A 111,298-nucleotide genomic window follows, 5' to 3' on the forward strand; every position below is an offset into this window, starting at 1 on the left:
CTGCTCGCCACTCCCGGCAGCCACCTGGTCAACCTCTCGAGCCTGTTCGGGCTCATCGCCCCGCCCGGGCAGGTGGCCTACGCCGCCAGCAAGTACGCCGTGCGCGGGTTCACGGAGGGCCTGCGCCACGAGCTGGCCGGGCGGGTGGGCGTCACCGTGGTCCACCCCGGCGGGGTCCGGACCCGGATCGCCGAGTCCGCCCGCACCCCGGCCGGCGCGCCGGCCGAGGAGGCCGCGGCCGGTCGCGAGAGCTTCGCCGCGCTGCTGAGCTACCCCGCCGAGCGGGCGGCCGCGGACATCCTGGAGGCGGTGGAGCGGCGCCGGGGCCGGCTGCTGGTGGCCCCCAGCGCGGTGCTGCCGGACCTGGCGGCGCGGCTGTTCCCGGGCACGTACTGGTCCGTCCTCCAGCGCGCCCGCCCGCTCCTGCAGCGCCTTTCCCGGCGGCGGCGCCGGGCCTAGGCTGGCCCCATGACCAGCACCCTGTCCTCCGTCGTCGTCGACTGCCGCGACCCCGCGGCCCTGGCCCGCTTCTGGTGCGCGGCCCTGGGCTACACCGTCCATGGCGAGGCCGAGGGCTACGTGGGCATCGCACCCGCCGCGGGCCCGGGCCCGCACCTGGACTTCCTGCTCGTCCCGGAGCCGAGGACCGCCAAGAACCGGCTGCACCTCGACCTCCGGGCGGCGGACACCGATCAGGACGGGGAGGTGGCCCGCCTGGAGTCCCTCGGCGCGCGCCGGGTGGACGTGGGCCAGGGACCCGAGGTCACGTGGGTGGTGCTGGCCGACCCGGAGGGCAACGAGTTCTGCGTGCTGGCGGACCTCGAGGACGCCTGAGCCGGCCGGCTCAGGCGGGGGCGCCGTCCACGTAGAACCAGCGGCCGTCCTCGCGCACGAACCGGGAGCGCTCCCGCTGCCGGCCGCGCGCCCCGGAGCCGTCGCGCCAGTGGGCGCTGAACTCCACCCGGCCCTCGCTCTCGAAGGGTCCGCCGCCGTCGGCGGCGTGCACGTCCAGCCGGTACCAGCGCAGCTGCGGGTCCAGCGCCACGGAGGCGGGACGGGTGCCGGGGTGCCAGGTGGCCAGCAGGTACTCCTCGTCCCCGGCGGCGAAGGCGCTGAACCTGGAGCGCATCAGCAGCTCGGCGGTCGGCGCGCTGCGGCCGCGGTGGAAGCGCCCGCAGCACGCGCCGTAGCTCTCACCGGTGCCGCAGGGGCAGCGGGCGTCGTCGTCGATCACCCCCCCATCCTCCCGCGGGGTTGCGGCTCACGGCCACCGGAAGCGGCTCGGTGGCCGTGAGCCGCACCCCCGCGGGGGCGGGAACAGCCGGTCAGGCGAGCCAGCCCTCCACCACGCCCTTGCCGAAGAACACCACGAAGGCCGCGGCCACCACGTACATCAGCGGGTGGACCTCCCGGGCCCGGCCCTGCACGAGGCGGATGAAGACGTAGGAGACGAAGCCGGCCCCGATGCCGTCGGCGATCGAGTACGTGAAGGGCATCACGGCGAAGGTCAGGAAGGACGGCACGGCCAGGCCCCAGTCCTCCCACTCGATCCGCACCACCTGCTTGGCCATGAGGAAGCCGACCACGACCATGGCCGGGGCGACGGCCTCGAACGGCACCACGTTGACCAGGGGCGTGACGAACATCGCGAGCAGGAACAGCGCGCCGGTGACCACGTTGGCCAGGCCGGTGCGGGCGCCGTCGGCGATGCCGGTGGAGGACTCCACGAAGATCTGGTTGGAGGACACGGAGCCCGCGCCGCCCGCGATCGCGCCGGCGGCGTCCACGAGCAGGACCCGGTCCACGTTCTCGATCTGCCCGTTGCGGCCCACCAGGCCGGCCTGCTGGGAGAGCCCCACCATGGTGCCCATCGCGTCGAAGAAGATCGAGAGCAGGATCGTGAAGACCAGCAGCAGCGCCGCGAGGGCGCCCAGGCTCCGGAACGCCTCCAGCGGGGCGACCGCGCCCACGAGGGACAGGTCCGGGAGGGCGACGAAGGAGGTGGGGGCCGAGGGCACCACGAGGGACCACCCGGTGGGGTTCTCCACCGAGGAGCCGGACGGGAAGACCGCCTCCAGGACGTGGGCGAGGACCGTGGTGAGGACCACCGCGATCAGGATCGCGCCGCGGACGTTGCGCACCATGAGGGCCAGGGTCAGCAGCAGGCCGACGACGAAGGTGAGCATGGGCCAGCCCAGCAGCGTCCCGCCGTCGCCGAGCTGCACGGGCACGGTGGTGCCGGCGGCGTCCGGGATGCGGCGCACGAAGCCGGCGTTCACGAAGCCGATCAGGGCGATGAACAGCCCGATGCCCACGACGATCGCGGTCTTCAGCGACGGCGGCACGGCGTTGAACACCGCGGTGCGGAAGCCGGTGAGCACCAGGACGAACATGACCACCCCGGCCCACACGACCAGGCCCATGACCTGCGGCCAGGTGAGCTCGGGGGTGGTCACGATCGTCACCGCGAGGAACGCGTTCACCCCCAGGCCGGTGGCGATCGCGAATGGCGAGCGGGCCACGAGCCCCATCAGGATGGTCATCACGCCGGCCACGAGCGCGGTGACGGCCGCGACCCGCTCGGCGCCGAGGGTGTTCCCCGCGCCGTCCGGGCCGTAGCCGAGGATCAGCGGATTGAGGACCACGATGTAGCTCATCGCGATGAACGTGGCCACGCCGCCGCGGACCTCGCTCGTCACGGAGGAGCCGCGCTCGCTGATCCTGAAGAAGCGGTCCAGGCCGTTGCGCGGCGGACGGGAAGGGGTCTCCGTGGGCACGGAGGCGGAGGATGCCATGGCGGTCCTAAGGGCACTCGACGGGACAGGGCGGGCTCGACGGCGGCGGCCCCGGAGCGGCCCCGGATCCGCGTACCACCGGGGGAACATTACCGGTCCCGCCCGGTGGTGTCGCGGTGAGCGCCCGGTCATGGACGAGGCCGTCCGGCGCCGGGCGGAACAGGGGCGCGCCGGATCCCGTTGGACCGGACGGCGGTCGCACCGCGAGCGCGGCACCGGAGCTCACCCCAGCACCACGGAACAGGAGCGCAGCAGCCATGACCCAGCCCTCACGGATTCCTCCCACCTCCTCCGGCAACTACCGGGTGCTGCGGACCGTGCCCACCTACGCCGAGGCGCAGCAGATCGTCGACGCCCTCTCCGACGAGGGGTTCCCCGTGGAGCACGTGCGCGTGGTCGGCACCGGGCTGCGCTCGGTCGAGCAGGTCACGGGCCGGATGACCAACGGGAAGGCCGCGCTCTACGGCATGGCCTCCGGCGCGTGGCTCGGCCTGTTCGTGGGGCTGCTCCTCGGCCTGTTCACCGTTGGCGGCTGGCTGTCCGTGGTGCTGTGGGGCGTGGCGCTGGGTGCCGTCTGGGGCCTGGTCTTCGGCCTCGTGGGCCACGCGGCCACCGGCGGGCGCCGTGACTTCCGCAGCGTCCAGGGCCTCGAGGCGGACGCCTACGACATCCTGGTGGACGCCGAGCACATCGACGACGCCGCGGCGCGGCTGACCGGGGACGGGTCCACCGCCTGAGGGCGCCCGTGCCGGGTCCGCCCGGCCGGGCCCGGCACGGCTCGCCGTCTTGCACATGCGGGCGTCGGTGTCCAGCCCTGTGTCACGTCGGGTCGGTTCATGGCGGTTTGTGACGACCGGCGTGACTGACCGGGGCAAGCCGCGAAGAATCGACGCCATGACACAGACGACGCGCGCGCCCCGTGCCGCCCGGAAGCCGAAGCCCGAAGGGCAGTGGAAGGTCGACGGCCGGGACCCCCTGAACCCGAACGAGGTCTTCAAGCAGGCCGACGACGGGCTCAACGTGCGCGCCCGGATCGAGGAGGTCTACTCCCGGGAGGGCTTCGACTCGATCGACCCCCAGGACCTGCACGGGCGGTTCCGCTGGTGGGGGCTCTACACCCAGCGCCGGCCGGGCATCGACGGCGGCCGGACGGGGTCCCTGTCCGACGCCGAGATCGAGGACAAGTACTTCATGATGCGCGTCCGGCTCGACGGCGGGGCGCTGACCCGCGAGCAGCTGCGCGTGCTCGGTCAGATCTCGGCGGACTTCGCCCGGGACTCGGCCGACATCACGGACCGGCAGAACATCCAGTACCACTGGATCCGCGTGGAGGACGTCCCGGAGATCTGGCGTCGGCTCGAGGACGCGGGCCTGGACACGATCGAGGCCTGCGGCGACGTCCCGCGCGTGATCCTGGGCTCCCCGCTGGCCGGGATCGCCGCGGACGAGATCATCGACCCCACCCCGGTGATCGAGCGGATCAAGTCCACCTGGATCGGCTCCCCGGAGTTCTCCAACCTGCCGCGCAAGTACAAGACCGCGATCACGGGCCACCCGTCCCTGGACGTGGTGCACGAGATCAACGACTGCGCCCTCGTGGGCGTGGTCCACCCCGAGCTCGGCCCCGGCTACGACCTGTGGGTCGGCGGGGCGCTGTCCGTGGTGCCGTTCCTCGGCAAGCGCCTGGGCGCCTTCGTGACCGAGGAGCAGGCCCCGGAGGTCTGGAAGGGCGTCACGAGCATCTTCCGCGACTACGGCTACCGGCGGCTGCGCAACCGCGCCCGGCTGAAGTTCCTGGTCCAGGACTGGGGGCCCGAGAAGTTCCGCCAGGTGCTCCAGGACGAGTACCTCGGCTACGAGCTCGCGGACGGCCCGGCGCCGGAGAAGGCCGCCGTGCCGGGCGACCACATCGGCGTGCACCGGCAGAAGGACGGCCGGTTCTACATCGGGGTGGCCCCGCGCGTGGGCCGCGTCTCCGGGGCGAAGCTGCTGGCCCTGGCCGACGTGATGGCCAAGTACGGCTCCGACCGGCTGCGCACCACCCCGCACCAGAAGCTCGTGCTGCTCGACATCGAGGAGGCCGACGTGGAGAGCGTGGTCGCCGACCTCGACGCCCTGGACCTGCAGGCGCGGCCCTCCGCGTTCCGCCGCTCCACGGTGGCGTGCACCGGCATCGAGTACTGCAAGCTCGCGATCGTCGAGACGAAGCAGACCGCCTCGGACACCATCGACGAGCTCGAGCGGCGGCTCGACGGCGTGGAGCTGCCCCACCCCATCTCGATGCACGTCAACGGCTGCCCCAACTCGTGCGCCCGGATCCAGACCGCGGACATCGGGCTCAAGGGCCAGCTGCTGCCCACCGAGGACGGCGGGCAGAAGCCCGGCTACCAGGTGCACCTGGGCGGCGGGCTCGCCGCCGACGACCGGACCGAGGCCGGACTGGGGCGCACCGTGCGCGGCCTGAAGGTGTTCCAGGACGACCTCGCCGACTACGTCGAGAAGCTGGTCCGGCGCTTCCTGGCCCAGCGCACCGGGAACGAGACCTTCGCCGAGTGGACCCACCGGGTCGAGGAGAGTGAACTCGCATGACCAGCACCGACACGGGCACCCGCCCCGCGCTGCGCGACGAGCAGCGGCTGCGCGAGCTCGCGGCGGCCGGCGCCGCCGCGCTGCACGCCGAGCTGGACGCCGAGGGCCGTGTGCCCGCCGCCGGCGAGGCGTCCACGGAGGAGGCGATCCGCTGGGTCGCGGAGAACTTCGACCTGCGCAACGTCACCGTGGCCTGCTCGATGGCCGACGCCGTGCTGCCGGCCCTCGTCGCCGAGCAGCTGCCGGGGGTGGACGTGCTCTTCCTGGAGACCGGCTACCACTTCCCGGAGACCATCGGCACCCGGGACGCGGTGGCGCACATGCTCGACATCACCGTGGTCGACGCCCTGCCGGAACTCACCGTGGCCGAGCAGGACGAGAAGCACGGCAAGGACCTCTTCGCCCGCGACACCGGCCTGTGCTGCGCGATCCGCAAGGTGGCTCCGCTCAAGAAGTCCCTCGAGGGCTACGAGGTCTGGTTCACCGGCGTGCGCCGCGACGAGTCCTGGACCCGCACCAACGCGCCCATGGTGACCTTCGACGAGACGCACAAGCTCGTCAAGGTCAACCCGATGGTCCGCTGGAGCCTCGACGAGCTGGTCCAGTGGTCGCAGGACCGCGGGATCCCGACGAACCCGCTGATGGGGGAGGGCTACCTCTCGATCGGCTGCGCCCCCTGCACCCGGCCCACCGCCCCGGGCGAGGATCCGCGCGCGGGCCGCTGGTCCGGCCAGGACAAGATCGAGTGCGGGATCCACCTGTGAGCGCACCCACGACGACGGAGGCGAACGTGACCACCCCGAGCACCGCCCCGGCCCCCGCGGAGGCCGGCGTGCACAGCAGCCTCGACGCGCTCGAGGCCGAGTCCATCCACATCCTGCGCGAGGTCGTGGCCGAGTTCGACCGCCCCGCCATGCTGTTCTCCGGCGGGAAGGACTCGGTGGTCATGCTGCACCTGGCCGCCAAGGCCTTCTGGCCGGGCCGGATCCCCTTCCCCGTGCTGCACGTGGACACCGGGCACAACTTCCCCGAGGTCCTCGACTTCCGGGACCGCACCGTGGAGCGGCTGGGCATCCGCCTGGTCGTGGCGTCCGTGCAGGACTACATCGACGACGGCCGGCTGCTCGAGCGCGCCGACGGCACCCGCAACCCGCTGCAGACCGTCCCGCTGCTGGACGCGATCGCCGACAACCGGTTCGACGCCGTGTTCGGCGGCGGCCGCCGCGACGAGGACAAGGCCCGGGCCAAGGAGCGGATCCTGTCCCTGCGCGACGAGTTCGGCCAGTGGGACCCGCGCAACCAGCGGCCCGAGCTGTGGAACCTCTACAACGGCCGGCACACCGCCGGTCAGCACGTCCGGGCGTTCCCCATCAGCAACTGGACCGAGCTGGACATCTGGCGCTACATCGAGCGGGAGAACATCGAGCTGCCGCCGATCTACTACGCCCACGAGCGCGACGTGTTCCGCCGCGACGGGATGTGGATGGCCGTGGGCGAGTTCTCCGCCCCCTCGGCCGCCGAGCCGGTCGAGCGGCGCAGCGTGCGCTACCGCACCGTGGGGGACATGTCCTGCACCGGGGCGGTGCTCTCCGCCGCGGGCACCGTGGCCGACGTGGTGGCCGAGGTCGCCGTGTCCACGCTGACCGAGCGCGGGGCCACCCGCGCGGACGACAGGATCTCCGAGGCCGCCATGGAGGACCGCAAGAAGGACGGGTACTTCTAGACATGACTTCCCCCAGCACCGTGACCCCGCCGGTCCCCGCCGAGCAGGTCCCGACCATCGACCCCGGCTCGCTGTTCCGCTTCGCGACCGCCGGGTCCGTCGACGACGGCAAGTCCACCCTGGTGGGCCGGCTGCTGCACGACGCGAAGGCGATCCTCGCCGACCAGCTCGAGGCCGTGGGCCGCACCTCGGCCGAGCGCGGCTTCGGCGGCGGCACGGGCCGGCTCGACCTCGCCCTGCTGACCGACGGCCTGCGCGCCGAGCGGGAGCAGGGCATCACGATCGACGTGGCCTACCGCTACTTCGCCACCGACCGCCGCTCCTTCATCCTCGCCGACTGCCCCGGCCACGTGCAGTACACGAAGAACACGGTCACGGGCGCCTCGACGGCCGACGCCGTCGTGCTGCTCGTGGACGCCCGGCACGGGGTGGTCGAGCAGACCCGCCGGCACCTGGCCGTGGTCTCGCTGCTGCGCGTCCCGCACGTGGTGATCGCCGTGAACAAGATCGACCTGGTCGACTACGACCGGGAGGTCTTCGACCGGGTTGCCGCCGACGCCACCGGCATCGCCGCCCGGCTGGGCATCGAGGACGTGCACGTGGTGCCCGTCTCCGCCCTCGAGGGCGACAACGTGGTGGAGGCCTCCGCGCGCACCCCCTGGTACACCGGGCGCCCGCTGCTGCGCGTGCTCGAGGAGCTGCCCACGGTCGACGAGTCCGGGCGCGGCACCGCCCGCCCCTTCCGCCTCCCCGTCCAGTACGTCATCCGCCCGCAGGGCGGCACGGCGCCGGGCGCGGACGCCGAGGCGCTGCGCGACTACCGCGGCTACGCCGGGCAGATCGCCTCCGGCACGGTCGCGGTCGGCGACGAGGTGGTGGTCCTGCCCGCCGGCCGGCGCACCACGGTCACCGGCATCGACGTGGCCGGCACCGCCCCGGCCCCGGGCGCGCCCCTGCCCGGGGAGCAGCTGCCGGAGGCCGCCGCCCCGCTGTCCGTGACGCTGCGGCTGGCCGACGACATCGACATCGCCCGCGGCGACCTCCTCGCGAGCGCCGACGACGAGCTGCCGGAGCCCAGCCGGGACCTGACCGCCTCGGTGGCCTGGCTCGGCGAGCGGCCCCTGCAGCCGCGCGCCCGCGTGCTCGTCAAGCACGGCGCCGCCACGGTCCAGGCCATGGTCCAGGACCTCGAGGGGCGCCTGGACCTCGAGGAGCTGGTGCTGCGCGACGCGGCGACCCTGGAGCTCAACGACATCGGACGGGTCCGGCTCCGGCTGGCCTCCCCGCTGCCCGTCGACCCGTACGACCGGCTGCGGCGCACCGGCGCCTTCCTGCTCGTCGACCCCGCCACCGGCAACACGCTCGCCGCCGGACTCGTCCGGGACGCCTAGGTGGACCGGCAGCAGCCGCCGGCCCTCACCACGGTGACGGCCGGCGACGGCGGGCGCCCCGCCGCCGGGCGCCGCCCGGGCTGGCCGCTGGTGCTGACCGCGCTCGCGCTCCTGACCGCCCTGACGGTCGCCGCCACCGTGCTGCGCGCCAACGGGACGCTGGCGGCCTGGGAGCAGACCGCGGTCGAGACCTCCGCGGCGGCCGAGCTGCGGCTGGGCTACTTCGGCAACCTCACGCACGGACCGGCCCTCGTCGGCCTCGAGAACGGGCACTTCGCGGAGGAGCTGGGGGACACGACCCTGTCCACCCAGGTCTTCAACAGCGGCCCCACCGCGGTGGAGGCCATGAACGCCGGGTCGATCGACGCCGCCTTCGTGGGCCCCAACCCGGCGATCAACTCCTTCGTCCGCTCCCAGGGCCGCTCGCTCGCCGTGGTCGCGGGCGCGGCGTCCGGCGGGGCGCAGTTCGTGGTGGGCCCGGGCGTCACGGACGCCGAGGACCTGGCCGGGCGCACCGTCGCGAGCCCCGAGTTCGGGGGGACCCAGGACGTGGCCCTGCGGACCTGGCTCACCGAGCAGGGCTACGAGGTGGACGGCGACGGCGAGCGCGCGGTCGCCATCACCCCGATGGCCAACGGCCAGACCATCTCCATGCTGCGGCAGGGACGCGTGGACGGGGCCTGGCTGCCCCAGCCGTGGGCCACCCGCGCGGTGCAGGACGGCGCCCGGGTCCTCGTGGACGAGCGCGACCTCTGGGCGGACGGGCGCTATCCCACGACCGTGCTGGTGGTGCGCAAGGACTACCTCGAGCGCCATCCGGGAACGGTCGAAGGCCTCGTGCGGGGCCTGCAGCGCTCCGTGGACTGGCTGGACGAGCACGAGGACGACCCCGCGCTGCTGGCCTCGACCCTGAACCGGGGCCTGGAGCGCGCCCAGACCGAGACCCTCCCCGTCGAGACGGTCGCGGGCGCCCTCGAGGCGATCGAGTGGACCACGGACCCCCTCGCGGACACCTACCCGCAGCTGCTGGCCGACGGCGTGGCGGCGGGGACCACGGACGAGGCCTCGCTGGACGGCCTCGTGGACACCACGGTCCTCGACCGCGTCCGCGCCGGTTCGGAGGAGGGCCCATGAGCACCACGACCACCACCGCGATCCGGCTGCAGGGACTCGGCAAGACCTTCTCCGCCGAGGACGGCCCGGTCCTGCAGGACGTGGACCTCGACGTGGAGCGCGGGCAGTTCGTCGCGCTGCTCGGCGCTTCGGGCTGCGGCAAGTCGACGCTGCTGAACATCGTGGCCGGGCTCGAGGAGCCGACCGCCGGGTCGGTGACCGTCCCCGCGGAGGGAGCGGCCCTGATGTTCCAGGACGCCGCCCTGTTCCCCTGGCTCACCGCACGGCGCAACGTGGAGCTCGCCCTGGAGCTGCGCGGCGTCCCCGCCGCGCAGCGGCGGGAGCGGGCCGAGGAGCTTCTCGAGCTGGTCCGGCTGCCGCACGCGGCGGACAAGCGCCCGCACGAGCTCTCCGGCGGGATGCGCCAGCGCGTGGCCCTGGCCCGGGCCCTGGCCCAGGAGCGGGAGGTCCTGCTCATGGACGAGCCGTTCTCCGCGCTGGACGCCATCACCCGGGACCTGCTGCACGAGGAGCTGCTGCGCGTCTGGCGCGCCACGGGACGGACGATCGTGTTCATCACCCACAACGTCGGCGAGGCCGTGCGGCTGGGCCAGCGGGTCCTGCTCATGTCCTCCCGCCCCGGGCAGGTGGTCCAGGAGTGGGACACCCGGCCGTGGAAGGACCCCGAGTCCTACGGTTTCGAGGGCAGCGCCCAGTCACTCGACGACACCCTCGCCGAGCTGACCCGCACCATCACCGCACGACTGCGTGAGGAGATCAGCCGCCATGCGAAATGACACCGCCCTGCCCCAGGTCCCGGCCGCGCCGCCGGCCGCGCCCCGCGCACCCCGGGCGGCGGAGCGGACGGACTCCGGGCCGCTCCCGGTGCCGCCCGCCGAGCAGGACGCCGCCGGCGAGGAGCTCGCCGGCCTGGACGCGCTGCAGACCGAGCGCACGCGCAGGACCTCGGCCGGGGAGGTGTTCCGCACCAAGGTGGCCCCGCCGATGGTCGCCCTGGTGGCCGGCCTGCTGCTGTGGCAGCTGCTCGTCGCCCTCCTCGGCCCCCGGCCCGACGTCATGCCGGGGCCGCTGGACGTCGGGCGGCAGTTCGCGGAACTCCTCACCGACGGCACCGTCCTGGGCGCCCTCGGCACGAGCCTGTGGCGGGGGATCAGCGGCTTCCTGGTGGCTGCGGCGGTGGCCACGCCGCTGGGGCTGCTGATCGCCCAGCGGCGCGCCCTGCGCGACGCCGTGGGCCCCATCATCTCGGGCCTGCAGGTGCTGCCCTCCATCGCCTGGGTGCCCGCCGCGATCATCTGGTTCGGCCTCTCCGACGCCACCGTGTACTTCGTGGTGCTCATGGGGGCCATCCCGTCGATCGTCAACGGCATGCTCGCGGGGGTGGACCAGATTCCGCCCCAGCTGCGCCGGGCCGGCCACGTGCTCGGGGCCCGCGGCTGGACCATGGCCAGCAAGGTGGTGCTCCCCGCGGCCCTGCCCGGCTACGTCGCCGGGCTCAAGCAGGGCTGGGCCTTCTCCTGGCGCTCGCTCATGGGCGCCGAGCTCATCGCGATCGGTGGCTCCATCGGCTTCGGCCTGGGCTCCCTGCTGGAGCAGGGCCGGACGGTCTCCAACATGGCGGTGGTGATGGTCGCGGTCCTGTCGATCCTCGCCGTCGGCATCCTCGTGGAGCTGCTGTTCTTCAACCCCGTGGAACGCCGGCTGCTGCGCGGGCGGGGTCTGCTCGGCCACCGGTCGTGAGCATCCTCACCCGGGAGATCCCGGGACGACTTCACTAAACTTGGACCCGGTCCACGACGCGCGCGGTGCTCGCCGTGCGCGCGAACGAAAGGAACCTCAGTGGCTGACACCACCACCCGCCCCCTGCGCGTCGCCGTGATCGGCGCCGGCCCGGCCGGCATCTACGCCGCGGACATGCTCACCAAGTCCGAGCCCGTGAAGAACGGGGAGCTCGAGGTCAGCATCGACCTGTTCGACCGCTACCCGACCCCGTTCGGGCTGATCCGCTACGGCGTGGCCCCCGACCACCCCCGGATCAAGGGCATCATCACCGCGCTGCGCGCGATCCTGGGCCGCGGCGACATCCGCTTCTTCGGCAACGTGGAGTTCGGCCGGGACCTGACCCTCGCCGACTTCGGCGCCCACTACGACGCGGTGATCTTCGCGACCGGTGCCGTCTACGACGCCCCGCTGAACATCCCCGGCAACGACCTCGAGGGCGTCCACGGCGCCGCCGAGTTCGTCGCCTGGTACGACGGGCACCCGGACTTCCCGCGCACCTGGCCGCTCGAGGCGAAGGAGGTCGCGGTCATCGGCAACGGCAACGTGGCCCTCGACGTCGCCCGGGTGCTCTCCAAGCACGCCGACGACATGCTCGTCACCGAGATCCCCGGCAACGTCTACCAGGGCCTGAAGGCCTCCCCGGTCACGGACGTGCACATCTTCGGCCGCCGCGGCCCCGCCCAGGTGAAGTTCACCCCGCTGGAGCTGCGCGAGCTCGCCAAGTCGCGCGACGTCGACATCGTCGTCTACGACGAGGACTTCGACTACGACGAGGGCTCCGAGCAGGCCATCGCCGAGAACAACCAGGTCAAGGTGATGGTCAAGACCCTCGAGAAGTGGCGGGCCGACGACGCCCCGCAGACCGCCTCCCGGCGGCTGCACCTGCACTTCCTGCAGAGCCCCCGTGAGGTCCTCGGCGAGGACGGCCGGGTCACCGGCCTGCGCATGGAGCGGACCCGGCTCAACGGGGACGGCTCGGTGTCCGGGACCGGCGAGTACGTCGACTACCCGGTGCAGGCCGTCTACCACGCCGTCGGCTACCTGGGCTCCCGGCTGCCGGAGCTGCCCTTCGACGACGGCCGCGGCGTGATCCCCAACGCGGAGGGCCGCGTCCTGGCCGAGAACGGCACGGTGCTGCACGGCCTCTACGCCACCGGGTGGATCAAGCGCGGCCCGGTCGGGCTGATCGGCGCCACCAAGTCCGACGCCCTCGAGACGGTCACCCACCTGCTGGAGGACCGCCCCGTGCTGCCCGGCGCCACCCGCCCCGACCCCGGGGCCGTCAACGAGGTGCTCGAGGCCCGCGGCGTCGAGTACACCACGTGGGAGGGCTGGCTGGCCCTGGACGAGTACGAGCAGGGCCTGGGCCAGTCCTCGCACGACGCCGAGGGCAACCCGCGCGAGCGGGTCAAGGTGGTCGAGCGCGAGGAGATGGTCAGCGTCTCCCGGGAGGGCGTGCCCGAGCCGGTCTCCTCGCCCGTCTGAGCCGGCGCCCAGCAGCACCCCCGGGGCCGCGTCCTGCCCGGCAGGACGCGGCCCCTCGCGCTCCCGGGACGGGAACAGCCGCTCCGGGCCGCGGCGCCGGCACGGCGGCGCGCCACCGGGTCAGAGGCCCAGCAGCTCCCGGACGTGGTCGTTGAGGAAGACCCCGTCCGGATCCGCCGCGGCACGGGCGTCGAGGAAGTCCTGGAACCGCGGGTAGACCGCGTGCAGGTACCCGGCGTCCCGGGTGTGCACGGTGCCCCAGTGCGGGCGTCCGCCGTGGTCCACGAAGACCTCCTCCGCCGCGGCGAAGACCTTCGGGTCGTAGCGCCGCCAGTACTGCCGCAGCGCGATCCAGGCGGTGTCGCGGCCGTGGGCGGGCGCCAGCCAGGCCTCCTCGGCGGCGGAGCAGCGCACGTCCACGGGCAGCGAGAAGGCGTAGCCGCGGCGCTCGACGAGCGTCTGCAGCTCCCGGAAGGCGACCCCCAGCTCCTCCACGGGCAGCGCGTACTCGGTGGAGACGAAGCGGACCCGGCGCGGGACGGTGAACACCCGGAAGGAGAGGTCGCTGTACTGCCGCGGACTGTTCGTGAGGGCGTCGACCCGGTTGAGCCCGGGCGTGGAGCGCGGCAGCGCCGTGGCCAGCTGGTTCAGCCCGGCGGTGAGGGTGTTGCGCAGCAGGGCGTCGTCGAGCCGGCGCACGGTACGCGCCACGGGGGAGCCGGGCCGGGTGTAGGAGTCCGGGAGCTTGTGCAGCCGGGTGAGGATGCGGGTTTGGGCGGTGGCCGTGCCCGGCATCCAGTAGAACTCGAAGTGGTCCGATCCGGCCATCCGTGATCCCACGGAGTCCACGAGCTGCCCGAGCGGCTCCCGGATCTCGGCGGCGTGCAGCCGGAAGGCCGGTTCGCAGGCCAGGGTCACGCTCGCGAGGATCCCCAGGGCGCCGAGCCCGGCCCGCGCCGCCTGGAACAGCTCGGGGCGCTGCTCGGCGGAGCACTCCACCAGCTCGCCGCGGGCCGTGACCAGGGTCAGGGCCACCACCTGGGCCGAGAGGGAGCCGAAGGCCAGGCCGGTGCCGTGGGTGCCGGTCGAGACCGCGCCGGCGATCGTCTGCCAGTCGCTGTCCGGCAGGTTGGTCACCGCCAGCCCGTGGGCGTCCAGCTCCTTGTTGAGGGCCCGGATCGTGGTGCCCGCCAGGACCGTGACCCGGTGCTCGTCCGCGTCCACCGCCGTGAGCCCGGTCAGCCCGGTGAGCTCGACCATCACCTCGGGCGCCAGGGGCAGCGCCGAGAAGCTGCAGCCGGAGCCCACGGCGCGCACGCCCAGGCCCCGCTGCGCGGCGGCCGCCACGCCCTGGGCGAGCTCCGCCACCGAGGCCGGGCGCAGGACGTGCTGAGGGGTGACGGCGTGCGTCCTGCCCCACGTGGCCCACTCCGTCGCCCCGGTCTCCCCGGGCAGAGTGTCGGGCGACGAGATCTCGCTCATCGGCGGAACCGTCCTTCCTGGCAGGCGGGTGCACAGTGCGCCCTCATCTTCTCACCCCGGGCGCCGATCGTCCGCCGGCGGGCGCCGACCGCGGCGCGTCCGCGCGTACCATCGGAGGCGAAGTCCCGGGCCGCGACGGAGCCGTCCGGGCGGAGGCCGCGCACAGGAGGCAGCACCATGACCGACCACCCGTCCCCGGAGCGCGAGGAGCGCCGCGACACCAGCCTGGGGGAGGAAGCCGTCCGCCGGCGCTCCCCGGCCGCCGGAGGGCAGGGCCGCGCCCTGGACGCGACCGGCGAGGTCGTCGTGGGCGTCGACGGCTCCGAGCAGAGCCTCGGCGCCCTGCGCTGGGCGGCGCGGGAGGCTCGCCGCCGCGGCCTGCCCGTCCGGCTGGTCACCGCCTACAGCATGCCCGTGTTCTCGGGCTCCGGGTTCGACACCGGCTACGCCACCGTGGACGAGGCCGCCCTGACCCAGGGCGTCGAGGAGCTGCTGAACCACGCCGCGGACCAGGTCCGCCCCGTGGGGGTGGAGCTGCGCGCCACGGTCGAGACGGGCGACCCCTCCGGCGCCCTGCTCGAGCTCAGCCGCACGGCCGAGCTGATGGTCCTCGGCTCCCGCGGCCGGGGCGGGCTGCTGGGCCGGCTGCTGGGCACCGTCTCCACGGCCGTGCCGGCGCACGCCAAGTGCCCCACCGGGGTGGTGCCCCTGCCCTGGTCCCAGGAGCACCTGGGCGCGGAGGAGCTCACCACCGACCGGGCCCTCGTGGACCGCGTGGTCGTCGGCTCGGACGGCTCCACGCAGGCCCGGGCGGCGATGCTCTACGCCGCGGAGGAGGCCCGCCTGCTCGGGGTCCCCCTGACCGTGGTGTGCGCGCTCCCGCCGGTGAGCGGGGCGCTGGCCTGGATGCCCACGGCCGTGGACTTCGAGGTGATGTACGACGACGTCGCCCGGGCCCTGGGCGGCGGGGTGGCCTGGCTCAGGAGCTGGTTCCCGGACCTCGAGATCGGCTCCGAGCTGGCCGACGGCCCACCGGTGCAGGTCCTGGTGGAGCAGACCCGGATGAACTCCCTCGTGGTGCTCGGCACCCGGGGCCGGGGTGGCTTCGCGGGCATGCTGCTGGGCTCCACCTCGCAGGGGGTGCTGCACAACGCGGCCGGTCCGGTGCTGATCGTCCCGGACCGCTACGACCAGCGGATCGAGACCCGCAAGGACTTCGACCTCGACGACGTCCGCCCCTGGGACGCCTGAGCGGGCCGGCTCAGCCCCAGCCCAGCTCGTGCAGCCGTTCGTCGTCGATGCCGAAGTGGTGGGCGACCTCGTGGATGACGGTCACCGTGATCTCCTCCACGAGCTCCTCCCGCTCGGTGCACATGCGCTGCAGCGGGCCGCGGTAGACGAAGATCCGGTCCGGCAGGGACCCGGCCCCCCAGCCGCCGTCCCGGGCGGTGAGGGGCACGCCCTCGTAGAGGCCGAGCAGGTCCGGCGCGTGCCCGGGCGGTTCCTCCTCGACGAGGATCACCACGTTGTCCATGGCCCGGAAGAGCTCGTCCGGGATGAGGTCGATGGCGTCGTCGACGGCGCCGTCGAACTCCTGGCGGGTCATCTCGATCACGCCACCCTTCCTACCCCACGCGCGGCCCGGGCGCACGGGGTGCCGGCCGCACGGGTGCCGCCGGGTGCCGGCCCGGACGGCAATTGTGCGAATTCCGGGGGAAGCCCTAAGCTGTACTCGGTTTCACCCGTGCCAGGGTCCTCGGTCCTCGAGGCCGTGGCCGCCGGCGCGGGCGTTCTGGCCCCCATCGTCTAGCGGCCTAGGACACCGCCCTTTCACGGCGGCGGCACGGGTTCGAATCCCGTTGGGGGTACGCGAAGCAGGTGGGCCTCCCACCGATTTGCACAACCGGCGAGGAATGCTGGTAAGATCAATCCTCGTTGGAAACAGCAAGGCCCTGTAGCGCAGTTGGTTAGCGTGCCGCCCTGTCACGGCGGAGGTCGCGGGTTCAAGTCCCGTCAGGGTCGCTCAGGCGGCGTTCACAGCGGAAGAGGTCTTTCCGGGGTGCGACGCCGTCGCGGCATATCCGCCTCGGATGTGCCGGGGCTCTGTAGCTCAGTTGGTAGAGCGTACGACTGAAAATCGTAAGGTCACCGGATCGACGCCGGTCGGAGCCACCGCGGAAGAACCGCCGGTCCCCACGGGGACCGGCGGTTCTTCTCATGTCCGGGGTCCTCGCCGGCTGCCAGCCCGCACCGAGGTTCGCTCCGTATCCTGGAGCCGTGACCCGCCCGCCCCGCCGCTCGAGCGCACCCGGCGCAGTGCTCGCTCTCGCCGTGCTGTGCCTGCTGGCCGTGGCCGGCTGCGGCGCCGGGCAGCAGCAGGGGTTCGTCCTGGAGTCGGTCCCGGGACCGACCACCCCCGCCCCGGTCCCCACCGGGGAGTCCCCGGGCCCGGAGACCTGTTTCGACGTCGCCGGCGCCTACACCTCCCTGATGCTCGTGCCGCTGTCCACCGACGGGCCGCACCCCGGCTTCGACCCCGGCCGGGCGGCCGACTCCGTGCAGGAGCTCGCGCCCGGGATGCCCGCCGACCTCCGGCCGGCCTTCGACTCCGCCGTGGCCGACCTGCGCGCCGCGGGCGACTCGCTGCAGCCGGTCGAGCTCGCCGACCTGCAGCGCACGCTCGCCCCGGTCGACGACTGGCTGCAGCGGCGCTGCGGCGAGGCCGCCCCCGCCCACTGACGGGCCCGACTGATCAGCTTCCTGCCTATACTGGCCGCGGGCCGCCCGGGCCGGGTGCCCGAACGGAAGGAGCGACCATGAGCGAGCAGCAGCGGGAGCACGGACCGGGGCAGCCGGAGCAGGAACCGGAGCGCGGAACGGTCGGGGACCAGCGCGAGGACGGCGTGGTCGTCGAGCCGGGCGGCGAACTGGACCGCGATCTGGCGCGACAGGGTCTCGAGGACGGGGAGGACCGGGCATGACCGCCGCCTCCCGCCCGGACCTGCTGCTGCGCGCGGCCGGGATCGGCGCCGCGGCGGGCGTGGTCGGCGCCGCCGGGATGGTGCTGGGGGAGAAGGCCGAGCAGGCCCTCACCCGGCGCCCGAACTCCTACGTCCCCGGCCGTGCCCTGCTGACCCTGCTGGGGCGGCACCCGGGCGACGACGAGCGGCCCCGGGGCTGGAACTCCGTGATGCACTACGGCACCGGGGCCGCCCTGGGTGCGCTGCGCGGCGTCTGGGCGGTCACGGGCATCCGCGGCGGGTCCGCGAGCGCGTGGCACACCGTGGTCCGGCTCGCCGTCGACCAGACGGTGGAGAACGCGACGGGGGTGGGCGCCCCGCCGGCGTCCTGGCCGGTCCAGGAGCTGACCGTCGACGTCCTGCACAAGGCGGTCTACTCGGTGCTGACCGGGGCGCTGGCCGACCGGCTGCTCGCCCCCGTGCTCGCCTCGGGCCGGGGCCGCACCAGCCACTGACCCGCCGCGGGTCAGGCCGTCAGGCGCACCCACACCGCCCGCTCGGGCCGCAGCGCGCCGTCGGCCACGGCGTCCTCCCGGCTGGCCACGAGCAGCTCTCCGGCGGGCAGCGGCACCGGGGCCCCGCCCAGGTTCGCCGCCACCAGCACCCGCTGCCCGGCCTCGGTGGTGCGCACGAAGGCGAGCAGGCCCGTCGCGGCGTCGTGCGCCTCGTGCCAGGCGAACGCGCCCCGGCCCAGGCCGAGCTCCCGGCGCAGGGCGATGGCGGCGCGGTACAGCGAGTGCGTGGACCCCGGGACGCCCACCTGCCGGTCCGCCGCCAGCTCCGCGAAGGCCTCGGGCTGCGGAAGCCACGGCTCGGGGCCGAAGCCGTGGCCGGGCTCCCCGGCGGCCCAGGGCAGCGGCACGCGGCAGCCGTCGCGGCCGATCTCCTCGCCCCCGGTGCGGGCGAACGCCGGGTCCTGCCGCAGCTCCGCGGGCAGCCCCGTGTGGTCGGGCAGGCCCAGCTCGTCCCCCTGGTACAGGTAGGCGGAGCCCGGCAGCGCGAGCTCCACCAGGGCGGCGGCACGGCCCCGGGCCAGGCCCTGGGCGTGGTCCGGCTGCTCGCTCCCCGCGTCGATCCCCTTGGGGTAGGCGATCGGGTCCGAGAGCCCGAAGCGGGAGACGTGCCGGACCGTGTCGTGGTTGGAGAGCACCCAGGTGGTGGGCGCCCCGACCTTCGCGGACTCGGCCAGCGAGTCCCCGATCGCCCGGGAGAGCCGCGCCCAGTCCCATCCGGCCACCAGGAAGTCGAAGTTGAAGGCCTGGTGCATCTCGTCGGAGCGCACGTACATGGCCAGCCGGTGGGCCGGCTCGACCCACGCCTCGGCCACCATCATCCGGTCGCCGTCGTACTCGGCGAGCACCCGGTGCCAGTCGCGGTAGACCTCGTGCACGCCGTCCTGGTCGAAGTAGGGGCTGCCGGTGCTCATGGGGGTGTCCGGCTCGTCGTGCTCCCGTGCGTCGTGCTCGCCCTCGACCATGTGCACCTGGTGGTCCCAGTCCGGCAGGCCCTCGGCCTTGACCAGCCCGTGGGCCACGTCCACGCGGAAGCCGTCCGCGCCGCGGTCCAGCCAGAAGCGCAGCACGGAGCGGAACTCCTCCCACACCTCCGGGTTCTCCCAGTTGAGGTCCGGCTGGGTGCTGTCGAACAGGTGCAGGTACCACTGCCCGTCCGGCAGTCGGGTCCACGCCTCACCGCCGAACACGGAGCGCCAGTTGTTGGGCGGCAGCTCGCCGTGCTCTCCCCGGCCCTCCCGGAACATGTAGCGCTCCCGCTCGGGGCTGCCGGGCCCGGCCGCCACGGCCGCCCGGAACCACTCGTGCTCGCTGGAGGTGTGGTTGGGCACGAGGTCCACGATGAGCCGCATGCCCAGCTCGGCCATCCGGGCGCGCATCCGGTCGAAGTCCTCGAGCGTGCCGAACCGGGGATCGATGTCCCGGTAGTCGGAGACGTCGTAGCCGGCGTCGTGCTGGGGGGAGACGTAGAAGGGGGACAGCCACAGGGCGTCCACGCCCAGGTCCGCCAGGTAGTCCAGCCGGTCGATGATGCCCGGGAGGTCACCCATGCCGTCACCGTTGCCGTCGTTGAAGGAGCGCGGATAGATCTGGTAGATCACCGCGGAGCGCCACCACTCCCCGGCGGTGGTCGTGCGGGGCGTCTCGGCCTGCTGCGTCATGGGGCTCCTCGGGATCGTCCGGTCGGGGGATGTCCGTGCCCCACTGTGCCAGGCCGCCGGTGCGGTGTCAGCCCGGACGCGCCGGTGCCCATAGCACATCCGTGACGGACGGTGAAACCGGAGCTGTTTCATGACGGGACCCCGTGCCCGACTGGACCCGACGGTTAGGTTCCCCTAACCTGCCTCCGGGGGTTTTACCGAACTCTTCCGTGTCCTTATTCTCTGCCGCCCCCGGGCGGCGACCTGAGGTGGTCCCGTGCGCTCTCCGCTCCGGTCCACGATGCCCGTCGGGCTCGTGGCTCTTCTCACTCTGTCGGGCTGCGGCTTCAGCGGCGAGGAAGGTGGCAGCACCCAGGCCGCCGACCGCGATCAACGGATCGTGGTGGACAACTTCCGCGCCCCGGTCGCGGACTGGGCGCTGGAGAGCGACGCCGCCTACATCCTCTCCCTGTCCGGGTGCCTCGAGACCCTGACCCGCTACGACGAGGCGGCAGGCGAGATCGTGCCGGCGCTGGCCACGGAGTGGGAGCAGGTCTCGCCCCTGGAGTGGGAGTTCACCCTCCGGGAGGGCGTGCAGTTCCAGGACGGCACCGCGCTGACCGCCGACGCGGTCGTGACCTCGCTGCGCGCCGTCCTCGACGCCGAGGTCCCGGCCCGCGCCTTCAGCCCTGCCGTGGTCAGCGGCGTGGAGGCCGTCGACGAGCGCACCGTGCGGATCACCACCCCGGCCGAGAGCCCGCTGGTCCCGTACCGCCTGGCGAGCGTCAACACCGGGGTGCTGGCCCCGGCGGCCTTCGAGGGCGGGTCGGTGGACCCCTTCGGGCACTGCACCGGGCCGTTCACCCCGGTGTCGGAGAAGCCCAAGCAGTCCCTGACCGTGGACCGCAACGAGGACTACTGGGGCGGAGAGGTCCAGCTGGCCGGCGCGGAGGTCCGATTCATCACCGACGGGGCGACCCGCGCCACGCAGGTCCAGACGGGGGAGGCGGACGTCTCTCTCTCCATCCCGGCGGCCAACGTCGCCGCGCTGGAGGCCGACCCCGCCGTCGAGGTGCTCCAGGCCGAGTCCCCGCGCACCGCGACCCTGTACATGAACAACGGCCGGGCACCGTTCGACGACGTCGACTTCCGCAAGGCCGTCCGCTCGGCCCTGGACCTGGACGCCCTGGCGGCCAGCGTCTACGAGGGGGCGGCCCTCCCTGCGACCGGGCCCTTCGCGCCCTCCGAGCCCTGGGCGATCGAGGGCGCCGAGGCCCCGCAGCAGGACGTCGACGCCGCGAAGGAGCTGCTGGCCGCCGCCGGCTACACCGCGGAGCGGCCGCTGGAGATCATCGCCATCGTGGAGCGGGCCGAGTTCGCCGACGTGGCCACCGTCATCCAGGAGAACCTCAAGAGCGTCGGGGTCCCCGTGGCCATCACGACCAAGGAGTACGCCGCCGTGGAGCCGGACCTGCTGTCCGGGGACTACGACATGGTGCTGAGCCAGCGCAACCGACTGATCGACATCGCCGACCCCATCGGCTTCCTCACCGCCGACTACACCTGCGAGGGCACGTACAACATCAGCCACTTCTGCGACGAGGAGTACGACCGGCTCGTGGAGGAGGCCGCCGGCACCGCCGACACCGAGCAGCGCTACGAGCTGTACGCCCGGGCCGGAGAGATCCTCGTGGAGCAGGCCGTGAACGTGTGGCTGGTCAACGAGCAGGCCGTCGACGCGGTCCGTGCCGATCTGCAGAACCACCGGCAGGACCCGCTGTCCCGGTACGTGCTGCGCGCGGAGACGAGCAAGCCCGCCTCGTGAGCACCGCCGGCAGCACCAGGACCCCGGGACGAGCGGAAGGACGGGACCGCTCGTGACGGCCTTCCTCGCCCGGCGGGCGGCGACCCTGGGGATCACCGTCCTGATCGCGTCCTTCGTGGTGTTCCTCATCCCCTACGTGACGCCGGGGGACCCGGTGCGCAAGATCATCCGGTCCCGGGTGGCCGGAGAGGTGGTCGACGACTCCGTCGCCCAGACCCTGGCGGCCGACCTGGGACTCCAGGACCCCCTGATGGTGCAGTACCTGCGGTGGCTGGGCCGGCTGCTCGGGGGCGACATGGGGCTGTCCTACGCGAGCCGCACCCCGGTGGCCGAGCAGGTGCTGCCCGCCCTGGGGATCACACTGAGCCTCGTGGTGATGACCCTGGCGGTGGCCGCGGCGGTCTCGGTGGTCCTGGGCGTCATCGCCGCGCTGCAGGAGGGCCGGGCCGCCGACCGGATCATCACCACGGTCACCCAGGCGTTCATCGCCGTGCCGGAGTACTGGCTCGCCCCGGTGCTCGTGCTCGTGTTCGCCCTCAACCTGTCGCTGCTGCCCTCCGCCGGGTGGTCGGGGCCCTCCTCCGCGGTCCTGCCGGTGGCCGTCCTCGCGCTGCGGCCGACGAGCTACTTCACCTCCGCCGTGCGTGAAGGAGTCCTCGACGCGCTGGGCGCCGAGCACGTCGTCGCCGCCCGGGCCCGCGGCCTCGGACGGTTCCGGACGCTCCGGCGGCACGTGCTCCCCAACGGGCTGCTGCCCCTGACCACGCTGGTGGCCGTCTGGTTCGCCGGGCTGCTGGGCGGATCCGTCATCGTGGAGGTCGTCTTCGCCATTCCCGGCATGGGACGGCTGCTCTACGACGCGGTGCGCAACAGCGACATCCCCCTGGCGCAGGGCGGTGTGGTCGTCGTCGTGGGCCTGGCCGTCGCGCTGACCACCGCCGCCGACCTGGTCCACGGCCTGCTCAACCCCCGGGTCAGGGGGCGCCGTGCGTGAGCGCCGCGCCCTCGTGTGGGCCGCCTCGGCGGTCCTGGTCCTCGTCGTGCTCGCCGTGGCCCTCGCGCCCTGGCTCGCGCCCCACCCGCCGGCCGCGCAGGACCTCACGGCCCGGCTGGCCCCGCCGAGCGCCGCCCACTGGCTGGGCACCGACCACCTGGGCCGGGACACGCTGAGCCGGCTGCTCGACGGCGGGCGGTTCTCCCTGACCGTCGCCGCGCTGGCCACGCTGCTCACTGCCGTGACGGGCACCGTCATCGGGGTGCTCAGCGCCCGGCGCCGGGGCTGGCTGGACGAGGTGTTCACCCGGACCAGCGACGTCCTGCTGGCCCTGCCGGAGATGGTCGTGGCCCTGTTCCTGGTGGCCGTGCTCGGTCCCGGACACCTGTCCCTGCTGCTGGCCCTGACCGTGACCGGCTGGACACCGTTCGCCCGGCTGGCCCGGGCGCTGACGTACGACGTCTCCGCGCGCGGCTTCGTGGAGGCCGCCCGGGTCCTCGGCTGCTCGCCCTCCTTCATCGTGCTGCGCCACGTCCTTCCCCACCTGGCGGGGCCGCTGCTCGGGCAGGCCACACTGCGCTTCGGGCAGTTCCTGATCACCGTGGGGGCCCTGTCCTACCTGGGCCTGGGGGTGCAGCCCCCGCAGTCGGACTGGGGGGCGATGCTGGCCGCCGCCCAGCCGTACGCGGCCCGGTCCCCGTTGACGATCCTCGCCCCCGGGCTCGTCGTCTTCGTCGTCGCCCTGTGCGTCACCCTCGTCGGCCAGCGCCTGGCCCGGGCGACGAGCACCCGCATGGTGCTCTCCTCCGCGCCCTCCCGGACGGTGCCGGATGCCTGAGGGGCTGAGCGTCGAGCAGCTGCACGTCAGCCGGCGAGGGCCCTCCGGAGCCCCGCGGCCGGTGCTGTCCGGGGTCGACCTCGCGGTGGCGCCGGGGGAGTTCGTGGCCCTGGTCGGCGCCTCCGGCAGCGGCAAGACGATGACGGCCATGTCCGTCCTGGGCCTGCTGCCCCCGCAGGTCCAGCTCGACGCCGGATCGATCCGGCTGGGCGGGACCGACCTCGCCCGGGCGGGCGACGCCGAGCTGGACAGGGTCCGCGGCGGGCGGATCGGCATGCTGTACCAGCAGCCCAAGCGGATGTTCAATCCCCGCCGGACGATCCTCCAGCACCTGCGGGAACCCCTGCGGCTGCACGGCGGGCTCCGGGGCGGGGCGGCCCGGGAGCGGGCGCTCGAGCTCCTGTCCGAGGTGGGGTTCCGGGACCCGGAGTCCTGCGCCCGCGCGCACCCCCACCAGCTCTCCGGGGGCATGGCCCAGCGGGCCATGGTGGCCCTCGCCCTCGCCGGCCGGCCGGAGGTGCTGCTCGCGGACGAGCCGACCTCCGCCCTGGACACGGTCCTCGAGCGACAGATCCTCGAGCTGATCGACCGGGAGCGGCGCGACCGCGGGCTGGGGGTGCTCTACATCAGCCACAACCTGGCCACCGTCTCCGCCTACGCGGACCGCGTGGTGGTGCTGGACGCCGGGCGCGTCGTCGAGGCGGGCCCGGCCGGAACCGTGCTCAACCGTCCCCGCAGCGCGTGCACCCGGGCCCTGCTGGAGGCGGCGGCCCTCACCCCCGCCGACACGCCGCCGCCCGCCGCGGGCACGGACGCGGGCGCCGTGCTGGCGCTGGAACGGGTCACCAAGACCTTCGGCACGGGCCGGCGCCGCGGACGCCCCGCCGTGGAGCAGGTCACGCTCGAGCTGCGGGACCGGGAGATCCTCGGGGTCCTGGGCCAGTCCGGCTCCGGGAAGAGCACCCTGGCCCGCCTGGCCGTCGGGCTGGAGGCCCCCGACGCCGGACGCGTCACCGGGGCCCCGGGAGCGCCGGGAAGTGCCGGTCCGGTGCGCACGGGCGTGCAGCTGGTCTTCCAGGAACCGCACGACTCCTTCGACCCCCGCATGCGGCTGCGCACCAGCCTGGAGGCCCCCCTGCGGCAGCACCGGGACCTCCCCGCGGAGGAGCGGGAGGCCCGTCTCCTGGACGCGGTGCGCGAGGTGGAGCTCGACCCGGAGCTGCTGGAACGGTATCCCGGCCAGTGCTCGGGCGGGCAGCTGCAGCGGCTCACCATCGCCCGGGCCCTGCTGCTGGAACCGACCGTGCTCATCTGCGACGAGGCCACCTCGGCCCTGGACGCGGCGACCCAGCGCACCGTCCTGGACCTGCTGCTGCGGCTGCACCGGGACCGGGCACTGTCGCTGATCATGATCTCCCACGACCTGGGCGTCATCCGCTACATGAGCCACCGGGTCGCGGTGCTCCACCACGGAACCCTCGTCGAGCTCGCGCCGACCCGCGAGTTCTTCGCCGCGCCGCGCCACGAGCACAGCCGGCAGCTGGTGGCGGCGGCCCTGCCCCGGGTGTGCGCGATCCTGGACCACCACACCCTGCCGCCGGAGCACCGCGATGTCCCCGCCTGACCACCGGCCCGAGACGCGCACCCTGCTCGGGGCCCAGCTGGTGTTCAACATCGGCTTCTACGCCGTCATCCCCTTCCTCGCCGGCGCCATGGGCACGGAGTACGGCCTGGACGCCGCCGCGATCGGACTGGTGCTCGGGGCCCGCACCTTCAGCCAGCAGGGCATGTTCCTGTTCGGCGGACTGCTGGCCGACCGCTGGGGCCCCCGCCGGGCCATCCTCACCGGCTGCCTGGTGCGCATCCTGGGCTACGCCACCCTGGCGGCGGCCTCGGACTTCCCCCTCTTCCTGCTCGGCGCGGTCCTCACCGGCGCCGGGGGCGCCCTGTTCTCGCCCGCGCTGGAGTCCCAGCTCTCCCACGCCGACCGGCCGCCGGCCGGCGGCGCCGGGGGCGCGGGCCGGCGGTCGGTGTTCGTGTGGCTGGCGATCACCGGCGAGCTGGGCGCGGTGCTGGGCCCCGTGCTGGGCACCGCCCTGCTGGGCTGGGGGTTCGACGCGGCCCTGGGCGCCGGGATCGCGGTGTTCGCTCTCGTGACCGTCCTGCTGTGGTTCCGCCTGCCCGCCGCACCTGCCGCGCCGGCCCGGGGCGCGAGGGGCCCCGGGCCCGCCCTGGGATGCCTGCGCAACCGGCGCTTCGTCCTGTTCTGCCTGTTCGCGGCAACGAACATGCTGGCCTACAACCAGCTCTACTTCACCGTCCCGGTCGAGCTGGACCGGCGCGGCCTCGACCCGGCCTGGCTCGGGGCACTGTTCCTGCTGGCCTCGGTGCTGACCCTGCTCCTGCAGCTGCCGGTCTCGGGGCTGGGCCGGCGGCTCGGGCCCGGGCGCGCCCTGTCCGCCGGCTTCCTGCTGGTGGCCGCCGCGTTCGCCGTGGCCGCCCTCACCTCGGTGCCCCCGGGGACGTCGGAGAGCTCCGTGCTGCCGGTCATGGGCGCGGTCGCGGTGCTGATCCTGGGCCACATGCTCCTCACCCCCACGATCCTGTCCCTCATTCCGGTCTTCCTCCCGGACCCGGGGGCCCGCGCCGGACGAGGCGCCTACTACGGGCTGGCCGCCACCTGCGGCGGCGTCGCCGTGCTCGTGGGCAACGCCGGGCTCGGGATCCTGCTCGAGCTCACCGCCCGCCACCACTGGTGGCCCGGCACACCGTGGATCCCCCTGTCCCTGCTCGCGCTCCTGGCCGCCGCGGCGCTGCCGGTCGTGCTGCGCCGCCCTGGCGGCGACCGGACCCGGGCCGAGGCGCCGTCCCGCACCGCCCCCTGAGTCCGGCCGGTCACGGACCCGGCCGGCGGTTCCTCCGACCGGCGCCGGTGGGTGAGGATGGGAACGGACGGGGCGACGCCGTGCCTGCCCGGCCGGAGGGATCCCGCCCGAGCGAGGAGGACTTCCATGCCCGTCCACAGGACGCACCGCACGAGACGACTGGTCGCCGCGTCGGCGCTGACACTGGCGGCCGCGACCGGCTGCACCGGCGGCGAGGAGCCCGAGCCGGGCGGCGGCACCCCGGCCCAGCAGGAGACGACCGGAGCGCAGGAGACACCGTCCCCGGCCGACGCCTCCGAGACCACGGGAGGCCTGGCCTACGACGGCCCGTACGACGAGCAGTTCGTCGCGGAGCTGCCCGACCACGCCGGGCAGCAGGTCCGGCTCACCGGGACGATCGGGGACTTCGTCCGTTCCCGCTCCGCCTACGTGCTCACGGGCCCGGCGGGAACGGATCCCCTGCTGGTCAGCGCCCGGTACACGGCCCCGGACGTCGCGGAGGGCTCCACGGTGGAGGTGACCGGCACGCTCCGGGAGGACTTCGAACCCCCCGTCGCCGAGGAGGCGGCCGCGGACGACGAGTCCGGCTTCTACGTGGAGCACGCGGGGGAGGCCTACCTGGACGAGGCGACGGTCGACCCCGCGCCCTAGTGCTCCCGTCGAGAACGCGCAGGTCATCACGAGCGGGTCACGATCTGCGCAGAGGGTTCCCGGCAGGAGCCCGGAAGGCCCGGTGAAGGTCGGCGGACATCGCTTTCCTGCTGGTCCCGGGCCGGACCGGCTTCTTACGGTCGAGGGGCAGCACACCCGGGGACCCGGCGGCCCACCGCCCCGGCGACCGGGATCGACACGAGGAGGGCCATCATGAGAGCACACAGCACGCGCACCACCCGCACGCTCGCCGCGGGGCTGTTCGCCGTCGCCGGGCTCGGTCTGGCCGGATGCGGCTCGGAGGGCCCGGAGACCGGCGCCGACGTCGAGGACGTCACGGACGGGGAGGTCGTGGAGAGCTCCGCGGCGGCCACCGAGGACCCCGGGGCGATGGCCCTGGCCTACGAAGGGGACTACAACCAGGACTTCTACGACGAGGTCACCACCTACACGGGTCAGCAGGTGACGCTCTCGGCCGAGGTGAGCGAGACCATCTCGCCGGATACCTTCGCGATCGCCGGTGCGGTGGATCCGCTGCTGATCGTCGAGGAGCAGGAGATCCCCCCGCTCGACGACGGCCAGGTGGTCCAGGTCACCGGCACCGTGCAGGAGGGCTTCGACGTCGCCGGTGTGGAGCAGGAGCTCGGCGTCGATCTGGAGGACGAGGCGTTCACCGAGTTCGAGGGCGAGCCCTACATCATGGCCACCAGCGGGGAGGTCATCGACCAGGAGTGAGGAACGGCCGGCCGGGACGTCCGGTCCCGTACGAGCACGCGACGGCACGGGGCCCGACGCGGTCGTCCGGGAACGCCCCGCTCCCCGGGCAGGCCCGGCGACCGGACCTCGGCCGGCACCAGGCCACCCGGCACACCCCCGTCACGGGAGCATCGAGGAGGACACTGATGACCCATCGCACCCTGACCCACCGCACCCTGACCCACCGTCCCCTGATCCACCGCACCCTGCCTCTGGCCGCCGCCGGTGTGGCCGGGGCCCTGCTGCTGACCGGATGCCAGGACGAGACCCGGCTGACCCAGCTGGACCAGTCCCAGGTCTCCACCGAGGAACTGGTCGGGGAGGAGATCACCCTGACCAACGAGGTGGAGGGCGTCTACGGCGAGGAGTTCCTGACCATGGGCGACGAACAGACCGTCGTCTTCGTGACGGACATGCCGGCCGAGCTGAGTCCCGGCGACGAGGTCGAGGCCACCGGCACCGTGGCCTCCGGTGACCTGTTCAGCGAGCCCGGGGACCGGGAGCGGCTCTACCAGCTCACCGACGAGGAGAACGCCAACTACCTCGTCAACCGCGAGGCGGAGCCCTACCTCACCGACGCCACCGTCACCGTCGTCGAGTAGGACGGTCGAGCAGTCCGCCGCCCTGCAGGGTGTTCCCGACGCCCTGCAGGGTGTTTCCGTGCTACTGCAGGGCGGAGGTGAGCCGGGCGGTGTTGTCGGCGTACTTCTGGTACCAGGGCCGGGCCAGCCAGTCCGCCAGCTGGAGTTCGTGGCTGTGCTCCCGGTACCCGGCCACGACCTCGTCCATCCGGTCCACGAACTGCTCCCCGGCGACCAGGAGGTTGACCTCGTGGTCGAGCACGAAGGAGCGGATGTCCATGTTCGAGGACCCCACCACCGCGGTGTCGTCGTCGATGAGCACGAACTTGGCGTGCAGCACCCAGGGCGCCTGGTAGAGGTGGATCCGGATCCCGTCGCGGATCAGCTGCTCGTAGAAGGAGCGCTGGGCGTGGTGGGTGAGCACGTGGTTGGAGGTCTCCCCCATGTACAGCTCCACCTCGACACCGCGGGCCACCGCGGTGCGCAGGGAGTTGTACATCGAGTCCTCGGGCACGAAGTAGGGGCTGCACACCGTGATCCGCCGTCGGGCGGTGGCGAAGAGGTGGTTGAACAGCTGCAGGTTCGACTCCTGGCCCAGCCCCGGCCCGGAGGGCAGCACCTGACAGACCAGCTCCCCCGGTGGGTCTGCGTCCGGGGCCCGGTCGGTGCCCGGGACCCTCTGGTCGGTGTCCAGGATCATGTCGTCGGTCTCGCAGTACCAGTCGGTGGCGAAGACCGCGTCCAGGTGCCCCACCGCCGGGCCCTGGATCCGGGCCATCAGCCCGATCCACTGCAGGCCCTGCCGCTGGTTCTTCTTCTTGTTGTAGGAGCGGTCGATCACGTTCTGCGACCCGGTGAAGGCCGCCGTCCCGTCGAGCACCAGGATCTTGCGGTGGTTGCGCAGGTCCGGGCGCTGGTACTCCCCGCGCCACGGGCGCACCGGCAGCATCCGCCGCCAAGGAATCCCCGCATTCTCTAGCCGGTGTACGAGCTGTTTATAGCCGGGATAGCCGGCGGCGCCGAGATGGTCCACGAGCACCCGTACGGTCACCCCGCGGGCGCGGGCGGCCTCCAGGGCCGCGATCACCGGTTCGGTGCTGGGATCGGCCACGGCGATGTAGAACTGGAAGTGCACATAGCGCCGGGCCCCCCGGATCCCCTCGGCCATGGCGGCCAGGGCGGTGTCGTAGTCGTCGAGGATCTCGATCCGGTGCCCGCCGGCCACCGGGAACGCGCCGTGGTGCTGGTTCAGCCGCACGGTCTCGGCCAGCCGGTCGGGCATCCGCCGGAGGTCGGCGGCCCCGGTGCCGGGCCCGTGCGCGTCGACCAGCCCGGCCGCCTCACGCTGTTTGTCCTTCCGGGCCTGGGGCAGATCCGCCCGCCCCAGCACCAGGAACACCAGCCCGCCCAGGATCGGGAAGAAGAAGATCACCAGCAACCACCCCCACGCCGCCGAGGGCCGCCGGTTGTGCGGGATCGTGCCCAGCGCCAGCAGCCGGATCACCAGGTCCACGGCGAAGAACACCACCGCCGCCCACGGCGGCACCGCGTTCCACAACAGGTGGGGAAGGTCCATGGGGTGGTGCCTCCGGGTCGTCGGGACGGGGCGTGCCGGGGCCGGCCGGGGCGGCCCCGCCACGTGGACGGCCCGGCGTCGTCAGCCGCGCGGCTGCGGACCCCGGGCCGTGGCGACCTACTGCTCCGGCAGCAGCCGGACGGAGCTGGCCTCGACGTAGGGCTGCTGCTCGTGGTCCTGGTAGAGCTCGTCGGTGAAGTCCTCCTGGGCCTGGTCGTCCAGGGTCGAGGGGTCGAAGGACTGCTGGACCGTGCCGACGACCTCCACGACCTGGCCCTCCTCGACGTCGACCCGGTCCATGTCGAAGAGCACCAGGAGCGGGTCGACGGTGTTCTCCGCCGCGCCGGCGATCACCAGGCCGTCGTCGCCGATGACGTCGTCGACCTCGGCGGAGAGCGTGACCTGCTGGCCGACGTAGGTCTCCCGCTCGTCGTGGAAGTCCTGGTCGTAGGTGCCGGCGAAGGTGTCCCCGGTGGTGGGGCCGTTCTCCGGGGCGGGGGAGGACTCCAGGACCTCCCCCTCACTGACGTCCTCGACATCGGTGCCGGTTTCGGGTCCTTCGGTGCTGCACCCGGCCAGACCCAGCCCCGCGGCGGCGGCGAGTGCGGCGGCGGTGCGGGCGGGGGAACAGCGTTCACGGACGGTCATGGGGTGCCTCCTGGTGTGCTGCGACGGGCCCGGCCGGCGGAGCCGGGGCGCAGGAAACGGACGATGGACCGACCGACCGTAAGCACACTGAAGTGGTCCTTTCAACAGCCGGGATGCCCCGGAGCGGGGCACGGCCGGAACCGTGACCGGTCCGTGACGGTCTGTGGTGGGACCTCACCGGCAGCGTTGCGGTGGTGCCCAGACTCGGCCGCGGCCGTGCCGGCCGGCGGCGGGACCGGGCGGGACCTCACCCGCTCACCGGACCGGACGCGGGCCGCACGCGCTCGACCCAGCGGGCGACCTGCTCGGCGACCAGCTCGGGGCGGGTCAGGGGCAGCATGTGCCCTTCCTCCGGCAGGCGCAGGAGCTCTCCGTCCGGCAGCGCGTCCAGGAGCCTGCGCAGCTCGTCCTCGGACACCTCCGGGTCCGCGCTGCCGTGGATGACGAGCGTGGGCACCATCAGGTCCGGGGCCATCCGGCTGCCGTCGTGGCTGACGCTGGCCAGTGTGGTCCGGGTCAGCGCGCGGGGCCTGCTGTTGAGGAAGTCCTGCCGGACCCTCTCGACCAGGTCGCGCGGGGCGTCGGAGGTGAAGGCGAACCGGCGGACCAGCCGATCGGACAGGTTCTCGAGGGAGCGGATCCGCTTGCCCGCCAGCACGCCGGTGCGCAACGCCTTCATCCAGGCCAGGCGCAGGCCCGCCTGCACCGGCCGCGGGAGCCCGCGGGCAGGGAAGCCGGGGAAGGTGACGGTGGATCCGCCGGAGCCGGCGAACACCGCGCCGGCCACCCGCTCGTTGCCGCAGTGGTGGGCGCGGGCGACCACGATGCCCCCACCGAGGCTGTTGCCGACCACGACGGCCGCCGCGGCCGCGTCGACGACCTCGCCCAGCACCGCGTCGAGGTCCCTGGCATGGGCCTCCATGGTGTAGTCGCCGCTGCGGGCGTCGCCGCTCTGGGCGTGCCCGCGCAGGTCGTAGGCCACCACGCGGTGGCCGGCCGCGAGCAGGTCCGGCACCCGCCCCCACGAGTCGCTGGACAGGCCGAGGCCGTGCACCAGCACGACGATCGGCGCCCCCTCGCGCCCCCAGGTGGTCAACGCCAGCCGGGTCCCGTCGAAGGACGTCACGTCGCTCATCGCGCCACTGCTCCTCGGGTCGGTGCGGGCCCCCTCGCCCGCCGTCCTGTCCCACCCTAGGCGCGCAGGGTCGGCCCGGGGCAAGGGGAAGCGGACGAGAGCAGGGTGCACCGGCCCTGGACATCACGATCAGGTCACAGGACGCCCCACGGCCACCCGAAGTCCGCCTTCGGCCTTGCCGGGGTCCGGCCGTGCTCCCTAGCGTGGGGAACCCGAGACCGGCGTCCACCGCAGGTGACGTCGGTGTCTCCCACCGATGACCGGAGGCGCGCCATGACGAACCGCGACCGAGGCTCCACCCGTGTGCTGACCGCGACGCTGGCTGCGGTGACCGCCCTGGCAGTGTCCGGGTGCAACCGGGACGACCCGGTCCCGGCCGACGGGGAGTTCATGGGCAATCCCACCCCGTACGGCGCAGGCACCCCGACGGAGGAGAACCGGGTCGTCTACGAGGGCGAGTACAACCAGGAGTTCATCGACGAGGCCACCAACTATGTGGGGCAACAGGTCACGATCTCCGGGGAGGTGAGCCGGACGCTGTCACCCGAGACGTTCGCGATCGCCGGGCCGGCCGACCCGATGCTGATCGTGGAGGAGCAGGAGATTCCCCAGGTCGACGACGGTGAGCTCGTGGAGCTCACCGGCACGATGCGGGCGAACTTCTCGGTGTCCGAGGTCGAGGAGCAGCTCGGCGTGGACCTGGACGACGAGCTGTACACCGACTTCGAGGGCGAGAACTATCTCATGGCCGCCCAGGGGCGGGTCGGCGAGTAGGACCGTGCGGCCCGGCCGGGGCGCGGGCGGTTCAACTCCCGGTCCGGCGCCGGGCCCAGCGGAGCACGAGGATCCCGGCGATCAGGGAGCCGCACATCCCGGCGAACAGGTCCACGACCGTGTCCGTGTAGCCCACCAGCATGCCGGCCGGACTGATCTGCTCCACGACCCACTCGTAGTACTCCCACAGCACCGCGGCGGTCGTGCCGACGAGACCCACCCACAGCACCGGGGCCCACCCTCGGACCGGCGCCCCGGTCTCGCGGGCGTCGGGCAGCAGGCGGGCGTCCACCAGCAGGAAATAGGCCACCGCCGCCAGACTGCCGGGGGTCAGGACGTGGACGACCGTGTCGAAGTGCGGGATCTGGGCGTACCAGTGCTGCACCGAGCCCCACATCGCCAGCAGCACCAGGACCGCGAAGGCCGCCACGAAGCCGGTGGGCACCTTCGCCCGCCGGGTCAGCAGCAGCACGACCGTCACCGCCGCGAAGCGCAGCATCCCGTCCCAGCGCTGCATCAGGCCCAGGCCCACCGCGCTGGCCACGGCCGCGGCCACCGCCACGCCGAACACCCACGATCCCGTTCTGTTTCTCGTGCTCATCCGTTCACGCTACGGCCCCGGACCCCGGGACCGCCAACACCGGTCCCGGAGCGCGGGTCAGCCGGCCGCGTCGCCCTCGGACGGTCCGGTGCCCGCCGCGTCGGTCGCCTCCACGTCGGTCGCCTCCACCTAGGGCTCCCCGTCGTAGTGGGCGATCTCCTCCACCCCGGGGGTCGCCCGGAGGTCCTCCTCCGCGGCCGGTGCGTTGTAGGCCTCCCGGTAGGTCCCCGTCACCTCCACCAGGTCCCCGGGGTCCAGGCCGGAGGTGTCCTCGTCGAAGTTCACGACCAGCAGCGGCTCCGCATCCGACTCCTCCGTGCCCGTGATGGTGAAGGCGACCGGCGAGACGACCTCCTCCACCTGGGCGGTGAGTGTCACGTCCGCGTCCACGAGAGTGGCCGCGTCCTCGACGAAGGCCTCGTCGTAGGGCCCGGAGTAGGTCCCGGGGTCCTCACCGGCCGGCTCCTGCTGCGCCTCCCCGACGTCGTCGCCGGACTGGTCCCCGGACGTCCCGCAGGCCGTCACGCCCAGGGCCGTGAGCGACAGCGCCGTGACGGCCGCGGTGCTCCGTGCCCACTGCCGCGTCCGCACCCACCGGTGCTCCGGGAGCACGGGCCCCGGCGGTCGTTGCCGCCGGCTCCCGGCCCCCACCGGACTCAGCCTACGGGGGCGGCAGGCTCCCGAACACCCGTCGGGCCGGGGCTCCGGGCGGTGCTGCGGGAGCGAGCCGGAGCGTCACGACCCCCGGGGCGGGGACAGCTCGTCGTCGACCCACCGCGGCGCGGCGGCGGTCCAGCCGGCCGCGACCAGCACCAGGCCGGTGCCCATCAGCAGGACCAGGGGGACCGTCCAGCTGCCGGTGGCCTCGTGCAGGGCGCCCACGGCGAAGGGGCCGGCCGCGGCCAGCAGGTAGCCCACCGGCTGGATGAACCCGGAGAGCCGTGCGGTGATCCGGGGATCGCGGGTGCGGGCGGTGAGCAGGGCCAGGGCCGTGGGGAAGGCGAAGCCCCCGACCCCCAGCAGCAGCGCCCAGACCCAGGGGGCCGTGGCGGGCGCGAGCATCAGCCCGAGGTAGCCGGTGACCATGCAGGCCCCCAGACCGGCGATCCAGCGCCGCAGGTGCGGGGAGCCGGCCACGAGCAGGGGCATGAGCAGACCGCCCGGAATACCCATGGCGGCGATCAGGGCCATCATCAGCCCGGCCCGCGCCTGGTCCAGGCCGCCGTCACGGTAGATCTGTGCCACCCAGCCGAACTGGACGTAGGCGTGCATCGACTGGATCCCGAAGTACACGCACAGGGCCACGGCGGTGCGGGACCGGACGATCGCCGCCCCCGGACCCCCGGGCAGCGCCCGGGACGGGGCCGTGGCCGCCTCGCGCCGGTCCCGGACGGCCACCAGCAGCCAGGGGAGCAGCGCCACCACGGCCATCAGGCCCCACAGGCCGAGGGCCGCCCGCCAGCCCTCGGGGCCCCGGGCGGTCAGCGGCCCGGCCGCCAGCAGCGGCAGGGTGGCGCCCACGGCCAGGCCGGTCGTGTAGACGGAGTTCAGCGCGGCGGTGCGCCGGCCGCCGTGGCGCTTGATGAAGGCCGGCACCAGGATGTTGCCCACGGCCATGCCGGAGAAGCCGAGGACCGTCAGGGCCAGGAACACCGGCACCGAACCCGTGACCGCCCGCCCCAGCAGTCCGGCGGCGACCAGGGCGAGGCCGACGGTGACGGCGCCGCTGATCCCCGTCCGGCGGGACAGGGCGGCCGCCCCCGCCCCGGCCACCGCGAAGGTGAGACCCGGCAGTGCGGTGAGCACCCCGGCCATCGTGGGGCTCAGGCCGAGGCCCTGCTGGACCTCGGCCAGGACCGGGCCCACGGACGTGGCGCCGGGACGGAGGTTCACCGCGACCAGCACGACCGCGGCCACCACCAGCCATCGCGGGACGCGGGCAGGAGCGGGGAAACGGTCCGGGGGCGGGGTGGGCTGGTTCACCGGCCAGTTCTACCACGCGGGCCGCCCGCCCCCGGACCGGCGGTCCCCGCCGCGGGGCTCAGCTGGCGCTCTCCAGGTGGGCCAGGGGCAGCCAGCGGTGCATGAGCCGGCGGAAGGCCACGGCGGCGCCGTTGGCGTCCCGGGCCGCCAGCAGCTCCACGGCGTCCTGGAAGTCCTGCGGGCTCTCGTCCGGCTGGAACGGGTCCGCGATCGCCCCGTAGTGCAGGACCACCAGAGAGTTGGCGGAGAACGCGCCGAGCCACCGGCCGAGGTGCGTCAGGTCGTCGGCGAGCTCCTCCAGGTCCTCGCCCCCGGCGTCCTCGACCACCTGTGCCGCGTGCGCCACCCGCAGGGTCGCGGTGTCGACCGGCACGGCGCACCGGTGGACGCGGTTGCCGTGGTGGAAGCTCTCGGTGTGGTCCTCCGGGGTGAACAGCGCGAACCACGCCATGGGCACCGTGAACGCCGACTGGCGGGTGTGGACGGGCACGAAGTGCTCCCGGGTGACCTGGTCGCCGGCGGCCCGGACCACGTCCTCGGGAATGAGCAGGTTCGGCAGCGGCTGGCCGCCCTCCTCCTCGGCCAGCGCCACGAGGCGCAGCGAGCGCCGCAGCCGCTGCGGCGGGTGGTACACGGGGAAGTCCCCGACCCCGGCGGCGAGCATGTCCCGGCCCCGGGGCGCCGCCGAGAACGGCAGAGTCCACAGGGGCTCCACCGCGGGCGGCAGCGGCTCCTCGCCCGGCTCGGCCAGGCGGGCGAGCTGCTCGGTGAGCTCGTTCACCCCGGCCTCCTCGGGCGGCAGCGCCCGGGGCAGCAGCGGCGCGTACACGGCGTCGAGCTCCTCCGCGGGCACGTAGACGCGGAGGGCGAACTGGTGGGGGATCCCCGTGGCCGAGCGGAACGTCCGGCCGACCTGCAGCAGCTGGGCCACGGCGGCTCAGGCGATCTCGACGACGACGGGGGCGTGGTCCGAGGCGCCCTTGCCCTTGCGCTCCTCGCGGTCGATCACCGCGTCGGTGACCCGGGCGGCCAGGGCGGGGGAGTACAGCTGGAAGTCGATGCGCATGCCCTCCTTCTTGGGGAAGCGCAGGCCCTTGTAGTCCCAGTAGGTGTAGACGCCCGGGCCGGGCAGCCGGGGGCGGACCACGTCCTGGTAGCCGGCCTCCTCGAGGAAGGCGCGGAAGGCGGCGCGCTCGGGCTCGCTGACGTGGGTCAGGCCGTTGTCCAGGAAGAACTGCAGGTCCCAGACGTCCTCGTCCAGCGGGGCGACGTTCCAGTCGCCCACGAGGGCGACCTGTGCCGTGGCGTCCTCCTCGACCCACTGGCGGGCGTGCTCCTTGAGCACGCGCAGCCACTCCAGCTTGTACGGCATGTGGGGGTCGTCCAGGCCGCGGCCGTTGGGGACGTAGAGGGACCACACGCGGACCCCGTTGCATGTGGCGCCGATCGCGCGCGCCTCCTGCACCGGGTCCTCGCCGGGCTTGCCGAAGGCAGGCTGGTCCGGGAAGGTGCGCTCGACGTCGTCGAGGCCCACCCGCGAGGCGATCGCCACGCCGTTCCACTGGCTCAGGCCGAAGTGGGCGACGTCGTAGCCCATGAACTCGAAGAGCTCCCACGGGAAGTTCTCGTCCTTGGCCTTGGTCTCCTGGATGGCCAGGACGTCCACGTCGGAGCGCTGCAACCAGGCCTCCACGCGGTCGGCGCGGGCGCGGACGGAGTTCACGTTCCAGGTGGCGATCTTCATGGTCCCCACGTTACCGGGTGGCCCGGACGGCGACGTCCGCGCTCCCGGGCACGGCACCGTCTCCCCGCACCGCACCGCACCGCTCCGGTCCGGGACGTGCGCACGGCGGTCGGCCACGGCGTGCGCGGGCGCCGTGCCGCCGCGCCGGATGACCTGGGGCTTCCCCGGGGTCTCGACCCGGTGTGGTTGCAGGTGCTAATTTCCTGCTGGCCCGTGCCCCCGGCGGAGCCGCCCCCAGCAGGGAGAGACCCCATGAACCTCGCACGGACCGTGCTCACCGTGACCACTGCCGCCGCGCTGCTCCTCGGCGGGACATCGGCCGCCCTCGCCGCACCGCACCCTCCCGCCGCCCCGGCGGAGCCCGCCCACGCCGCCGGCGCACCGGCCGTGCAGCTGCAGGGCGGCTCGGCCGCCGAAGCGGCCCCGGCCGGCCCGCCGGCACCGGTGGCCCCCTCCACCGGCGGCCTGGCCGGAACGGCCTCGGCGGGTGTGCACCCCACCACGGTGGAGCACGTCACCGAGGCCTTCAAGATCGTCAACGACCACCGGCGCCAGGCCAGGCGCGCCCCGCTGGTCTACAACTCCGCGCTGTCCCGCAACGCCCAGCAGTGGGCGGACACCATGGCCGGGGCACGGAAGGAGCTGCGCAACCCGGACCCCTGGGCGGGCGCCCCGGCCGGGGCCGTGCGGATGGACCAGTACTACGGCAAGGGCTCGTTCACCGGATCGTTCGCGGGCACCGACGCGGTAGAGGCGCTCACCCACTACCTGCTGGACTTCTTTCCCCGCAACGGGACCGACCAGTTCGCCCGGGACCTGACCCACCTCGGCATCGGCGTCAGCCACGTGGCCACGTCGGGCCCGGACGGCCCCGGGTGGGAGACCTACCTGACGATCTACTACTACGCGTATCCCGCCGGGTCGGCCGTGCCGGGCACGACGGCGAGCCCTGCCGGCGGATTCGCCGCGCCCTACACCCCGCCGAGGGTGTCGCCGTTCCAGGACGTCGCCACGTCGCGGACGTTCTACAAGGAGATCGCCTGGCTGGCCGAGCGCGGGGTGTCCACCGGGTGGGCGGCCGGGGACGGGAGCCGGGTCTTCCGGCCCTCGTGGTCGGTGAGCCGGGACCAGATGGCGGCGTTCCTCTACCGGATGGCGGGTTCCCCGTCCTACACCCCGCCGAGGGTGTCGCCGTTCCAGGACGTCGCCACGTCGCGGACGTTCTACAAGGAGATCGCCTGGCTGGCCGAGCGCGGGGTGTCCACCGGGTGGGTGGCCGGGGACGGGAGCCGGGTCTTCCGGCCCTCGTGGTCGGTGGGCCGGGACCAGATGGCGGCGTTCCTCTACCGGGCGGACTCCCTGATCTGAGGACTGGAGGAGCACGGCACGGCCGCGGGCCCGGGATCCGAACGGTCCCGGGCCCGCGGTTGCCGCGCGTGCCGCGGCCGGCTCAGCCGCGCCACCAGTCGTCGAGGATCGTGGCCGGCGTGGTGCGCTTGTGCCGGGTCGTGAACCAGCGGTGCTCGATCTTCTCGGCCACGGCGTCGTCCACGTCGCGGCCCTCCAGGTAGTCGTCGATGTCGTCGTAGGACAGCCCGAGCTCGGCCTCGTCGGTCTGACCGGGGGCGTCGTCGAGCAGGTCGGCGGTGGGCGCCTTGGCCCACAGCCGCTCCTCGGCGCCGAGGGTCTTGGCGAGGAGCCGGTTCTGCCGCTTGTTCAGCCCGAACAGGGGCAGCAGGTCCGCGCCGCCGTCGCCGTACTTGGTGAAGAACCCGGTCACGGACTCGGCGCCGTGGTCGGTGCCGATCACCAGGCAGTTGTGCTCCCCGGCGATCGCGTACTGGGCGATCATCCGGACGCGGGCCTTGATGTTGCCCTTGTTGAAGTCGGAGATCTCCCGGTCCGTGGCGTCCTCGAAGCCGTGCTCGAAGCCGTCCACCGCCGGGGCGATGTCGTAGGTGATGGTGCGGTCGGCGGCGATGAAGCGCAGGGCGGCCTGGGCGTCCTCCTCGTCGTGCTGGACCCGGTACGGCAGGCGCACCGCCACGAACTGCGCCTGCCCGCCCTCGGCGCGCAGCCTCTCGGCGGCCAGCTGGGCCAGCCGGCCCGCCAGGGTGGAGTCGAGGCCGCCGCTGATCCCGAGCACGAAGCCCTGGCTGCGGCTGGCCCGGAGGTAGTCGCAGAGGAACCGGACGCGCGCCTCGATCTCCTGCTGGGGGTCGATCTCGGGCTTCACGCCCATCTCGTCGATGATTGCTGCCTGGAGTTTCCGCATGCACCCATGCTAGTGCTGGGCTCTGCCGGCGGCGCAAGGACACCGGGGGAGGGGCCGCGTAGGATGCGGGCCATGCCCCTGCACCGCTCCAGGACCCCGACCCGGGCGCGCGGGCGCGCCCGCCGGGCCGCCGTCGCGAGCGCTCTGCTGGCCGCGGCGGTGCTCTCCGGGTGCGGGTCCTCGAACGCGCAGGAGCGCGTCGACGTCTATGCGGCCTCCTCGCTCACCGGGGCGTTCACCGAACTGGCCGCGGCGTTCGAGGAGCAGCACCCGGGCGTGGACGTGGCCCTGAACTTCGCCGGCTCCGCCGACCTCGCCGTCCAGATCGCCGAGGGCGCCCCCGCCGACGTGTTCGTCGCCGCGGACGAGCCCACCATGCAGCGGGTCGTCGCCTCTGGCCGGGCCGTGGGCGAGCCGGTGGAGCTGGCGGCCAACCGCCTGATGATCGCCGTGGCCGAGGGCAACCCGCACGGGGTGCGCTCACTGGGCGACCTCCGGCGGGCGGACCTGGCCACCGTGGTGTGCGCCGAGCAGGTCCCCTGCGGCCGGGCCGCCCGCGCGCTCGAGGAGCGCGCCGGGGTCGGCCTGCGGCCGGTGAGCGAGGAGAACTCCGTGACCGACGTCCTGGGCAAGGTCCGCTCCGGCCAGGCCGACGCCGGGCTGGTCTACGTCACCGACGTGGCCGCCCACGAGGACGAGCTGGACGGCGTCCCCCTCCCCGGCGCCGCGGCCTCCGCGAACACCTACACGGTGGTGGGCCTGGACGGCGCGGTGCCGGAGCGGGCCGCCGAGTTCACCGCCTTCGTGACCGGCCCCGCCGGCCGGGAGCAGCTGCGGCAGAACGGCTTCGACGTGCCCGGCTGACCGCCCGATCCGAGATCCGACCACCAGCGAGCCCACCGGCGAGCCCACCGACGAGCACGGCGAACCACACCAGCACAGCGAACCAGGAGACCAGCATGAGCGAGCAGCGCGGCACCGACCCCCGCGAGACCCCCCAGAACATCCTGGTCGAGACCCGGGGCCGGGTCGGGGTCATCACCCTCAACCGGCCGAAGGCCCTCAACGCCCTCGACGAGGCGACCCTGCGCGAGGTCGTGGCCGCGTCCGCCGCGATGGACGCCGACCCCGGGACCGGGGCGATCGTGCTGACCGGCTCGGAGAAGGCCTTCGCCGCGGGCGCGGACATCAAGGAGATGGCCGGGCGCGGTGCGGCGGAGATGTACCTCGCGGACTGGTTCGCGGGCTGGGAGGCCTTCACCCGGGTGCGCACCCCCGTGGTCGGCGCCGTGGCGGGCTACGCCCTGGGCGGCGGGTGCGAGCTGGCGATGATGTGCGACATCCTGCTCGCCGCGGACACGGCCCGCTTCGGCCAGCCCGAGATCAACCTCGGGGTGATCCCCGGCATGGGCGGGTCCCAGCGCCTGGCCCGCGCCGTGGGCAAGGCCAAGGCCATGGACATGGTCCTCACCGGCCGGACGATCGACGCCGAGGAGGCCGAGCGGGCCGGTCTCGTCTCCCGGGTGGTGCCTGCCGCGGAGCTGCTCCAGGAGGCGCTGGGCGTCGCGGAGACGGTCGCGGCGAAGTCCCTGCCCTCGGTGCTGGCGGCGAAGGAGGCCGTCAACGCCTCGTTCGAGACGACGCTGGCGCAGGGCGTGCAGTTCGAGCGGCGGCTCTTCCACGCGCTGTTCGCCACGGAGGACCAGAAGGAGGGCATGGCCGCGTTCGCCGAGAAGCGCGCGCCGCGGTTCACCCACCGCTGAGCCCGGCCCCGCGCCCGGGGGGCGCGGCCCGCCGGGTGCGGGGCCGGGGCGCTACGGTGTTCCCATGCCCACACCGCCGTTCGACGCGTCCGCCTGGCAGGTCCGCGAGTCCGCCCTCGACCCCGGCGCGCGCGGCGCCGTGGAGTCCCTCTTCGCGCTCGCCAACGGGTGCGTCGGGGTGCGGGGAACCCTGGACGAGGCCCAGCCCAGCTCCTCCCGGGGCACCTTCATGTCGGGCGTCTACGAGTACCACCCCCTGTCCTACCCCGAGGGCGGCTACGGGCACCCCGAGCACGGGCAGGCCGTCATCGGCGTGGCCGACGGCAGCACCGTGCGCCTGCAGGTCGACGGCGTGGCGCTCGACGTCCGGGAGACCCCGCCGGAGGAGCACGACCGCGTGCTGGACCTGCGCGAGGGCACGCTGCGCCGGGAGACCGAGTGGCGCACCCCCCGCGGTGCCCGGATGCGCCTGACCTCCACGCGCCTGGTCTCGCTGGTCCAGCGCTCGGTCTCGGCCATCCGCTACGAGGTCGAGGCCGTGGACCGCGCGGTCCAGGTCGTGGTGCGCTCGGACCTGGTGGTCAACGGCACCCCGCCCAAGGTCCACAACTCCGACCCGCGGGTGGCCGAGGTGCTGGAGCGGCCCTTCCGGGCCCGGCTCAGCCGCCGCCACGCCACGGGCGGGGTCCTGGTGCACCGCACCCACGGCAGCGGGATCGGCGTGGCCGCCGCCGTGGACCACGCCGTGGAGCTGCCGGACGGCGGGGCCGTCAGCACCCAGGGCGACGACGACCAGGTCGTCACCACGCTCGTGGCGGACCTCCGGCCCGGGGAGCGCGTCGGGTTCGTCAAGTACCTCTGCCACGTCATGTCCACGGACGACCCCTCCGTGGACCTGCAGGAGCGCGCGCTCGCCGCGCTGGACGGCGCCCGGCACCGGGGCTGGGACGGCCTGCTCACCGCCCAGCGGGCCGAGCTGGACGAGTTCTGGGACGGCGCCGACGTGGAGGTGGACAGCGACCCGGAGCTGCAGCTGGCGGTCCGCTTCGACCTGTTCCAGCTCCTGCAGGCCTCCGCCTGCGTCAACGGCGCCCCGGTCGGGGCGAAGGGCCTCACCGGCGGCGGCTACAGCGGGCACACCTTCTGGGACGTCGAGGGCTTCGTGCTGCCGGCGCTGGCCCTGCTGCGCCCGCTCGACGCCGCCCGGCTGCTGCGCTGGCGCTCCTCCACCCTGGACCGGGCGCGGGAGCGGGCGCAGGTCCTGGACCTGGCCGGCGCCTCCTTCCCCTGGCGCACCATCGACGGGTACGAGACCTCGGCGTACTGGCCGGCCAGCACCGCCGCCATGCACGTCAACGCGGACATCGCCCGGGCCTTCGACTGGTACACCGACGTCACCGGCGAGGAGCTCACCACGGTCGGCGGCGTCGAGGTCCTCGTGGAGACGGCGCGCGCCTGGGCGGCCATGGCGCACGAGGACCACGAGGGCGTCGTCCACTACCGCGGGATGACCGGCCCGGACGAGTACACGGGCGTGGTCGACGACAACGTGTTCACCAACCTCATGGCCCGGCGCAACCTCCGGGCGGCCGCCGACGCGTGCGAGGCCCACCCCGAGCACGTGGGCCGGCTCTCCGTGACGGCGGGGGACCTCGAGCGCTGGCGGGCCGTGGCGGAGGCGATCCACCTGCCCTACGACGCGGTGCGCGGGGTCCACCCCTCCAACGAGGGGTTCACGACCTACCGCGAGTGGGACTTCGAGGCCAAGCGGGACGGATACCCCGTGGAGGAGCACTTCCACTACGCGAAGATCTACCGCCGCCAGGTCGTCAAGCAGGCGGACCTGGTCCTCGCGCTGTGGTGGTGCGCCGAGGAGTTCACCCCCGAGCAGGCCGCCCGGGACCTGGACTACTACGAGCAGCGCACCGTCCGCGACTCGTCCCTCTCCGCCTGCGTCCAGGCGGTGGTCTCCGCCCGTGTGGGCCACCTGGACCTCGCGTACCAGTACCTGCGCGAGTCCGCCCTCGTGGATCTGCGGGACATCCAGCAGGACGCCGACGGGGGACTGCATCTGGCCTCCGCGGCCGGGTCGTGGCTCGCCGTGGTCTGCGGGTTCGGGGGACTGGACACGGCGGGCGGCGAGCTGCGCCTGGCCCCCCGCCTGCCGGCCGACCTGCACCGGCTCGCCTTCCGCCTCCGCTGGCGCGGCCACCGGATCGGCGTGGAGATCACCCGCTCGGGCACGACCGTGCGGCTGCTGGACGGCGCCGCCGGCGAGGTGGCGCTGCGGATCGACGACGCGCCCCGGACCGTCACGGCCGAGCGCCCCGCGACCGCCCCGCTGCGCAGTCCCCGCCCGTCGGCCCCCGCACCTCGCCAGCCCCCGGGCCGCGCCCCGCGCGCGCCCCACAGCCCGTGACGCTCCCGCGCCCGCACCGGCTACCCTGGCCGGGTGGGTGAGATGCGGAGCGGGCCGGAGCCCGGCGGGACCGAGCCTGCGCCGGACGCCCCGAACGGGTGGGTCCCGCCCGACCCCGGGGCACCGGCGGCCGGCGCGGTGCGTGCGACGCCGCCGGCGGCTCTCGAGGTGCTCACCCGCGTCTGGGGCTACGACGCCTTCCGCGGGCAGCAGGCGGAGGTCATCGACACGCTCGTGCGGGGCGACGACGCGCTGGTGCTCATGCCCACCGGCGGCGGCAAGAGCCTGTGCTACCAGATCCCCGCGCTCGTCCGGGAGGGCACCGGGGTGGTCGTCAGCCCGCTCATCGCGCTCATGCACGACCAGGTCGACGCCCTCGAGCAGCTCGGGGTGCGCGCCGCGTACCTGAACTCCACCCAGACGGTCGAGGAGCGCCGTGCCGTCGAGGGCCGCCTGCTGGCCGGCGAGCTCGACCTGCTCTACCTCGCCCCCGAGCGCCTGCCCGCGGCCGCGGACCTGCTCGACCGCGCCCGGATCGCGCTCTTCGCCGTCGACGAGGCGCACTGCGTGGCCCAGTGGGGGCACGACTTCCGCCCCGACTACCTCGGGCTGACCCTCCTGCACGACCGCTGGCCCCGGGTCCCGCGCATCGCCCTCACCGCGACCGCCACGGCGGAGACGCGCGAGGAGATCGTCCGCAACCTCCGCCTGGACGGCGCCCGCGTCTTCGTCTCCAGTTTCGACCGGCCCAACATCCAGTACCGCGTGGGGCCCAAGAAGGACGCCCGCCGGCAGCTGCTGCAGCTCGTCCGCACCGAGCACAGCGGCGAGGCCGGCATCGTCTACTGCCTGTCCCGCGCCTCGGTGGAGCGCACGGCCGAGTGGCTGGCCGCCCAGGGCGTGCCCGCCCTGCCGTACCACGCGGGTCTGCCCGCCGAGGTGCGCGCCCAGCACCAGACCCGGTTCCTGCGCGAGGACGGGATCGTCATGGTCGCGACCATCGCCTTCGGCATGGGCATCGACAAGCCCGACGTGCGCTTCGTCGCCCACCTCGACCTGCCCAAGAGCGTGGAGGGCTACTACCAGGAGACCGGCCGCGCCGGGCGCGACGGCCTGCCCTCGACGGCGTGGCTGGCCTACGGGCTGCAGGACGTCGTCCAGCAGCGGCGGATGATCGAGGACGGCGAGGGGGACCGGCAGCGCAAGCGCGCCCAGACCCTCCACCTGGACGCGATGCTCGCGCTGTGCGAGACCGTGCAGTGCCGCCGCCAGCAGCTGCTGCGCTACTTCGGCGAGGACAGCGGACCGTGCGGCAACTGCGACACCTGCCTCAGCCCGCCCGAGGCCTTCGACGGCACGGTCCCGGCGCAGAAGCTCCTGTCCACCGTGGTGCGGCTGGACCGGGAGCGGGGTCAGCAGTTCGGCGCGGGGCACCTGGTGGACATCCTGCTCGGCCGGGAGACCGAGCGGGTGGTGCGGATGCGCCACACCGAGCTCACGACCTTCGGCATCGGCACCGAGCTGGGCGAGCAGGAGTGGCGCGGGGTGGTGCGCCAGCTGCTGGCCCAGGGCCTGCTCCAGGTGCAGGGCGAGTACGGCGTCCTGGCCCTCACCCCCGCGGCGGGGGAGGTGCTGCGCGGGCAGCGCGAGGTCCGGCTGCGCCGCGAGCCCGAGCGCGGCAGGACCGTGCGCACGCCGCGGACGAGTGCCGCACGGCCGGTGCTCGACGAGCCCCAGCAGGAGCTCTTCCAGCAGCTGCGGGCCTGGCGCGCCGGCGTGGCGAAGGAGCAGGGCGTGCCGGCGTACGTCGTGTTCAACGACGCGACCCTCGCCGCCATCGCCCAGGCCCGGCCGGGCACGCTGGGCGAGCTGCGCGGCATCTCCGGCGTCGGCGACGCCAAGCTCGAGCGCTACGGCCAGGCCGTCCAGCAGGTCGTCACCGGCGACTGAGCTGCGCCTCCCGCCCGGGTCCGCGCCCCGGCCGCCGGGCGGCCGGGGCGGGCTGCCCGTGCCGCACCGCGGCGGGGCCCTGCCACGGACCGGCGGGGCCCGGCGGGACCCCCGCTGAGTCCGCATCTGCGTCCGCGGACCCCTGGCCTCACCCGCACCTGCGGATAGCATGGCCTCATGACCGAGATCAGGATCGCCGACGCGGCCCGTTTCCTCGGCGTCAGCGACGACACCGTCCGGCGCTGGATCGAGCAGGGCACGCTGAGCAGCGCCCGGAGCGCCACCGGCCACAGCGTGGTGGACGGACTGGAGCTGGCCCGCCTGCTCAAGGAGCGCTCCGTCCGGCCCGAGGACCCCGCCCGCGTCGCCAGCTCGGCGCGCAACCGGTTCGTGGGCCTGGTCACCGAGGTCGTCTCGGACACCGTGATGTCCCAGGTGGAGCTGCAGTGCGGCCCGCACCGCGTGGTCTCGCTGATGAGCACCGAGGCCGTCCGGGACCTGGGCCTGGAGCCCGGCCGGGTGGCCACGGCCGTCGTCAAGTCGACCGACGTCGTCGTCGAGACCCCCGGGGCGTGAGGCCGTGGTGCAGACCGGGCCCCCCGTCCTCGCCGACCGGCCGGCGGCTCGCGGCCGCCGCGCCGTGCTCCGGCGTCGTCCCCGCGGCTTCAGCACCGTGCCCGGCTGGGTGTGGATCCCGGCGGCCCTCGGCGCGCTGGTGGTGGTCCTGCCGGTCCTCGGCATGCTCGCCCGGGTGGACTGGGCCGGGTTCCTCGGCCTGATCGGCTCGCCCTCGGCGCTGCGCGCCCTCGGACTGAGCCTGCGCACGGCCGCCGCGAGCACGGCGCTGTGCGTGCTCCTGGGCGTGCCCCTGGCGCTGCTGCTGGCCCGCACCGAGTTCCCGGGGCGGCGCGCGCTGCGCGGCCTCGTGCTGCTCCCGCTGGTCCTGCCGCCCGTCGTCGGCGGTCTGGCCCTGCTCTACACGTTCGGGCGCCACGGCCTGATCGGCCGCCACCTGGAGCTCGCCGGGATCAGCATCGCCTTCTCGACTGCGGCCGTGGTGCTCGCCCAGACCTTCGTGTCCCTGCCGTTCCTGGTCGTCAGCCTGGAGGGCGCGCTGCGCACCGCGGGGGAGCGCTACGAACGGGTCGCCGCGACCCTCGGGGCGGGCCCCGGCACCGTGCTGCGCCGGGTGAGCCTGCCCCTGGCCCTGCCGGGGCTGGCCTCGGGGGCCGTGCTGGCCTTCGCCCGCAGCCTGGGCGAGTTCGGGGCCACCCTGACCTTCGCCGGCAGCCTCGAGGGCGTCACCCGCACCCTGCCGCTCGAGATCTACCTGCAGCGCGAGACGGACCCCGACGCCGCGGTCGCGCTCTCCCTCGTGCTCGTGCTGGTCGCGGTGCTCGTCGTGGGGATCTCCGCGCCGGGCCGGCTCCGGAGCCCCGGACCGCGGCCCGGGCCCGGCACGGGCACCGGCCCAGGAGCGCGGGCATGAGCCTGCAGGCCACCGTCCGGCTGCGCGCCCGGGACCTGGACCTGGCCGTGTCGGTGGCCGACGGGCAGACCCTGGCGGTCACCGGGCCCAACGGGGCGGGCAAGTCCTCTCTGCTGGCGGTCGTCGCCGGGCTGCTCGTGCCGGACACCGGCCGGGCCGCCCTGGACGGGCGGGTCCTGTTCGACCTCGACACCGCCGGGCGCGGCCCGTGGGTCCCGGCGCACGACCGCGGGGTGGTCCTGCTCGCCCAGGACCCGCTGCTGTTCCCGCACCTGAGCGTGCTCGAGAACGTCGCGTTCGGGCCCCGGTCCCGGGGGGCGGGCCGGCGGCGGGCCCGGGCCGCGGCCGTGCAGTGGCTCGAGGCCGTGGGCGCCGCCCCGCTGGCGCACCGCCGCCCCGCGGCGCTGTCCGGGGGGCAGGCCCAGCGCGTGGCCGTGGCCCGCGCGCTCGCCGCCGACCCGCGGCTGCTGCTGCTCGACGAGCCTTTCGCCTCCCTCGACAGCACCGCCGCCCCGGCCCTGCGCGAGCTCCTGCGGCGGGTGCTCACCGGGCGCATGGCCGTGGTCGTCACGCACGACCCCGCCGACGTCGAGGCCCTCGCCGACGCCGAGGTGCGCCTCGAGCACGGCCGGGTGGCCGGCGCGCCCTGACGTGGTCGCCACCGGCCCGGATGGGCGCACCGCGGCTCAGCTCTCCACGGTCCGGTTTCCCTGGGCCCGGTTTCCCTGGGCCCGGTTTCCCTGGGCCCGGTTCTCCTGGGCCCGGCTCTCCTCGGGCCGGCCCGCCCGGATGCCGCCCACGATCAGCAGGCCCAGCTCCCGGTAGGCGCCGGGGCCCTCCACCCCGCCCAGGCCGGTGCGCTGCTGGATCCGGTCCATGGCGGAGGAGATGACCTCCGCGATGAACCCGGTGGGCACCGGGCGGAACTCCCCGCCGGCCACGCCCTCGGCCACGAGCTCGGCGAGCTTGGCCGAGGCGATCCGCGTGTTGCGCTCGTAGACCTCCGAGGCCACGGGGGAGCCGGCCACGTCCTGCAGGAACCGGGCCGAGGCCGGCTGCAGCTGCTCGGCCATCGCCTCCAGGTAGGCGCTCAGCCGCTGCCCCGCCCCGCCAGGACCACGCAGGGCCTCCTCCGTGCCCCGGCTGACCTGTTTGAAGAACGCCACGAGCACCGCCCGCACCAGCTCGTCCCGGCTGCCGGCCAGGGCGTAGACCGTGGCCTTGGAGCAGTGCAGCCGCGCCGCGGCGCCGTCCATGGTGAATCCGCGGAAGCCCTCGCGCAGGAAGATCCCGAGCAGCTCGTCGAAGAGCTGCTGCTGGCGGGGCGTGCGGGCCGCGGCCCCGCGCGCCGCAACTGGTGGAGTGAGATCAGTCACAGTACGATATTACTCACAACCGTACTGTTCGACCCGGTCCCGGCGGGCCACCACTCCGCCCGGACCGACGAGAGGACATCCCATGACTCCGGTCCTGCGCGGGGAATCCCCGTCCGTGGAGCACGTCGCCGGCATCCCCTTCCCGGACGCCGACCTCTTCTCCTTCGCCGCCCTCCTGCCGCCCGCCGAGCGCGCCCGGCTGGCCGGCCTGCACACCTTCCTCCAGGAACAGGTCCGCCCCGCGGTCACGCCGTACTGGAACCGCGAGGAGTTCCCGGCCCACCTGCTCCCCGCCCTGGCCGACCACGGACTGGGGGAGCTGGAGCTGTGCGGGGCGAGCCGGCTGTTCCGGGGGCTGGCCTACGCCGAGGTCGCCCGGGCGGACGTGTCCCTGTCCGCCCTGGTCGGCATCCACAACGAGCTCATCCTGGGGCTGATCGACGCGCTGGGCTCGCCCGAGCAGAAGGCGCGCTGGCTGCCGGAGCTGCGCTGCTTCCGCGCCCTCGGGGCCTTCGCCCTGACCGAGCCCGAGCACGGCTCCGACATCGCCGGGGGCCTGGCCACCACGGCCACCCGGGACGGGGACGAATGGGTGCTGACCGGGACCAAGCGCTGGATCGGGGCCGGCACGATCGCCGACGTCGCCATCGTCTGGGCCCGGGACACCGCCGACGGCCAGGTCAAGGGCTTCCTCGTGGAGACCGACCGGCCCGGCTGGTCGGCCACGAAGATCGAGCACAAGATCGGGCTGCGGATCATGCAGAACGCCGACATCGTCCTGGACGAGGTCCGTGTCCCCGCCGCCAACGCCCTGCCCGGGGCCGGCAGCTTCGCCGCCGCCAACCGGATGCTGCGCAACTCCCGCGCCTGGGTCGGCTGGCAGGGCGCCGGGGTGCAGCTGGCCATCTTCGACGTGGCTCGCGCCTACGCCCTGGACCGGAGGCAGTTCGGCCGTCCGCTGGCGAAGTTCCAGCTCGTGCAGGAGCCGCTGGCCCGGATCCTCGGCAACGCCACTGCATCCCTGGGCCTGATGGCCCAGATCGCCCGGCTGCAGGAGGACGGGGGCTTCGACATGCCGCACGCCGCCCTGGCCAAGGCCACCACCACGTCCCTGGCCCGGGAGTCGGCCGCCCTGGGCCGGAACCTGCTCGGCGGCAACGGCGTGGTCACCGACCACGAGATGGCCAAGCTGTTCAACGACGTCGAGATCCTCTACACCTACGAGGGCACCTACGAGATCAACGCCCTCATCGTGGGCCGCGCCGTCACCGGCGTCTCCGCCTTCGTCTGAGTCACTCGCCCGGGCCACCGCGCCCGGGCCCTCCCGCCCCCGCGAAAGGACCCCCATGGACGTCACCGACACCTCCGCCCTCGTCACCGGCGCCGCCTCCGGGCTCGGCGCCGCCACCGCCGCGATGCTCGCCGGGCGCGGCGTGCGGGTCGTGGCCGTGGACCTGCCCGCCGCCGTCGACACCGCCCCCGACGTCCCCGGCGTGCGCTACGTGGCCGCCGACGTCACCGACCGCGACGCCGTGCGCGAGGCCGTGGCGGCCGCGGACGGGACCGGGCCGCTGCGCACCGTGGTCAACTGCGCCGGGATCGGGCCCTCGGCCCGGGTGCTGGGCAAGCGGGGGGTGCACGACCTCGACCTGTTCGAGACCGTGCTGCGCGTGAACCTCCTCGGCACCTTCACGGTCCTCGCGCTCGCCGCGGAGCGGATCGCCGCCACCGACCCCGTGGACGACGACGGACAGCGCGGGCTGATCGTCAACACCGCCTCCGTCGCGGCGTTCGAGGGCCAGGTCGGGCAGGCCGCCTACGCGGCGTCGAAGGGCGGGGTGCACAGCCTGGGCATCACCGCGGCCCGGGACCTCGCCGGCTCGGGGATCCGCGTGAACACCATCGCCCCGGGCGTGATCGAGACCCCCATGCTCGCGGCGGTCGGCGAGGAGTTCCGGCAGGGGCTCGCCGCGGGCGTTCCCTTCCCACGCCGGCTCGGCCGGCCGCAGGAGTTCGCCCAGCTCGTCGCCTCCTTCCTGGACAACGACTACCTCAACGGCACCACCGTCCGGATGGACGGCGCCCTGCGGATGGCCCCGCGCTGAGCGGTCCCGCGCGATCCGCGGGCCCTCCGGCGGACCCATAGACTGGGGCGCATGACCACCGACTTCTCGCCCGTCGACCTCGCGACCGCCCGTGAACGCCTCCGCCGGCTGATCATCGACCTCGCCGTGGTGCGCGGCAAGGTCACCCTGGCCAGCGGCATCGAGGCCGACTACTACGTGGACCTGCGGCGCGTGACCCTGCACCACGAGGCCTCCCGCTACGTGGGCCGGGTGATGCTCGCCATGCTCGACGAGGCCGGGATCTCCTTCGACGCCGTGGGCGGGCTGACCATGGGCGCCGACCCGGTGGGGCACGCGATCATGTACGCCGCCGGCGAGCGGGGGCGGGCCGTGGACGCGTTCGTGGTCCGCAAGGCCCAGAAGAGCTACGGGATGGGCCGCCAGGTCGAGGGCCCCCCGGTGGCCGGCCGCGACGTCGTCGTCGTCGAGGACACCTCCACGACCGGGGGCTCGGCGCTCACCGCGGTGGAGGCCCTGCAGCGGGCCGGCGCCAACGTGGTGGCCGTGGCCATCATCGTGGACCGGCGCACCGGCGCGAAGGAGCGCATCCAGGAGACGGCGGGCGTGCCCTGCCTCTACGCCTTCACGAAGGACGAGCTCGGACTTGACTGACCCCGCTGCGGAGGCGGCCGCCGTCGAGGCCGCCGCGGCCGGGCCCGTGGTGGGCGTCGGCCCGTGGGACGGCCCCTGGCCCGAGGGCGAGCAGTGGGACCCGGAGCTGCTGGCGCACGGAGACCGGCGCAACGTCGTGGACGGCTACCGGTACTGGACGATGGAGGCCATCGTCGCCGACCTCGACACCCGCCGGCACGCGTTCCACGTGGCCGTGGAGAACTGGCAGCACGACCTCAACATCGGCTCCGTGGTGCGCACCGCCAACGCCTTCCTCGCCCGGGAGGTGCACATCGTGGGGCGGCGGCGCTGGAACCGGCGCGGCGCCATGGTCACCGACCGCTACCAGCACGTGCGCCACCACGCGAGCGTCGAGGAGTTCACGGCCTGGGCGGCCGCCGAGGGGCTGCCCGTCATCGGGATCGACAACTTCCCGGACTCCCGGCAGCTGGAGACCTACGACCTGCCGGAGCGCTGCGTGCTGGTGTTCGGGCAGGAGGGCCCCGGGCTCAGCCCCGAGATGCACGCCGCGGCGGGGGCGACCCTGTCGATCGCCCAGTTCGGCTCGACCCGCTCGATCAACGCCTCGGCCGCGGCCGCCGTGGCCATGCACGCGTGGGTCCGCCGCCACGTGTTCGGCCAGCCGCCCGGCTGAGCGCACGACCCGTGACGCCCTTCCGTCGTCCCCCGGCGGCGGTTTGGCTAGAGTGGGAGCCAGGCCACACCCGACCCGAAGGAGCCAGCATGCCCATCGCAACCCCTGACGTCTACGCCGAGATGATCGACCGCGCCAAGGAGAAGGGCTTCGCCTACCCGGCGATCAACGTCACCTCCTCCCAGACGCTCAACGCGGCCATCCGCGGCTTCGCCGAGGCCGGCTCGGACGGCATCATCCAGGCCTCCACCGGCGGGGCCGCCTACTGGTCCGGGGCCTCCGTCAAGGACATGGTCACCGGTTCGCTCGCGATGGCGGCGTTCGCCCGCGAGGTCGCGAAGAACTACGACGTCAACATCGCCCTGCACACCGACCACTGCCCGCAGGACAAGCTCGAGGGATTCGTGCTGCCGCTCCTGGAGGAGTCGGAGAAGGCCGTGGCCCGCGGTGAGGACCCGATCTTCCAGTCCCACATGTGGGACGGCTCGGCGATCGAGCTCGACGAGAACCTGAAGATCGCCCAGGAGCTGCTGGCCCGCACGCACAAGGCCAAGATCATCCTCGAGGTCGAGATCGGCGCGGTCGGCGGCGAGGAGGACGGCGTGGAGAACGCGATCAACGAGAAGCTCTACTCCACCGTCGAGGACGGCCTGGCCACCGTGGAGGCCCTCGGCGCCGGGGAGAACGGCCGCTACCTCACCGCCCTGACCTTCGGCAACGTGCACGGGGTGTACAAGCCCGGCGGGGTCAAGCTGCGCCCGGAGCTGCTGCAGCAGATCCAGCAGGAGGTCGGCAAGAAGCTCGGCAAGGACCGGCCCTTCGACCTGGTCTTCCACGGCGGCTCCGGCTCCACCGCGCAGGAGATCGCGAACTCCGTGGAGTACGGGGTGGTGAAGATGAACGTGGACACCGACACCCAGTACGCCTTCACCCGCCCCGTCGCCGGGCACATGTTCACCAACTACGACGGCGTGCTGAAGGTCGACGGCGAGGTCGGCAACAAGAAGACGTACGACCCGCGCGTGTGGGGCGCCCTGGCCGAGGGGAACATGGCCGCCCGCGTGGTCGAGGCCTGCCAGAACCTCGGCTCCGCCGGGACCTCCGTCAAGTAGGCGGCACCACCCTCCGCGGCCGGATCCCCGGCCGCGGAGGACCGACGGCGGCGCCCTGCCCGAGCGGGGCGCCGCCGTCGTCCGTCCCGCGCCCCGCACGCATCCCGCAGTTCCGCCCACCGAAAGGACCCCCTTCCCCATGAGCCTCACCGGCAAGAACCTGCTCGAGGGCCCCGAGCCCACCTATCTCTCGGCCGACCCCGGGCTGGCCGCCCGCATCGAGGCGGGCGACGAGGCGGAGGACCTCGCCGCCCGCTACCCGAAGGCCTCCCTCGCGTGGGCGATGTGCGCCGAGGACGCCCTCGCCGAGGGCCGGACGCTGGAGGGCTACGCGTTCGCCCGTGTGGGCTACCACCGCGGCCTGGACGCCCTGCGCGGCCACGGCTGGAAGGGCCACGGGCCCATCCCGTTCTCCCACGAGCCCAACCGCGGCTTCCTCCGCGCACTGTCCGCCCTCGGCCGGGCCGCGGCCGCGATCGGCGAGTTCGACGAGGCCGAGCGCATCCAGAAGTTCCTCAACGACTCCGATCCCACCGCCGCGGAGCAGCTCCAGCACTGACCCGGCAGCGCTGACCCGGTGGTGCGGGCCCGGGGGCGTCCCCGGACCCGCGCCGGTCAGGGCGTGCCGGGTCCCGGCCCGCGGACGGGGCCGTCGTCGCGCCCGTCGCCGCGCCTGTCGCCGAGTCCGTCGCGCCTGCCGCGGCGGGGCCGGCGCGGACGCCAGGACGGCCGGGGCCAGTCCCGCTTCGGCAGGCGCACGTTCCACTCGCCCGCCCCGGGCAGGCGCCACCCCCGGCGCCGGGCGAGGACGGTGACCGTCGCGGCGGTGAGGATCGCCGCGGCCATGCCCCAGGTGGGCCGGCCCAGGGCGTGCAGGACCGCCATCTCGGCGCTGGCGATCACCGCCCCCGTGGCGTAGAGGGTGTTGCCGCCGAAGATCATGGGCACCCGCCCCACCGCGATGTCGCGGATCATCCCGCCGCCCACGGCGGTGATCACCCCGATCATCACGGCCGGCAGCCAGCTCAGGCCGACGTCGAGGGCCTTGGCGGTGCCCGTGGCCGCCCAGCAGCCCACGGCCAGGGCGTCGGCCACGATCAGCACACGGTGGGTCCACGTGCCGCGCAGCTGCAGGAAGAACGCGATGGCGGCCCCGGCGATCGCCGTGCCGAGGTACGCGGGATTGGTCAGCGCCACGGGGAAGCCCACCTGAAGCAGCGTGTCCCGCAGCAGGCCGCCGCCGAGCGCGGAGAGGACGGCGAGGAACACGAAGCCGACCGGGTCCATCCGCAGCTGGCGCGCCACCGCCCCGCCCAGCACGCCGTTGGTGAGCACGCCCAGCAGGTCGACGGCGTCGAACACGACGCCCGGATCCGTACTTCCCACGACCACCTCATCCACGGCACACCGACGCCCGAGGGTAGCACCCGGGGCGCGCCCGCCCGGAGGAGGTGCTCAGAGGAAGGGGCGCAGCGGCACCAGGACGGTCTCGGCGAACCACGCCGCGGGGGACCGCTCGTCCCACTGCCCGGCGGTGAGTTCCCGGCAGTTCTCGCTGTCGGCGGCGAAGACGGCCTCCATGTCCGCGGCGAAGTCGCGGTCGTGGATCTCCAGGTTGGTCTCGTAGTTGAAGCCCAGGCTCAGCCGGTCGATGTTGGCGGTGCCCACGATCGACCACTGCCCGTCGATGGTGGCGGTCTTGGCGTGGATCATGGCGTTGCGGTACAGGAGCACGGTGATGTCCTCGGCCAGCAGCGTGGAGTAGAAGCCCCGGGAGAGCCAGTCGGCGAGCACGTGGTTGGAGTTCTCGGGCAGGATCACGCGCACGTCCACCCCGCGCCGGGAGGCCTCGATCAGGGCGGAGAGGATCTGCTGGTCGGGGATGAAGTAGGCGGTGGTCAGGAAGATGTGGTCCGTGGCGCGGTGGATCGCGTCGAGGTAGACGCTGCGGATCGGGTACACGAGGCTGGCCGGGATGTTGTTGATCGCCCGCACCCGGGAGTCCCAGGAACCCGGGTTGACGTGCGGCAGCTTGGGCCGCCGCGCGGAGGGGTGGTTCCACACCGAGGCGAAGGAGTGGCCGAGCTCGAAGGCGGCGGGACCGGTGAGCCGCACGTGGGTGTCCCGCCACTCGGTGGCGTAGAGGGATCCCACGTTGTACCCGCCCACGAAGCCGACCTCCTGGTCGACGACCAGCAGCTTCCGGTGCGTCAGCCCGGTGGCCTGCAGCGGGCTGAGCAGCAGGCGGGGGCGCAGCACGGGGAACCGGTAGACGTGCACGTCGGGGTGGAAGCGGTAGAACGAGCGCGGGACCACCAGGTTGCCGAAGCCGTCGTACATCACGTGCACCTGGACACCGCGGGCGGCGGCCGCGTTGACGGCCTCCAGGAAGGCCCGGCCGACCTCGTCGTCCTTCCAGATGAAGGTCTCCAGCAGGACCTGGTGCCGGGCTCCCCGGATCGCGGCGAGCATGTCCCGGTAGAGGTCCTCCCCGTAGGTGTACACCGTGGTCCCGGTGTCCGCGACCGTGTGCTCGAAGGTGCCGGGACGCGGGAAGCCGGAACGCTTGGCGCGCTGGCGGCGCTTGACCGCGTCCGTGGCCACGAGGGTGGCGACCACCGCCGCCTGGACGGCCACCATGCCCGCGGCCGAGCGGAGGGCGATGGAGCGGAGCATGCGGGGACCCGTGGCGCGAGGGGACGTCATCTGCAAAGCGTACCCGGGGCACGGCGGGCGTAGGGTGGCCGCATGAGCGCCGTCCCCGCCCCGCCGCGCGTGGTCGTGCTGACCGCCGAGGGCACGCCCCCGCCGCCCAACGAGGCCGCCCTGCGGCGCCTCGCCGACATCACGGTGGTGACCCGCGAGGGCCTGGCCGGGGCTCTCGCCGGCGACGCGGACCGGCGTCCGGCCGAGGTGCTGCTGCTGTGGGACTTCTTCTCCGACGCGCTCTCCGGGGCCTGGGACGCCGCCACCGCGCTGCGCTGGGTGCACGTGGCCGCCGCCGGGGTGGACGCCGTGCTGTTCCCGGAGCTGCGCGCCTCCGGGGTCCGGCTGACCAACGCCCGCGGGGTCTTCGACCGGCCCGTCGCCGAGTTCGTGCTCGCGGCGGTCCTCGCCCAGGACAAGCAGCTGCACCGCAGCGAGGCGCTGCAGCGGGATCGGCGCTGGGTGCACCGGGAGCTGCGGCGCACCCGGGGCTCCACCGCCCTGGTCGTGGGCACCGGAGGGATCGGGCGGGAGACCGCCCGCCTGCTGCGGGCCGCCGGGATGGCGGTGCGCGGCGCCGGTCGCACGGCCCGTTCGGAGGACCCCGACTTCGGCACGGTCGTCCCCGCGGCCGAGCTGGCCGAGCACGTCGGCTGGGCCGACCACCTGGTGCTGGCCGCGCCCCTGACCGAGCGCACGCGCGGGCTCGTCGACGCCCGGGTCCTCGCCGCGATGCCCCCGCACGGCCACCTCGTGAACGTGGGCCGGGGGCCGCTGGTCGACGAGGACGCCCTCCTGGAGGCGCTCCTGGCGGGACGGCTCGCGGCCGCGACCCTCGACGTCTTCGCCACGGAGCCCCTGCCGCCGGCCCACCCCTTCTGGGCGATGGACGAGGTGCACGTGTCCGCGCACCTGTGCGGCGACGTCGAGGGGTGGCGGGAGGAGCTCGCGGCGCAGTTCGAGGACCACCTCCGGCGCTGGACGGCCGGGGAGCCGCTGCGGCACGAGGTGGACAAGGTGGCCGGCTACGTCCGGTCCTCCTGAGGGAGGGCCGGGGCACGGGGAGGGCACCGCCGTCCCGCGGGAATCGAGGCGGTCGACCGGCGGACCCGGTCCGCCCATGGACGGGGTCCGCGGCGGCCGGGGCGGTGGCGAGCGGCTTGTGGCGAGCGCGGACTGCTGTCAGGCTTGCCTGTGCCACCCTCTGCTGTTCCGGGGCGCGCAACAGCCACCACGACCGTCCGGAGGTGCTCGTGAGCACGCCGATCCCGGCCACACCGGCCGACCCGGACGGGTTGGCCGAGATCGCCGACGCCGTCGTGCGGCTGGGTGAGCAGCTGCGCACCGTCACCGCGGACACCCTGGTCGAGGCGGTGATCCGGCAGGCCGCGGAGACGCTGCCGGGGGCGCGGTGGGCCAGCATCACCACGCTGCGCCACGACACGTTCCGCACCCTGGCCGCCACCGGGGAGAAGGCCCGGCAGGCCGACGCGCTCCAGTACCGGGTGGGCTCGGGCCCGTGCGTGGACGCCCTGCTGGAGGACAGCGTGCACCGCTCCGGGGACCTGGCCCACGACGCCCGCTGGCCGGAGTACGGGGCGCGGGTCGCCCGGGAGCTCGGAGTGCGCAGCGCGCTGGCCTACCGGCTGATCCTGGTCCCGGACCCGGACCTGATCGCCGCGCTGAACCTGTACTCCGACGTCCCCGACGCCTTCGACGACCAGACCGAGTGGGCCGGCACGATGCTGGCCACCCACGCCGCGTGGGCGGTGTCGACGGCGCTCGCCCAGGAACGGGCCGAGAACCTGGAGGTGGCGCTGCGGTCCAACCGGGAGATCGGCACCGCCATCGGGGTGCTGATGACCCAGCACAAGCTCACCCGTCGGCAGGCGCACGAGCTGCTGCGCCTGGCCAGCCAGGACAGCAACCGGAAGATGGCCGAGATCGCCACCGAGGTCGTGGACACCGGGCAGCTCTCGATGCCGCGCCGGCCCGGCCGCCCCGCACCGGGGGCCCGGGGAGACTGAGCCGGCGCTGCGGCCGGCGTGTCCCCGGACCGCGAACGGCGGGGCCGCCCACGGGATCCCGTGGGCGGCCCCGCCGTTCGCTCGGTGCCGCCGTGGTCAGGCGGGCGAACCGTGCTGGACGATCAGCGCCGGCCCCGCCGGCTGCGCCAGGCGCTCCCGGGCGGTCCGGGCCGCCGCCACGAGGTGCTCCAGGGTGGCCCTCGTCTCCTCGTAGCCGCGGGTCTTCAGGCCGCAGTCCGGGTTGACCCACAGGGTCCGTGCCGGCACGTGCTCGAGCGCCCGCTCGAGCAGCTGCTCGATCTCCTCCTGCGCGGGCACCCGCGGGGAGTGGATGTCCCACACGCCGGGGCCGATCCCGCGGGAGAAGCCGGCGGCCTCCAGGTCCGTGAGCACCTCCATCCGGGAGCGGGCCGCCTCGATGCTCGTGACGTCGGCGTCCAGGCCGTCGATCGCCCCGACGACCTCGCCGAACTCGGAGTAGCACAGGTGGGTGTGGACCTGGGTCTCGTCCCGCACGCCCGAGGTGGCCAGGCGGAACGCGTCCACCGACCAGCGGAGGTACGCCTGCTGGTCGGCCCGGCGCAGCGGCAGCAGCTCCCGCAGGGCCGGCTCGTCGACCTGGATGATCCCGATCCCGGCGGCCTCCAGGTCCGCGACCTCGTCCCGCAGCGCCAGCGCCACCTGCCGCGCCGTCTGCTCCAGCGGCTGGTCGTCGCGCACGAAGGACCACGCGAGGATCGTGACCGGGCCGGTCAGCATGCCCTTGACGGGCCGGTCGGTGAGGGACTGGGCGTGGCCGATCCACGGGACCGTGAACGCCTCGCCGCGCAGCCCCGCGCCCTCCCGGCTGACGTCGCCCCACAGGATCGACGGGCGGGTGCAGCGGGAGCCGTAGGACTGCACCCAGCCGTGCACGGTGGTCGCGAAGCCGTCCAGGTGCTCGGCGAAGTACTGCACCATGTCGTTGCGCTCGGCCTCGCCGTGCACCAGCACGTCGAGCCCCAGCTCCTCCTGCAGCCGCACCACCCGCTCGATCTCCTCGCGCAGGAACCCGTCGTACTGGGCGTCCGTGATGGACCCGGCGCGGTGCCGGGCGCGGGCGGCGCGGACCTCGGCGGTCTGCGGGAAGGAGCCGATGGTCGTGGTGGGGAGCGGGGGCAGGGGACCGGACGCCGTGAAGGCCCGGCCCTCCTGGGCGGCGCGGCGCACCTCGGCGGGGGCGCGGCCGATCTCGGCGGGAGTCAGGGACGCGGCCCGCTCGCGCACCGCGGCGTCCCGGACCCCCGGGGCGCCCTCGCGGGAGCGGCGGGCCGCGGTGGCCTCGGCCAGCTGGTCCGCGACCGGCCCACGACCCGCGGCGAGACCGCGGGCCAGGGTGACGATCTCGCCGACCTTCTGGTCGGCGAAGGCGAGCCAGCTGCGCAGCAGCGGGTGCAGCCGGGTCTCCTCGGCCACGTCGTGCGGGACGTGGAACAGGGAGGTGGAGCTGGCCACGGCGACCCGGGCGCCGGCGCGGACCAGGTCCTCCAGCTCGTCGAGCCGGCCGGCCAGGTCGGCCCGCCACACGTTGCGCCCGTCGACCGCCCCGGCCACGAGCACCGGGGCGCCCTCGTCCGCGAACAGCGCCAGCTCCGCGGGCGCGGGGGCCGCGCCCTTGACCAGGTCCAGGTGCACGGCCTCGACCCCGCTGCGGGCCAGCGGGCGCAGCAGGGCGCCCGGGGAGCCGTAGGAGGTGGTGACGAGCAGCCGCGGCCGCCCGGGCGCGGCCGTGAGCGCCGTGTAGGCCTCCTGCACGGCCGCGGCGAGCCGCGCGGCGGGCACGTCCTGGTCGGCCACGAGCGCCGGCTCCTCCAGCTGCACCCACGGGGCACCGGCCGCGGCGAGCTCGTCGAGCAGCCGGGCGTACACCGGGAGCAGATCGGCGAGCCGCTGCAGGGGGTCGAAACCCGCGGGGGCGTCGTCGTCGGGCTTGGCCAGGAGCAGGTAGGAGACGGGGCCCACGAGGACGGGGCGGACGGTGAAGCCGTGCTCGGCGGCGCGGCGGACGTCGGCCACGAGCCGGCCGGCGGAGGCGGTGAAGGGCGTCCCGGGGCCGATCTCGGGGACCAGGTAGTGGTAGTTGGTGTCGAACCACTTGGTCAGCTCCAGCGGTGCCCGCCCGGCGTCGCCGCGGGCCAGCACGAAACCGGCGTCCAGGTCCAGGCGCCCGTCCGCCCCGGCCAGGTCCGCGAAGCGGGACGGGACCGCCCCGAGGGCCACGGTGGTGTCGAGGACCTGGTCGTAGAGGGGGAAGGCCGCGGGCAGGGACGCGTCCTGCGCGCCCAGGCCCAGCTCCATCAGCCGGCGGTAGGTGGCCAGCTGCAGCTCGCCGGCGGCGGTCTCGAGCTCCTCGCGGGTCGAGCGCCCGGCCCAGTAGGCCTCGAGGGCCTGCTTCAGCTCGCGGCGACGGCCGATCCGGGGGTAGCCGGTGATGGTGGCGGCGGGGAAGGGGACGGCAGAGGTGGTCGTGCTCATGGGTGTGCTCCTCGGCAGGTCTGGGAAGAGATTCGGGAAAAGGTGCGGGCAGAGATCGGGGAAGAGGTGCGGGACGGCGGCCGGGCCGGGCGGCGTCCCTCGCCGCTCAGGCGGGCAGCAGGTCCGGCAGGGCCGCCGGCTGGTGGGGCACGCGCGGCAGGTCCACGCGCTCCAGCAGGTCCAGGGCGGCCCGGTGCTCGTTGAAGGTGTAGAGGTGCAGCCCGGGCGCCCCGGCGTCGAGGGCCGCGCGGGCGAGGCGGGTCGCGAAGGCCACGCCCGCCCGGTGCCGCTCGGCGGGGCCGGCGGCCCCCTCCAGGGCCGCGGCCAGGCCCGGGTGGGGCCGGAGCCCGGCGAGCCGGCAGAGCGTGGCCAGCCGCCGCGGCTCCGTGACCGGCATGATGCCCGGCACGATCGGGATCGTCACCCCGGCGGCCCGGGCGGAGGCCACGAGGCGCTCGTAGCGCTGCGGGCGGAAGTAGACCTGAGTGATCGCGAAGTCGGCCCCGGCGCGCTGCTTGGCCAGCAGCACCTCGATGTCGTGGCGGAAGGACGGCGACTCGGGGTGCCGGGTCGGGTAGGCGGCCACGCCCACGGCGAGCCGTCCGCCGGCGAGGGACGCGGTGCGGCGCTGCTCGACCTCGCGCACCAGCTCCACCAGGTCCCCTGCGTGGGCCAGCTCGCCGGGCTCGGCGCCCGGCTCCAGGTCACCGCGCAGGGCCAGGACGCCCCGGACCCCGCGGTGGAGCAGGGAGGCGACGGTCTCCTCCAGCTCGGCCCGCGTGCTGCCCACGCACGTGAGGTGCGCCACGGGCCGCAGGCCGGTGCGGGTCAGGAGGTGGTCCAGCAGCGCCAGCGACCCGGCCCGCCGCGGGGCATCCCCGCTGTAGGTCACGGCGACGTGGTCGGGGCGGGTGGGCTCGAGCTCCTCGATGGTCCGCAGCAGCGTCTCGGCGCTCGCCGCGCAGCGCGGTGGATAGAGCTCGTAGGACAGCGACGGCGGTGGTGCCGTCCGGTCGGGTGGTCGTCTCACAGAACCTCCTGGGGTCACCCCGAGGGAGGGCGCCGGCCGTCCCGGGGCGGACCCGGGAGGCTGCGACAGCTCCATCGGTCCTGGCGGGAGCACCGTTCCGCGGCCCCGTGGGGCTGCGGATGGTTGCTGCGGCGTCGACGAGCCAGGTCTCTCGGCCGCTCTGGATAGATGCAGGACCCATTCCAGCGGGTGCCCCGGGCGGGTGCCAAGTCCGGCGGCGCAGAAGACGCCGGTGCGCCGACTGTGACGGCGGGCGCGTCACGCGGCGCAACATCGCCACCGGGCGGCGCGGGACCCGCGCGGCCGGCGCGGCACCGCCGCCGTGCACCGGTTCGCAGGGCGCCCGCTCGCGGTGATAAAGAACGTGCCCGCCGCGACGATCCCAGGAATGAGAACCCATGCCCAGTTCGCCCCGCATCGTGGCGGTCGTCCCGTGCCACAACGAGGAGGCCGCGATCGCGAAGGTCGTCACCGATCTGCACGCCACGGTCCCCGGCATCGAGGTCCACGTCTACGACAACTGCTCGACCGACGGCACCGCCGAGGCCGCGCGGCGGGCCGGCGCGCACGTGCGGCGCGAGGAGGAGAAGGGGAAGGGCAACGTGGTGCGGCGGGCCTTCGCGGACCTCGACGCCGACGTCTACCTGCTCATCGACGGCGACGACACCTACGACGTGGCCGACGCGCCCCGGATGATCGCGACCCTGCTGGGGGGCCCCTACGACCACGTGCTCGGGGTGCGCCGCCAGGTCAGCGGCACGGCCTACCGGGCCGGCCACGAGTCCGGCAACCGGTTCTTCAACACCCTCGTCACCTTCGCCTTCCGCCGGCAGGTCACCGACATGCTCAGCGGCTACCGGGTCTTCTCGCGGCGCTTCGTGAAGTCCTTCCCGGCGCTGTCCCGGGAGTTCGAGATCGAGACCGAGCTGACCGTGCACGCCGTCAACGCCCGCGTGCCGCAGACCGAGGTGGAGGTGGGCTTCCGGGACCGGGCCGAGGGCAGCGAGAGCAAGCTGCGGACCTACCACGACGGTTTCCGGATCCTGGGCATCTTCGCCCAGCTGCTCTTCCAGGAACGCCCCTTCCTGGTGACCGGCGCCGCCTCGTGCGCCCTGTTCGTGCTCGGCCTGGTCCTGGGCCTGCCCGTGGTGGTGGAGTTCGCGGGCACCGGGCTGGTGCCCCGATTCCCGACGGCGTTCCTGGCCGCGTCCCTCATGGTGCTGGCCGGGGTGTTCCTGCTGATGGGCGTCCTGCTGCACGGGCAGGCGAGGATCCGCCGGGAGACCTCCCGGCTGTTCTACCTGCGCCAGCCGGCCCCGCCCTGGAGCGGTGCGGCCGACGCCGGCCGTCCTGCCCCGGCCGCTGTGGAGGAGCGCGGGTGAGCACAGGCGGGGGCATCGGCGGTTCTCCGGTGGCGCTGCGCCCCTGACCTGCATCGGCGGGGACGGACGTCACGATCCGATCTCGGAGCTGGCCGCACGGACCCGCCGGACGTAGCCTTTAACAACCAACAGGTTGATCAAGGAAAACGTTGACAAACACCGTGGATGACGACGACCTGCTCGACCGGGCCTTCCTTGCTCTCGCCGACCCGGTCCGGCGGCGGATCGTCGCCCGGCTCAGCCGGGGCCCGGCCACGGTCACCGAACTGGCGGAACCTTTCGCGATCTCCAAGCAGGCGGTCTCGAAGCACATCCAGGTCCTCGAGCAGGCGCAGCTCGTCACGCGCACCCGTGACGCCCAGCGGCGGCCCGTCCACCTGGACCCCGCACGGCTGGAGGCGCTCACCGCCTGGATCGACCGGTACCGGCTGGTCCGGGAGGAGCAGTTCCGCCGCCTCGACGCCGTGCTCGACACCCGCGCCGCACCCCGCGGCGCGCACCGGGAGGAGCCCACCATGGGACACGCCCTGCACCTGACCGTCCCCGACGACGTGCCGTACATCGACTTCGAGCGGGACTTCGACTTCCCCGTGGCGGAGGTCTACCGCGCCCACGCCGACCCCGAGCTGTTCCGGCAGTGGATCGGCCCGCGCGGGCTGCGGACCCGGATCGACGGCTTCGAGTTCCGCGCCGGCGGTGCCTACCGCTTCGTCCAGCGCGGCGAGGACAGCGCCGAGGAGCACGCCTTCCGCGGCGTGTTCCACACGGTGCGCGAGAACGAGCTGGTCGTCCAGACCTTCGAGTACGAGGGCTGGCCCGACGCGGTCGACCTCGAGTACCTGCGCTTCGAGGACCTGGGCGGCGGCCGGTGCCGGCTGCGCGGGCACACCGTCCACGCCTCGCAGGAGGCCCGCGACGGGATGGTCGGCTCCGGCATGGAGAAGGGCATGGCCGAGGGCTACGAGCGGCTCGAGGAGCTGCTGGCCGGGCTGCTCGGCGGACAGGGAGGCTGAGCGTGGACTGGACCCTCGAGGTGGTGCTGGTGCCGGTGCGCGACGTCGACCGGGCCGTGGAGTTCTACCGGGACCAGGTCGGCTTCCGCCTCGACCACCACACCAGCACCGAGCAGATGGACATCGCCCAGCTGACCCCGCCCGGGTCCGGCTGCTCCATCGTGGTGGGCAACCTCCCCGCCCACCGGGAGATGGCCCCCGGATCCCTGCGCGGGCTCCAGCTGGTGGTCGCGGACGCCCGGGCGGCCCGGGAGGAGCTGCTGTCCCGGGGCGTGGAGGTCAGCGGGATCACGGTGCTCGACGAGCGGGACGGCGGCACGGTCTTCAGCTTCAGCGATCCCGACGGCAACTCCTGGGCGGTGCAGGAGCTGCGGGTCCGCGCCGAGCGGCCGCTGATCCCGCCCGAGCACCGTCTCTGACACCGGCCCTGACGGCGTTGCTGACGGGGCTTCCGGCGCCGGTTCCGGCGCGGCCTCCGGTCCCGACCGGGGCCTGTCCCGGGGCACGTCGTGCGGCGCGGCCGGGGGCGGCGTGCCGCCGGTCAGTCCCGCCCGGCGTGCTCGGCCCGGCGGCCGAGCAGCTTCGAGGCCAGCGCGATGAGCAGCACCAGAGCGGCGGTCAGCAGCAGCTGGCCGCGCACGGCGTCGTCGAGCAGGCCGAGCAGCAGGATGCCGGCGAGGATCGCCAGCGCCAGCCAGGACAGCCACGGGAAGGCCCACATCCGCAGCGGCAGCTCGGTCCCGTCCCGGTCCGCGCGGCGGCGCAGCACGATCTGGGAGACGAGGGCAAGCCCCCAGACCACGAGGCAGGTGGCGCCGACCGTGTTGAGCATCCACAGCAGCACGGTCTCGGGCCACAGGTAGTTCAGCACCACCGCCCCGAAGCCGAAGGCCACGGAGACGAGCACCGCCGTCCGGGGCACCCCTCGGGCGGAGACGTCGGCGAAGGCCCGCGGGGCGGACCCGCGGCGGGCCAGCGAGTACAGCATCCGGGACGAGCCGTAGACGTTGGCGTTGAGCGCCGAGAGCAGTGCCAGGATGATGATCACGGCCATCACCACGTCGGCGCCCGGCACCCCGGCGCGCTCCAGCACGGCCACGAAGGGGCTCACGGAGAGCTGCTCGTCGTCCCACGGCAGCACCAGCACCATCACGGTCACCGCGCCCACGTAGAAGACGAGGATGCGGACCAGGATGGTGCGCACGGCCCGCGCCACGTTGTGCTGCGGGTCCTCGGTCTCCGCGGCCGCGATGGTCACCAGCTCCGTGCCGCCGAACGCGAAGATCACCACGAGCAGCGCGGCTGCGACCCCGGTGAGCCCGTTGGGCAGGAAGCCGCCGTGCGCGGTGAGGTTGCCGAGCCCGGGGGAGGGCACGTCGGTCAGGCCCAGCAGCACGGCCAGACCGACCCCCAGGAACGCCAGCACGGCGAGCACCTTCATCAGGGCGAACCAGAACTCGGTCTCCCCGAGGGTGCGCACCTTCACCAGGTTGACCGCCGTGAACACCACCATGAACAGCAGCGCCAGCACCCACTGCTCGGCCACCGGCCACAGCTCCGTCAGCAGCTGGGCCGCGGCCGTGGCCTCCGCCGCGACCACCACCACGATCTGCGCCCACCACAGCCAGCCGAGGGTCCGGCCCACGGTGCGGCCCATGGCCTTCTCGGCGTAGGTGGAGAAGGCGCCCGGGGACGGGTCCGCGGCAGCCATCTCGCCCAGCGCCCGCATCACCAGTACGAGCAGCACGCAGGCCACCAGGAAGGACAGCAGCACCGCCGGCCCCGCCGTGCGGATCGCGGCGCCGGTGCCGATGAACAGGCCGGTGCCGATCGCGCTGCCCAGGGCCATCATCACCAGGTGACGCGCCTTGAGGTGGGTGCCGGGCGCGGGCCCGGACGGTGCGGCCGGGCGCGCCGGGGCGGACTCGGCCCGGGTCCAGGAGGAAGGGGAACTCATGGGCATCCAGGGTATCGGACCCCGGCGCTGCCGGGCGGCGGGCCCGGATGCGTGCGCCCGGTCACGGACCGCTAGACTTGCACGGTACGAGCCCCTGGGCCTCCATCCTGCCGGCGCGGCGCCGCCTCGAGCGTGCGGACAGGACCGGGTCGACACAGGGGCGTTGTCGTGCCCGGCCGGGGCGAGCCTCCGCCGGGCCCCGCGGGAGAGCTCCCGCGTCATCCAGGCAGGAGAGTCCGTCAATGCCAGCAATCGTGATCGTCGGCGCCCAGTGGGGCGACGAGGGCAAGGGCAAGGCCACCGACCTGCTCGGCGGCCGCGTCGACTACGTGGTCAAGCCCAACGGCGGCAACAACGCCGGGCACACCGTGGTGGTGGGCGGGGACAAGTTCGAGCTGAAGCTCCTGCCGGCGGGGATCCTCAGTCCCAACGCCGTCCCCGTGATCGGCAACGGCGTCGTCGTCAATCCCCAGGCCCTCTTCGAGGAGCTCGACGGCCTGGAGGCGCGCGGGGCGGACACCTCGCGGCTGCGGCTCTCCGCGAACGCCCACCTGGTGGCCCCCTACCACCAGACCATGGACCAGGTCAGCGAGCGCTTCCTCGGCAAGCGGGCGATCGGCACCACCGGGCGCGGCATCGGCCCGGCCTACATGGACAAGGTCGGCCGGCTGGGCATCCGCGTGCAGGACGTCCTGGACGAGTCGATCCTGCGGCAGAAGATCGAGGGCGCGCTGCGGCAGAAGAACGAGCTGCTGGTGAAGCTCTACAACCGCCGGGACATCGACGTCGAGGAGGTCGTGCAGTACTTCCTGGGCTACGCCGAGCGGCTGGCCCCGATGATCGTGGACTCCACCTACCTCCTCAACCAGGCCCTCGACGAGGACAAGGTCGTGCTCATGGAGGGCGGCCAGGCCACCTTCCTCGACGTGGACCACGGCACCTACCCGTTCGTGACCTCCTCCAACCCCACGGCCGGCGGCGCGTCCGTGGGCTCGGGCATCGGCCCCACCCGCATCACCCGCGCGATCGGGATCATCAAGGCCTACACCACCCGGGTGGGCGCCGGCCCGTTCCCCACGGAGCTGTTCGACGAGATGGGCGAGCGGCTGCGCACCACCGGCGGCGAGTTCGGCGTGAACACCGGCCGCCCGCGCCGCACCGGCTGGTACGACGCCGTGATGGCCCGCCACGCCTCCCGGATCAACGGCTTCACCGACTACTTCCTCACCAAGCTCGACGTCCTCACGGGCATCGAGCGGATCCCGGTGTGCGTGGCCTACGACGTCGACGGCGTGCGCCACGACGAGATGCCGATGACCCAGACGGAGTTCCACCACGCCAAGCCGATCTTCGAGCACTTCGACGGCTGGACGGAGAACATCACCGGCTGCCGCTCCCTGGAGGACCTGCCGGTCAACGCCCGCGCCTACGTGGAGGCGCTCGAGTCGATGAGCGGCACCCGGATGTCGGCCATCGGCGTGGGCCCGGACCGCGACGACACCATCGTGGTCCGCGACCTCATCGACTGACCCCTCGCGCCGAGGTGGCACGTGGCGGCGACCGGAGCGCGCGGTCGCCGCCACGTGCCACCTCGGCGCAGGAGCGCGGGGTCAGACGAGGACGAGCACCACCCAGACGCCGAGCGCGCCGAGCACGAGCACGGCGAGCGCGGTGGCCAGCACCGCCCCTGCCTCCGGGGCCGACTCCTCCCGGGAGATCCCGCGGGCACTGCGCGCGTACCGCGGCCGCTGGGTCAGGTAGATCGACCCGGCCGTGAGCACTGCCAGCCCGAAGAGCACCAGCACGAACGGCCCGTGCTGGGGGAGCCAGCGCAGGAAGACCGCCGAGACCACCACGAAGGACATCAGGGTCCGCCCCCAGGCCATGGTGGTCCGCTCGGGCTGCAGGCCCTGGTCCGCGTGCGGGCGCTCCGGCGGCGGGGCGGGCCGGGGGCTCCGCGGGCGCGCCATCTCAGCCCTGCAGAACGACGACGACGAGCACTCCCGCCGCGATCGCCCCGCCCACCGCGAGCACCGGCGCGATCAGGGGCAGGGGCAGCGGGGCCCCGCGCCGCATGCTCCGCTCGACCCCGATCCAGCGGAACGTGGCGCCCGCGCTGACCAGCATGCTCAGCACCAGCAGGACGACCGCGAGGAACGTGCGGACGGCCTCGTCGAACAGGTCCGCGGTGAACGCCTCGATCGCGATCCCGCCGGCCAGGAACGCCAGCGCGGTCCGGATCCAGGCGAGGAACGTGCGCTCGTTGGCCAGGGTGAACCGGGGGTCGGGGTTCTCCCCGCCGCCGAGCACCCGCTCGGTCAGCCGGCGCCGTCCCGGGGTTCCCGGCTGCTCGCCCATCGTCCGCCCTCCGCTCGCCCGGTCGTTCCACGGCCCATCCTGTCACGGGGCCCCGCCCGCGCCGGGGCGGCGGGGACGGCACTGTTGTCCGGATCACGTCCGCGCCATACCCTGGGACTCCCTCCGACCCCCCTGAGGAGCCCCCCATGGAACATGCCCGCACCGCACGTCTGACCTCCGCACTCGCCCTGGCGGCCCTGCTCGCCGCCGGCGGCGCCGTCACCGCGCCCGCCACCGCCGTGGGCGAGGGCCCCAACCCCGGCAACGGCCAGTACACGACCGCCCACCTCAGCACCTACGAGGACCTGGCCGCGCAGCTGCAGGACCAGGACGCGCGCCAGGACGCGCTCGAGCTGAAGGTCATCGGCCAGTCCGTCAAGGGCCGGGACCTCTACCTCGCCGAGTACGTCTCCGATCCCGAGAACCCCACGATCCTGTACCTGACCCAGCAGCACGGCAACGAGCAGCTCACCACCGAAGGGGCGCTCAGCTTCATCAAGGCCCTGGGCACCGGCAAGTCCGCCGACCTGCTCCAGAACGTGAACATCCTCGTGGTGCCCATGCTCAACCCGGACGGCGCGATGGGCGACGTCGACTTCCCGCTCGACGACTACCTGGCCAAGGACCGCCACCTCACCCGGTACAACGCCAACGGGATCGACCTCAACCGCGACCACGTCGCGCGCACGCAGCCCGAGACGCGGGCGCTGCACGAGAACGTGCTGGGCGCCTACGACATCGACTACATGATCGACCTGCACCACCAGGGCACGCAGCCCGAGGTGGACGGGGAGCTCGTCTCCGGCTCGATCCTGTACCCGACGACGCCGCACGCCGACCCCGAGCTCGTCCGGCGCTCGCAGCAGCTCGGCGCCGTGGTGCACGCCGCGATCGAGCCCACCGGCTGGGGCCGGCTCGGCAAGTACGTCGGCGGGACGGCCGAGACCATCAGCCGCAACGGGATCGCGGTCGAGTACGGGGTGGCCACGCTGCTGTTCGAGATGCGCGGGATGTCCGACCACTACCGCGAGGACTACATCCTCGGCGCCCGCAGCAACGGCTACCTGATCCGCCAGACGGTGCTGACCCTCACGGAGACGGCCCGGGCGATCGGGGACGGGTCGATCGGGACCGCCGACACCAGCTTCTGGGAGACGCTGCCGGAGCAGACCACCCGCACGGAGTGACGGCGGCGGCGCGGAACGCCCGGCGTCGGGCGGCCCGCGCACCCGGCCCTGCGTGGGCCGTGGCGCGGGCGGGACCGGGCGGTCCCGCCCGCGCGCGGCGGCGGATACAGTGGGCGCAGCGGCGCCGCCGGCGCACCGCGCCGGGGCGCCCCGGACCCGCCGCCGCACCGAGGAGAGACCGTGAAGATCGCCGTCGGACAGTTCGCGCCCACCGCGGACACGGCCGAGAACCTGCAGACCATGCGCCGGATGGCCGGTGAGGCCGCCGCCGCCGGCGCGGAGCTCGTCGTGTTCCCCGAGGAGGCCATGTTCTCCGAGCGGCTCATCGGGGAGCTGTTCGAGGAGCTGGTGCTGCGCGGGTGGTCCGGCTTCGTCCAGCAGCTGTCCTTCCTGGCCGCGCAGACGGGCGTGGCCGTGATCGCCGGTGGCTACGAGGCCTCCGCCGACGGCCGGCCCTACAACACGCTCGTGGCGGTGGACGGACAGGGGGCGATCCTCGGCACGTACCGCAAGCTCCACCTCTACGACGCGTTCAGCCACCGGGAGTCCGACCGGATCCGGCCGGGGGACAAGGGCGTGACGGTGGTGCGGATCGGTGAGCTCTCGGTCGGCATGATCACCTGCTACGACCTGCGCTTCCCCGAGATCTGCCGTGCCGTGGTCGACGCCGGGGCGCAGCTGCTGACCGTGCCCGCCGCCTGGTTCGCCGGGGAGCACAAGGTGGACCACTGGCAGGCGCTGCTCAAGGCCCGCGCCATCGAGAACACGGCCTGGGTGGCGGCCGCGGACACCTGCGCCGAGCACACGGTCGGCCGCTCCGCCGTCCTGGACCCGCTCGGCGTGGTCGTGGCCGAGGCCGGGGAGGAGGAGGCGGTGCTCACCGCCGACGTCACCGCGGAGCGCATCGACGAGGTGCGCCGGACCGTGCCCGTGCTCGCCAACCGCCGGTTCGGCCCGGCCCCGCTCATCCCGGAGGACTGACCTCGTGGTCGCCGCCGCCCGGGCGCCCGGCCTCCCGCCCGATCTCCCGCCCGAGGACGTCGTGCGGTCCGTGCTGCGGCCCCGCACCGTGGTGGCGCTGTTCGCCGGGCTGTCCGTGCTGTTCGGCGCCGTCTTCGCCCTCATGGTGCCGGTGGCCTGGGGCCCGGACGAGGGCGCCCACTTCCACCGTGCGTTCCAGGTCTCCGAGGGAGGTCTTGCCCCCGAGCGGCTGCCCGACGACGGGCCCTACCCCGTCTACGGCGGCGAGGCGCCCGCCAGCGCGACCCGCTTCATCGGAGGCTTCGGCGGGCCGCCGGGATCCACGGAGCACCGGTCGGACCCGCTGTTCGTCCCGTCCGAGGCCCGCCGGCAGGCGCTCGCCGAACCCCTGAACGGGGAGACGGTGACGGCGTGGTTCCCGAACACGGCCGCGTACTCGCCGGTTCCCTACCTGCCCGCAGCACTCGGGGCGCGGCTCGCCGCCGCGGCCGACCTCGGCGTGGGCGGCGCCTGGACCCTGATGCGGATGCTGCAGGTCCTGTCATACACGGCGGTGGCCGCGGTGGGGCTGTGGTCCCTGCGGCGCACGCGGTTCTTCTGGGTGGGCTTCTGCGTGGCGCTGCTGCCCACCGCCCTCTACCAGTCGGCGGTGATCTCCGCGGACTCGGTGACCAACGCCGTCGTCTTCACATTCACCGCCCTGGTGCTGCGGGCCACCGTGCTGGACCGCTCCCCGGAGCCGGTCTCCCGGGCCGAGCTGGCGGTCCTGCTCGTGGGCGCGACCGCCCTCCCGCTCATGAAGCCCACCTACGTGATCCTGTCGTTGCTGCTGCTGGCGGTCCCCCTGCGCAAGTACCCGCTGCCGCGCCTCGCCGGCCGAGGGCCGGTCCCGGCCGCCCTGCTGCTCGGCGGGTGCCTGGTGCTGACCTTCGGGGCCTTCGCGTGGTGGATGTGGCTGGCCTCGGGGACGGCCGAGGCCATGGGCCTGCTCCGCGGAGCGGCGGAGCGGCACACGGTGCGGCCCGGTGACCAGCTGGCCTTCGTCCTGGGTGAGCCCTTGGCGGTCCTGGGCGTGGCGGCGCGGACGATCCTGACGCTGGACTGGGTCTACGCGGCCAGCTTCGTGAGCCAGATGGGCTACGGGCTCGGGGAGAACGTCAACGGACCGTTCATCGGCGCCGTGTGCTGGCTCGTCGCCGCGGGCGCCGCGTTCTTCCACGGCCCTCGGGGTGTCGCGTCGCGCCGGCTGACGGCGTGGTTCGCGGGGGTCCTGCTGCTCAACGTCGCGGCGATCTTCGGCACGCTCTACCTCAGCTTCGCCCCGGTGGAGTCCGGGATCGTCAACGGTGTGCAGGGCCGCTACTTCGTCCCGCTCGCCCTGCTGCTGCTCGGGACGCTGGTGCCGCTGGTGCGCGCCCGGTTCCCCGCCGCGCCGGCGGCCCTGCGCCGGGTGGACACCATGATCCTGGTGCTCGTCCCGCTCTCGGCCGTGCTGGCCGTGGCCGGCTACGCCACGGTGATGCACGTCACCGGCCACTATGCCCTTCCCTGACCGACCGCACCGACGACCTCTGGAGGACCCCGTGGACGACGACCGCTCCGACTCCCCACCGCGCCCGGACCGCTCCGGCGGTCCGCACGGGCCCGGCGGCGCGCCGGGCCCCGGCGGGTCCGCCGCCACCGGCGGCTACGGCCCGCCGCCCCCGTGGGGGCCGCCCCCGTCGTGGGAGCGCTTCGCCGCGGGCCGCAGCCACGCCGACACCGCGCTGATCCTGGGCATCCTCAGCGTGGTGGTGCTGCCGCTGCTGGGTCCCTTCGCGATCTGGCAGGCGCGCGAGGCCGAGAAGCTCGGCACCCCGGCCACCCCGGGGCGGGTGCTCGGCTGGGTCGGGACGGTCCTGCTCGCCGTCATCGGGATCTTCCTCGTCCTGTGGCTGATCGCGGTGGTGTTCCTGATCAGCTCCGGCGGAGGCGGCTGAGCCGGGCCCGGCTCACCAGATGCTGACGCGCTCGGCCTCCGGCAGCCACAGCCCGTCCGACTCCTCGACGCCGAAGGCCTCGTAGAAGGCGGGCACGTTGCGCACCGTCTGGTTGGCCCGGAACTCGTTGGGGGAGTGCGGGTCGGTGGCGATGCGGTGGCGCAGCGCCTCGTCGCGGGACTTCTGCTGCCACACGTAGGCCCAGGACAGGAACAGCCGCTGCTCGGGGGTGTAGCCGTCGATCAGCTCCCCGGGCCCGACGGCGCTGTGCTCCGCCCGGGACATCCGCCAGGCCTTGTGCGCGATCGTCAGCCCGCCCAGGTCCCCGATGTTCTCGCCCAGGGTCAGCTCCCCGTTGACGCTCGTGCCCTCGTCCTGCAGCTGCTCCGGGACCAGCCGGTCGTACTGGCGCACCAGCTCCGCGGTGCGCTCCTCGAACGCCCGCCGGTCGGCGTCGGTCCACCAGTTGCGCAGCCGGCCGTCGCCGTCGCAGGTGGAGCCCTTGTCGTCGAAGCCGTGGCCGATCTCGTGGCCGATCACGGAGCCGATCGCGCCGTAGTTCACGGCGTCGTCGGCGTTCTCGTCGAAGAACGGGGGCTGGAGGATCGCGGCCGGGAAGACGATCTCGTTGCGCAGCGGGTGGTAGTAGGCGTTGACCGTCTGCGGGGTCATCAGCCACTCGTGCTTCTCCACCGGCCGGCCGGCCTTCCGGACCAGCTCGGCGAGCCGGAACTCCGTGGTGCGGACCCGGTTGCCCACGAGGTCCTCGGGGTCGATCCGCAGGGAGGAGTAGTCCTTCCACCGCTCCGGGTAACCGATCTTCGGGGTGAACTGGGAGAGCTTCTTCAGCGCCTCCTGCCGGGTCTGCTCGGTCATCCAGTCCAGGCCGGTGATCGAGACGCGGTAGGCCTCCAGGAGGTTGGCCACGAGCTCGTCCATCCGCTCCTTGGCGGTGGGGGAGAAGTGGGCGGCCACGTAGAGCTCGCCCACGGCCTCGCCGAGGACCCCGTTGACCAGCTCCACCCCGCGCTTCCACCGGTCCTTCAACCGCGGGGTGCCGGAGAGCACGGTGCCGTAGAACGCGAAGTCCTCCGCCACGAACGCCGAGGACAGGCAGGCGGCGCGCGCGGAGACCAGGTGCCAGCGGGCCCAGGCCCGCCACGCCGGCAGCAGCTCGTCGGCGAGCAGCTCCTCGACGCCCGTGAAGAAGGACGGCTGGGCGTTGACCACCGTGCGCAGGGCCGACACGGGCAGCTCCGCGCCCTCGGCGAGCAGCGCCCAGTCCAGGACCGTGGTGGTCCCGGCGAGCTCTTCGAAGCCCATGGGGTTGTACATCTTGGTGAGGTCGCGGACCGTGACCTTGTCCCAGTGGTGGGAGGCGATCCGGGTCTCGAGCTCCACGACGGCGCGGGCCTGCTCGGCGGCGTCCTCCACACCGGCCAGGGACAGCATGGAGCGCACGTGGTCCTGGTACTTCTCCCGGATCGCGGCGTGCTGGGCGTCCCGGTAGTACTCCTCGTCGGGCAGGCCGAGGCCCGACTGGCCGACGAAGACGAGGTTGCGCTCGGGGTCGCCCGGATCGGCGTCGACGTCGACACCCACGAGCCCGCCCACGCCCCGGCGGATCATCCGCCCGAAGTGGCGCACGAGGGCGGGCACGTCGGTCACCGCGTCGACCTCGTCGAGGTCCGGGGCCAGCGGCGAGGCCCCGAGCGCCTCGATCCGCTCCTCGTCCATGAAGGACGCGTAGAGGTTGGCGATCTTGGACTCGATCGCGTCCGGGTCCCCGGCCTCGGCCCGGGTGATGAGCTCGCGCACGGCGGCCTCGGCCTGGTCCCGCAGCTCGATGAACGCGCCCACCGAGGGCTTGTCGTCGGGGATCTCGGTGCGGCGCTGCCAGGTCCCGTTGACGTGCCGGTAGAGGTCGTCCTGGGGGCGGACGGAGCGGTCGAAGCCGGAGAGGTCGAACACCGTGGAAGTCGCCGTAGAAGTCATGGCCCCCACGTTAACGTCCGTCCGGCGGCGCGGCAGGTCTTTTCCCCGACCGCTTAACCCGTGCCGCTCAGCCCGTGCCGCTCAGCCCGTGCCGCTCAGCCCGTGCGGCGGCTCAGGGCCGGACGCCGGTGAAGCGGGGGCGGCGCTTCTGCTGGAACGCGGCGAAGCCCTCGGCGTAGTCGGCGCTGCGGCACAGCTCGCCCTGCACCCGGTTCTCGTGCTCCACGGACTCCCACAGGCCCAGCCGCTGGTCGCGGATCTGGGCCACGAGCTCCCGGGAGGCCAGGAACGCCCCGGTGGCGCCCTCGGCCACCGCGGCGGCCTTCGCCCGGGTGAGCTCGAGCAGCTCCTCGCGCGGCACCGACCGGCTGAACAGCCCGGAGCGCACGGCCTCGGCGCCGCTCATCAGCTCCGCGGTGTAGATCAGGTCCAGGGTCCGGTGGGCCCCGAGCCGCTCGGTGAACAGGGCGTGCCCGCCGGAGTCGAGGGTCGCGCCGAGGTTGGCGAAGGGGGAGCCGATCTTCGCGTCCTCGGCCACGTAGACCACGTCGGTGGCGATCGCCAGGCCCAGCCCCACCCCCAGGCACGCCCCCTGCACGGCGGCGAAGGTCGGCGCCGGGAAGCGGCTCATCGTGCGCAGCAGCGGGGTGACCTTCCCGGCGAGGTACCCGTAGGCGTCGTCGGAGGCGGGGTCCACGGCGGAGATGTCCCGGCCGGCGCAGAAGCCGCGGCCCTCACCGCGCAGCACGAGCGCCCGGACGCCGGCCCGCTCGGCCTCGGCGTAGGCCTCGCCCAGCTCGGCGAGGGCGGCCTCGTCCAGGGCGTTCATCTTCTGGGGCGCGTCGAGCACCACCTCGGCCACGGATCCGTCGATGGTCAGGTCGATCACTGCTGCTCCTCGGGAGGGTCGGGCACGGGGCCGGGCAGGACGCCGGGCAGGGGGGAGGGCCGGGTCCCGGGCAGTGCCGCCCGGGACGCGCGGCTCAGGCGTCGAAGTCGACGGCGAACTCCTTGGAGGTCGGCCGGGTCTGGCAGGTCAGGACGTAGCCCTTCTCGACCTCGTCCTTCTCCAGGGCGTAGTTCTCCTCCATCTCGAACTCCCCGGAGACCACCTTCGCGCGGCACGTGCCGCACACCCCGCCGGCGCACGCGAACGGCACGTCGGGCCGGACCCGCAGCGCCGCGTTGAGCACGGTCTCGTGGGCGCTCCTCGGGGACTCGATCGTGCTGGAGAGCCCGTCGAGGTTGAAGGTGATCTCGACGTTCTCCCCGGAGGGGTCGGCGGGCACCACCCGGCCCTGCTGCCCCTGCGGGGCCTCGGGCCGGCCGGTGGTGAAGAGCTCGAAGCGGATCCGGTCCTCCGGCACGCCGCGCTCGGCGAGGGCGTCCCGGCACAGCTGGACCAGCTCGAAGGGCCCGCACAGGAACCACTCGTCGGTCCGGCCCACCGGGACCACCTCGTCCAGGATGCCGTTGAGCTTGTCGGCGTCGATCCGCCCGGACATCAGGGGGCTGATCCGCTGCTCGCGGGAGAGCACGTGGTGGACCGCCAGGCGGGACGGGTACTTGTCCTTGAGGTCGCCCAGCTCCTCGGCGAACATCACGTCCATGGCGGAGCGGTTGGCGTAGACGAGGTCGAAGGTGGAGGTCGGGGAGGCCCGCAGCACCGCCTTGGCGATGGCCATGATCGGGGTGATCCCGGAGCCGGCCGCGAAGGCGACGAGGTGCACCGACGCGTTCCGGGCGACCTCCTCCGCGGCGAGCCGCTCGGGGTCGTTGAGGCTGGTGAGCCCCAGCTTGGAGATGAACGCCCCCTGCGGGTTCATCACGTCGAGCCGGTCGCCGGCCTGCAGCGACTCGTTGGCCCAGGTGGAGAACACCCCGCCGAGGTCCTGCTTGATCGCCACCCGGATCTCGCCCGGCGCCGGCTCCGCGCAGATCGAGTAGGACCGGCGGACCTCCTGGCCGTCGATGTGGGCGCGCAGCGCCACGTACTGGCCCGGCAGGTAGTCGTAGTCGTCCACGAGCTCCGGGGGGACCGCGAAGGCGACCTCGACCGAGTCCGCCGTGAGCTTGCGGACCTGGGAGACCTCGAGGGAGTTGAACGTGGCCCGGCGCCGGGCCGGGGCGGTGATCTCGGTCATCAGTGCACCTTGAAGTAGTCGAAGGGTTCCAGGCACTCGTTGCAGACGTGGAGCGCCTTGCAGGCGGTGGACCCGAAGCGGGTCATCTCGCGGGTGTTGAGGGAGTCGCAGCGCGGGCACTTGACGGCCAGGCTCAGCCGGACGGGCCCGGCGGCGGCGCGGCCGGTGGGCGGGGCGATGCCGTACTCGGCGAGCTTGCGCCGGCCGTCCTCGCTCATCCAGTCGGTCGTCCAGGCGGGCTGCAGCACCAGCTCCACCCGCACGTCCTCCCAGCCGTGGGCGTTGAGCGCCGCGGTGACGTCCGCGGTGATGGTCTCCATGGCGGGGCACCCGGAGTAGGTGGGCGTGATGACGACGACGGCGCGCTCGCCCTCGGCCCGGGCCCCGCGCAGGATCCCGAGGTCGGCGATGGAGAGCACCGGGATCTCCGGGTCGTTCACCGTCGCGGCGACGTCCCAGATGCGCGCCGAGGCCTCGTCCTCCGGCCGCAGCTCCCGGCCGGTCACCGGCGCGGGCCGCGTGTGCGGGTGGTCGGTCATCGTCGTCATCTCCTCACCAGGTGGCGCCGGGGTGCCGGCGGGCGAGCACCTGCATCTCGGCGAGGATGTGGCCCCGCTGCTCGCTGAACTGTCCGGAGCGGTCCCCGCCGTAGGCGCCCAGCAGCTCGGGGACGGACAGCTCCGCCTCGTCCAGGACCGCCTTCAGGCGGACGTCGAAGTCCGCGCGCAGCCCGGACGGGCGCACGGCCGCGTCCCCGAGCGCGTCGACGAGCTCGTCGTCGTGGAAGAGCTCGTCCACGTAGGGCCACATGTAGTGCAGCCCCGCCTGGATCCGGCGCTTGGACTCCTCGGTGCCCAGGCCCAGGCGCAGCACCCACTGGCCGGCGTGGTCCTGGTGGTACTGGACCTCCTTGAGGGCCTTGTCCGCGATGGCCGCGAGCGTGGGGTCGGAGGAGTGCACCAGGCGGCGGTAGAGCTCGTACTGGTAGTAGGAGAAGATCAGCTGCCGGGCGATGGTCTGCCCGAAGTCGCCGTTCTCCTGCTCCACCAGGCGGCAGGAACGGAACTCCTCCTCGTCGCGGAAGTAGGCGAGGTCGTCCTCGGTCTTCCCCCAGGCGGTGCCGGCGTAGGTCAGGAAGAAGCGGGCGTGCCCGAGCAGGTCCAGGGCGATGTTGGCCAGCGCGATGTCCTCCTCGAGCTCCGGGGCCCGGGCGATCCACCAGCCCAGGCGCTGCGAGAGCATCAGGGCGTCGTCGCCCAGCTGGAGGGCGTAGCGGGCCACGTCCTCGGTGGCCTTCGCGCCGCCGGCCTGGAGGTCCTCGGCGGTGATGGCGTGGCCCGCGCTCTGGCGGGTCGCGGAATCGTGGGACGCGAAGCTCACAGGTGCTTCACCCCTTCGCTCTTCGTGTAGTACGTGGCGTGCCGGTAGCTCTTGCCCTGGGCGGACTCGAAGTACCCGCCCTTGGAGTCGGGGTCGGAGGCGGTGATGGCCTCGGAGGGCACGACCCACACGGAGGTGCCCTCGTTGCGGCGGGTGTACAGGTCCCGGGCGTTGCGCACGGCCATCGTGGCGTCCGGGGCGTGCAGCGAACCGGCGTGGACGTGGGAGAGCCCGCGCGAGGATCGCACGAACACCTCCCACAGGGGCCACTCGTCCGAGGCGGCGCCGATCGGGCGGACCGTGTTCTCGTGGTTCTCGCTCATGCTCAGGCTCCGATGAGTTCGGCGGAGGCGCGCTCCGCGGCGGTCTTGCGGGCGTAGGCGGCGGCGGCCTCGCGGACCCAGGCGCCCTCCTCGTGGGCCTGACGGCGGCGCTGCATGCGCTGGACGTTGCACGGGCCCTTGCCGCCGACGACGGCCTTGAACTCGTCCCAGTCCAGCGGTCCGTAGTCGTAGTGGCCGCGCTCCGCGTTCCACTTGAGGTCCGGGTCCGGCAGGGTGAGCCCGAGGGCCTCGGCCTGCGGGACGATCATGTCGACGAAGCGCTGGCGCAGCTCGTCGTTGGAGAAGCGCTTGATGTTCCACGCCATCGACTGCTTCGAGTTGGGCGAGTCGTCGTCCGGGGGGCCGAACATCTGCAGGGACGGGCCGTAGAAGCGGTTGACGGCGTCCTGGGCCATCTCCTTCTGCGCGGGCGTGCCGTGGGAGAGCTCGTAGAGGATCTCCCAGCCCTGGCGCTGGTGGAAGGACTCCTCCTTGCAGATGCGCACCATCGCCCGGCCGTAGGGGCCGTAGGAGGCCCGGCACAGCGGGACCTGGTTGGCGATCGCCGCGCCGTCCACGAGCCAGCCGATGGCGCCCATGTCGGCCCAGGTGCGCGCCGGGTAGTTGAAGATCGAGGAGTACTTGGCCCGGCCGTCCAGCAGCTGCTGGGTGAGCTCGGAGCGCGGGGTGCCCAGGGTCTCGGCGGCGGAGTAGAGGTACAGGCCGTGACCGGCCTCGTCCTGCACCTTGGCCATCAGGATGGCCTTGCGCTTGAGGGACGGGGCCCGGGAGATCCAGTTGCCCTCCGGCTGCATCCCGATGATCTCGGAGTGCGCGTGCTGGGAGACCTGGCGGACGAGGGTGCGGCGGTAGGCGGCCGGCATCCAGTCGCGCGGCTCGATGCGGGAGTCCTCGGCGATGATGTGGTCGAAGTGCTCCTGGCCGGCGCGGTCCAGCTCGGCCTGCTCGGCCGGGTCCGCCGCGGCCACGGCGTGGAGGCCGGTGTTCTGCGAAGTCATGGTGTCCTTCTTCCGACGAGATGGCGCCGCGGGGCGCGGAGAGCCGCACGCGACTAACTGACCGTTCGTTCAGAATATGGGACCCCGGGGGCCGCGTCAACAGGCTGCGGGCCGGTACCGCCGGGTCAGCGCGGGTTGACACGGGCTCCGGAGTGAGATTGTCTACTGACCATTCGGTCGTGAATTGTGAGGAGAGTTACATGTCCCAGGGCCACCCGATCCTCGCGGGGGACCACACCTCGCGCTGGATGGGCATCACCGTGGACCGCGCGGAGTACGGCCACGCCCAGATCCGCATGACGCTGCGCGAGGAGATGCTCAACGGGTTCGGCATCGCCCACGGCGGCATGGTCTTCGCCTTCGCGGACACCTGCTTCGCCCTCGCGTGCAACGACCCCGCCGGTGACGGCAGCACCATCACGGTGGCCTCCGGGGTGGACATCAACTTCATCGCCTCCGTCCACCGGGGGCAGGAGCTCGTCGCCGTGGGCACCCTGCGCGCCCAGGCCGGGCGCAGCGGAGTCTACGACATCCAGGTCACGGCCGAGGGCCGGCTCGTCGCCGAGTTCCGCGGCCGCAGCCGCACCATCCCGAACCCGGCCCTCCGCGCCGCGACGCCCGCGGAGCGCCCGGACGAGGGGCCGGCCGACGAGCCGGCCGAGCAGCCCGTCCTGCAGTCCGCCCAGCCGTCCGCCCCGCAGCCCGAGGAGGTCTGATCATGGCCGAGTGCTCCGTCCCCAATCCCTACACCCCCGCTCCCGCCCCGGCGGACCGGTCGCAGCCGGATCCCGAGGAGACGATGAGCCGGGACCAGGTGGAGTCCCTCCAGCTGGAGCGCCTGCGCTGGACCCTGCACCACGCCTACGAGAACGTCCCCGCCTACACCGAGCTCTTCGACGCCCACGGCGTGCACCCGGGCGACCTCACGGAGCTCGAGGACCTGCGGCTCTTCCCGTACACGGACAAGGAGTTCCTGCGGAAGGCGTACCCGTTCAAGTCCCTCGCGGTGCCGATGAGCGAGGTCCGCCGGATCCACGCCTCCTCCGGGACCACCGGCCAGCCCACCGTGGTGGCCTACACCGAGAACGACATCAGCACCTGGGCGAGCCTCGTGGCCCGCTGCTTCCGCCTCTCGGGCGTGCGGCCGGGGGACAAGGTGCACAACGCCTACGGCTACGGGCTGTTCACGGGCGGGCTCGGCGCCCACTACGGCGCCGAGCGCCTGGGCTGCGCGGTCATCCCGATGTCCGGGGGGCAGACCGAGAAGCAGGTCCAGATGATCCGGGACTTCGAGCCCCAGGCCATCCTCTCGACCCCCACCTATCTGCTGACCATCGCCGACGGCTTCCGGACGCTCGGCCTGGACCCGCGGGAGACCTCGCTGCGCACCGCCGTGCTCGGCGCGGAGCCGTGGACCGTGGAGATGCGGCGGGAGATCGAGACCACGTTCGGCATCGACGCGTGCGACATCTACGGCCTCTCGGAGGTCATGGGCCCCGGCGTGGCCGGGGAGTCGGCGCAGTCCAAGGACGGCTCCCACATCTGGGAGGACCACTTCCGCCCCGAGATCATCGACCCCTTCACGGACGAGGTCCAGGAGACCGGCCGGCCCGGTGAGCTCGTGTTCACGGCGCTCACCAAGGAGGCCCTGCCGATCATCCGCTACCGCACCCACGACCTCACCCGCCTGCTGCCCGGCACGGACCGGCCCGGGCACCGGCGGATGGGCCGCATCACGGGCCGCTCCGACGACATGATCATCCTGCGCGGGGTCAACCTGTTCCCGTCCCAGATCGAGGAGCTCGCCCTGCAGGTGCCGGAGCTGAGCCCGCACTTCACGCTCGAGATCACCCGCCCGCACCGGATGGACCAGATGACCATCAACATCGAGCGGCGCGAGCAGGTGACCGTCGAGGCCGCCGAGGCGGGCGGGCAGAAGTTGCTGCACGCCATCAAGACCAAGATCGGCTCCTCGGCCTCGATCCGGATCGCCGAGCCGGGCACGCTCGCCCGTTCCTCCGGCAAGCTGCGCCGCGTCTACGACCACCGGGACAAGGCGTGAGCCGCCTCCCCTGAGACCGTCCGCGGCCGTCCCCGGGGCTCCCGGCGGCCGGCCACGTCATAAGATCGTTGCTCGGCCCACCCCGTCACCGTCGAGATCGAGGTCCCCATGTCCCACGCACCGGCGTCCGCACCCCCGGACAGCGGGGCCCCGCGCCGCGGCCGGCCCGGCTACGACCGCGAGACGTTGCTCGGCGTCTGCGTCGAGGTGTTCAACGTCCACGGCTACGACGCCACCTCGATGGGCACCCTGTCCAAGCACCTGGGGATCTCCAAGTCCGCGATCTACCACCACGTGGAGTCCAAGGAGGAGATCCTCGAGCAGGCGCTGAACCGTGCCCTCGACGCGCTCGAGGAGGTCCTGGCCGCCGCGGAGCGGACGGAGGCCCCGGCGGTCCAGCGGCTCGAACAGGTGATCCGCGGGACCGTGCACGTGCTCGTGGAGCAGATGCCGTACGTGACCCTGCTGCTGCGGCTGCGGGGCAACTCGGAGGTCGAGACGCGGGCGCTCGAGCGCCGGCGCACCGTGACCCGCCGGGTCGGCGCGCTCATCGAGCAGGCGCAGGAGGAGGGCGATCTGCGCCGCGACCTCAGCGGCCGCTCCGCCTCCCGCCTGCTCCTGGGCATGATCAACTCGATCGTCGACTGGTACCGGCCGGATCCGGACAAGCCCGACGACGGGCTGGCCGACACCGTGGTCGCGCTCGCCTTCTCGGGCCTGCGCGCTCCCTGACCCGCCGGCCGGCCCTCCGCCGAGTCCCCACCGTGGCGGGACGCTGCCCGCCGAGTCCCAGATCACCCGCGATCCCCCACGCCGTTGCACGGGGGACCGCGCTGTTCATGGGGGCTCGACGGAAGGGGGGCCGGGGAGTGTGCGAGGGGAGGCGACAGGGCGTCCGGGCGTGGCGCGGTGAGGGCGGGGCGGCGTTCGAGCAGACTGGTGCCACGTCCCCGGGCGGACGCGCCGCAGGCCCGCCCGCCCCGACCCCGTGCACCGGGAGGCACCGTGGGAGTACGACTGTCGCACACGACCGTCAGCGCGCTGGACCCCTGTGCCCAGGCGCGGTGGTGGCACCGGCTGCTGGGCTGGCCCCTCGGCGGGCCGTGCCGGACCGGGGACACGGAGTGCTGGTTGGAGAGCCCGGAGGGCTTCCGCCTGCTGTTCTTCTCGGAGGGCGTCCGGGAGGCCAAGGGCCCGGCGTGGAACCGGGTCCACCTCGACCTGCGGCCCGACGAGGGCGGCACGTGCGAGGAGGAGGTCGCGCGCGCGGTGGAACTGGGCGCCGAGGTGGTCGACGACCGCCGCGGGACGGACTCCTGGGTGGTGCTGGCCGACCCGGAGGGCAACGAGTTCTGCATCCTGGGCGCCTGACGCCCTGGCAGGCTGCCGGTCAGGTGGTCATGCCGCCGGCCAGGTCTTGGCGACCAGGGTCAGGACGTCGTAGGTCGCCACGATCTCGTCGTGCTGGTTGTGCAGGATCGCGTCCCAGCGGACCTCGCCGTACTCGTCGGTCACCCGGGGGGTGATCTGCTTGGCGGTCAGGGTCACCCGGATGGCGTCGTCGTAGGTCACCGGGGTGAGGAACCGGAGGTTCTCCAGTCCGTAGTTGGCCAGCACGGGCCCCGGGGCGGGCTCCACGAACAGTCCGGCCGCCCAGGAGACCAGCAGGTAGCCGTGGGCGACCCGCCGGGGGAAGAACGGGTTGGCCGTGGCCGCCTCCTCGTCGGTGTGCGCGTAGAAGGTGTCCCCGGTCTTCTCGGCGAACTCGGTGATGTCCTCCAGGGTCACCGTGCGCAGCTCGGAGGCGAACTGGTCGCCGATCCGCAGGGTCTCCAGCGACTTGCGGAACGGGTGCTCGCCGGTGCCGTTCTCGACCGCCTCCCGGGTCACCGTGTTCGCCGCGGCGCCCCGGTGCCACACGCCGGTGACGGCCGTGAGGATGTCCGGGGGCCCCTGGATCGCGGTGCGCTGCATGTAGTGCTTGACGCCGCGCACCCCGCCCAGCTCCTCGCCGCCGCCGGCGCGGCCCGGGCCGCCGTGGACCAGGTGCGGCATGGGGGAGCCGTGGCCGGTGGAGGTCCTGGCGTCCTGGCGGTTGAGGAAGTGCACGCGCCCGTGGTGGGAGCCGATGCCGGCGGCGAACCGGGCCGCGGTCGCGCCGTCGTTCGTGCACACGGTGGCCACCAGCGAGCCGCCGCCGAGCGCGGCCAGCCGCACGGCGTCGTCGACGTCGGTGTAGCCGAGCACGGAGGTCACCGGGCCGAAGGCCTCGACGAAGTGCACCTCCGGGGTCTCGGGGTCGTCGAAGGACAGGACCGTGACGGGGAAGAAGGCTCCCGCCTCGGTGTCGGCCGCGCCCACGGAGGCGTCGGGGCCGCCGAGGCGGACGGTGCCGCCGGCGGCCACGAGGCGCTCCACGGCCTTGCGGACCTCCGACTGCTGCTCCTTGGACGCGAGGGCGCCCATGGTGACGCCCTCGGCGCGGGGGTCGCCGATCACCACGCGCTGCTGCACGCGCTGGGCCACGGCCGCCACGACGTCCTCCACGCGCTCCTGCGGGACGATGACGCGGCGGATGGCCGTGCACTTCTGGCCGGCCTTGGCGGTGATCTCGACGAACACGGCCTTCACGAAGGCCTCGAACTCCGGGGTGTCCGGGGTGGCGTCGGGGCCGAGGATCGCGGCGTTGAGGGAGTCCGTCTCGGCGGTGAAGCGGACCCCGCCGTTGACCACGTTGTCGTGGTTGCGCAGCGACTGCGCGGTGCCCGCGGATCCGGTGAAGGCCACGTGGTCGCGGTAGTCCAGGTGGTCGAGCAGGTCCCGGGCGGATCCGGAGACCAGCTGCAGCGAGCCCTCGGGCAGGATCCCGGAGTCGACCATCAGGCGCACGCAGGCCTCGGTGACGTAGCCGGTGGGGGTCGCGGGCTTGACCACGGTGGGCATGCCGGCGAGGAAGGCCGGTGCGAACTTCTCCAGGAAGCCCCACACCGGGAAGTTGAACGCGTTGATCTGCACGGCCACGCCGGGCATCCGGGTGTAGATGTGCTCGCCCAGGAAGGACCCGTCCTTCGAGAGCTGCTCCACGGCGCCGTCCACGATCACGTTGGCGTTGGGCAGCTCGCGCCGGCCCTTCGAGGAGAACGTGAAGAGGGTCCCGATGCCGCCGTCGACGTCGAAGAAGTGGTCCTTGAGCGTGGCGCCGGTGGCGTAGGACAGGTCGTAGAGCTCCTGCTTGTGCTCGGTGAGGTGCTGCGCGAGCTCCTTGAGCTTCAGCGCCCGCTCGTGGATGGTGAGCTCCCCGAGGGCGCGCTGTCCCACGGTGCGGCCGTACTCCACGGCGGAGGCGATGTCGATGCCGTCGGTGGACACGCGCGCCACGATCTCGCCGGTCGAGGCGTCGGCGACCTCCGTGATCCGCTGCGGATCCTCCGGGGTCCACCACCGGCCCCGCAGATAGCTGGGGAGGACGGTCTGGGTCTGTGCTGCCACGGTGGGTGGTCCTTTCGCTCGGGTGCGTGCCGGGCCGGGACGAGGTCCCGCTCCGGCATCCTGACCGATCGTTCGGTATTATGACCACGATAACGTACGTCACACCCGGGGACCACAGGGAATCTGCGGTCCCCGCCCCCTGCCACCGAGGAGTGCCATGAGCGCGACCCCCGAGCCCTGGCGGATCGTCCTGGGCGAACTGGACGAGAAGATGGGCGTCACCGTCCTCGAGGAGTCGGCGGAGCGGGTGGTCGCCACGATGCCCGTGGAGGGCAACCGGCAGTCGCTGGGCCTGCTGCACGGCGGGGCCATGGTGGCGCTCGGGGAGGCCGTGGGCTCCTGGGCGGCGGTGATCCACGCGTCCACGATGGGCAAGGTGGCCGTGGGGGTCGACGTCAACGCCACCCACCACCGGTCCTCCCGCACCGGCACCGTGACGGCCACGGCCACCGCCCTGCAGCTGGGCCGCTCCCTCACCTGCCACGAGGTGGTGATCGCGCACGAGGACGGCACCCGGCTGTGCACGGTGCGGATCACGAACTTCCTCAAGGACCGGAGCTAGGGGCCGGGCTCAGGCACCGGGCTTCTGCAGCCGGAATCAGGCAGCCGGACCGGGGGCGGGGCGGCCGAGCCGGCGGCGCAGGGCCGCCAGCTCACCGGCGGACAGCCCCGCCCCGCGGAGGTAGCGCTCGGCGTCGAGCCCGGTCACCAGCTCGGCGAGGGCGGCCCGGCGCCCGGCGAGCAGCGCGGCCAGCTCCTCCTCGGGGTGGTGGCGCTCCACCGGGTGCGGCACGGGCGAGACCCGGTGCCACTCGTTGATCCCGCGCGCGGCCGCCTCGTCCTCGGCGAGCAGGCGCTCCGGGGAGGCCCCGGCGAGGCCCAGGAGCAGCAGGGCGAGCACCCCGGTCCGGTCCCGCCCGGCCGAGCAGTGCACCACCACGGCGCCCTCGGCAGTCGCCACCGCCCGCACCGCCTCGGCGATCGGTCCCGGAAACAGTCGCAGGTAGTCGTGGTAGCCGCGCGGGTGGTTCAGGTACGGGGTGCCCACGAGGGCGAACTCGGGGTGCGCGGGGTCCTCCGTGGGGCGGTGCAGGACGGCGATGCCCGCCCGGGCGGCCGGCTCGTCCACCGGATCGGTGGGGCGGCGGCGGCGCTCGCCGGCGTTGCGCAGGTCCACGACCGTGCGCACCCCGTCGGCGGCGGCGGCGCGCCAGCCCGCGGGCGTGAGCCGCTCGGCGCGGCCCATCCGCCACACGTCCCCGGCGAGGAGCCGCGCGTTGATCGCCCCCTCCCAGGGGGCCGGGGTCCCGGGCTGCGCGTCCATGGTGCCCACAGTAGGCCCCGCCCCCGACGACGCGCTCCTCCGGGAGGTCGCCGGCGCTGGTCCCGGGCGTGCGCGGACACCGGCTCCGACCGGGCCCCGCCGGCTCCGACCGGCCCCGGCCGGAGCCGGCGGGGGCGCTACCCGTCGTAGCTGAAGAAGCCCTTGCCGGTCTTGCGGCCCAGCTCACCGCGGGCGACCATGTCCCGCATCAGCTGCGGGGGCGCGAAACGCTCTCCGAGCTCGGACTCGAGGTACTCCGCGATGCCCAGCCGCACGTCCAGGCCCACGATGTCCGTGAGCGCCAGCGGGCCCACCGGGAACTTGTAGCCCAGGACCATGGCGTTGTCGATGTCCTCGGGGGAGGCCACGCCGTCCTCGACCATGCGGATGGCCTCGAGGGCGATCGCCACGCCCAGCCGGGAGGAGGCGAAGCCGGGGGCGTCGTTGACCACCACCGGGGTCTTGCCGAGGCCCTCGACCCACTGCACCGACAGCCGCTTGAGCTCCTCGCCGGTGTGCTTCGAGACCACGACCTCCACGAGCTTGGAGGCCGGCACCGGGTTGAAGAAGTGCAGGCCGCAGAACCGCTCGGGGCGGGCGAGCTGGGCGGCCAGGCCGTCCACGGACAGCGAGGACGTGTTCGTGGCCAGCCAGGCGGTCCCGGACAGGTGCCGCTCGACCTCCTGCAGCGCCGAGACCTTCAGGTCCCAGGACTCGGGCACGGCCTCGACGACGAGCTCGCACCCGGCGAGGTCCGCGGAGTCCAGGGACACGGTCAGGTGCTCGGACCACTCGTCGAGGTTGCCGTCCACGCTCCCGCGCTCCAGCGACTTCGCCAGGTCCCGCTCGATCCGCTCCCGGGCGGCCTCGGCGGCCTGGCCGTCGCGCTCCACCACGGTCACCTGCGCCCCGGCGAGCAGGAAGGCGTGGGCGATGCCCGCGCCCATGCGGCCTCCGCCCAGGACGCCGACGGTGGCGGGGACGGACAGTGCGTGCTTCTCGGTCATCGGCTGCTGCTCCTATTTCTTCTTGCGGTCCAGGAAGGCCTGCATGCGGTCGAACTTCGCCTCCGACTCGAAGAGCACGGCCTGGGCCAGCTCGTCGATGTGCGGGTGGGCGGACGGCGGGGCCGCGAAGACCCGCTTGGAGATCCGCACGGCCAGGGGGTCCTGGGCACCGATCCGGTCCGCGAGCGCGTGTGCCGCGCCCACCAGGTCGGCGGGCTCGTGCAGCTCGGTGACGAGGTGCAGCGCCAGGGCCTCCCGGGCGTCGAGGATCCGCCCGGCGAGCAGGATGTCCAGGGCGACCGGCTCGCCGACGAGCTCCTTGAGCCGCCACAGCCCGCCGGCCGCGGCGATGATGCCCAGGTTCGTCTCCGGCTGGCCGATCCGCAGGTGCGGGGTCGCGATCCGGAAGTCCGCCGCGTAGGCCAGTTCGGCGCCGCCGCCCAGCGCGTAGCCGTCGATCGCGGCGATCACGGGCATGGGCAGCTGGTGGATCCGGGCGAAGATCCGGGAGTTGATGCCCTGCAGCGCGTCGTCGCGGCGGCGCTCGCGCAGCTGGCCGATGTCCGCGCCGGAGGCGAAGACCCCCTTGCCGTTCACCTCGGTGCCGGAGAGGAGCAGGATCTTCGGGTGCCGCTCCAGGTGGCCGCACACGGTGTGCAGCTCCTCGACCATGGTCGCGTCGATGGCGTTGCGCACGGCGGGGCGGTCCAGGACGACGTGCAGGCGGTCCTCGCGCTCCTCGAGCCGCAGGGCGGTGAACTCCCCGCCCAGGATCTCGCCGGGGCCGGGCATCAGAGCTTCTCCACGAGCATCGCGGTGCCCTGGCCCACGCCCACGCACATGGTGGCGAGACCGCGGTCCGCGTTCTCGCGCTCCATCCGGCCCAGCAGGGTCACGACCAGCCGGGAGCCCGAGGAGCCCAGCGGGTGGCCCAGCGCGATGGCCCCGCCGTCGTTGTTGACGGTGCCGGCGTCGAGGCCCAGGCGGCGGATGCAGGCCAGGGACTGGGAGGCGAAGGCCTCGTTGAGCTCGACCGCGCCGAGGTCGCCGACGCCCCACCCGGTGCGCTCGAGGACCTTCTGCGTGGCCGGGACGGGGCCGAGGCCCATGATCTCCGGGGCCACGCCGGCGGAGGCGCCGTCCACGATCCGGGCGCGGGCGGCCAGCCCGTACTTCTCGGCGGCCCGCTCGGAGACCACCAGGATCGCCGAGGCGCCGTCGTTGAGGGAGGAGGAGTTCCCGGCGGTGACGACCGAGCCGTGGGCGACCACGGGCCGCAGCTTGGCGAGCACCTCGGCGGTGGTGCCCGGGCGGGGCCCCTCGTCGGTGTCCACGACCGTCTCGGCGCCCTTGCGGCCCGTGACGGTCACCGGCACGATCTCGGGGGCGAACCGGCCGGCGTCGATCGCGGTGATCGCCTTCTCGTGGGAGGCGACGGCGAACGCGTCGGCGTCCTCGCGGGTGATGCCGTCCACGGCGGCGACCTCCTCGGCCGTCTCCGGCATGGAGTAGGTCATCTTGTCCTGCTTCTTGAACTGCGGGTTCGTGAAGCGCCAGCCGATCGAGGTGTCGAAGACCTCGCCCGGCTTGGCGAAGCCCGTGGCGGGCTTCTCCATCACCCACGGGGCCCGGGACATGGACTCCACACCGCCGGCGACGACGATGTCCGCCGCCCCGGCCTTGACCATGTGCGAGGCCATGATGATCGCGGACAGGCCCGAGGCGCACAGCCGGTTGACCGTGATCCCCGGGACGGTGTCGGGGAAGCCGGCCAGCAGCCAGGCCATGCGGGCCACGTTGCGGTTCTCCTCGCCGGCGCCGTTGGCGTTGCCCAGGATCACCTCGTCGACGTCGTGGGGGTCGATCCCGGCGTCGGTGACTGCGTGCTTGACCACCAGGGCCGCGAGATCGTCCGGGCGCACGCTCGAGAGCGCGCCGCCGTACCGGCCCACGGGGGTGCGCGCGCCCCCGACGAGGAAGGCCTGGGGGGTTGAGGACATGGCAGAACTCCTGTCGCGACGGGGAGGGCCGGTCGCGGGCGACGGTGCCCAGCAATAACCGACCGTTCGTTCACCTTACGATCGCATGAGCGCGCGCGCGGGGTCAACAGGGACCGCGTCCGTGAGATCCTGGCGTCTTCACGGAAGTTCAGCGCACGCACAGTGCAGACACGATCCGGCGTCCGCCGCCGGGGTCACGGAGGTGCAGGATGTCGTTCCGGGAATCCATGGAGCTCGTCGGGGAGGTCGTCGACGTCGCCGGGGTCGTCGCGATCGTCATCGGGGCGGTGGTGGCGTCCCTGCTGGCCGTGCGGGAGCTGCTGGGCCGCCGGGACGGAAGCCACGACGCCTACGTGAACTACCGGCAGCGCCTCGGCCGCTCGATCCTGCTGGGCCTGGAGCTGCTCGTGGCCGCGGACATCATCCGGACCGTGGCGATCACCCCCACGTTCGAGTCCGTGGGCGTGCTGGCCCTGATCGTGCTCGTGCGCACCTTCCTCAGCTGGTCCCTGGAGCTCGAGATCACCGGGCGGTGGCCGTGGCAGAAGGAGCCGGAGGCGGCCGCCCCGGCCGCCGGGCCCGCCGCGTCCTAGCGCTCCCGGGGCGTGGCGGACGCCTCCGCGCGCAGCCCCTCGCCGACCGCGGTGAGCCAGGCCTCCACGGAGGAGCGGGCCGCCGGGGTGCCGGGGAAGCGGGCCCGCAGGTGCAGACCGTCCGGGCCGACGACGAACCAGACCTGCACGCCCGTGGTCGGGGCCGAGGCGGAGACGTGCTGGGCCTGCAGCTCCGCCGGCAGGCTCACCGGGAGACGCCGGTAGTCCATGTAGGAGAGCATGAACATGCCCGCAGGGACGGGCATGCCGCCGTGCGGGCGCAGGATCGGCTCCAGCGCGTGCGAGCCCAGCTCCAGGGCCTCGCGCACGGCGGCCCGCCCGGCCCGGGGGTCGGCGTCGGCGCACTCGAGCACCGAGTTGGTGATGAACCAGCCCACGGCGTCACGCCACCGAGGATCGGTGCGGCTGTGCACGGGCAGCACCGCGCGCAGCGGCCGCCCGGCCAGCTCCAGGGTCGCCCGCGTCAGCACCGACACCAGCAGGGCCAGGAGCCGCACCCCGAGCGCCTCGGCGCGGGCCTCCAGGCGGGCCAGCGCGCGGGCGCCGAGGACCTCCCGGGTGGTCACGGTCTCGGGTGCCGGGTGCGCGAGGTCGCCCAGCGGGAGCGGGAAGACCGGCATGGTGCCCCCGCCGTCGGCGAGGATCCGCCCCCACCGCTGCGCGACCCGGGCCGGGGCCGCGGGACGGGCCGCCAGCTCGCGCGTGTGCTCGGCGAAGGAGGCCGCCGGGGGCCGGTCGCTGCCGGGCGGGCGCCCGGCGCGGACGTCGGCCAGGGCGTCGAGCAGGTCGCGCGCGAGCACGGGCAGGGACCACGCGTCCACGTGGGCGTGGTCGGCGGCGAGCACGACGACGACCGGACCGTCCGGCGGCTCGACCAGGCACAGCCGGTGGGAGGGCCGGGCCAGGGGCGAACAGGCGCCGTCGACCAGCTCCTGCAGGGCCGCCCGCGTCCCGGCCGGGCCGACGTCGTGACGGGACCAGAGCGGCTGCGCGGCGTCGCGGGCCTCGTGCAGCCGGACGCCGCCGCCGTCGCCGGTGGAGAACACGGTGCGCAGCGTGTGGTGGCGGGCCACGACACCGGCCCAGGCGCGGCCCAGGTCCTCGTGCAGGACCGGGGCCGGCAGCTCCAGGGCCACGCCCATCCACGTCCCCGGGCGGGAGCCGGCGCCCACGTGCATGCCCTGGTCGAAGGACACCGGCAGCCGCCGGCCGGTGCGCGTGACCGGGACCGTGCAGCTGGAGAGCCGCCCCTCGGGCAGCCGGGCGTGCGTGATGTTGGTCAGCCGCATGGGCACCTCTCGATCGCGTCAGGGGCAATCTCACCCGGAACGCGTGTGCGGTCCAGCGGCCTCCACGATGCAGGCGTAGCGTGGCCGCATGCCGACGCTCGACCTCGACCGCTGCCGACTGGCCTACGACGTGACCGGTTCCGGCCCCCCGGTGGTGCAGCTGCACGGGCTGCTGTCCGACCGGGCCTCCAACGCCGCCGGGGGCCTGGACCTGGCCTCCGGACTGGCCGGGCACCGCGCGGTGCGCTACGACGCCCGCGGGCACGGGCGCTCCGCGGCGGAGCCGGTGGCGGCGGACTGGGCCTGGCCGCGCCTGGCCGCGGACCTGCTGGACCTGCTGGACGCCGTGGTCCCCGGGGAACCGGTGCACGGCATCGGCCCGTCCATGGGTGCGGCCACCCTCCTGTACGCCGCCCTGGCCCGGCCCGAGCGCTTCCGCTCCCTCACCCTGTGCGTGCCGTCCACGGCGTGGGCCTCCCGCCGCGGCCAGGCGGCGGCCTACCGGCGGGGGGCGGAGCTGGTGGAGCGGCACGGCCTGGGGGCCTACCTCCGGGCCGGGCGGGCCGCTCCCCGCCCGCCGGCCGTGGCCGACCGCGGGACGCACCCGCCGCGCATCGACCCCTCCCTGCTCCCCACCGTGCTGCGCGGTGCCGCCGCCACCGATCTGCCGCCGGTCGAGGAGCTGGCCCGGATCGGGCTGCCGACCCTGGTGCTGGCCTGGTCGGAGGACCCCACCCACCCGCTGTCGACCGCCCGGGCGCTGCGCGCGGCCCTGCCCGGGGACGCCCTGCACGTGGCGGGCACCCCCGATGAGCTGGCGCGGTGGCCGCGACGGTGCGCGGACTTCGTGCGGGCGGTGGAGGCGGGCCCCCGGGGCGGCGGGGCGGGCTGAGCAGGGGTCAGAGCCGTTTGCCGGCGGTGAGGGAGGCGGTCATGAATTCGGCGACGACCTGTTGGGAGATGGCCACGTCGAGGACGAAGACGCCCTCGTCGTGGGTGTCCAGCCAGTGCTGCAGGTGCTGGAGATCGGCCAGGGTGGTGGCCTTGGTCCCGGCTGCGCCCATCGCCTGGGCCAGGGCGGTGAAGTCGACCTCGTCGATGAGCATCGCGGTGGGGTCCAGGCCCTGGGAGGCGTACTGGTGCAGCTCGGCGCCGTAGGCGGAGTCGTTGAGCACCACGATCACCCCGCGGTGGGTGGCGCGCAGGAAGGTCTCGAGGTCGGCCAGGCCCATCAGCCCGCCGCCGTCGCCGGTGACGAACACGGTGGTGCGTTCGGGGCGGGCGGTCGAGACCCCGGCGGCGGCGCCGAAGCCCAGGCCGATGGACTGGAAGGCGGTGCCGACCAGGACCATGGCCTGGGGGTCCGGGACGGTGAGGTACATCGGGGCCCAGCCGATGAAGTGGCCCCCGTCCATCACCACCGAGCGCTGCTCCGGGAGGATGTCCTCCAGGGCGGCGACCACCGCGCGGGGGTTGAGCCGGCCGTCGGGGCCGAACTCGGCCGGGTCCTCCACCGGGGCCGAGGAGCGGTAGGTCTCCCCGGCGACCTCGGGGGCGCCCGCCCGCCAGGTGCGGGCCGGGTCCGCGGCCGGGGTGCGGGCCAGCAGCCCGGCCAGGGCCACTCCGAGGTCGGCGCGGAGGTAGTCGGTGACGGCCGGGTGGGCCACCGCCTCCTCGGGTTCGTTGTCGATGCGGATCATCCGGGTGCCTTCGGCGAAGAGGGTGCCGTAGCGGGACTGGAAGGCGTTCAGGCTCGCCCCGGCCACCAGCACCAGATCGGCCTGGCGGGCGGTGGCCAGGCGGTGGTCGCGGGTGAAGCCTCCGGCGATGCCGAGGTTCCAGGGGGAGTCCACAGCACCCACGGCCATCACCGAGGTCATGAACAGGGCTCCGAGCCGGTCGCCGAGCTCGGCCAGTTCGGTGCCGGCCCCGGCCAGCAGCACTCCGCGCCCGGCCAGGATCAGCGGGCGGTCCGCGGCGCGCAGCAGTCCCGCGATCCGGTCCAGCTCCTCGGGGCCGGGCTGCCAGGTCTTCTTGGCCGGCAGCGGCTCCAGGTCCACCGGCTCGGTCAGGGCGGCGGTGGCGCAGTCGTAGGGGATCGCCAGTACCACCGGCTGCACGGTGCGGGCGGCCAGGTCGAAGGCCCGGTGGGTGATCGCCACCGCGTTTCCGGGGGTGGCGACCAGGGTGGTGACTCCCACCGCGGCGGCCGCGGCGGTCTGGTCGATGTCGAAGGGCCGCCGCCCCGTGGTGGGGGCCTCCCCGGCCACGAGGACCAGGGGGATGCGGGCCAGGCGGGCCTCGGCCAGGGCGGTGTAGGTGTTGGTGAACCCGGCCCCGTAGGTCGTGGTGGCCGCCCCGGTCCGGCCGGTGGCCCGGTGGTAGGCATCGGCCATGGTCACCGTGGCGGCCTCGTGCCGGGCGGAGGTGAAGCCGAAGCCGGCGGAGGTGAGGTGGCTGATCAGATGGGCGTTGCCGTTGCCCATCAGCCCGAACAGGTGATCGGTGCGCGCGGCGATCACCTCTGCGACGGCGGTCGAGACCGTGGGCAGCGAGAGGTCGGTGGTCATGGGCGGGGTCCTTTCGGCGGGGCTCGGGGCGGAGCCCCGGGGTGAGGGGGCGGGATGTGCTCGGGGAGGTCCTGCACGGGTGGAGCCGCCCGCCGGCACCCGTGGGGGTGCCGGCGGGCGGCTCGGTGCGCGGCCGGGGGCCGCTCGGTCAGTCCCGCCGCTTCTCGGCGGACTCCGCGGACGCGAGGATCTCGGCGGCCTCGGGGTGCTCGGAGACGTAGTCCCGGTGCACGTCCTGCACGTGCAGGTCGATGCCCTGGATGCTCTTGGGCACCATGGAGACCGCGACGAGCGAGATGATCGCCAGGACGGCGATGTACACGCCGATGGTCCAGGAGATCCCGGTCTCGTTGAGCAGCAGCTGGGCGATCATCGGGGCGAAGGCGCCGCCGATGATGGAGCCGAGCGCGTAGCCGATCGAGACGCCGGAGTAGCGCACCCGGGCCGGGAACATCTCGGCGTAGAGCGCGGACTGCGGGCCGTAGGAGAGGCCGAGGCCGAGGGTGAGGACCACGATGGCCGCGGCGAAGATCCAGGTGACCCCGGTGTCGAGCAGGAACCACATGGGCACCGCCCACAGGATGATGACGACGTAGCCGATCTGGAAGGTGCGCACGCGCCCGACCTTGTCCGACATCGCACCGCCGAGCATCGTGAACACGAGCCATCCGAGGCCGCCGATGAGGGACGCGATCAGGGTCGCGGAGCGGTCCATGCCCAGGGACTTGGCGCCGTAGGAGGCGAAGAAGGCGATGACCAGGTAGCCGGCGGCGTTGTTGGCGGCGAAGATCAGCGCCGCGAGGGTGACCTGCTTGGAGTTCTTCTTGAACAGCTGCCCCAGGGGAGCGGAGGACTCCTTCTTGCGCAGCTGCATCTCCTTGAACACCGGGGACTCGTCCACGGCCTTGCGGATCAGGTAGCCCACGATGATCAGCGCCACGGAGGAGAGGAACGGAATGCGCCAGCCCCAGGCCTGGAAGTCCTCGGGGGACATCATCGAGGTGAGCGCGAACATGAAGCCCGTGGCCAGCAGCATGCCGATCGGCACGCCGATCTGCGGGTAGGCCCCGAACAGGCCGCGCTTGTGCCGCGGGGCGTGCTCCACGGACATCAGGGCCGCACCGCCCCACTCGCCGCCGGCCGAGAAGCCCTGGATCACGCGGAAGAGGATGAGCAGGACCGGGGCCCAGATGCCGATGGTGGCGTAGGTGGGCAGCAGGCCGATCAGCATGGTCGCGGCGCCCATCCCCACCAGGGTGAGGACGAGGACGATCTTGCGACCGTACTTGTCGCCCAGGTGGCCGGCGACGACGGCGCCCAGCGGGCGGAACAGGAAGCTGATGCCCAGCGAGGCCCAGGCGACGACCTGGGCGAGGCCGGCGTTGGCGGACTCCAGCGGCTCGAAGAAGAGCGGGGCCAGGACGAAGGCGGCCGCCTGGGCGTAGATGAAGAAGTCGTACCACTCGATGGTGGTGCCCACGAGCGTGCCCGCGAGGACCTTGCGCTCCTCGTGGGACATCTCGTGCCGCCCTGCCGGGGCGGTGTCAGCGTGCGCCATGGGATCTCCAGTGTGGTCGGGGACGGGGTCGTCCTCGGCGGAACCGAACGCCTAATAACCGAACGTTCGGTAGTTCAAGGAGATCTTACGGAGGAAAGTGACACCTGTCACTATGGATGCACCACGATCGGATGCCGCGCCGGTATTGTGACGGAGCCCGCCCGTCGGCGAGGGGGCTGAGAATCGGCCGGGCACGAACGGCCGTGGATGCGCCTGCCGTCCGGGTGCTCCTGCGGCCCGGGCCGGGATCCGCTCAGCCGTACAGCCGCTCCGAGGCCAGGCGTGCGCCGGCCGTGAGGGACTCCAGCTTGGCCCAGGCGATCTGCGGGTGCAGCCGTCCGCCCAGTCCGCAGTCGGTCGAGGCGACGACGTTCTCCCGGCCGACCACCGAGGCGAACTGCTCGATCCGGTCCGCGACGAGCTCGGGGTGCTCCACGACGTTCGTGGAGTGGGAGACCACTCCGGGGATGATCACCCGGCCCTCGGGCAGCGGGTGCTCCTTCCAGACCTTCCACTCGTGGGCGTGGCGGGCGGAGGCGCCCTCGAAGGTGTAGCCGCCGGCCTCGATGGTCAGCATGAGGTCCACGAGGTGCTTGAGCTCGAGGTCCGTGGTGTGCGGGCCGTGCCAGGAGCCCCAGCACAGGTGGAAGCGCACCTGCTCCTCGGGGATCCCGCGCAGCGCGTGGTTGAGGGCCTCGACGCGCAGCCGGGTGAACGCCAAGTAGTCCTCCACCGTGGGCTCCGGGTTGACCTGGTCCCAGGACTCCGCGATGGAGGGGTCGTCGATCTGCACGATCAGCCCGGCGCCGGTGATCGCCAGGTACTCCTCCCGCATCGCGTCGGCGCACGCGTACACGAGCTCCTCGTCGGTCCGGTAGTACTCGTTGGTCACGCGCGCGCAGGAGCCGGGGGACAGCGCGGCGACGAACCCGGTCTCCGCGCCCGTGGCCGCCATGGCGGCCTTGAGGTTGCGGACGTCGGAGGCCACCGCCTCCTGGCCGGTGTAGGTCAGCGGCCCGGTGATCTTCGGCTGCGCGGTCGAGGAGCGCCCGGTGAGGATGCCCGACGCCGGGTCCTCGTACGCCTCCCGGAACCGCTCCCGGTCCCGGCGGTCCGGGAAGCTGGTGAGCACCACGTGTCCGGGCGAGGAGCGGCGGCGCTCCGTGGACGCCCACCGGTCCTCGTCCGTGGGCGTCAGCCCTCCGAGGCGCGAGAAGGAGTAGTTCCACCAGGCCCCGTAGTCGACGGCGCTGGACATCGTGTGCCCGTACTCGCCGTCGTTGACGACGTCCACGCCGGTCTCCCGCTGGCGCCGCACGACGTCCTCGACGCCCGTGGCGAGCTCGTCCGTGAGCTGCTCGAACGTGATCGCCCCCTGGGCGTGCTGCCGGTTGGCCTCCAGGAGGCGGGGGATCCGGGGCAGGGAGCCCACATGGGTGGTCTGCACGCGGTCGGTGTTCTGCAGGGTCATGGAGGTGCTCCTCGGAGTGGGGCGGCGGGGGCGGGCAGCGGGGAAGGGTGGCGGGGGCGGGGGGAAGCGGGGCGCTCAGGCCCAGAGCCGGCGCGAGGCGAGCTCGGCGCCGCGGGCGAGCGTCTCGAGCTTCGCCCACGCGATCTGCGGGTGCACCCGCCCGCCCAGGCCGCAGTCGGTCGAGGCGATGACGTTCTCGCGCCCCACGAGCCTCGCGTAGCGCTCGATCCGGTCGGCGACGAGCTCGGGGTGCTCCACGACGTTGGTGGCGTGCGAGACCACGCCGGGCAGGATCAGCTTGCCCTCGGGCAGGGCGTGGTCCTCCCAGACCTTCCACTCGTGCTCGTGCCGGGCGTTGGCGCCCTCGAAGGAGTAGGCGCCCGCGTCGATCGAGAGCAGCAGGTCCACCAGGTACCTGAACTCGAGGTCCGTGGTGTGCGGGCCGTGCCAGGAGCCCCAGCACAGGTGGAAGCGGATCCGATCCTGGGGCAGGCCGCGCAGGGCGTGGTTGAGGGCCTCCACCCGTACCTGGACGAAGCGCCGGTAGTCCTCGACGGCCGGCTCCGGGTTGATCTGGTCCCAGGACTCGGCGATGGAGGGGTCGTCGATCTGCAGCACCAGGCCGGCGTCGAGGATCGCGGTGTACTCCTCGCGCAGCACGTCCGCCCACGCGTAGAGGAACTCCTCCTCGCTCGCGTAGTGGTGGTTGCCGATCCGCGCGGCCGAGCCGGGGGACAGGGCGGCGACGAAGCCCTCGGCCGCCCCCGTCTCCCGCAGCGCGGCGGTGAGGCCCGCGACGTCGGAGGCCACCGCGGCCTGGCCGGTGTAGGAGAGCGGGCCGGTCGCGGCCGGGAACACGGGCGGCGGCAGGTCGGGGTCGGCCAGGTGGATGCCGGAGGAGGGGTCCGTGTAGGCGTCGTGGAAGGCGGCGAGGTCCCGCCGGTCCAGGAAGCTCGTGAGCACCACGCTGCCGGGGGCCGAGCGCTTCGGGACGTGGATGTCGTTGTCGTCGACGATCTCGAGCCCGCCCGTGCGGTCGAAGGAGTAGGTCCACCACGCGCCGTAGTCCACCGAGTGGGTCATCGCGTGGCCGTACTCGCCGTCGTTGACCACGTCGATGCCGGCCTCGCGCTGGCGGCGCACGACGTCCACGACGGCGTCCCGCAGCAGGCGGTCGAACTCCTCGGTACCGGCCGCGCCCGGGAGGCGGGCCTCGTTGGCCTGCAGCAGCTCCGGGGTCCGGGGGAGGGACCCGGCGTGGGACGTGAGGATGCGGTCGGCACTGTGCAGCATGGGGCGCTGTCCTTTCCATCGGTCCTGGCGGTAGCACCGGGGCGGAGGGCGCGGGGCCGTCCGTGCGGGTTGCTGCGGCGTCGTCGAGCCAGGTCTCTCGGCCGCTCTGGATGGTGACGACCCCATCCAATCCCACGGCCGGGACGTTGCGCCATTCGGGAGCCGCGTGACGGGCATGACGCCGTGTGACGCGCGGGTCCCTGCTCGCCGTCGTGCTCCGGATCACATACCGTGACGGTGACCGGTGCCCCGGACCCTGTGGGCGCGGCGGACGGAAGGAAGGTTCCCCATGTTCCAGGACCACGGCCTCGAGGGCCGCACCGCGCTGGTGACCGGTGGAGCGAGCGGCATCGGGCTGGCCGCGGCCCGGGCTCTGGCGGGCGCCGGGGCGCACGTGGTGGTGGCCGACGTCGACGAGGCCGGTGCGCAGCGGGTCGCGGACGAGCTCGAGGGGCGGGCGTGGGCCGTCGACCTGCTCGACACCGCGGCGCTGGCCGGGCTGAGTCTGGAGGTGGACGTGCTGGTGAACAACGCCGGCATCCAGAAGGTCGCCCCGATCCAGGACTTCGACCCCGCCGACTTCCACCGGATCCTCGTGCTCATGCTCGAGAGCCCGTTCCTGCTGGTGCGCGCGGCCCTGCCGCACATGTACGAGCGGGGCTGGGGGCGGGTCGTGAACATCTCCTCCGTGCACGGGCTGCGGGCCTCCCCCTACAAGAGCGCCTACGTCGCGGCCAAGCACGGCCTCGAGGGGCTGTCCAAGACCGTGGCCCTGGAGGGGGCGGCGCACGGGGTGACCAGCAACTGCGTCAACCCCGGTTACGTGCGCACCCCGCTGGTGGAGAAGCAGGTCGCGGACCAGGCCAGGGTGCACGGGATCCCCGAGGCCGAGGTCGTGGAGCGGATCATGCTCGGCGAGACGCCGGTGAAGAAGCTCGTGGAGCCCGAGGACGTCGGCAGCCTCGTGGCGTGGCTGGCCGGACCGCACGCCGCCATGGTCACCGGCGCGTCCTACACGATGGACGGCGGCTGGACGGCGCGCTGAGCGGGCCGGGGGCCGCTCAGCGGTGGCCGAGCTCCCGGGAGAGCCGGTGGGCCTCCGTGAGCAGCGCCCGCCCCAGGAGCCCGCGGCGCTCCCCGGCGAAGCGGGGCTCGATCCCGGTGAGGCTCAGGGCGTAGACGGGGGCGCCGGTCGTGTCGAAGACGGCCGCGGCCATGCCCCAGCTGCCCTCCACGATCAGTCCCGGGTTCACCGCGAAGCCCTCCCGCCGCACGTCCTCCAGCAGCTCGCGGATCCGCTCGGGGGTGTGCAGCGGGCCCCACTCGGCGCGGGCGGCGGGCGTGGCGGCGAGGATCCGCTCCACCTCCGCGTCCGGCAGGTGGGCCAGGACCGCCAAGCCGGCCGAGGCCACGCCCAGCGGCAGCCGCAGGCCCTCGTACAGCACGTGGGAGCGGATCGGGAAGGCCCCCTCGACCCGGGCCAGGCACACGGTCTCGGGTCCGCGGCGGGCCGAGAGGAACGCGCTCTCCCCCGTGGCCTCGGCGAGCCGGCGCAGCGACGGTCCGGCCAGCTCCCGGATCGGGTAGCGGTGGGCCGCGACCGCGCCCAGCACGTAGAGCTCCGGGCCGAGCTGCCACGCCGTGCTGCCGGCCGGGCGGTCCACGAGCCCCTCCTCGGCCAGGCCCGTCAGGAGGCGGTGCACGGTGGGGCGCGTCAGCCCGGTCGCCGCCGCGAGCTCCGCCACGGTGCTGCCCTCCTCCCGCCCCGCGACGGCGCGCAGCAGCTGCGCGACGCGGTGGACCACCTGGGTGCCCGGGCCGGCCCCGACCTTTCCCGTCATGAACTCCACTATATGGACATTGCGCGACCTGATGGCCGGATGCTGAGGAAAGCCCGCGGGATCCCGGCGCACCGGTTGACCGGTATGTGGGGTGTTCCTAGATTGAGTCCTGGGTCACAGATCACCGACAGGAAGGGACAAGGGTGTCCAAGGTCATCGACAACGCCGCCGGGCTGCTGGCGGAGCAGCTGCGGGACGGCATGACGCTCGCCGTCGGCGGGTTCGGGCTCAGCGGGATCCCGCGGGACCTCATCGAGGCGGTCCGCGACTCCGGGGTCACCGGTCTCACGGTGGTCTCCAACAACATGGGCGTGGACGGCAAGGGCCTCGGGGTGCTGCTGGAGAACCACCAGGTGACGAAGGTGCTCGCCTCCTACGTGGGCGAGAACAAGCTCTTCGCCCAGCAGTACCTGGACGGCGAGCTCGAGGTCGAGTTCAATCCGCAGGGCACGCTCGCCGAGCGGCTCCGGGCCGGCGGCGCGGGCATCCCCGCCTTCTACACGAGGACCGGGGTCGGCACCCTCGTGGCCGAGGGCAAGCCGCACGCCGAGTTCGACGGCGAGACCTACGTGCAGGAGCGCGGCATCGTCGCGGACATCGCCCTGGTGCACGCCCACACCGGTGACACCGACGGCAACCTCGTCTACCGCTACACCGCGCGCAACTTCAACCCGATCGTCGCCACCGCGGGGAAGGTCACCGTCGCCGAGGTCGAGCACCTCGTGCCGGTCGGCGAGATCCATCCGGACCACGTCGTGACCCCCGGCGTCTACGTCCAGCACGTCCTGCAGTACAGCGGTGCGCCCAAGGACATCGAGCAGCGCACCGTCCGCCCCCGCCCCGCCACGGCCGGGCAGCCCTCCCCGCAGAACGGAGACCAGGCATGAGCTGGACCCGCGACGAGATGGCGGCGATCGCCGCCGTGGAGCTCTCCGACGGCGACTACGTCAACCTCGGCATCGGCATCCCCACCCTGGTGGCCAACAACCTGCCCGAGGGCGTGAACGTGGTGCTGCAGTCCGAGAACGGCGTGCTCGGCATGGGCCCCTTCCCCTACGAGGGGGAGGAGGACCCGGACCTCATCAACGCGGGCAAGCAGACCATCACCCTGCTGCCCGGGGCCTCGATCTTCGACTCCGCCACGTCCTTCGGGATGATCCGCGGCGGCCACGTCAAGATCGCGATCCTCGGGGCCATGCAGGTCTCCGGCTCGGGCGACCTCGCCAACTGGATGATCCCCGGCAAGATGGTCAAGGGCATGGGCGGGGCCATGGACCTCGTCGCCGGCACCCCGCGCGTCGTCGTGCTGACCGAGCACGTGACCAAGGACGGCTCGGCCAAGATCAGGACCGAGTGCGACCTCCCGCTCACCGGCGTGGGCGTGGTCGACCGCATCGTCACGGACCTGTGCGTCTTCGACGTCGAGGACGGCGGGCTCGTGCTGCGCAGCCTCGCCCCCGGCGTCACCGAGGACGAGGTCCGCGCGAAGACCGAGGCGTCCTTCCGCACCGACCTGCAGGACGTCACCCCCGAGAGCGTCCCCACCGAAACCGTGTCCACCGCACCAGGTGCTGCCGAGGAGAACCGATGAACACCCCGAACGACGTCGTCGTCCTGTCCGGCGCCCGCACGCCCCAGGGCAAGATCCTGGGGCAGCTGGCGTCCCTCACCGCGGCCCAGCTGGGCGCCCACGCCATCACGTGCGCGCTCGAGCGGGCCGGGCTCACCCCCGAGCAGGTCGACTACGTGATCATGGGCCACGTCCTGCAGGCCGGTGCCGGCCAGAACCCCGCCCGCCAGGCGGCGGTCACCGCCGACATCCCGCTCCGGGTGCCCGCCGAGACCGTCAACAAGGTGTGCCTCTCCGGGCTCGTGGCCATCACCAACGCCGCCCGGATGATCCGGGCCGGCGAGGCCGAGATCGTCGTGGCCGGCGGCCAGGAGTCCATGACCAACGCCCCGCACCTCGCCGCGGGCGTGCGGCAGGGCAAGAGCTACGGCGACCTCCGACTCGAGGACTCCGTGGCCAAGGACGGTCTCGTGGACGTCGCCGCCTGCGTGTCCATGGGCTCGCTCACCGAGTCCGGCAACGGCGAGCGGTCCATCTCCCGCGCGGAGCAGGACGAGGTCGCGGCCCAGAGCCACCGGCGCGCGGCCCGCGCCACCGCCGACGGCGTCTTCCGCGAGGAGATCGCCCCGGTGACGATCCCGCAGCGCAAGGGCGACCCGCTCGTGGTCGACTCCGACCAGGGCATCCGGCCCGACTCCACGGCCGAGTCCATGGGAAGCCTGCGGCCGGCGTTCGCGGCGGACGGCACCATCACCGCCGGCAACTCCTCGCCGCTGTCCGACGGGGCGGCCGCCGTGGTCCTCACCAGCAGGGAGTACGCCGAGCGCCACGGACTCGAGTACCTGGCCGTGGTCGGGGCTCCCGGCCAGGTCGCCGGGCCCGACACCTCGCTGCACTCCCAGCCGTCCCGGGCGATCGAGGCCGCCGTGGCGAAGGCCGGGTGGTCCGTGCAGGACCTGGACTTCATCGAGATCAACGAGGCGTTCGCGTCCGTGCTGATCCAGTCCCTGCGGGACCTCGACTATCCGCTGGAGCGGGCCAACATCCACGGCGGCGCCGTGGCCCTGGGCCACCCGATCGGCGCCTCCGGGGCGCGCCTGGCCCTGCACGCGGCCCTCGAGCTCTCCCGCCGCGGCTCCGGCAAGGCCGCGGTCTCCCTCTGCGGCGGCGGCGGCCAGGGCGAGGCGCTGCTGCTCCACCGCGACTGACCCGGCTCCGCCCACGGGCCACGTCCGGCGCGGGTGACCACGGGGTCGCGTGGTCACCCGCGCCGGACGTCGTCGCTCGCGGCCCGGCGGGTGGGCCGGGCCTGCGCACCGGCCGGCGCGGACCCCCGTAGGGTCGGTGGGAGGACCGCGACGAGACAGGAGGATCCACCCGTGCCGTTCTTCCTCGCCCGCCTGGTCCGCCGGCTGGGCAGCGCCCGGGCCTGGGGGCTGCCCCTGCTGATCATCGTCACGGTCTTCCTCACCAGCTGGCCGCTGATGGCCTGGGCGGAGCCGGCCGAGAACCCGATCGCCGCCGTGGAGAACTACTGGTGGTGGTTCGTGGTCACCGCGTCCACGGTCGGCTACGGCGACTTCTTCCCGACCACCCTCGGCGGCCACCTCGTCGGCGTCTACGTCATCGTCGGGGGCATCGCCACGCTGACGACCCTCTTCACCAAGATCGCCACGGCCATCGAGAACGCGAAGGGACAGCGCATGAAGGGCCAGCTCGACCTCGACCTGTCGGACCACCTCGTGATCCTCGGGTACACGCCCGGACGCACCGAGCGGCTCGTCCAGGAGCTCACCGCGGACGGCGTCCTCCCGATCGCGCTCTGCGCCTGGGACGAGGTGACGGAGAACCCGCTGCCGGACCATCCCGACCACGGCTTCGTCCGCGGCGACCTCGCCGAGGAGACCGTGCTGCGCCGCGCCGGGGTCCACCGCGCGCGCCGGGTGCTCGTCGACGCCCGCGACGACAACGAGGCGCTCACGCTCACCGTGGCCGCGGCCCACCTGAACCACAGCGCCCACGTCGTGGTGACCCTGCGCGACATGGTCCGCGCCCGGAACTTCTCCTACCTCGACCGCAAGGTGCAGTGCGTGCAGTGGCACTCACCGCGGATGGCCACCGAGGAGCTCCAGGACCCCGGCATCGCGGCCGTGTACGCGGACCTGATGACCCACGGCGGCCGCAACACCTACAGCACCCGGCTGCCAGACGCGCTCGCGGGGACGGTCGTCGGGGAGCTCCAGACCGGCATCGGCCGCGGCTTCGACGCGACCCTGCTCGCCGTCCAGCTCGACGGCGCGGTGATCAGCCCCGGCTGGAACTCCCCGCTGCCGGCGGGCGCCGTGCTGTACTACGTGGGCGGGCGCCGGCTCTCGGCGGAGGACATCGTCAGGTCCTGCGCGCGCTGAGGCCCGCCGGACGGCATGCGGCGCGGACCGGGCGGGTCAGCCCCGGCGCCGGAGGAGGGCCCGTCCCGCGGCGACGGCGGCGCCGCCCGCCAGCACCCACGGCCCGGCGACGACGACCGGGTCCAGCCACGTGTGCGAGAGGTCGGCGCGGGTGGAGTCCCGCCGGGACGAGAGGCCGTGCCGGGAGAACTCGCTGAGCACCCCGGTCTCGGTGACGGGGTTGTCCGGGCGCAGGCTCGCGAACGAGACGAGGTGGCTCTCCCACGCGTCGACCCGGTCGGCCGCCAGCAGGATCACCCAGTGCGCGGCCCGGCCCTCGCCGTACCGCCGGTAGGCGTGCCGGCGGAGCACCCCGGAGAGGCCCTTGGGCGGGCAGGAGGTGCCGAAGACGGGGGTGAGCTGCGCGTGCTCGATCGACCGCTCCCGCGGCCACCGCTCCTCCTGGCGCTCCGGGACGTCCCAGTGCGCCCCGGTGGCGCCGGGGTCGTAGCGCAGCTTCGGCACGGAGGGCCGGTCGGCCGGGTCCAGGTCCGCGCCCCAGCCGGGGATGCGGGAGCGCAGCTCCTCGCGGTCCACGGGGCGCTCGGCCTCGCCGGCGGTGTACGGGGTGGAGGTCATGGTCGCAGTGCCCTTCCTCAGGAGGTGCCCGGCACGATGAGCGGCTTGATGCAGCCGTCCAGCTTGGCCGAGAAGATGTGGTAGCCCTCGGCGATGTGCTCCAGGGGGATGCGGTGGGTCACGAGGTCGCTGGGCTTGAGGTAGCCGTTGCGGATGTGCTCGAACAGCCTCGGCCACTGCCGCTTCACGGGGCACTGGTTCATCCGCAGGGTCAGCCCCTTGTTGAGCGCGTCGCCGAACTTCACCGCGCTGAACATCGGCCCGTACGCGCCCATCACCGAGACGGTCCCGCCCTTGCGCACGGAGTCGATCGCCCAGTTCAGCGCGATGGGGGACCCGCCCTGCAGCTTGAGCTTGGCCGAGGTCACGTGCTGGGTGAAGTTGCCGTCCGCCTCGGCCCCCACGGCGTCGATCACGACGTCGGCGCCCAGGTGGTCGGTGGTCCTCTTCATCTCCACCACGATGTCGTCGTGCTCCGCGAAGTTGAACGTCTCGGCGTGGGCGAACTCCCGGGCCTTCTCGAGCCGGTACTCCAGGTGGTCGATCACGATCACCCGGCCCGCGCCCATCAGCCACGCCGACTTCGCGGCGAACAGCCCCACCGGGCCGGCGCCGAGGACGACGACGGTGTCGCCCTCCACGATGTCGCCCAGCTGGGCCCCGAAGTAGCCGGTGGCGAGGGCGTCGGTGAGCAGCACCGCGTCCTCCTCGTCCATCCAGTCCGGGATGATCGAGGGCCCCACGTCCGCGAAGGGCACCCGCACGAACTCGGCCTGGCCGCCGTCGTAGCCCCCGCACGTGTGGGAGTAGCCGTAGATCCCGCCCACCGCGGTGGCGTTCGGGTTCACGTTGTGGCAGTTGGAGTACAGGCCCCGGGCGCAGTACCAGCAGGACCCGCAGTAGACGTTGAACGGCACCATCACCCGGTCACCGGGCTTCAGGTGCTGCACCGAGGAGCCCACCTCGTGGACCACCCCGACGAACTCGTGGCCGAAGGTCGTCCCCACCCGGGTGTCCGGCATCATCCCGTGGTAGAGGTGCAGGTCGGACCCGCAGATCGCCGCGGTCGTCACCCGCACGATCGCGTCGTTGGGATGCTCGATCCGGGGGACGTCCCGTTCCTCCACGCGCACCTTGTAGGGTCCGCGGTACACCATTGCTCGCATCCGGCCCGCCTCGATCAGTAAGCACACTGTTGGTAGAGGCCAGCGTTCCACCGTCCCCGGGCGCGGTCAACCCCCTGCGCGGGACGGGGCCCGGGCGCTCAGTCCGCGCCGGCGGAGCTCGCCCGCTCGCCGCGGTCCCGGCCGGCCCCGGCTCGCGCGGCCCCGGCTCCCACCGCCCCGGCTCGCGCGGCGCCGGCGAGGTCGCCGCTCGAGGGCACGCGCGGGTGGAAGCGGCGGTCGAGCAGCGTGTTGGCCGCCCAGGCCAGCAGATCTCGTTGCCGGACCGGCAGGTCCAGGCACCCGTGCCGGTAGCCCTCGACCTCGAGCTCCCCGGCGGTCCCGCCGAGGGCGAGGTAGCGCACCCAGAGCCGGCGGCCGCCGATGCGCGCGTCCTCGAGCGTCCGGTGCAGCCGGGCGGCCTGTTCCCGGGCCGGGGTCTCGTCCATCGTCGTCCTTCCGTTCGTCGGGGCGGAGGGCACGGTGCCGCTGCTGCGGCCGGCTCCCGCTCCCACGGTAGGAAGGCGTTTCCCGGCGGGGCCACGGTTTTCACAGAGGTACACCATTGTGTCCGAGTGTGGTGCCGCGGCCCGGCCCTGATGGCCGGCCTCGAGGGTCCGGACACCAGGGGCCGGCCCCGATGATCTGCCGCGGCGTCCCGCGGATCCCGGGCCCGGTCTCCGGGCGCCCGGGTCAGGAGGCGACGACCGCCCCGTAGAGCTCCTCGAAGCGGGCGCGGACCGCGGCGTAGTGCCCGGCCCGCTCCGGCTCCGGCGCACGCTCCGGGCCGTAGGGCGGACGGGCCCGCTCGACGTCCGGGGCCAGGGTCTCGAGGGCGAGCAGCGCCGTGCCGCGCAGCGTCGCGCGCTTGAACTCCGCCCGGGCCACGGGCTTGCCGAGGGTGTCGGCGAGGATCTGCATCAGCCCGGGCACGTCCTGGGACGCGCTGCCCGAGGCCACCACGTGCTCCACGCCGCCGGCGACGTCCTCGAGCTCGTCGGCCACGCGCGCGTAGGAGGCGGCCACGCCCTCCAGCACGCCGCGCGCCAGGTCCGCGCCGGTGGCCGCGGCCGTGACGTCGGCCAGCACCGCCCGGGCGCCGCCGGCCCAGCCGGTCGAGCGCTCGCCGGTGAAGAAGGGCAGCACCACCGGGGTGCCCTCGGCGACGTCCGCCACGGCCACGTCCTCGAGCGTGGTGTCCTCCGGCAGGCGCACCGTGCTCCCGAGCCAGCTGATCGCCCGTCCCACGTCGTTGAGGGCCCCGCCCAGCAGGCACCGCCGCGCGTCGACGCGGTAGCACCACAGCCCGCTGGGGACCCGCTCGGGGATCTCGTGCAGCAGCACGCGCGCGGCCCCCGAGGTGGCCGCGGAGACCACCAGGGTCGAGGCGTCGGCCCCGCCCGAGCCCAGGTTGGCGCTGAGCCCGTCGGCCACGGGCGCGAACCAGTGCGCGCCCTCGAGGGCGGGCCAGCGCGGGGCAACGGAGTCCGTGACGTCCGGGATCGGCTCGTGCGGGTCGAGCACGGGGCTGAGCTGCTCGGCGTCCAGGCCGCAGGCCAGCAGCAGCGGTTCGTCCCACCGGCCCGTGCGCCGGTCCAGCAGGCCGGTCCACGCCGCGGTGGCGGTCCCGGCGTGGGCGGTGCCGAGCAGGCGCAGGTGCACGTACTCGCCGAGGGACATCCACCGTCGGGCCCGCTCCCACGTCCGCGGGTCCGTCTCCCGGATCCAGCGCAGGCGCGGGGCGAGGTAGGAGGTGTGCAGACGGGTGCCGGTGCGCTGGAGGGTCGAGGGCTCGTCGAGCTCCGCGCGCAGCGCCGCCAGCTGCTCCGCGCACCGGGAGTCCGCGTAGGTGAAGCAGGGGGTGATCGCTTCGTCGTCGTCGCCGACCCCCACGAGCGAGGACGCGAAGGTGTCCAGGGCCACCCCGGCCACCCGGCCGGCCAGAGCCGGGTCGGCCAGGACGAGGTCCAGGATCCCGGCCAGCTCCTCGGTGACCTGGTCGGGGTCGATCACCGAGGTGCCGTCGGCCCCGGTGCTGAACTCGTGCTCGATCTTGTGCCGGTAGCCGCGCACCGGGGTCCCGGTGGCGTCGTGCAGGCCGCCCCGGCTGCCCGTGGAGCCGACGTCGAGCGCCATCACGAGCGGGTCGACCGCCTCGGCCAGGTCCACGGCGAAGGACGTGCTGTCGTCCGGCCGCGGGGGAGTGGTGTGCTGGCTCATGGGGGAGTCCTCCTTCGGGGCGTGTCCTGCCCCAGTGTAGGAGCGGTCCCCCATGACCACATGGTGAGACAGCCGTCCGGGAAGCGGGACGAGGGTGCGACGGCGCGTATTCTGGGCGGCGGACCTCCGGCGGCCGCCCCGGTCGCGCCGGCCCTCGGCCGGTGCGCGGGGAGTGCGCCCCACCGGCCCCCTCGTCCCAGGACCCGACCAAGGAGACGCAGCCGCGCCATGCCCCACCTCCGCTCCCGCACCTCGACCCACGGCCGGAACATGGCCGGCGCCCGCGCCCTGTGGCGGGCCACCGGCATGGGCGACGACGACTTCGGGAAGCCGATCGTCGCGATCGCCAACTCCTACACGCAGTTCGTGCCGGGCCACGTGCACCTCAAGGACATGGGCGACCTCGTGGCCTCCGCGATCCGGGAGGCCGGGGGCGTGGCCAAGGAGTTCAACACCATCGCGGTCGACGACGGCATCGCGATGGGCCACGACGGCATGCTCTACTCGCTGCCCTCCCGCGACATCATCGCGGACTCCGTGGAGTACATGGTCAACGCCCACCGGGCCGACGCCCTGGTGTGCATCTCCAACTGCGACAAGATCACCCCGGGCATGTTGCTGGCCGCGCTGCGGCTGAACATCCCGGTGGTCTTCGTCTCCGGCGGGCCCATGGAGTCCGGCGAGGCCGTCGAGGGCGTCGTGGAGCACCGCCTGGACCTGGTGGACGCCATGTCCATGGCCGTCGACGAGTCCGTCACCGACGAGCAGCTGGGCCAGATCGAGCGCAACGCCTGCCCCACCTGCGGGTCCTGCTCGGGCATGTTCACCGCCAACTCCATGAACTGCCTCACCGAGGCCCTGGGGCTGTCCCTGCCCGGCAACGGCACCACGCTGGCCACCCAGGTGGCCCGCAAGGAGCTGTTCCTCGAGGCCGGCCGCCGGGTGGTGGACCTGTGCTGCCGCTACTACGAGCAGGACGACGAGTCCGTGCTGCCGCGCAACATCGCCACGAAGGCCGCCTTCGAGAACGCCATGGCCCTGGACATCGCCATGGGCGGGTCCACCAACACGATCCTGCACATCCTCGCCGCCGCCCAGGAGGGCGAGGTGGACTTCACCCTCCCGGACATCGACGCCCTGTCCCGCCGGGTGCCCTGCCTGTGCAAGGTTGCCCCGAACTCCACGAAGTTCCACATCGAGCACGTGCACCGCGCCGGCGGCATCCCCGCCATCCTCGGCGAGCTGCGCCGGGCGGGGCTGCTCAACGAGGACGTGCACACCGTGCACGCCCCGGACCTGGCCACGTGGCTGGACGAGTGGGACATCCGCAGCGGCCGGTCCTCGGAGCGCGCCCGGAAGCTCTTCCACGCCGCCCCCGGCGGCGTGCGCACCACGCAGGCCTTCTCCACCGCCAACGAGTTCGAGTCCCTGGACACCGACGCCGCCGACGGCTGCATCCGCTCCGTGGAGCACGCCTACACGGCGGACGGCGGCCTGGCGATCCTCTACGGCAACATCGCCGAGGACGGGGCCGTGATCAAGACCGCCGGCATCGACGAGGAGCTCTTCCACTTCGTCGGCAAGGCCTTCGTGGTGGAGTCCCAGGACGAGGCCGTGTTCGAGATCCTCTCCAAGAACGTGCAGCCCGGCGACATCGTGGTCATCACCCACGAGGGCCCCAAGGGCGGGCCCGGGATGCAGGAGATGCTCTACCCCACCTCCTACCTCAAGGGCCTCGGCCTGGGCCGGGAGTGCGCGCTGATCACCGACGGCCGCTTCTCCGGAGGCACCTCCGGCCTCTCCATCGGGCACATCTCCCCGGAGGCCGCCGCCGGCGGCGCCGTGGGGCTCATCGAGACCGGCGACGAGATCGAGATCGACGTCGCACAGCGGGTGCTGCGGGTCAACGTCGACGACGCCACGCTCGCCGCCCGGCGCCAGGCCATGGGTCCGGCGCCCTGGTACCCCACCAAGCCGCGGGAGCGGCAGGTCTCCAAGGCCCTGCGTGCCTACGCCTCCATGGTCACCTCCGCGGACAAGGGCGCGGTCCGCGTGATCTGACCCCTCCCGCCCCTCCCCTGCGACCCCGGCCCGGAGGGATGATGAGGGGAGAGGGGGTCGAGACGCCGGTCACGTCCACTAGAGTTCCGTCGGGGCGCGCAACCGCTGCGTCCTGATCGTCCACGCGGGTCCGCAGGGATCCCTGCCGGAGCACCGCGTCGTCACAGTTCGGAGCTGGAATGGAACTCGTCACCGACCTCGTCGGCACCCTCGGCGGCTGGGTGTGGAACGTGGTCTTCGCCATCCTCATCGGAGTGGGCCTGTACCTGACCGTGCGCACCGGAGTGGTGCAGCTGCGGCTCGTCCCGGAGATGTTCCGGGTGCTGGGCGACAAGCCCGGCATGGCCGAGGACGGCAAGAAGGGCATCTCCGCCTTCCGCGCCTTCACCGTCAGCGCCGCGGCCCGCGTGGGCACCGGCAACATCGCCGGCGTCGCGATCGCCATCAGCCTGGGCGGACCGGGCGCCGTCTTCTGGATGTGGGTGATCGCCGGCATCGGCGCGGCCAGCGCCTTCGTGGAGTCCCTGCTGGGCCAGCTCTACAAGATCAAGGCGCCCACCGGCTACGTGGGCGGGCCCGCCTACTACATGGAGCGGGGCATCGGGGCGCGCTGGATGGGCCTGCTCTTCGCGGTGGTCATCACCCTGACCTACGGGTTCGTGTTCAACTCCGTGCAGTCGAACTCGATCGTCGACGCCCTGGGCGGGTCCCTCGGCGTCGACATCGCCGCGGCGGACGCGCTGTGGTTCCGGATCCTCGTCGGCGCCGTGCTCGTGGGCCTGACCGCCGCGATCATCTTCGGCGGGATCCGCCGCATCTCGGCCGTCTCCGAGGTGGTCGTCCCGGTCATGGCCGTGCTCTACGTCCTGCTCGGCCTGCTCGTGGTCGTGCTCAACGTCGGCGAGATCCCGGCCGTCCTCGGCCAGATCCTCGAGGGCGCCTTCGGCATCCGGGAGTTCGTCACCGGCGGGCTGATCGGCGTGATCATCCAGGGCATGAAGCGCGGCCTGTTCTCCAACGAGGCCGGCATGGGCTCGGCCCCCAACGCGGGGGCCACCGCGTCGGTCTCCCACCCGGCCAAGCAGGGCTTCCTGCAGGCGCTCGGCGTCTACTTCGACACCTGGCTGATCTGCTCGATCACGGCGTTCATCGTGCTGCTGTCCGATCCCGAGTTCGGCGGCCGGGAGGGCGCCTCCCTGACCCAGTCCGCGCTGGCCCTGCAGCTGGGCGGCTGGGCGGTGCACTTCCTCACCGTGGCGATCTTCCTGTTCGCCTTCACCTCCGTGATCGGCAACTACTACTACGGCGAGTCCAACATCCGCTTCCTCACCGGCTCGCCCGCGGTGATGACCGCCTACCGCGTGCTCGTGCTGGCGTTCGTCTTCGCCGGCGCCGTTCTAGCCCTGGACCTGGTCTGGTCCATGGCCGACCTCTTCATGGCGGTCATGGCCACGATCAACCTCGTGGCCCTGGTGCTGCTGGCAGGGGTGGCCGTGCGCGTGCTCAAGAACTACGAGGCCCAGCGCAAGCAGGGGCTGGAGCCGGTGTTCCACAGCGGCGACATCCCCGGGCTGTACGGGCTCGGGGCGTGGGACGGCACCGATGTGGTGACCACCCGCGCGTACTGGGACGACATGGCGGCCGAGCGCGTCCGCTGAGCTGGTCCGCTGGGCCGGTCCGGCGCGGGCGCCCCGCATGGTGCCGTCCGCGCCGGACGCTCTACAGTGACAGCATGGAATCTCGAACCCAGATGACCGCCGCGGAGCTCCGGCAGCTCCAGGCCCCGCTCAAGGACCGCTACCGGGCGGAGCCCGAGGCGGCCCGCACGCCCCTGCACTCCCACGGGAACTTCCGGGACCCCGGCCTGACCTGCACGGTGGACACCTGGGCGGGCCCCGTGCGCGGCGGCCCGCACGCCGCCACCGGCGGTGACGGCAGCGACGCCTGCTCCGGGGACATGCTCCTCGACGCGCTCCTGGCCTGCGCCGGGGTGACGCTGCGCAGCGTCGCCACCGCCATGGGCGTGGAGGTGCGCTCGGCCGAGCTGACCGCCGACGGCATGTTCGACGCCCGCGGCACCCTCGGCGTGGACCGGTCCGTGCCCGTCGGGGTGCAGGACGTCGTGGTGACCGCCCGGGTGGACGCCGACCTCGACGACACCGCCCTGGAGCGCCTCGCGCGCGCCACGGAGCGGTACTGCGTGGTCAGCCAGAGCCTGAAGGCCGACGTGCGGTTCGTCCTCGAGCGCGTGTAGCGACCCGCTCCTCGGGACGGGAGCGGCCCCGGAAGCACCAGGCTTCCGGGGCCGCTGCGCGTGCCGGGACAGGACGTCCCGGGGCGCGACCTGCCGGGGCGGGGCCCGTCAGGACAGGACCTGCCGCTTCGCCGAGATGACCCCGGTGTTGAAGCCGGCCAGGTGGAGGC

107 protein-coding genes, 3 tRNA genes, 2 pseudogenes and 2 riboswitches (2 of these 114 running past the window's edge) are annotated in these 111,298 nt (G+C 73.7%); of the genes and pseudogenes, 67 read left to right on the forward strand and 45 right to left on the reverse strand.

Translation table 11 applies throughout. The features are described 5' to 3' along the window. Both PU704_RS01090 and PU704_RS01095 read left to right on the forward strand, forming a co-directional pair. Nucleotides 1-459 carry the 3' portion of an SDR family NAD(P)-dependent oxidoreductase gene (locus PU704_RS01090; RefSeq protein WP_277549773.1) on the forward strand. The gene continues 405 nt to the left of window position 1, outside the view, so 459 of the gene's 864 nt are visible here — the last part of the coding sequence; the start codon falls outside the window, past its left edge; the stop codon is at nt 457-459. A 9-nt stretch (nt 460-468) separates the two neighbouring features. Then, nucleotides 469-834 (forward strand): VOC family protein, encoded by a 366-nt coding sequence (locus tag PU704_RS01095; protein ID WP_075872434.1) that lies wholly within the window; start codon nt 469-471, stop codon nt 832-834. Between the two features lie 10 nt (nt 835-844). On the opposite strand, the gene PU704_RS01100 is transcribed toward PU704_RS01095, so the two are convergent. Both PU704_RS01100 and PU704_RS01105 read right to left on the reverse strand, forming a co-directional pair. After that, nucleotides 845-1,234 carry a YchJ family protein gene (locus tag PU704_RS01100; protein WP_277549774.1) on the reverse strand — a complete coding sequence of 130 codons (390 nt, stop codon included), beginning with the start codon at nt 1,232-1,234 and terminating at the stop codon, nt 845-847. Nucleotides 1,235-1,325: 91 nt separating this feature from the next. Continuing rightward, on the reverse strand, nt 1,326-2,795 hold the full coding sequence (locus PU704_RS01105) for an NCS2 family permease (RefSeq protein ID WP_047802851.1): 1,470 nt from the start codon (nt 2,793-2,795) through the stop codon (nt 1,326-1,328). Nucleotides 2,796-3,052: 257 nt separating this feature from the next. Between PU704_RS01105 and PU704_RS01110 the strand changes: the two genes are divergently transcribed. The 9 genes from PU704_RS01110 to PU704_RS01150 all read left to right on the forward strand — a co-directional run bounded on the left by PU704_RS01110 (nt 3,053) and on the right by PU704_RS01150 (nt 12,899). Further along, a complete protein-coding gene (locus tag PU704_RS01110; protein WP_277549775.1) occupies nt 3,053-3,532 on the forward strand; it encodes a YflT domain-containing protein in 480 nt (159 codons plus the stop codon). A 157-nt stretch (nt 3,533-3,689) separates the two neighbouring features. Beyond that, nucleotides 3,690-5,384, forward strand: coding sequence for a nitrite/sulfite reductase (locus PU704_RS01115; protein ID WP_277549776.1), 1,695 nt, complete (start codon nt 3,690-3,692; stop codon nt 5,382-5,384). After that, on the forward strand, nt 5,381-6,148 hold the full coding sequence (locus tag PU704_RS01120; protein ID WP_277549777.1) for a phosphoadenylyl-sulfate reductase: 768 nt from the start codon (nt 5,381-5,383) through the stop codon (nt 6,146-6,148). The genes PU704_RS01115 and PU704_RS01120 overlap by 4 nt, the downstream gene beginning before the upstream one ends. Nucleotides 6,149-6,174: 26 nt before the next feature. Next, on the forward strand, nt 6,175-7,107 hold the full coding sequence (cysD, locus tag PU704_RS01125) for a sulfate adenylyltransferase subunit CysD (RefSeq protein ID WP_047802847.1): 933 nt from the start codon (nt 6,175-6,177) through the stop codon (nt 7,105-7,107). A 2-nt stretch (nt 7,108-7,109) separates the two neighbouring features. After that, a complete protein-coding gene (locus PU704_RS01130) occupies nt 7,110-8,498 on the forward strand; it encodes a sulfate adenylyltransferase subunit 1 (RefSeq protein ID WP_277549779.1) in 1,389 nt (462 codons plus the stop codon). After that, entirely contained in the window at nt 8,499-9,632 is a 1,134-nt protein-coding gene (locus PU704_RS01135) for an ABC transporter substrate-binding protein (RefSeq protein ID WP_277549780.1), read from the forward strand. Next, a complete protein-coding gene (locus PU704_RS01140) occupies nt 9,629-10,408 on the forward strand; it encodes an ABC transporter ATP-binding protein (RefSeq protein ID WP_047802845.1) in 780 nt (259 codons plus the stop codon). The genes PU704_RS01135 and PU704_RS01140 overlap by 4 nt, the downstream gene beginning before the upstream one ends. Further along, on the forward strand, nt 10,398-11,372 hold the full coding sequence (locus tag PU704_RS01145) for an ABC transporter permease (RefSeq protein WP_277549781.1): 975 nt from the start codon (nt 10,398-10,400) through the stop codon (nt 11,370-11,372). The genes PU704_RS01140 and PU704_RS01145 overlap by 11 nt, the downstream gene beginning before the upstream one ends. Nucleotides 11,373-11,471: 99 nt before the next feature. Further along, entirely contained in the window at nt 11,472-12,899 is a 1,428-nt protein-coding gene (locus PU704_RS01150) for an FAD-dependent oxidoreductase (protein ID WP_277549782.1), read from the forward strand. Nucleotides 12,900-13,019: 120 nt separating this feature from the next. Here PU704_RS01150 and PU704_RS01155 read toward each other — a convergent pair whose 3' ends face one another. Next, nucleotides 13,020-14,381: a D-arabinono-1,4-lactone oxidase gene (locus PU704_RS01155; RefSeq protein ID WP_277549783.1), complete on the reverse strand. Its 1,362-nt coding sequence runs from the start codon at nt 14,379-14,381 to the stop codon at nt 13,020-13,022. Nucleotides 14,382-14,558: 177 nt separating this feature from the next. Between PU704_RS01155 and PU704_RS01160 the strand changes: the two genes are divergently transcribed. Further along, on the forward strand, nt 14,559-15,632 hold the full coding sequence (locus PU704_RS01160; RefSeq protein WP_277549784.1) for a universal stress protein: 1,074 nt from the start codon (nt 14,559-14,561) through the stop codon (nt 15,630-15,632). Nucleotides 15,633-15,642: 10 nt separating this feature from the next. Here PU704_RS01160 and PU704_RS01165 read toward each other — a convergent pair whose 3' ends face one another. After that, nucleotides 15,643-15,987, reverse strand: a complete 345-nt coding sequence (locus PU704_RS01165; RefSeq protein WP_369821411.1) for a metallopeptidase family protein — start codon at nt 15,985-15,987, stop codon at nt 15,643-15,645. Nucleotides 15,988-16,176: 189 nt separating this feature from the next. Between PU704_RS01165 and PU704_RS01170 the strand changes: the two genes are divergently transcribed. From PU704_RS01170 to PU704_RS01195, 6 genes are all read left to right on the forward strand, one after another. After that, nucleotides 16,177-16,249 (forward strand) — tRNA-Glu (locus tag PU704_RS01170). 80 nt (nt 16,250-16,329) lie between these two features. After that, nucleotides 16,330-16,403, forward strand: a tRNA-Asp gene (locus PU704_RS01175). 77 nt (nt 16,404-16,480) lie between these two features. Beyond that, a tRNA-Phe gene (locus PU704_RS01180) sits at nt 16,481-16,553 on the forward strand. Nucleotides 16,554-16,658: 105 nt separating this feature from the next. Continuing rightward, complete coding sequence (locus tag PU704_RS01185) at nt 16,659-17,120, forward strand: hypothetical protein (protein WP_277549785.1); 462 nt, start codon at nt 16,659-16,661, stop codon at nt 17,118-17,120. A 77-nt stretch (nt 17,121-17,197) separates the two neighbouring features. Beyond that, nucleotides 17,198-17,362, forward strand: coding sequence for a hypothetical protein (locus PU704_RS01190; protein ID WP_277549786.1), 165 nt, complete (start codon nt 17,198-17,200; stop codon nt 17,360-17,362). Next, complete coding sequence (locus PU704_RS01195) at nt 17,359-17,856, forward strand: hypothetical protein (protein WP_277549788.1); 498 nt, start codon at nt 17,359-17,361, stop codon at nt 17,854-17,856. Before PU704_RS01190 ends, PU704_RS01195 begins: the two co-directional genes overlap by 4 nt. An 11-nt stretch (nt 17,857-17,867) precedes the next feature. Here PU704_RS01195 and PU704_RS01200 read toward each other — a convergent pair whose 3' ends face one another. Continuing rightward, nucleotides 17,868-19,574, reverse strand: coding sequence for a glycoside hydrolase family 13 protein (locus tag PU704_RS01200; protein ID WP_277549789.1), 1,707 nt, complete (start codon nt 19,572-19,574; stop codon nt 17,868-17,870). Nucleotides 19,575-19,854: 280 nt separating this feature from the next. Here PU704_RS01200 and PU704_RS01205 point away from each other — a divergent pair, with 280 nt between their 5' ends. The 8 genes from PU704_RS01205 to PU704_RS01240 all read left to right on the forward strand — a co-directional run bounded on the left by PU704_RS01205 (nt 19,855) and on the right by PU704_RS01240 (nt 28,104). After that, nucleotides 19,855-21,378, forward strand: a complete 1,524-nt coding sequence (locus PU704_RS01205) for an ABC transporter substrate-binding protein (RefSeq protein ID WP_277549909.1) — start codon at nt 19,855-19,857, stop codon at nt 21,376-21,378. Between the two features lie 52 nt (nt 21,379-21,430). Then, nucleotides 21,431-22,372 (forward strand): ABC transporter permease, encoded by a 942-nt coding sequence (locus PU704_RS01210; RefSeq protein ID WP_277549790.1) that lies wholly within the window; start codon nt 21,431-21,433, stop codon nt 22,370-22,372. After that, the gene (locus PU704_RS01215; RefSeq protein ID WP_047802836.1) at nt 22,365-23,210 is read left to right on the forward strand and encodes an ABC transporter permease; all 846 of its coding nucleotides are present in this window, start codon (nt 22,365-22,367) and stop codon (nt 23,208-23,210) included. The genes PU704_RS01210 and PU704_RS01215 overlap by 8 nt, the downstream gene beginning before the upstream one ends. Continuing rightward, nucleotides 23,203-24,834 (forward strand): ATP-binding cassette domain-containing protein, encoded by a 1,632-nt coding sequence (locus PU704_RS01220; RefSeq protein ID WP_277549792.1) that lies wholly within the window; start codon nt 23,203-23,205, stop codon nt 24,832-24,834. The genes PU704_RS01215 and PU704_RS01220 overlap by 8 nt, the downstream gene beginning before the upstream one ends. Continuing rightward, the gene (locus PU704_RS01225; protein ID WP_277549793.1) at nt 24,821-26,095 is read left to right on the forward strand and encodes an MFS transporter; all 1,275 of its coding nucleotides are present in this window, start codon (nt 24,821-24,823) and stop codon (nt 26,093-26,095) included. Before PU704_RS01220 ends, PU704_RS01225 begins: the two co-directional genes overlap by 14 nt. Nucleotides 26,096-26,221: 126 nt before the next feature. Next, on the forward strand, nt 26,222-26,746 hold the full coding sequence (locus PU704_RS01230; RefSeq protein WP_277549794.1) for a hypothetical protein: 525 nt from the start codon (nt 26,222-26,224) through the stop codon (nt 26,744-26,746). A 213-nt stretch (nt 26,747-26,959) separates the two neighbouring features. After that, on the forward strand, nt 26,960-27,481 hold the full coding sequence (locus PU704_RS01235; protein ID WP_277549795.1) for a hypothetical protein: 522 nt from the start codon (nt 26,960-26,962) through the stop codon (nt 27,479-27,481). Between the two features lie 167 nt (nt 27,482-27,648). Then, nucleotides 27,649-28,104 (forward strand): hypothetical protein, encoded by a 456-nt coding sequence (locus PU704_RS01240; protein ID WP_277549796.1) that lies wholly within the window; start codon nt 27,649-27,651, stop codon nt 28,102-28,104. Between the two features lie 61 nt (nt 28,105-28,165). On the opposite strand, the gene PU704_RS01245 is transcribed toward PU704_RS01240, so the two are convergent. The 3 genes from PU704_RS01245 to PU704_RS01255 all read right to left on the reverse strand — a co-directional run bounded on the left by PU704_RS01245 (nt 28,166) and on the right by PU704_RS01255 (nt 31,442). Then, on the reverse strand, nt 28,166-29,659 hold the full coding sequence (locus PU704_RS01245; protein WP_277549797.1) for a phospholipase D-like domain-containing protein: 1,494 nt from the start codon (nt 29,657-29,659) through the stop codon (nt 28,166-28,168). A gap of 117 nt (nt 29,660-29,776) precedes the next feature. Next, nucleotides 29,777-30,307: a hypothetical protein gene (locus PU704_RS01250; protein ID WP_277549798.1), complete on the reverse strand. Its 531-nt coding sequence runs from the start codon at nt 30,305-30,307 to the stop codon at nt 29,777-29,779. Nucleotides 30,308-30,554: 247 nt separating this feature from the next. Continuing rightward, nucleotides 30,555-31,442, reverse strand: a complete 888-nt coding sequence (locus tag PU704_RS01255; protein ID WP_277549799.1) for an alpha/beta fold hydrolase — start codon at nt 31,440-31,442, stop codon at nt 30,555-30,557. A 273-nt stretch (nt 31,443-31,715) separates the two neighbouring features. Here PU704_RS01255 and PU704_RS01260 point away from each other — a divergent pair, with 273 nt between their 5' ends. After that, nucleotides 31,716-32,216 carry a hypothetical protein gene (locus PU704_RS01260; RefSeq protein ID WP_277549800.1) on the forward strand — a complete coding sequence of 167 codons (501 nt, stop codon included), beginning with the start codon at nt 31,716-31,718 and terminating at the stop codon, nt 32,214-32,216. 31 nt (nt 32,217-32,247) lie between these two features. Here PU704_RS01260 and PU704_RS01265 read toward each other — a convergent pair whose 3' ends face one another. The 5 genes from PU704_RS01265 to PU704_RS01285 all read right to left on the reverse strand — a co-directional run bounded on the left by PU704_RS01265 (nt 32,248) and on the right by PU704_RS01285 (nt 36,544). After that, on the reverse strand, nt 32,248-32,817 hold the full coding sequence (locus PU704_RS01265; RefSeq protein WP_277549801.1) for a DUF2238 domain-containing protein: 570 nt from the start codon (nt 32,815-32,817) through the stop codon (nt 32,248-32,250). 129 nt (nt 32,818-32,946) lie between these two features. After that, entirely contained in the window at nt 32,947-33,408 is a 462-nt protein-coding gene (locus PU704_RS01270; protein WP_277549802.1) for a hypothetical protein, read from the reverse strand. 144 nt (nt 33,409-33,552) lie between these two features. Next, entirely contained in the window at nt 33,553-34,800 is a 1,248-nt protein-coding gene (locus tag PU704_RS01275; RefSeq protein WP_075872453.1) for an MFS transporter, read from the reverse strand. A 58-nt stretch (nt 34,801-34,858) separates the two neighbouring features. Continuing rightward, a complete protein-coding gene (locus PU704_RS01280; protein ID WP_053004797.1) occupies nt 34,859-35,731 on the reverse strand; it encodes a DUF8083 family protein in 873 nt (290 codons plus the stop codon). A gap of 6 nt (nt 35,732-35,737) precedes the next feature. Continuing rightward, entirely contained in the window at nt 35,738-36,544 is an 807-nt protein-coding gene (locus PU704_RS01285) for an exodeoxyribonuclease III (RefSeq protein ID WP_277549803.1), read from the reverse strand. A gap of 252 nt (nt 36,545-36,796) precedes the next feature. On the opposite strand from PU704_RS01285, the gene PU704_RS01290 reads away from it, so the two are divergent. Further along, nucleotides 36,797-37,912 carry an S-layer homology domain-containing protein gene (locus tag PU704_RS01290; protein ID WP_277549804.1) on the forward strand — a complete coding sequence of 372 codons (1,116 nt, stop codon included), beginning with the start codon at nt 36,797-36,799 and terminating at the stop codon, nt 37,910-37,912. A gap of 82 nt (nt 37,913-37,994) precedes the next feature. On the opposite strand, the gene nadE is transcribed toward PU704_RS01290, so the two are convergent. Then, nucleotides 37,995-38,819 carry an ammonia-dependent NAD(+) synthetase gene (gene nadE / locus PU704_RS01295; protein WP_277549805.1) on the reverse strand — a complete coding sequence of 275 codons (825 nt, stop codon included), beginning with the start codon at nt 38,817-38,819 and terminating at the stop codon, nt 37,995-37,997. Nucleotides 38,820-38,891: 72 nt separating this feature from the next. Between nadE and modA the strand changes: the two genes are divergently transcribed. The 7 genes from modA to PU704_RS01330 all read left to right on the forward strand — a co-directional run bounded on the left by modA (nt 38,892) and on the right by PU704_RS01330 (nt 47,090). Further along, nucleotides 38,892-39,683 carry a molybdate ABC transporter substrate-binding protein gene (modA, locus tag PU704_RS01300; protein WP_277549806.1) on the forward strand — a complete coding sequence of 264 codons (792 nt, stop codon included), beginning with the start codon at nt 38,892-38,894 and terminating at the stop codon, nt 39,681-39,683. Nucleotides 39,684-39,778: 95 nt separating this feature from the next. Next, on the forward strand, nt 39,779-40,582 hold the full coding sequence (locus tag PU704_RS01305) for an enoyl-CoA hydratase (protein ID WP_277549807.1): 804 nt from the start codon (nt 39,779-39,781) through the stop codon (nt 40,580-40,582). Between the two features lie 64 nt (nt 40,583-40,646). Beyond that, nucleotides 40,647-43,001 (forward strand): glycoside hydrolase family 65 protein, encoded by a 2,355-nt coding sequence (locus tag PU704_RS01310; protein ID WP_277549808.1) that lies wholly within the window; start codon nt 40,647-40,649, stop codon nt 42,999-43,001. 42 nt (nt 43,002-43,043) lie between these two features. Beyond that, nucleotides 43,044-44,951: a DNA helicase RecQ gene (gene recQ, locus PU704_RS01315; RefSeq protein ID WP_277549910.1), complete on the forward strand. Its 1,908-nt coding sequence runs from the start codon at nt 43,044-43,046 to the stop codon at nt 44,949-44,951. Between the two features lie 177 nt (nt 44,952-45,128). After that, complete coding sequence (locus tag PU704_RS01320; RefSeq protein WP_047801412.1) at nt 45,129-45,527, forward strand: TOBE domain-containing protein; 399 nt, start codon at nt 45,129-45,131, stop codon at nt 45,525-45,527. A 64-nt stretch (nt 45,528-45,591) separates the two neighbouring features. Continuing rightward, nucleotides 45,592-46,440 carry an ABC transporter permease gene (locus PU704_RS01325; RefSeq protein WP_047801427.1) on the forward strand — a complete coding sequence of 283 codons (849 nt, stop codon included), beginning with the start codon at nt 45,592-45,594 and terminating at the stop codon, nt 46,438-46,440. Next, nucleotides 46,437-47,090 (forward strand): ATP-binding cassette domain-containing protein, encoded by a 654-nt coding sequence (locus PU704_RS01330; RefSeq protein ID WP_277549809.1) that lies wholly within the window; start codon nt 46,437-46,439, stop codon nt 47,088-47,090. The genes PU704_RS01325 and PU704_RS01330 overlap by 4 nt, the downstream gene beginning before the upstream one ends. A 36-nt stretch (nt 47,091-47,126) precedes the next feature. Here the strand turns inward: PU704_RS01330 and PU704_RS01335 are convergent, their stop codons facing one another. Then, nucleotides 47,127-47,816, reverse strand: coding sequence for a TetR/AcrR family transcriptional regulator (locus PU704_RS01335; protein WP_277549810.1), 690 nt, complete (start codon nt 47,814-47,816; stop codon nt 47,127-47,129). A gap of 82 nt (nt 47,817-47,898) precedes the next feature. On the opposite strand from PU704_RS01335, the gene PU704_RS01340 reads away from it, so the two are divergent. From PU704_RS01340 to PU704_RS01365, 6 genes are all read left to right on the forward strand, one after another. Next, a complete protein-coding gene (locus PU704_RS01340) occupies nt 47,899-49,107 on the forward strand; it encodes an acyl-CoA dehydrogenase family protein (RefSeq protein WP_277549811.1) in 1,209 nt (402 codons plus the stop codon). Nucleotides 49,108-49,162: 55 nt separating this feature from the next. Further along, entirely contained in the window at nt 49,163-49,921 is a 759-nt protein-coding gene (locus PU704_RS01345) for an SDR family NAD(P)-dependent oxidoreductase (RefSeq protein ID WP_047801416.1), read from the forward strand. 51 nt (nt 49,922-49,972) lie between these two features. After that, a complete protein-coding gene (pyrE, locus tag PU704_RS01350) occupies nt 49,973-50,554 on the forward strand; it encodes an orotate phosphoribosyltransferase (protein WP_047801417.1) in 582 nt (193 codons plus the stop codon). Beyond that, entirely contained in the window at nt 50,547-51,209 is a 663-nt protein-coding gene (locus tag PU704_RS01355) for a TrmH family RNA methyltransferase (RefSeq protein WP_277549813.1), read from the forward strand. Before pyrE ends, PU704_RS01355 begins: the two co-directional genes overlap by 8 nt. A gap of 89 nt (nt 51,210-51,298) precedes the next feature. After that, nucleotides 51,299-52,321, forward strand: a complete 1,023-nt coding sequence (fbaA, locus tag PU704_RS01360) for a class II fructose-bisphosphate aldolase (protein WP_047801419.1) — start codon at nt 51,299-51,301, stop codon at nt 52,319-52,321. Nucleotides 52,322-52,460: 139 nt separating this feature from the next. Beyond that, a complete protein-coding gene (locus PU704_RS01365) occupies nt 52,461-52,880 on the forward strand; it encodes a DUF3151 domain-containing protein (RefSeq protein ID WP_277549814.1) in 420 nt (139 codons plus the stop codon). Between the two features lie 56 nt (nt 52,881-52,936). Here PU704_RS01365 and PU704_RS01370 read toward each other — a convergent pair whose 3' ends face one another. Together PU704_RS01370 and PU704_RS01375 are read right to left on the reverse strand one after the other, a co-directional pair. Continuing rightward, on the reverse strand, nt 52,937-53,707 hold the full coding sequence (locus PU704_RS01370; RefSeq protein ID WP_277549815.1) for a trimeric intracellular cation channel family protein: 771 nt from the start codon (nt 53,705-53,707) through the stop codon (nt 52,937-52,939). Nucleotides 53,708-53,776: 69 nt separating this feature from the next. Next, nucleotides 53,777-55,027: a phospholipase D-like domain-containing protein gene (locus tag PU704_RS01375; RefSeq protein ID WP_338130204.1), complete on the reverse strand. Its 1,251-nt coding sequence runs from the start codon at nt 55,025-55,027 to the stop codon at nt 53,777-53,779. Nucleotides 55,028-55,069: 42 nt separating this feature from the next. Between PU704_RS01375 and PU704_RS01380 the strand changes: the two genes are divergently transcribed. Both PU704_RS01380 and PU704_RS01385 read left to right on the forward strand, forming a co-directional pair. Continuing rightward, a complete protein-coding gene (locus PU704_RS01380; RefSeq protein WP_277549816.1) occupies nt 55,070-56,071 on the forward strand; it encodes a D-2-hydroxyacid dehydrogenase in 1,002 nt (333 codons plus the stop codon). Between the two features lie 209 nt (nt 56,072-56,280). Then, a complete protein-coding gene (locus PU704_RS01385; protein WP_277549817.1) occupies nt 56,281-57,054 on the forward strand; it encodes a GAF and ANTAR domain-containing protein in 774 nt (257 codons plus the stop codon). 96 nt (nt 57,055-57,150) lie between these two features. Here the strand turns inward: PU704_RS01385 and metE are convergent, their stop codons facing one another. Both metE and PU704_RS01395 read right to left on the reverse strand, forming a co-directional pair. Further along, nucleotides 57,151-59,568, reverse strand: a complete 2,418-nt coding sequence (metE, locus tag PU704_RS01390; RefSeq protein ID WP_277549818.1) for a 5-methyltetrahydropteroyltriglutamate--homocysteine S-methyltransferase — start codon at nt 59,566-59,568, stop codon at nt 57,151-57,153. Nucleotides 59,569-59,674: 106 nt separating this feature from the next. Then, the gene (locus PU704_RS01395) at nt 59,675-60,598 is read right to left on the reverse strand and encodes a methylenetetrahydrofolate reductase (protein WP_277549819.1); all 924 of its coding nucleotides are present in this window, start codon (nt 60,596-60,598) and stop codon (nt 59,675-59,677) included. Nucleotides 60,599-60,666: 68 nt separating this feature from the next. Continuing rightward, a riboswitch (SAM riboswitch) is annotated at nt 60,667-60,769 on the reverse strand. 227 nt (nt 60,770-60,996) lie between these two features. On the opposite strand from PU704_RS01395, the gene PU704_RS01400 reads away from it, so the two are divergent. The 4 genes and pseudogenes from PU704_RS01400 (at nt 60,997) to PU704_RS01415 (ending at nt 63,412) form a co-directional block, all read left to right on the forward strand. After that, the gene (locus tag PU704_RS01400) at nt 60,997-61,980 is read left to right on the forward strand and encodes a glycosyltransferase (protein WP_277549820.1); all 984 of its coding nucleotides are present in this window, start codon (nt 60,997-60,999) and stop codon (nt 61,978-61,980) included. Nucleotides 61,981-62,141: 161 nt separating this feature from the next. Then, nucleotides 62,142-62,489: pseudogene (locus tag PU704_RS01405) on the forward strand (ArsR/SmtB family transcription factor); the annotation flags it as partial. A gap of 6 nt (nt 62,490-62,495) precedes the next feature. Continuing rightward, on the forward strand, nt 62,496-62,993 hold the full coding sequence (locus PU704_RS01410) for an SRPBCC family protein (protein ID WP_277549912.1): 498 nt from the start codon (nt 62,496-62,498) through the stop codon (nt 62,991-62,993). Between the two features lie 2 nt (nt 62,994-62,995). Next, on the forward strand, nt 62,996-63,412 hold the full coding sequence (locus PU704_RS01415) for a VOC family protein (protein WP_277549821.1): 417 nt from the start codon (nt 62,996-62,998) through the stop codon (nt 63,410-63,412). 122 nt (nt 63,413-63,534) lie between these two features. On the opposite strand, the gene PU704_RS01420 is transcribed toward PU704_RS01415, so the two are convergent. Continuing rightward, on the reverse strand, nt 63,535-64,956 hold the full coding sequence (locus PU704_RS01420) for an amino acid permease (protein WP_380112830.1): 1,422 nt from the start codon (nt 64,954-64,956) through the stop codon (nt 63,535-63,537). A 236-nt stretch (nt 64,957-65,192) separates the two neighbouring features. Here PU704_RS01420 and PU704_RS01425 point away from each other — a divergent pair, with 236 nt between their 5' ends. Continuing rightward, on the forward strand, nt 65,193-66,479 hold the full coding sequence (locus PU704_RS01425; protein ID WP_277549824.1) for an adenylosuccinate synthase: 1,287 nt from the start codon (nt 65,193-65,195) through the stop codon (nt 66,477-66,479). Between the two features lie 81 nt (nt 66,480-66,560). On the opposite strand, the gene PU704_RS01430 is transcribed toward PU704_RS01425, so the two are convergent. Then, nucleotides 66,561-66,920, reverse strand: coding sequence for a DUF202 domain-containing protein (locus PU704_RS01430; protein WP_277549825.1), 360 nt, complete (start codon nt 66,918-66,920; stop codon nt 66,561-66,563). A 1-nt stretch (nt 66,921) separates the two neighbouring features. Beyond that, nucleotides 66,922-67,308 carry a YidH family protein gene (locus PU704_RS01435; protein ID WP_277549826.1) on the reverse strand — a complete coding sequence of 129 codons (387 nt, stop codon included), beginning with the start codon at nt 67,306-67,308 and terminating at the stop codon, nt 66,922-66,924. A 146-nt stretch (nt 67,309-67,454) separates the two neighbouring features. Here PU704_RS01435 and PU704_RS01440 point away from each other — a divergent pair, with 146 nt between their 5' ends. From PU704_RS01440 to PU704_RS01455, 4 genes are all read left to right on the forward strand, one after another. Then, the gene (locus tag PU704_RS01440; protein WP_277549827.1) at nt 67,455-68,495 is read left to right on the forward strand and encodes a M14 family zinc carboxypeptidase; all 1,041 of its coding nucleotides are present in this window, start codon (nt 67,455-67,457) and stop codon (nt 68,493-68,495) included. A 180-nt stretch (nt 68,496-68,675) separates the two neighbouring features. Then, the gene (locus PU704_RS01445) at nt 68,676-69,476 is read left to right on the forward strand and encodes a carbon-nitrogen hydrolase family protein (RefSeq protein ID WP_277549828.1); all 801 of its coding nucleotides are present in this window, start codon (nt 68,676-68,678) and stop codon (nt 69,474-69,476) included. Between the two features lie 4 nt (nt 69,477-69,480). Beyond that, on the forward strand, nt 69,481-71,028 hold the full coding sequence (locus tag PU704_RS01450) for a DUF2142 domain-containing protein (RefSeq protein WP_277549829.1): 1,548 nt from the start codon (nt 69,481-69,483) through the stop codon (nt 71,026-71,028). Nucleotides 71,029-71,059: 31 nt separating this feature from the next. Beyond that, nucleotides 71,060-71,455, forward strand: a complete 396-nt coding sequence (locus tag PU704_RS01455) for a DUF4190 domain-containing protein (protein ID WP_277549830.1) — start codon at nt 71,060-71,062, stop codon at nt 71,453-71,455. A gap of 12 nt (nt 71,456-71,467) precedes the next feature. Here the strand turns inward: PU704_RS01455 and PU704_RS01460 are convergent, their stop codons facing one another. From PU704_RS01460 to paaA, 7 genes are all read right to left on the reverse strand, one after another. Next, nucleotides 71,468-73,450, reverse strand: a complete 1,983-nt coding sequence (locus PU704_RS01460; protein ID WP_277549831.1) for a M13 family metallopeptidase — start codon at nt 73,448-73,450, stop codon at nt 71,468-71,470. A 112-nt stretch (nt 73,451-73,562) separates the two neighbouring features. Then, nucleotides 73,563-74,339 (reverse strand): enoyl-CoA hydratase/isomerase family protein, encoded by a 777-nt coding sequence (locus PU704_RS01465; RefSeq protein ID WP_277549832.1) that lies wholly within the window; start codon nt 74,337-74,339, stop codon nt 73,563-73,565. A 94-nt stretch (nt 74,340-74,433) separates the two neighbouring features. Then, entirely contained in the window at nt 74,434-75,594 is a 1,161-nt protein-coding gene (gene paaE, locus PU704_RS01470) for a 1,2-phenylacetyl-CoA epoxidase subunit PaaE (RefSeq protein ID WP_277549833.1), read from the reverse strand. Continuing rightward, complete coding sequence (gene paaD, locus PU704_RS01475; RefSeq protein ID WP_082157202.1) at nt 75,594-76,142, reverse strand: 1,2-phenylacetyl-CoA epoxidase subunit PaaD; 549 nt, start codon at nt 76,140-76,142, stop codon at nt 75,594-75,596. The genes paaE and paaD overlap by 1 nt, the downstream gene beginning before the upstream one ends. Before the next feature lie 4 nt (nt 76,143-76,146). After that, a complete protein-coding gene (gene paaC, locus PU704_RS01480) occupies nt 76,147-76,974 on the reverse strand; it encodes a 1,2-phenylacetyl-CoA epoxidase subunit PaaC (RefSeq protein ID WP_277549834.1) in 828 nt (275 codons plus the stop codon). After that, nucleotides 76,971-77,297, reverse strand: coding sequence for a 1,2-phenylacetyl-CoA epoxidase subunit PaaB (gene paaB, locus PU704_RS01485; protein ID WP_047802111.1), 327 nt, complete (start codon nt 77,295-77,297; stop codon nt 76,971-76,973). Before paaB ends, paaC begins: the two co-directional genes overlap by 4 nt. A 2-nt stretch (nt 77,298-77,299) precedes the next feature. After that, the gene (gene paaA, locus PU704_RS01490; RefSeq protein ID WP_082157203.1) at nt 77,300-78,316 is read right to left on the reverse strand and encodes a 1,2-phenylacetyl-CoA epoxidase subunit PaaA; all 1,017 of its coding nucleotides are present in this window, start codon (nt 78,314-78,316) and stop codon (nt 77,300-77,302) included. Between the two features lie 200 nt (nt 78,317-78,516). Here paaA and PU704_RS01495 point away from each other — a divergent pair. The 4 genes and pseudogenes from PU704_RS01495 to PU704_RS01510 all read left to right on the forward strand — a co-directional run. Continuing rightward, nucleotides 78,517-78,909, forward strand: a pseudogene (locus PU704_RS01495) (hotdog fold thioesterase); the annotation flags it as partial. Nucleotides 78,910-79,034: 125 nt separating this feature from the next. Next, a complete protein-coding gene (locus PU704_RS01500) occupies nt 79,035-80,378 on the forward strand; it encodes a phenylacetate--CoA ligase family protein (RefSeq protein ID WP_277549835.1) in 1,344 nt (447 codons plus the stop codon). Between the two features lie 108 nt (nt 80,379-80,486). Continuing rightward, the gene (locus PU704_RS01505) at nt 80,487-81,110 is read left to right on the forward strand and encodes a TetR/AcrR family transcriptional regulator (RefSeq protein WP_047802114.1); all 624 of its coding nucleotides are present in this window, start codon (nt 80,487-80,489) and stop codon (nt 81,108-81,110) included. A 273-nt stretch (nt 81,111-81,383) separates the two neighbouring features. After that, nucleotides 81,384-81,749, forward strand: a complete 366-nt coding sequence (locus tag PU704_RS01510) for a VOC family protein (RefSeq protein WP_277549836.1) — start codon at nt 81,384-81,386, stop codon at nt 81,747-81,749. A gap of 27 nt (nt 81,750-81,776) precedes the next feature. Here PU704_RS01510 and paaZ read toward each other — a convergent pair whose 3' ends face one another. Next, nucleotides 81,777-83,867 (reverse strand): phenylacetic acid degradation bifunctional protein PaaZ, encoded by a 2,091-nt coding sequence (gene paaZ / locus PU704_RS01515; RefSeq protein WP_277549837.1) that lies wholly within the window; start codon nt 83,865-83,867, stop codon nt 81,777-81,779. A 157-nt stretch (nt 83,868-84,024) separates the two neighbouring features. Here paaZ and PU704_RS01520 point away from each other — a divergent pair, with 157 nt between their 5' ends. Beyond that, nucleotides 84,025-84,429: a hotdog fold thioesterase gene (locus PU704_RS01520; RefSeq protein ID WP_047802116.1), complete on the forward strand. Its 405-nt coding sequence runs from the start codon at nt 84,025-84,027 to the stop codon at nt 84,427-84,429. A 36-nt stretch (nt 84,430-84,465) separates the two neighbouring features. Here the strand turns inward: PU704_RS01520 and PU704_RS01525 are convergent, their stop codons facing one another. The 4 genes from PU704_RS01525 to PU704_RS01540 all read right to left on the reverse strand — a co-directional run bounded on the left by PU704_RS01525 (nt 84,466) and on the right by PU704_RS01540 (nt 88,198). Beyond that, nucleotides 84,466-85,191, reverse strand: a complete 726-nt coding sequence (locus PU704_RS01525) for a tyrosine-protein phosphatase (RefSeq protein ID WP_277549838.1) — start codon at nt 85,189-85,191, stop codon at nt 84,466-84,468. A gap of 137 nt (nt 85,192-85,328) precedes the next feature. After that, the gene (locus tag PU704_RS01530; protein ID WP_277549839.1) at nt 85,329-86,198 is read right to left on the reverse strand and encodes a 3-hydroxyacyl-CoA dehydrogenase family protein; all 870 of its coding nucleotides are present in this window, start codon (nt 86,196-86,198) and stop codon (nt 85,329-85,331) included. 12 nt (nt 86,199-86,210) lie between these two features. Further along, nucleotides 86,211-86,990 carry an enoyl-CoA hydratase/isomerase family protein gene (locus tag PU704_RS01535; RefSeq protein ID WP_047802118.1) on the reverse strand — a complete coding sequence of 260 codons (780 nt, stop codon included), beginning with the start codon at nt 86,988-86,990 and terminating at the stop codon, nt 86,211-86,213. Next, nucleotides 86,990-88,198 (reverse strand): thiolase family protein, encoded by a 1,209-nt coding sequence (locus PU704_RS01540; protein WP_277549840.1) that lies wholly within the window; start codon nt 88,196-88,198, stop codon nt 86,990-86,992. The genes PU704_RS01535 and PU704_RS01540 overlap by 1 nt, the downstream gene beginning before the upstream one ends. Nucleotides 88,199-88,407: 209 nt before the next feature. Between PU704_RS01540 and PU704_RS01545 the strand changes: the two genes are divergently transcribed. Continuing rightward, a complete protein-coding gene (locus tag PU704_RS01545; protein ID WP_047802120.1) occupies nt 88,408-88,791 on the forward strand; it encodes a DUF1622 domain-containing protein in 384 nt (127 codons plus the stop codon). On the opposite strand, the gene PU704_RS01550 is transcribed toward PU704_RS01545, so the two are convergent. Beyond that, entirely contained in the window at nt 88,788-90,101 is a 1,314-nt protein-coding gene (locus PU704_RS01550; RefSeq protein WP_277549841.1) for a condensation domain-containing protein, read from the reverse strand. The genes PU704_RS01545 and PU704_RS01550 overlap by 4 nt on opposite strands. Before the next feature lie 88 nt (nt 90,102-90,189). Here PU704_RS01550 and PU704_RS01555 point away from each other — a divergent pair, with 88 nt between their 5' ends. Continuing rightward, nucleotides 90,190-90,993, forward strand: a complete 804-nt coding sequence (locus PU704_RS01555; protein WP_277549842.1) for an alpha/beta fold hydrolase — start codon at nt 90,190-90,192, stop codon at nt 90,991-90,993. 7 nt (nt 90,994-91,000) lie between these two features. On the opposite strand, the gene PU704_RS01560 is transcribed toward PU704_RS01555, so the two are convergent. The 4 genes from PU704_RS01560 to PU704_RS01575 all read right to left on the reverse strand — a co-directional run bounded on the left by PU704_RS01560 (nt 91,001) and on the right by PU704_RS01575 (nt 96,993). Continuing rightward, the gene (locus tag PU704_RS01560) at nt 91,001-92,671 is read right to left on the reverse strand and encodes a thiamine pyrophosphate-binding protein (RefSeq protein ID WP_277549843.1); all 1,671 of its coding nucleotides are present in this window, start codon (nt 92,669-92,671) and stop codon (nt 91,001-91,003) included. A gap of 148 nt (nt 92,672-92,819) precedes the next feature. Then, nucleotides 92,820-94,229, reverse strand: a complete 1,410-nt coding sequence (locus tag PU704_RS01565; protein ID WP_277549844.1) for an MFS transporter — start codon at nt 94,227-94,229, stop codon at nt 92,820-92,822. Between the two features lie 253 nt (nt 94,230-94,482). Continuing rightward, nucleotides 94,483-95,700, reverse strand: coding sequence for a cobalamin-independent methionine synthase II family protein (locus tag PU704_RS01570; RefSeq protein WP_277549845.1), 1,218 nt, complete (start codon nt 95,698-95,700; stop codon nt 94,483-94,485). A gap of 75 nt (nt 95,701-95,775) precedes the next feature. Further along, nucleotides 95,776-96,993, reverse strand: coding sequence for a cobalamin-independent methionine synthase II family protein (locus PU704_RS01575; RefSeq protein WP_277549846.1), 1,218 nt, complete (start codon nt 96,991-96,993; stop codon nt 95,776-95,778). A gap of 12 nt (nt 96,994-97,005) precedes the next feature. After that, nucleotides 97,006-97,110, reverse strand: a riboswitch (SAM riboswitch). Between the two features lie 172 nt (nt 97,111-97,282). On the opposite strand from PU704_RS01575, the gene PU704_RS01580 reads away from it, so the two are divergent. Further along, nucleotides 97,283-98,038, forward strand: coding sequence for a 3-hydroxybutyrate dehydrogenase (locus PU704_RS01580; protein ID WP_277549847.1), 756 nt, complete (start codon nt 97,283-97,285; stop codon nt 98,036-98,038). Nucleotides 98,039-98,054: 16 nt separating this feature from the next. Here the strand turns inward: PU704_RS01580 and PU704_RS01585 are convergent, their stop codons facing one another. Then, nucleotides 98,055-98,834, reverse strand: coding sequence for an IclR family transcriptional regulator (locus PU704_RS01585; RefSeq protein WP_277549848.1), 780 nt, complete (start codon nt 98,832-98,834; stop codon nt 98,055-98,057). Between the two features lie 143 nt (nt 98,835-98,977). Here PU704_RS01585 and PU704_RS01590 point away from each other — a divergent pair, with 143 nt between their 5' ends. From PU704_RS01590 to PU704_RS01605, 4 genes are all read left to right on the forward strand, one after another. Beyond that, nucleotides 98,978-99,721 carry a CoA transferase subunit A gene (locus PU704_RS01590; RefSeq protein ID WP_277549849.1) on the forward strand — a complete coding sequence of 248 codons (744 nt, stop codon included), beginning with the start codon at nt 98,978-98,980 and terminating at the stop codon, nt 99,719-99,721. Then, nucleotides 99,718-100,425 carry a CoA transferase subunit B gene (locus PU704_RS01595; protein ID WP_277549850.1) on the forward strand — a complete coding sequence of 236 codons (708 nt, stop codon included), beginning with the start codon at nt 99,718-99,720 and terminating at the stop codon, nt 100,423-100,425. Before PU704_RS01590 ends, PU704_RS01595 begins: the two co-directional genes overlap by 4 nt. Beyond that, nucleotides 100,422-101,612, forward strand: coding sequence for an acetyl-CoA C-acetyltransferase (locus PU704_RS01600; protein WP_277549851.1), 1,191 nt, complete (start codon nt 100,422-100,424; stop codon nt 101,610-101,612). Before PU704_RS01595 ends, PU704_RS01600 begins: the two co-directional genes overlap by 4 nt. Nucleotides 101,613-101,783: 171 nt before the next feature. Beyond that, on the forward strand, nt 101,784-102,812 hold the full coding sequence (locus tag PU704_RS01605; protein WP_277549852.1) for an ion channel: 1,029 nt from the start codon (nt 101,784-101,786) through the stop codon (nt 102,810-102,812). Between the two features lie 36 nt (nt 102,813-102,848). Here the strand turns inward: PU704_RS01605 and PU704_RS01610 are convergent, their stop codons facing one another. The 4 genes from PU704_RS01610 to PU704_RS01625 all read right to left on the reverse strand — a co-directional run bounded on the left by PU704_RS01610 (nt 102,849) and on the right by PU704_RS01625 (nt 106,813). Further along, entirely contained in the window at nt 102,849-103,430 is a 582-nt protein-coding gene (locus tag PU704_RS01610) for a hypothetical protein (RefSeq protein WP_277549853.1), read from the reverse strand. Nucleotides 103,431-103,447: 17 nt separating this feature from the next. After that, complete coding sequence (locus tag PU704_RS01615) at nt 103,448-104,596, reverse strand: zinc-dependent alcohol dehydrogenase (protein WP_277549854.1); 1,149 nt, start codon at nt 104,594-104,596, stop codon at nt 103,448-103,450. Nucleotides 104,597-104,694: 98 nt separating this feature from the next. Further along, complete coding sequence (locus PU704_RS01620; RefSeq protein ID WP_277549855.1) at nt 104,695-105,042, reverse strand: hypothetical protein; 348 nt, start codon at nt 105,040-105,042, stop codon at nt 104,695-104,697. 244 nt (nt 105,043-105,286) lie between these two features. Continuing rightward, on the reverse strand, nt 105,287-106,813 hold the full coding sequence (locus PU704_RS01625) for a gluconokinase (RefSeq protein ID WP_277549856.1): 1,527 nt from the start codon (nt 106,811-106,813) through the stop codon (nt 105,287-105,289). A 228-nt stretch (nt 106,814-107,041) separates the two neighbouring features. On the opposite strand from PU704_RS01625, the gene ilvD reads away from it, so the two are divergent. The 3 genes from ilvD (at nt 107,042) to PU704_RS01640 (ending at nt 111,128) form a co-directional block, all read left to right on the forward strand. Then, nucleotides 107,042-108,874, forward strand: a complete 1,833-nt coding sequence (ilvD, locus tag PU704_RS01630; RefSeq protein WP_277549857.1) for a dihydroxy-acid dehydratase — start codon at nt 107,042-107,044, stop codon at nt 108,872-108,874. Between the two features lie 179 nt (nt 108,875-109,053). After that, entirely contained in the window at nt 109,054-110,532 is a 1,479-nt protein-coding gene (locus PU704_RS01635; RefSeq protein WP_277549858.1) for an alanine/glycine:cation symporter family protein, read from the forward strand. Nucleotides 110,533-110,606: 74 nt separating this feature from the next. Further along, on the forward strand, nt 110,607-111,128 hold the full coding sequence (locus tag PU704_RS01640; RefSeq protein WP_203225570.1) for an OsmC family protein: 522 nt from the start codon (nt 110,607-110,609) through the stop codon (nt 111,126-111,128). A 108-nt stretch (nt 111,129-111,236) separates the two neighbouring features. Here PU704_RS01640 and PU704_RS01645 read toward each other — a convergent pair whose 3' ends face one another. Then, nucleotides 111,237-111,298 carry the final stretch of a CoA-binding protein gene (locus PU704_RS01645; RefSeq protein WP_277549859.1) on the reverse strand. It continues 433 nt past the right edge of the window, so the window shows 62 of its 495 coding nt (coding positions 434-495); the start codon falls outside the window, past its right edge — the gene reads right to left on this strand; the stop codon is at nt 111,237-111,239.

The sequence above is a fragment of the Kocuria oceani genome (assembly GCF_029524215.1).
Taxonomy (GTDB): Bacteria; Actinomycetota; Actinomycetes; order Actinomycetales; family Micrococcaceae; genus Kocuria; species Kocuria oceani.

Bases quoted from the DNA above. Each gene is read 5' to 3' on its own strand.
- PU704_RS01095 (WP_075872434.1), top strand. From the start codon at position 469: ATGACCAGCACCCTGTCCTCCGTCGTCGTCGACTGCCGCGACCCCGCG.
- PU704_RS01105 (WP_047802851.1), bottom strand. From the start codon at position 2,795: ATGGCATCCTCCGCCTCCGTGCCCACGGAGACCCCTTCCCGTCCGCCG.
- PU704_RS01110 (WP_277549775.1), top strand. From the start codon at position 3,053: ATGACCCAGCCCTCACGGATTCCTCCCACCTCCTCCGGCAACTACCGG.
- PU704_RS01115 (WP_277549776.1), top strand. From the start codon at position 3,690: ATGACACAGACGACGCGCGCGCCCCGTGCCGCCCGGAAGCCGAAGCCC.
- PU704_RS01120 (WP_277549777.1), top strand. From the start codon at position 5,381: ATGACCAGCACCGACACGGGCACCCGCCCCGCGCTGCGCGACGAGCAG.
- PU704_RS01130 (WP_277549779.1), top strand. From the start codon at position 7,110: ATGACTTCCCCCAGCACCGTGACCCCGCCGGTCCCCGCCGAGCAGGTC.
- PU704_RS01140 (WP_047802845.1), top strand. From the start codon at position 9,629: ATGAGCACCACGACCACCACCGCGATCCGGCTGCAGGGACTCGGCAAG.
- PU704_RS01145 (WP_277549781.1), top strand. From the start codon at position 10,398: ATGCGAAATGACACCGCCCTGCCCCAGGTCCCGGCCGCGCCGCCGGCC.
- PU704_RS01155 (WP_277549783.1), bottom strand. From the start codon at position 14,381: ATGAGCGAGATCTCGTCGCCCGACACTCTGCCCGGGGAGACCGGGGCG.
- PU704_RS01160 (WP_277549784.1), top strand. From the start codon at position 14,559: ATGACCGACCACCCGTCCCCGGAGCGCGAGGAGCGCCGCGACACCAGC.
- PU704_RS01165 (WP_369821411.1), bottom strand. From the start codon at position 15,987: ATGACCCGCCAGGAGTTCGACGGCGCCGTCGACGACGCCATCGACCTC.
- PU704_RS01190 (WP_277549786.1), top strand. From the start codon at position 17,198: ATGAGCGAGCAGCAGCGGGAGCACGGACCGGGGCAGCCGGAGCAGGAA.
- PU704_RS01195 (WP_277549788.1), top strand. From the start codon at position 17,359: ATGACCGCCGCCTCCCGCCCGGACCTGCTGCTGCGCGCGGCCGGGATC.
- PU704_RS01200 (WP_277549789.1), bottom strand. From the start codon at position 19,574: ATGACGCAGCAGGCCGAGACGCCCCGCACGACCACCGCCGGGGAGTGG.
- PU704_RS01205 (WP_277549909.1), top strand. From the start codon at position 19,855: ATGCCCGTCGGGCTCGTGGCTCTTCTCACTCTGTCGGGCTGCGGCTTC.
- PU704_RS01220 (WP_277549792.1), top strand. From the start codon at position 23,203: ATGCCTGAGGGGCTGAGCGTCGAGCAGCTGCACGTCAGCCGGCGAGGG.
- PU704_RS01225 (WP_277549793.1), top strand. From the start codon at position 24,821: ATGTCCCCGCCTGACCACCGGCCCGAGACGCGCACCCTGCTCGGGGCC.
- PU704_RS01230 (WP_277549794.1), top strand. From the start codon at position 26,222: ATGCCCGTCCACAGGACGCACCGCACGAGACGACTGGTCGCCGCGTCG.
- PU704_RS01235 (WP_277549795.1), top strand. From the start codon at position 26,960: ATGAGAGCACACAGCACGCGCACCACCCGCACGCTCGCCGCGGGGCTG.
- PU704_RS01240 (WP_277549796.1), top strand. From the start codon at position 27,649: ATGACCCATCGCACCCTGACCCACCGCACCCTGACCCACCGTCCCCTG.
- PU704_RS01245 (WP_277549797.1), bottom strand. From the start codon at position 29,659: ATGGACCTTCCCCACCTGTTGTGGAACGCGGTGCCGCCGTGGGCGGCG.
- PU704_RS01250 (WP_277549798.1), bottom strand. From the start codon at position 30,307: ATGACCGTCCGTGAACGCTGTTCCCCCGCCCGCACCGCCGCCGCACTC.
- PU704_RS01255 (WP_277549799.1), bottom strand. From the start codon at position 31,442: ATGAGCGACGTGACGTCCTTCGACGGGACCCGGCTGGCGTTGACCACC.
- PU704_RS01260 (WP_277549800.1), top strand. From the start codon at position 31,716: ATGACGAACCGCGACCGAGGCTCCACCCGTGTGCTGACCGCGACGCTG.
- PU704_RS01265 (WP_277549801.1), bottom strand. From the start codon at position 32,817: ATGAGCACGAGAAACAGAACGGGATCGTGGGTGTTCGGCGTGGCGGTG.
- PU704_RS01285 (WP_277549803.1), bottom strand. From the start codon at position 36,544: ATGAAGATCGCCACCTGGAACGTGAACTCCGTCCGCGCCCGCGCCGAC.
- PU704_RS01290 (WP_277549804.1), top strand. From the start codon at position 36,797: ATGAACCTCGCACGGACCGTGCTCACCGTGACCACTGCCGCCGCGCTG.
- nadE (WP_277549805.1), bottom strand. From the start codon at position 38,819: ATGCGGAAACTCCAGGCAGCAATCATCGACGAGATGGGCGTGAAGCCC.
- modA (WP_277549806.1), top strand. From the start codon at position 38,892: ATGCCCCTGCACCGCTCCAGGACCCCGACCCGGGCGCGCGGGCGCGCC.
- PU704_RS01305 (WP_277549807.1), top strand. From the start codon at position 39,779: ATGAGCGAGCAGCGCGGCACCGACCCCCGCGAGACCCCCCAGAACATC.
- PU704_RS01310 (WP_277549808.1), top strand. From the start codon at position 40,647: ATGCCCACACCGCCGTTCGACGCGTCCGCCTGGCAGGTCCGCGAGTCC.
- recQ (WP_277549910.1), top strand. From the start codon at position 43,044: ATGCGGAGCGGGCCGGAGCCCGGCGGGACCGAGCCTGCGCCGGACGCC.
- PU704_RS01320 (WP_047801412.1), top strand. From the start codon at position 45,129: ATGACCGAGATCAGGATCGCCGACGCGGCCCGTTTCCTCGGCGTCAGC.
- PU704_RS01330 (WP_277549809.1), top strand. From the start codon at position 46,437: ATGAGCCTGCAGGCCACCGTCCGGCTGCGCGCCCGGGACCTGGACCTG.
- PU704_RS01340 (WP_277549811.1), top strand. From the start codon at position 47,899: ATGACTCCGGTCCTGCGCGGGGAATCCCCGTCCGTGGAGCACGTCGCC.
- PU704_RS01345 (WP_047801416.1), top strand. From the start codon at position 49,163: ATGGACGTCACCGACACCTCCGCCCTCGTCACCGGCGCCGCCTCCGGG.
- pyrE (WP_047801417.1), top strand. From the start codon at position 49,973: ATGACCACCGACTTCTCGCCCGTCGACCTCGCGACCGCCCGTGAACGC.
- fbaA (WP_047801419.1), top strand. From the start codon at position 51,299: ATGCCCATCGCAACCCCTGACGTCTACGCCGAGATGATCGACCGCGCC.
- PU704_RS01365 (WP_277549814.1), top strand. From the start codon at position 52,461: ATGAGCCTCACCGGCAAGAACCTGCTCGAGGGCCCCGAGCCCACCTAT.
- PU704_RS01375 (WP_338130204.1), bottom strand. From the start codon at position 55,027: ATGACGTCCCCTCGCGCCACGGGTCCCCGCATGCTCCGCTCCATCGCC.
- PU704_RS01380 (WP_277549816.1), top strand. From the start codon at position 55,070: ATGAGCGCCGTCCCCGCCCCGCCGCGCGTGGTCGTGCTGACCGCCGAG.
- metE (WP_277549818.1), bottom strand. From the start codon at position 59,568: ATGAGCACGACCACCTCTGCCGTCCCCTTCCCCGCCGCCACCATCACC.
- PU704_RS01400 (WP_277549820.1), top strand. From the start codon at position 60,997: ATGCCCAGTTCGCCCCGCATCGTGGCGGTCGTCCCGTGCCACAACGAG.
- PU704_RS01410 (WP_277549912.1), top strand. From the start codon at position 62,496: ATGGGACACGCCCTGCACCTGACCGTCCCCGACGACGTGCCGTACATC.
- PU704_RS01420 (WP_380112830.1), bottom strand. From the start codon at position 64,956: ATGCCCATGAGTTCCCCTTCCTCCTGGACCCGGGCCGAGTCCGCCCCG.
- PU704_RS01425 (WP_277549824.1), top strand. From the start codon at position 65,193: ATGCCAGCAATCGTGATCGTCGGCGCCCAGTGGGGCGACGAGGGCAAG.
- PU704_RS01430 (WP_277549825.1), bottom strand. From the start codon at position 66,920: ATGGCGCGCCCGCGGAGCCCCCGGCCCGCCCCGCCGCCGGAGCGCCCG.
- PU704_RS01435 (WP_277549826.1), bottom strand. From the start codon at position 67,308: ATGGGCGAGCAGCCGGGAACCCCGGGACGGCGCCGGCTGACCGAGCGG.
- PU704_RS01440 (WP_277549827.1), top strand. From the start codon at position 67,455: ATGGAACATGCCCGCACCGCACGTCTGACCTCCGCACTCGCCCTGGCG.
- PU704_RS01460 (WP_277549831.1), bottom strand. From the start codon at position 73,450: ATGACTTCTACGGCGACTTCCACGGTGTTCGACCTCTCCGGCTTCGAC.
- paaE (WP_277549833.1), bottom strand. From the start codon at position 75,594: ATGACCGAGATCACCGCCCCGGCCCGGCGCCGGGCCACGTTCAACTCC.
- paaD (WP_082157202.1), bottom strand. From the start codon at position 76,142: ATGACGACGATGACCGACCACCCGCACACGCGGCCCGCGCCGGTGACC.
- paaB (WP_047802111.1), bottom strand. From the start codon at position 77,297: ATGAGCGAGAACCACGAGAACACGGTCCGCCCGATCGGCGCCGCCTCG.
- paaA (WP_082157203.1), bottom strand. From the start codon at position 78,316: ATGACTTCGCAGAACACCGGCCTCCACGCCGTGGCCGCGGCGGACCCG.
- PU704_RS01500 (WP_277549835.1), top strand. From the start codon at position 79,035: ATGGCCGAGTGCTCCGTCCCCAATCCCTACACCCCCGCTCCCGCCCCG.
- PU704_RS01505 (WP_047802114.1), top strand. From the start codon at position 80,487: ATGTCCCACGCACCGGCGTCCGCACCCCCGGACAGCGGGGCCCCGCGC.
- PU704_RS01520 (WP_047802116.1), top strand. From the start codon at position 84,025: ATGAGCGCGACCCCCGAGCCCTGGCGGATCGTCCTGGGCGAACTGGAC.
- PU704_RS01525 (WP_277549838.1), bottom strand. From the start codon at position 85,191: ATGGACGCGCAGCCCGGGACCCCGGCCCCCTGGGAGGGGGCGATCAAC.
- PU704_RS01530 (WP_277549839.1), bottom strand. From the start codon at position 86,198: ATGACCGAGAAGCACGCACTGTCCGTCCCCGCCACCGTCGGCGTCCTG.
- PU704_RS01535 (WP_047802118.1), bottom strand. From the start codon at position 86,990: ATGCCCGGCCCCGGCGAGATCCTGGGCGGGGAGTTCACCGCCCTGCGG.
- PU704_RS01540 (WP_277549840.1), bottom strand. From the start codon at position 88,198: ATGTCCTCAACCCCCCAGGCCTTCCTCGTCGGGGGCGCGCGCACCCCC.
- PU704_RS01545 (WP_047802120.1), top strand. From the start codon at position 88,408: ATGTCGTTCCGGGAATCCATGGAGCTCGTCGGGGAGGTCGTCGACGTC.
- PU704_RS01550 (WP_277549841.1), bottom strand. From the start codon at position 90,101: ATGCGGCTGACCAACATCACGCACGCCCGGCTGCCCGAGGGGCGGCTC.
- PU704_RS01555 (WP_277549842.1), top strand. From the start codon at position 90,190: ATGCCGACGCTCGACCTCGACCGCTGCCGACTGGCCTACGACGTGACC.
- PU704_RS01560 (WP_277549843.1), bottom strand. From the start codon at position 92,671: ATGACCACCGACCTCTCGCTGCCCACGGTCTCGACCGCCGTCGCAGAG.
- PU704_RS01565 (WP_277549844.1), bottom strand. From the start codon at position 94,229: ATGGCGCACGCTGACACCGCCCCGGCAGGGCGGCACGAGATGTCCCAC.
- PU704_RS01570 (WP_277549845.1), bottom strand. From the start codon at position 95,700: ATGACCCTGCAGAACACCGACCGCGTGCAGACCACCCATGTGGGCTCC.
- PU704_RS01575 (WP_277549846.1), bottom strand. From the start codon at position 96,993: ATGCTGCACAGTGCCGACCGCATCCTCACGTCCCACGCCGGGTCCCTC.
- PU704_RS01580 (WP_277549847.1), top strand. From the start codon at position 97,283: ATGTTCCAGGACCACGGCCTCGAGGGCCGCACCGCGCTGGTGACCGGT.
- PU704_RS01585 (WP_277549848.1), bottom strand. From the start codon at position 98,834: ATGACGGGAAAGGTCGGGGCCGGCCCGGGCACCCAGGTGGTCCACCGC.
- PU704_RS01595 (WP_277549850.1), top strand. From the start codon at position 99,718: ATGAGCTGGACCCGCGACGAGATGGCGGCGATCGCCGCCGTGGAGCTC.
- PU704_RS01600 (WP_277549851.1), top strand. From the start codon at position 100,422: ATGAACACCCCGAACGACGTCGTCGTCCTGTCCGGCGCCCGCACGCCC.
- PU704_RS01610 (WP_277549853.1), bottom strand. From the start codon at position 103,430: ATGACCTCCACCCCGTACACCGCCGGCGAGGCCGAGCGCCCCGTGGAC.
- PU704_RS01615 (WP_277549854.1), bottom strand. From the start codon at position 104,596: ATGCGAGCAATGGTGTACCGCGGACCCTACAAGGTGCGCGTGGAGGAA.
- PU704_RS01620 (WP_277549855.1), bottom strand. From the start codon at position 105,042: ATGGACGAGACCCCGGCCCGGGAACAGGCCGCCCGGCTGCACCGGACG.
- PU704_RS01625 (WP_277549856.1), bottom strand. From the start codon at position 106,813: ATGAGCCAGCACACCACTCCCCCGCGGCCGGACGACAGCACGTCCTTC.
- ilvD (WP_277549857.1), top strand. From the start codon at position 107,042: ATGCCCCACCTCCGCTCCCGCACCTCGACCCACGGCCGGAACATGGCC.
- PU704_RS01635 (WP_277549858.1), top strand. From the start codon at position 109,054: ATGGAACTCGTCACCGACCTCGTCGGCACCCTCGGCGGCTGGGTGTGG.
- PU704_RS01640 (WP_203225570.1), top strand. From the start codon at position 110,607: ATGGAATCTCGAACCCAGATGACCGCCGCGGAGCTCCGGCAGCTCCAG.